General features: G+C 71.9%; 102 protein-coding genes, 1 tRNA gene and 2 pseudogenes (1 of these 105 cut by a window edge). 37 read left to right on the forward strand and 68 right to left on the reverse strand.

Annotation, left to right across the window (positions count from 1 at the left end):
- On the reverse strand, positions 1–665 hold a 665-nt coding region (locus tag ACSIH6_RS01040), incomplete at its 3' end, for an IS5 family transposase (RefSeq protein ID WP_435105598.1).
- Entirely contained in the window at positions 580–1,215 is a 636-nt protein-coding gene (locus ACSIH6_RS01045) for a winged helix-turn-helix domain-containing protein (protein ID WP_435105600.1), read from the reverse strand. The genes ACSIH6_RS01040 and ACSIH6_RS01045, both read right to left, overlap by 86 nt.
- Before the next feature lie 73 nt (positions 1,216–1,288).
- On the opposite strand from ACSIH6_RS01045, the pseudogene ACSIH6_RS01050 reads away from it, so the two are divergent.
- The 3 genes and pseudogenes from ACSIH6_RS01050 to ACSIH6_RS01060 form a co-directional block, all read left to right on the forward strand.
- Positions 1,289–1,420: pseudogene (locus tag ACSIH6_RS01050) on the forward strand (excisionase family DNA-binding protein); the annotation flags it as partial.
- A 36-nt stretch (positions 1,421–1,456) separates the two neighbouring features.
- Positions 1,457–2,419: a site-specific integrase gene (locus ACSIH6_RS01055; RefSeq protein ID WP_435105602.1), complete on the forward strand. Its 963-nt coding sequence runs from the start codon at positions 1,457–1,459 to the stop codon at positions 2,417–2,419.
- Complete coding sequence (locus tag ACSIH6_RS01060; RefSeq protein ID WP_435105604.1) at positions 2,416–2,637, forward strand: tyrosine-type recombinase/integrase; 222 nt, start codon at positions 2,416–2,418, stop codon at positions 2,635–2,637. The genes ACSIH6_RS01055 and ACSIH6_RS01060 overlap by 4 nt, the downstream gene beginning before the upstream one ends.
- Positions 2,638–2,737: 100 nt before the next feature.
- Here ACSIH6_RS01060 and ACSIH6_RS01065 read toward each other — a convergent pair.
- Both ACSIH6_RS01065 and ACSIH6_RS01070 read right to left on the reverse strand, forming a co-directional pair.
- Positions 2,738–2,811 (reverse strand) — tRNA-Pro (locus ACSIH6_RS01065).
- A gap of 149 nt (positions 2,812–2,960) precedes the next feature.
- Positions 2,961–3,572: a TetR/AcrR family transcriptional regulator gene (locus ACSIH6_RS01070; RefSeq protein ID WP_435105606.1), complete on the reverse strand. Its 612-nt coding sequence runs from the start codon at positions 3,570–3,572 to the stop codon at positions 2,961–2,963.
- Between the two features lie 88 nt (positions 3,573–3,660).
- Between ACSIH6_RS01070 and ACSIH6_RS01075 the strand changes: the two are divergent.
- The 4 genes and pseudogenes from ACSIH6_RS01075 to ACSIH6_RS01090 all read left to right on the forward strand — a co-directional run.
- A pseudogene (locus tag ACSIH6_RS01075) lies at positions 3,661–3,950 on the forward strand (PEP/pyruvate-binding domain-containing protein); the annotation flags it as partial.
- Positions 3,951–4,007: 57 nt separating this feature from the next.
- Positions 4,008–4,616 (forward strand): PEP-utilizing enzyme, encoded by a 609-nt coding sequence (locus ACSIH6_RS01080; RefSeq protein ID WP_435105965.1) that lies wholly within the window; start codon positions 4,008–4,010, stop codon positions 4,614–4,616.
- A 14-nt stretch (positions 4,617–4,630) separates the two neighbouring features.
- Positions 4,631–5,563 (forward strand): helix-turn-helix domain-containing protein, encoded by a 933-nt coding sequence (locus ACSIH6_RS01085; RefSeq protein WP_435105608.1) that lies wholly within the window; start codon positions 4,631–4,633, stop codon positions 5,561–5,563.
- Entirely contained in the window at positions 5,560–6,099 is a 540-nt protein-coding gene (locus ACSIH6_RS01090) for a dihydrofolate reductase family protein (RefSeq protein ID WP_435105610.1), read from the forward strand. The genes ACSIH6_RS01085 and ACSIH6_RS01090 overlap by 4 nt, the downstream gene beginning before the upstream one ends.
- A 63-nt stretch (positions 6,100–6,162) precedes the next feature.
- Here ACSIH6_RS01090 and ACSIH6_RS01095 read toward each other — a convergent pair whose 3' ends face one another.
- Positions 6,163–6,660: a 2-thiouracil desulfurase family protein gene (locus ACSIH6_RS01095; RefSeq protein ID WP_435105612.1), complete on the reverse strand. Its 498-nt coding sequence runs from the start codon at positions 6,658–6,660 to the stop codon at positions 6,163–6,165.
- Between the two features lie 123 nt (positions 6,661–6,783).
- Between ACSIH6_RS01095 and ACSIH6_RS01100 the strand changes: the two genes are divergently transcribed.
- Positions 6,784–8,229 carry an MFS transporter gene (locus ACSIH6_RS01100; protein WP_435105614.1) on the forward strand — a complete coding sequence of 482 codons (1,446 nt, stop codon included), beginning with the start codon at positions 6,784–6,786 and terminating at the stop codon, positions 8,227–8,229.
- A 53-nt stretch (positions 8,230–8,282) separates the two neighbouring features.
- Here ACSIH6_RS01100 and ACSIH6_RS01105 read toward each other — a convergent pair whose 3' ends face one another.
- Entirely contained in the window at positions 8,283–8,831 is a 549-nt protein-coding gene (locus tag ACSIH6_RS01105) for a TetR/AcrR family transcriptional regulator (RefSeq protein WP_435105616.1), read from the reverse strand.
- A gap of 601 nt (positions 8,832–9,432) precedes the next feature.
- On the opposite strand from ACSIH6_RS01105, the gene ACSIH6_RS01110 reads away from it, so the two are divergent.
- Positions 9,433–9,582, forward strand: coding sequence for a hypothetical protein (locus ACSIH6_RS01110; protein WP_435105618.1), 150 nt, complete (start codon positions 9,433–9,435; stop codon positions 9,580–9,582).
- 153 nt (positions 9,583–9,735) lie between these two features.
- Here ACSIH6_RS01110 and der read toward each other — a convergent pair whose 3' ends face one another.
- The 16 genes from der to uvrB all read right to left on the reverse strand — a co-directional run bounded on the left by der (position 9,736) and on the right by uvrB (position 28,469).
- Positions 9,736–11,169 carry a ribosome biogenesis GTPase Der gene (gene der / locus ACSIH6_RS01115; protein WP_435105620.1) on the reverse strand — a complete coding sequence of 478 codons (1,434 nt, stop codon included), beginning with the start codon at positions 11,167–11,169 and terminating at the stop codon, positions 9,736–9,738.
- Between the two features lie 254 nt (positions 11,170–11,423).
- Positions 11,424–12,119 carry a (d)CMP kinase gene (gene cmk / locus ACSIH6_RS01120; RefSeq protein WP_435105622.1) on the reverse strand — a complete coding sequence of 232 codons (696 nt, stop codon included), beginning with the start codon at positions 12,117–12,119 and terminating at the stop codon, positions 11,424–11,426.
- 205 nt (positions 12,120–12,324) lie between these two features.
- Positions 12,325–13,482 (reverse strand): prephenate dehydrogenase, encoded by a 1,158-nt coding sequence (locus ACSIH6_RS01125; RefSeq protein WP_435105625.1) that lies wholly within the window; start codon positions 13,480–13,482, stop codon positions 12,325–12,327.
- A gap of 73 nt (positions 13,483–13,555) precedes the next feature.
- Positions 13,556–13,918 carry a chorismate mutase gene (gene aroH, locus ACSIH6_RS01130; RefSeq protein ID WP_026115058.1) on the reverse strand — a complete coding sequence of 121 codons (363 nt, stop codon included), beginning with the start codon at positions 13,916–13,918 and terminating at the stop codon, positions 13,556–13,558.
- Positions 13,919–14,018: 100 nt separating this feature from the next.
- Entirely contained in the window at positions 14,019–16,184 is a 2,166-nt protein-coding gene (locus tag ACSIH6_RS01135) for a pseudouridine synthase (RefSeq protein WP_435105629.1), read from the reverse strand.
- Positions 16,171–16,845: an SMC-Scp complex subunit ScpB gene (gene scpB, locus ACSIH6_RS01140; protein WP_435105631.1), complete on the reverse strand. Its 675-nt coding sequence runs from the start codon at positions 16,843–16,845 to the stop codon at positions 16,171–16,173. The genes ACSIH6_RS01135 and scpB overlap by 14 nt, the downstream gene beginning before the upstream one ends.
- Positions 16,842–17,717, reverse strand: coding sequence for a segregation and condensation protein A (locus ACSIH6_RS01145; RefSeq protein ID WP_435105633.1), 876 nt, complete (start codon positions 17,715–17,717; stop codon positions 16,842–16,844). Before ACSIH6_RS01145 ends, scpB begins: the two co-directional genes overlap by 4 nt.
- A 121-nt stretch (positions 17,718–17,838) precedes the next feature.
- Positions 17,839–18,195, reverse strand: a complete 357-nt coding sequence (locus tag ACSIH6_RS01150; protein WP_150253736.1) for a hypothetical protein — start codon at positions 18,193–18,195, stop codon at positions 17,839–17,841.
- Positions 18,192–19,145 carry a ParA family protein gene (locus ACSIH6_RS01155; protein WP_435105635.1) on the reverse strand — a complete coding sequence of 318 codons (954 nt, stop codon included), beginning with the start codon at positions 19,143–19,145 and terminating at the stop codon, positions 18,192–18,194. Before ACSIH6_RS01155 ends, ACSIH6_RS01150 begins: the two co-directional genes overlap by 4 nt.
- A 252-nt stretch (positions 19,146–19,397) precedes the next feature.
- The gene (locus ACSIH6_RS01160; protein WP_435105638.1) at positions 19,398–20,384 is read right to left on the reverse strand and encodes a site-specific tyrosine recombinase XerD; all 987 of its coding nucleotides are present in this window, start codon (positions 20,382–20,384) and stop codon (positions 19,398–19,400) included.
- A gap of 3 nt (positions 20,385–20,387) precedes the next feature.
- Entirely contained in the window at positions 20,388–21,050 is a 663-nt protein-coding gene (locus ACSIH6_RS01165; protein ID WP_435105641.1) for an NUDIX domain-containing protein, read from the reverse strand.
- Positions 21,051–21,100: 50 nt separating this feature from the next.
- Positions 21,101–22,738 (reverse strand): CTP synthase, encoded by a 1,638-nt coding sequence (gene pyrG / locus ACSIH6_RS01170; protein ID WP_435105644.1) that lies wholly within the window; start codon positions 22,736–22,738, stop codon positions 21,101–21,103.
- 322 nt (positions 22,739–23,060) lie between these two features.
- Positions 23,061–23,984, reverse strand: coding sequence for a hydroxymethylglutaryl-CoA lyase (locus ACSIH6_RS01175; protein ID WP_435105647.1), 924 nt, complete (start codon positions 23,982–23,984; stop codon positions 23,061–23,063).
- Between the two features lie 370 nt (positions 23,985–24,354).
- On the reverse strand, positions 24,355–25,350 hold the full coding sequence (locus ACSIH6_RS01180) for a GNAT family N-acetyltransferase (protein WP_061078554.1): 996 nt from the start codon (positions 25,348–25,350) through the stop codon (positions 24,355–24,357).
- A gap of 384 nt (positions 25,351–25,734) precedes the next feature.
- A complete protein-coding gene (locus tag ACSIH6_RS01185) occupies positions 25,735–26,187 on the reverse strand; it encodes a DUF3060 domain-containing protein (RefSeq protein WP_435105651.1) in 453 nt (150 codons plus the stop codon).
- 182 nt (positions 26,188–26,369) lie between these two features.
- Positions 26,370–28,469, reverse strand: a complete 2,100-nt coding sequence (gene uvrB, locus ACSIH6_RS01190) for an excinuclease ABC subunit UvrB (protein WP_435105654.1) — start codon at positions 28,467–28,469, stop codon at positions 26,370–26,372.
- A gap of 213 nt (positions 28,470–28,682) precedes the next feature.
- Here uvrB and ACSIH6_RS01195 point away from each other — a divergent pair, with 213 nt between their 5' ends.
- Positions 28,683–29,726 (forward strand): hypothetical protein, encoded by a 1,044-nt coding sequence (locus ACSIH6_RS01195; protein WP_435105656.1) that lies wholly within the window; start codon positions 28,683–28,685, stop codon positions 29,724–29,726.
- A gap of 75 nt (positions 29,727–29,801) precedes the next feature.
- Here ACSIH6_RS01195 and coaE read toward each other — a convergent pair whose 3' ends face one another.
- From coaE to polA, 5 genes are all read right to left on the reverse strand, one after another.
- Positions 29,802–30,404: a dephospho-CoA kinase gene (coaE, locus tag ACSIH6_RS01200; RefSeq protein WP_435105658.1), complete on the reverse strand. Its 603-nt coding sequence runs from the start codon at positions 30,402–30,404 to the stop codon at positions 29,802–29,804.
- Positions 30,405–30,451: 47 nt separating this feature from the next.
- Positions 30,452–30,970 carry a GNAT family N-acetyltransferase gene (locus tag ACSIH6_RS01205; protein ID WP_435105660.1) on the reverse strand — a complete coding sequence of 173 codons (519 nt, stop codon included), beginning with the start codon at positions 30,968–30,970 and terminating at the stop codon, positions 30,452–30,454.
- 180 nt (positions 30,971–31,150) lie between these two features.
- Positions 31,151–32,644, reverse strand: coding sequence for a 30S ribosomal protein S1 (rpsA, locus tag ACSIH6_RS01210; RefSeq protein ID WP_435105662.1), 1,494 nt, complete (start codon positions 32,642–32,644; stop codon positions 31,151–31,153).
- 430 nt (positions 32,645–33,074) lie between these two features.
- Positions 33,075–33,518: an alternative ribosome rescue aminoacyl-tRNA hydrolase ArfB gene (arfB, locus tag ACSIH6_RS01215; protein ID WP_435105664.1), complete on the reverse strand. Its 444-nt coding sequence runs from the start codon at positions 33,516–33,518 to the stop codon at positions 33,075–33,077.
- Positions 33,519–33,557: 39 nt separating this feature from the next.
- A complete protein-coding gene (gene polA / locus ACSIH6_RS01220) occupies positions 33,558–36,344 on the reverse strand; it encodes a DNA polymerase I (RefSeq protein WP_435105666.1) in 2,787 nt (928 codons plus the stop codon).
- A gap of 135 nt (positions 36,345–36,479) precedes the next feature.
- Here polA and ACSIH6_RS01225 point away from each other — a divergent pair, with 135 nt between their 5' ends.
- On the forward strand, positions 36,480–36,908 hold the full coding sequence (locus tag ACSIH6_RS01225) for a PaaI family thioesterase (RefSeq protein WP_435105668.1): 429 nt from the start codon (positions 36,480–36,482) through the stop codon (positions 36,906–36,908).
- Between the two features lie 543 nt (positions 36,909–37,451).
- Complete coding sequence (locus ACSIH6_RS01230) at positions 37,452–38,699, forward strand: ABC transporter substrate-binding protein (RefSeq protein WP_435105670.1); 1,248 nt, start codon at positions 37,452–37,454, stop codon at positions 38,697–38,699.
- A gap of 269 nt (positions 38,700–38,968) precedes the next feature.
- On the opposite strand, the gene ACSIH6_RS01235 is transcribed toward ACSIH6_RS01230, so the two are convergent.
- From ACSIH6_RS01235 to ACSIH6_RS01255, 5 genes are all read right to left on the reverse strand, one after another.
- Complete coding sequence (locus tag ACSIH6_RS01235) at positions 38,969–40,069, reverse strand: glycerate kinase family protein (protein WP_435105672.1); 1,101 nt, start codon at positions 40,067–40,069, stop codon at positions 38,969–38,971.
- 52 nt (positions 40,070–40,121) lie between these two features.
- Complete coding sequence (gene pspAB, locus ACSIH6_RS01240; protein WP_435105674.1) at positions 40,122–40,718, reverse strand: PspA-associated protein PspAB; 597 nt, start codon at positions 40,716–40,718, stop codon at positions 40,122–40,124.
- Positions 40,719–40,863: 145 nt separating this feature from the next.
- On the reverse strand, positions 40,864–41,784 hold the full coding sequence (htpX, locus tag ACSIH6_RS01245) for a zinc metalloprotease HtpX (protein WP_435105676.1): 921 nt from the start codon (positions 41,782–41,784) through the stop codon (positions 40,864–40,866).
- A 440-nt stretch (positions 41,785–42,224) separates the two neighbouring features.
- The gene (gene pspAA / locus ACSIH6_RS01250) at positions 42,225–42,503 is read right to left on the reverse strand and encodes a PspA-associated protein PspAA (protein WP_150253716.1); all 279 of its coding nucleotides are present in this window, start codon (positions 42,501–42,503) and stop codon (positions 42,225–42,227) included.
- The gene (locus ACSIH6_RS01255; protein WP_435105678.1) at positions 42,500–43,282 is read right to left on the reverse strand and encodes a PspA/IM30 family protein; all 783 of its coding nucleotides are present in this window, start codon (positions 43,280–43,282) and stop codon (positions 42,500–42,502) included. Before ACSIH6_RS01255 ends, pspAA begins: the two co-directional genes overlap by 4 nt.
- A 96-nt stretch (positions 43,283–43,378) precedes the next feature.
- Here ACSIH6_RS01255 and ACSIH6_RS01260 point away from each other — a divergent pair, with 96 nt between their 5' ends.
- The 3 genes from ACSIH6_RS01260 to ACSIH6_RS01270 all read left to right on the forward strand — a co-directional run bounded on the left by ACSIH6_RS01260 (position 43,379) and on the right by ACSIH6_RS01270 (position 45,854).
- Positions 43,379–44,050 (forward strand): DUF3043 domain-containing protein, encoded by a 672-nt coding sequence (locus ACSIH6_RS01260; protein WP_435105680.1) that lies wholly within the window; start codon positions 43,379–43,381, stop codon positions 44,048–44,050.
- Between the two features lie 162 nt (positions 44,051–44,212).
- Complete coding sequence (locus ACSIH6_RS01265) at positions 44,213–45,217, forward strand: aldo/keto reductase family protein (protein WP_435105682.1); 1,005 nt, start codon at positions 44,213–44,215, stop codon at positions 45,215–45,217.
- Positions 45,218–45,491: 274 nt separating this feature from the next.
- Positions 45,492–45,854: a DUF1622 domain-containing protein gene (locus ACSIH6_RS01270; RefSeq protein WP_061078537.1), complete on the forward strand. Its 363-nt coding sequence runs from the start codon at positions 45,492–45,494 to the stop codon at positions 45,852–45,854.
- 43 nt (positions 45,855–45,897) lie between these two features.
- On the opposite strand, the gene ACSIH6_RS01275 is transcribed toward ACSIH6_RS01270, so the two are convergent.
- Entirely contained in the window at positions 45,898–46,362 is a 465-nt protein-coding gene (locus tag ACSIH6_RS01275) for a hypothetical protein (RefSeq protein ID WP_435105684.1), read from the reverse strand.
- Between the two features lie 51 nt (positions 46,363–46,413).
- Positions 46,414–46,623, reverse strand: coding sequence for a hypothetical protein (locus ACSIH6_RS01280; RefSeq protein WP_435105686.1), 210 nt, complete (start codon positions 46,621–46,623; stop codon positions 46,414–46,416).
- Positions 46,624–46,830: 207 nt separating this feature from the next.
- On the opposite strand from ACSIH6_RS01280, the gene ACSIH6_RS01285 reads away from it, so the two are divergent.
- A complete protein-coding gene (locus ACSIH6_RS01285; protein ID WP_435105967.1) occupies positions 46,831–47,826 on the forward strand; it encodes a bifunctional adenosylcobinamide kinase/adenosylcobinamide-phosphate guanylyltransferase in 996 nt (331 codons plus the stop codon).
- A gap of 40 nt (positions 47,827–47,866) precedes the next feature.
- Here ACSIH6_RS01285 and ACSIH6_RS01290 read toward each other — a convergent pair whose 3' ends face one another.
- Positions 47,867–49,135 (reverse strand): RNA-guided endonuclease InsQ/TnpB family protein, encoded by a 1,269-nt coding sequence (locus ACSIH6_RS01290; RefSeq protein WP_435105688.1) that lies wholly within the window; start codon positions 49,133–49,135, stop codon positions 47,867–47,869.
- A gap of 269 nt (positions 49,136–49,404) precedes the next feature.
- Between ACSIH6_RS01290 and ACSIH6_RS01295 the strand changes: the two genes are divergently transcribed.
- The 9 genes from ACSIH6_RS01295 (at position 49,405) to ACSIH6_RS01335 (ending at position 60,311) form a co-directional block, all read left to right on the forward strand.
- Complete coding sequence (locus ACSIH6_RS01295) at positions 49,405–50,163, forward strand: adenosylcobinamide-GDP ribazoletransferase (RefSeq protein WP_435105691.1); 759 nt, start codon at positions 49,405–49,407, stop codon at positions 50,161–50,163.
- A gap of 343 nt (positions 50,164–50,506) precedes the next feature.
- Complete coding sequence (locus ACSIH6_RS01300) at positions 50,507–52,006, forward strand: leucyl aminopeptidase (protein WP_435105694.1); 1,500 nt, start codon at positions 50,507–50,509, stop codon at positions 52,004–52,006.
- Between the two features lie 141 nt (positions 52,007–52,147).
- The gene (gene lpdA / locus ACSIH6_RS01305; protein WP_435105697.1) at positions 52,148–53,524 is read left to right on the forward strand and encodes a dihydrolipoyl dehydrogenase; all 1,377 of its coding nucleotides are present in this window, start codon (positions 52,148–52,150) and stop codon (positions 53,522–53,524) included.
- Positions 53,525–53,627: 103 nt separating this feature from the next.
- Complete coding sequence (gene sucB, locus ACSIH6_RS01310; RefSeq protein WP_435105699.1) at positions 53,628–55,499, forward strand: 2-oxoglutarate dehydrogenase, E2 component, dihydrolipoamide succinyltransferase; 1,872 nt, start codon at positions 53,628–53,630, stop codon at positions 55,497–55,499.
- A 261-nt stretch (positions 55,500–55,760) separates the two neighbouring features.
- Entirely contained in the window at positions 55,761–56,327 is a 567-nt protein-coding gene (locus ACSIH6_RS01315; RefSeq protein WP_435105701.1) for an NADPH-dependent FMN reductase, read from the forward strand.
- Between the two features lie 354 nt (positions 56,328–56,681).
- Positions 56,682–57,608, forward strand: a complete 927-nt coding sequence (locus tag ACSIH6_RS01320; protein WP_435105969.1) for a TIGR01777 family oxidoreductase — start codon at positions 56,682–56,684, stop codon at positions 57,606–57,608.
- Between the two features lie 10 nt (positions 57,609–57,618).
- Positions 57,619–58,323 carry a lipoyl(octanoyl) transferase LipB gene (lipB, locus tag ACSIH6_RS01325; RefSeq protein ID WP_435105703.1) on the forward strand — a complete coding sequence of 235 codons (705 nt, stop codon included), beginning with the start codon at positions 57,619–57,621 and terminating at the stop codon, positions 58,321–58,323.
- A gap of 93 nt (positions 58,324–58,416) precedes the next feature.
- Positions 58,417–59,370, forward strand: coding sequence for a lipoyl synthase (lipA, locus tag ACSIH6_RS01330; protein WP_017565782.1), 954 nt, complete (start codon positions 58,417–58,419; stop codon positions 59,368–59,370).
- A 215-nt stretch (positions 59,371–59,585) separates the two neighbouring features.
- Entirely contained in the window at positions 59,586–60,311 is a 726-nt protein-coding gene (locus ACSIH6_RS01335) for a DUF4191 domain-containing protein (RefSeq protein ID WP_061078526.1), read from the forward strand.
- A gap of 162 nt (positions 60,312–60,473) precedes the next feature.
- On the opposite strand, the gene ACSIH6_RS01340 is transcribed toward ACSIH6_RS01335, so the two are convergent.
- The 3 genes from ACSIH6_RS01340 to ACSIH6_RS01350 form a co-directional block, all read right to left on the reverse strand.
- Positions 60,474–61,871, reverse strand: a complete 1,398-nt coding sequence (locus tag ACSIH6_RS01340; RefSeq protein ID WP_435105705.1) for an LCP family protein — start codon at positions 61,869–61,871, stop codon at positions 60,474–60,476.
- Between the two features lie 196 nt (positions 61,872–62,067).
- Positions 62,068–63,513, reverse strand: a complete 1,446-nt coding sequence (locus ACSIH6_RS01345) for an LCP family protein (RefSeq protein WP_435105707.1) — start codon at positions 63,511–63,513, stop codon at positions 62,068–62,070.
- A 288-nt stretch (positions 63,514–63,801) separates the two neighbouring features.
- A complete protein-coding gene (locus ACSIH6_RS01350) occupies positions 63,802–64,281 on the reverse strand; it encodes an RDD family protein (protein ID WP_435105709.1) in 480 nt (159 codons plus the stop codon).
- Positions 64,282–64,632: 351 nt separating this feature from the next.
- Here ACSIH6_RS01350 and glnA point away from each other — a divergent pair, with 351 nt between their 5' ends.
- Positions 64,633–66,057, forward strand: a complete 1,425-nt coding sequence (gene glnA / locus ACSIH6_RS01355; RefSeq protein WP_150253701.1) for a type I glutamate--ammonia ligase — start codon at positions 64,633–64,635, stop codon at positions 66,055–66,057.
- A 205-nt stretch (positions 66,058–66,262) separates the two neighbouring features.
- Positions 66,263–69,421 carry a bifunctional [glutamine synthetase] adenylyltransferase/[glutamine synthetase]-adenylyl-L-tyrosine phosphorylase gene (locus tag ACSIH6_RS01360; RefSeq protein WP_435105971.1) on the forward strand — a complete coding sequence of 1,053 codons (3,159 nt, stop codon included), beginning with the start codon at positions 66,263–66,265 and terminating at the stop codon, positions 69,419–69,421.
- A gap of 320 nt (positions 69,422–69,741) precedes the next feature.
- Here ACSIH6_RS01360 and ACSIH6_RS01365 read toward each other — a convergent pair whose 3' ends face one another.
- From ACSIH6_RS01365 to ACSIH6_RS01380, 4 genes are all read right to left on the reverse strand, one after another.
- Positions 69,742–71,646 carry a carbohydrate-binding module family 20 domain-containing protein gene (locus ACSIH6_RS01365; protein WP_435105711.1) on the reverse strand — a complete coding sequence of 635 codons (1,905 nt, stop codon included), beginning with the start codon at positions 71,644–71,646 and terminating at the stop codon, positions 69,742–69,744.
- Positions 71,647–72,039: 393 nt separating this feature from the next.
- Positions 72,040–72,378 carry a hypothetical protein gene (locus ACSIH6_RS01370; protein ID WP_435105713.1) on the reverse strand — a complete coding sequence of 113 codons (339 nt, stop codon included), beginning with the start codon at positions 72,376–72,378 and terminating at the stop codon, positions 72,040–72,042.
- Between the two features lie 75 nt (positions 72,379–72,453).
- The gene (locus tag ACSIH6_RS01375) at positions 72,454–73,047 is read right to left on the reverse strand and encodes a hypothetical protein (RefSeq protein ID WP_435105715.1); all 594 of its coding nucleotides are present in this window, start codon (positions 73,045–73,047) and stop codon (positions 72,454–72,456) included.
- 438 nt (positions 73,048–73,485) lie between these two features.
- Positions 73,486–75,258, reverse strand: coding sequence for an NAD+ synthase (locus ACSIH6_RS01380; RefSeq protein ID WP_435105717.1), 1,773 nt, complete (start codon positions 75,256–75,258; stop codon positions 73,486–73,488).
- A 262-nt stretch (positions 75,259–75,520) separates the two neighbouring features.
- On the opposite strand from ACSIH6_RS01380, the gene ACSIH6_RS01385 reads away from it, so the two are divergent.
- Positions 75,521–76,882 carry a glutamine synthetase family protein gene (locus ACSIH6_RS01385; protein ID WP_231972212.1) on the forward strand — a complete coding sequence of 454 codons (1,362 nt, stop codon included), beginning with the start codon at positions 75,521–75,523 and terminating at the stop codon, positions 76,880–76,882.
- A gap of 109 nt (positions 76,883–76,991) precedes the next feature.
- On the opposite strand, the gene ACSIH6_RS01390 is transcribed toward ACSIH6_RS01385, so the two are convergent.
- From ACSIH6_RS01390 to ACSIH6_RS01400, 3 genes are read right to left on the reverse strand one after another with little or no spacing between them, the layout of a single operon-like run.
- Positions 76,992–77,198: a DUF397 domain-containing protein gene (locus tag ACSIH6_RS01390; protein WP_435105719.1), complete on the reverse strand. Its 207-nt coding sequence runs from the start codon at positions 77,196–77,198 to the stop codon at positions 76,992–76,994.
- A complete protein-coding gene (locus tag ACSIH6_RS01395) occupies positions 77,189–77,386 on the reverse strand; it encodes a DUF397 domain-containing protein (protein ID WP_435105721.1) in 198 nt (65 codons plus the stop codon). The genes ACSIH6_RS01390 and ACSIH6_RS01395 overlap by 10 nt, the downstream gene beginning before the upstream one ends.
- Positions 77,358–78,341 (reverse strand): helix-turn-helix domain-containing protein, encoded by a 984-nt coding sequence (locus ACSIH6_RS01400; RefSeq protein WP_435105723.1) that lies wholly within the window; start codon positions 78,339–78,341, stop codon positions 77,358–77,360. The genes ACSIH6_RS01395 and ACSIH6_RS01400 overlap by 29 nt, the downstream gene beginning before the upstream one ends.
- A 27-nt stretch (positions 78,342–78,368) precedes the next feature.
- On the opposite strand from ACSIH6_RS01400, the gene ACSIH6_RS01405 reads away from it, so the two are divergent.
- Complete coding sequence (locus ACSIH6_RS01405) at positions 78,369–78,686, forward strand: hypothetical protein (protein ID WP_435105725.1); 318 nt, start codon at positions 78,369–78,371, stop codon at positions 78,684–78,686.
- Positions 78,683–78,937, forward strand: a complete 255-nt coding sequence (locus ACSIH6_RS01410; RefSeq protein ID WP_435105727.1) for a hypothetical protein — start codon at positions 78,683–78,685, stop codon at positions 78,935–78,937. Before ACSIH6_RS01405 ends, ACSIH6_RS01410 begins: the two co-directional genes overlap by 4 nt.
- Before the next feature lie 184 nt (positions 78,938–79,121).
- Here the strand turns inward: ACSIH6_RS01410 and ACSIH6_RS01415 are convergent, their stop codons facing one another.
- Complete coding sequence (locus ACSIH6_RS01415) at positions 79,122–81,362, reverse strand: rhamnogalacturonan lyase family protein (RefSeq protein WP_435105729.1); 2,241 nt, start codon at positions 81,360–81,362, stop codon at positions 79,122–79,124.
- 354 nt (positions 81,363–81,716) lie between these two features.
- Entirely contained in the window at positions 81,717–82,568 is an 852-nt protein-coding gene (locus tag ACSIH6_RS01420) for a hypothetical protein (RefSeq protein WP_435105732.1), read from the reverse strand.
- Between the two features lie 306 nt (positions 82,569–82,874).
- Here ACSIH6_RS01420 and ACSIH6_RS01425 point away from each other — a divergent pair, with 306 nt between their 5' ends.
- Positions 82,875–84,152 (forward strand): endonuclease/exonuclease/phosphatase family protein, encoded by a 1,278-nt coding sequence (locus tag ACSIH6_RS01425; RefSeq protein WP_435105734.1) that lies wholly within the window; start codon positions 82,875–82,877, stop codon positions 84,150–84,152.
- 221 nt (positions 84,153–84,373) lie between these two features.
- On the opposite strand, the gene ACSIH6_RS01430 is transcribed toward ACSIH6_RS01425, so the two are convergent.
- From ACSIH6_RS01430 to ACSIH6_RS01440, 3 genes are all read right to left on the reverse strand, one after another.
- Positions 84,374–84,682 (reverse strand): chorismate mutase, encoded by a 309-nt coding sequence (locus ACSIH6_RS01430; RefSeq protein WP_435105736.1) that lies wholly within the window; start codon positions 84,680–84,682, stop codon positions 84,374–84,376.
- A gap of 426 nt (positions 84,683–85,108) precedes the next feature.
- The gene (locus tag ACSIH6_RS01435; protein WP_435105738.1) at positions 85,109–85,786 is read right to left on the reverse strand and encodes a PaaI family thioesterase; all 678 of its coding nucleotides are present in this window, start codon (positions 85,784–85,786) and stop codon (positions 85,109–85,111) included.
- 146 nt (positions 85,787–85,932) lie between these two features.
- Positions 85,933–86,370, reverse strand: coding sequence for a GNAT family N-acetyltransferase (locus ACSIH6_RS01440; RefSeq protein WP_435105740.1), 438 nt, complete (start codon positions 86,368–86,370; stop codon positions 85,933–85,935).
- Between the two features lie 226 nt (positions 86,371–86,596).
- On the opposite strand from ACSIH6_RS01440, the gene ACSIH6_RS01445 reads away from it, so the two are divergent.
- The 4 genes from ACSIH6_RS01445 (at position 86,597) to ACSIH6_RS01460 (ending at position 90,996) form a co-directional block, all read left to right on the forward strand.
- The gene (locus ACSIH6_RS01445) at positions 86,597–87,454 is read left to right on the forward strand and encodes a helix-turn-helix domain-containing protein (RefSeq protein ID WP_435105743.1); all 858 of its coding nucleotides are present in this window, start codon (positions 86,597–86,599) and stop codon (positions 87,452–87,454) included.
- A gap of 127 nt (positions 87,455–87,581) precedes the next feature.
- Positions 87,582–88,424: an AzlC family ABC transporter permease gene (locus ACSIH6_RS01450; RefSeq protein WP_435105973.1), complete on the forward strand. Its 843-nt coding sequence runs from the start codon at positions 87,582–87,584 to the stop codon at positions 88,422–88,424.
- Entirely contained in the window at positions 88,421–88,738 is a 318-nt protein-coding gene (locus tag ACSIH6_RS01455) for an AzlD domain-containing protein (protein ID WP_017565754.1), read from the forward strand. The genes ACSIH6_RS01450 and ACSIH6_RS01455 overlap by 4 nt, the downstream gene beginning before the upstream one ends.
- A 575-nt stretch (positions 88,739–89,313) precedes the next feature.
- Positions 89,314–90,996, forward strand: coding sequence for a thiamine pyrophosphate-dependent enzyme (locus ACSIH6_RS01460; protein ID WP_435105746.1), 1,683 nt, complete (start codon positions 89,314–89,316; stop codon positions 90,994–90,996).
- A 139-nt stretch (positions 90,997–91,135) separates the two neighbouring features.
- On the opposite strand, the gene ACSIH6_RS01465 is transcribed toward ACSIH6_RS01460, so the two are convergent.
- Positions 91,136–92,041, reverse strand: coding sequence for a LysR family transcriptional regulator (locus tag ACSIH6_RS01465; protein WP_435105749.1), 906 nt, complete (start codon positions 92,039–92,041; stop codon positions 91,136–91,138).
- A gap of 73 nt (positions 92,042–92,114) precedes the next feature.
- On the opposite strand from ACSIH6_RS01465, the gene ACSIH6_RS01470 reads away from it, so the two are divergent.
- On the forward strand, positions 92,115–93,095 hold the full coding sequence (locus ACSIH6_RS01470) for a DMT family transporter (RefSeq protein ID WP_435105752.1): 981 nt from the start codon (positions 92,115–92,117) through the stop codon (positions 93,093–93,095).
- Positions 93,096–93,322: 227 nt separating this feature from the next.
- Here ACSIH6_RS01470 and ACSIH6_RS01475 read toward each other — a convergent pair whose 3' ends face one another.
- The 5 genes from ACSIH6_RS01475 to ACSIH6_RS01495 form a co-directional block, all read right to left on the reverse strand.
- Entirely contained in the window at positions 93,323–94,249 is a 927-nt protein-coding gene (locus tag ACSIH6_RS01475) for an RluA family pseudouridine synthase (RefSeq protein WP_435105754.1), read from the reverse strand.
- Positions 94,246–94,866, reverse strand: a complete 621-nt coding sequence (lspA, locus tag ACSIH6_RS01480) for a signal peptidase II (protein WP_435105756.1) — start codon at positions 94,864–94,866, stop codon at positions 94,246–94,248. Before lspA ends, ACSIH6_RS01475 begins: the two co-directional genes overlap by 4 nt.
- Before the next feature lie 29 nt (positions 94,867–94,895).
- Entirely contained in the window at positions 94,896–95,306 is a 411-nt protein-coding gene (locus tag ACSIH6_RS01485) for a TraR/DksA family transcriptional regulator (RefSeq protein WP_435105758.1), read from the reverse strand.
- A gap of 414 nt (positions 95,307–95,720) precedes the next feature.
- Positions 95,721–96,248, reverse strand: coding sequence for a GNAT family N-acetyltransferase (locus ACSIH6_RS01490; RefSeq protein ID WP_435105760.1), 528 nt, complete (start codon positions 96,246–96,248; stop codon positions 95,721–95,723).
- 157 nt (positions 96,249–96,405) lie between these two features.
- Positions 96,406–96,666, reverse strand: coding sequence for a toll/interleukin-1 receptor domain-containing protein (locus ACSIH6_RS01495; protein ID WP_061078495.1), 261 nt, complete (start codon positions 96,664–96,666; stop codon positions 96,406–96,408).
- A gap of 353 nt (positions 96,667–97,019) precedes the next feature.
- Here ACSIH6_RS01495 and ileS point away from each other — a divergent pair, with 353 nt between their 5' ends.
- Positions 97,020–100,220, forward strand: coding sequence for an isoleucine--tRNA ligase (ileS, locus tag ACSIH6_RS01500; RefSeq protein ID WP_435105763.1), 3,201 nt, complete (start codon positions 97,020–97,022; stop codon positions 100,218–100,220).
- Between the two features lie 238 nt (positions 100,221–100,458).
- Here ileS and ACSIH6_RS01505 read toward each other — a convergent pair whose 3' ends face one another.
- From ACSIH6_RS01505 to murD, 12 genes are all read right to left on the reverse strand, one after another.
- On the reverse strand, positions 100,459–102,054 hold the full coding sequence (locus ACSIH6_RS01505) for an AAA family ATPase (protein ID WP_435105765.1): 1,596 nt from the start codon (positions 102,052–102,054) through the stop codon (positions 100,459–100,461).
- A gap of 91 nt (positions 102,055–102,145) precedes the next feature.
- Complete coding sequence (locus ACSIH6_RS01510) at positions 102,146–103,027, reverse strand: DivIVA domain-containing protein (RefSeq protein ID WP_150253673.1); 882 nt, start codon at positions 103,025–103,027, stop codon at positions 102,146–102,148.
- Between the two features lie 134 nt (positions 103,028–103,161).
- On the reverse strand, positions 103,162–103,449 hold the full coding sequence (locus ACSIH6_RS01515) for a YggT family protein (RefSeq protein WP_061078491.1): 288 nt from the start codon (positions 103,447–103,449) through the stop codon (positions 103,162–103,164).
- A gap of 39 nt (positions 103,450–103,488) precedes the next feature.
- Entirely contained in the window at positions 103,489–104,007 is a 519-nt protein-coding gene (locus ACSIH6_RS01520) for a cell division protein SepF (RefSeq protein WP_435105768.1), read from the reverse strand.
- A gap of 127 nt (positions 104,008–104,134) precedes the next feature.
- Positions 104,135–104,863, reverse strand: coding sequence for a YggS family pyridoxal phosphate-dependent enzyme (locus ACSIH6_RS01525; protein ID WP_435105770.1), 729 nt, complete (start codon positions 104,861–104,863; stop codon positions 104,135–104,137).
- Positions 104,864–105,131: 268 nt separating this feature from the next.
- Positions 105,132–105,851, reverse strand: coding sequence for a peptidoglycan editing factor PgeF (gene pgeF / locus ACSIH6_RS01530; RefSeq protein WP_435105772.1), 720 nt, complete (start codon positions 105,849–105,851; stop codon positions 105,132–105,134).
- A 251-nt stretch (positions 105,852–106,102) separates the two neighbouring features.
- Positions 106,103–107,599 (reverse strand): cell division protein FtsZ, encoded by a 1,497-nt coding sequence (ftsZ, locus tag ACSIH6_RS01535; RefSeq protein WP_435105774.1) that lies wholly within the window; start codon positions 107,597–107,599, stop codon positions 106,103–106,105.
- A 468-nt stretch (positions 107,600–108,067) separates the two neighbouring features.
- Positions 108,068–108,796, reverse strand: coding sequence for a cell division protein FtsQ/DivIB (locus tag ACSIH6_RS01540; protein WP_435105776.1), 729 nt, complete (start codon positions 108,794–108,796; stop codon positions 108,068–108,070).
- A gap of 57 nt (positions 108,797–108,853) precedes the next feature.
- Positions 108,854–110,314, reverse strand: coding sequence for a UDP-N-acetylmuramate--L-alanine ligase (murC, locus tag ACSIH6_RS01545; RefSeq protein ID WP_435105778.1), 1,461 nt, complete (start codon positions 110,312–110,314; stop codon positions 108,854–108,856).
- Positions 110,311–111,471: an undecaprenyldiphospho-muramoylpentapeptide beta-N-acetylglucosaminyltransferase gene (gene murG, locus ACSIH6_RS01550; RefSeq protein WP_435105780.1), complete on the reverse strand. Its 1,161-nt coding sequence runs from the start codon at positions 111,469–111,471 to the stop codon at positions 110,311–110,313. Before murG ends, murC begins: the two co-directional genes overlap by 4 nt.
- A complete protein-coding gene (gene ftsW, locus ACSIH6_RS01555; protein ID WP_435105782.1) occupies positions 111,468–112,898 on the reverse strand; it encodes a putative lipid II flippase FtsW in 1,431 nt (476 codons plus the stop codon). Before ftsW ends, murG begins: the two co-directional genes overlap by 4 nt.
- Positions 112,899–113,064: 166 nt before the next feature.
- On the reverse strand, positions 113,065–114,085 hold the 3' portion of the coding sequence (gene murD / locus ACSIH6_RS01560) for a UDP-N-acetylmuramoyl-L-alanine--D-glutamate ligase (RefSeq protein WP_435105784.1). It continues 431 nt past the right edge of the window; only the last 1,021 of its 1,452 coding nucleotides appear in the window; its start codon lies off the right edge, out of view; it ends in the stop codon at positions 113,065–113,067.

Below are 114,085 nucleotides of genomic sequence, written 5' to 3' on the forward strand. Positions count from 1 at the left end.
AGCCCGGAACCGTGGGGCTGCCCGGCGCGGGCGATGAACGGAGTGACGCCCATCGCCCGCACCGGGCTGCGGTAGCGGTCGTAGTCATAGGCGCGGTCGGCGTACAGTCGACGGGGCCGACTTTGGGGCCTTCCCGGTCGGCCCCGCACCGCCGGGATCGCCTGGAGCAGCGGCAGGAGCTGGGTGACGTCGTGGCGGTTGCCGCCGGTGAGCGAGACCGCCAGCGGGGTGCCGTGCGCATCGGTGATCACGTGGTGTTCGGAGCCCGGCCGACCTCGGTCAACCGGACTCGGCCCCACTTTTGGGTGGCTTCGTCCCCTCTTGGCCTGTACATGCGAGAAGTCGATCGCGGCGCGGGAGAAGTCGGGCTGGCCCGCGCCGCACAGCCGGGCCAGCAGGGCCTGTTGCAGTTCCTGCCACACGCCGGCCTCGTTCCACTCGGCCAGGCGCCGCCAGCAGGTCATCCCCGAACCGAAGCCCAGCTCCTGGGGGAGGAACTCCCATTGGATGCCGGTGTGCAGGACGAACAGGATGCCCTGCAAGGCCTTGCGGTCATCGACACGCGGTCGTCCACCCCGTTCAGGAGGGGGCTCGTGCCGGGGCAGCAAGGGTTGGATCAGGTCCCATAGCTCGTCGTCGACCTCCCAGGGGCGTCGCCTCGCCATCACGCACCTTCCTTGTCAGGGGTGAGCCACCTACTTCCCAGCGTGCAACAAGAACAGTTTTGTTAGAAGTCCTTAGGCGCGGCCACACCTGTTGCCGCCACTGTTCGACGGCCTCCTCGTCGCGTTCGGCCGCGCGTCGCGCCGGAACCTGCACACTCCACCCGAGCCGGTGCAGCAGCAGGGACATACCCGCGAGCGAGTAGGTCACATCGAAGTGCTCGGCCACCACAGCCCTGGTCCGGGCCAGGGTCCAGCGCTGGTCAGCGAAGCCGTGCGCGGCCGGGCCCAGGTCCAGGAGCTGTTGCAGGAGGTCCAGCTCCTGGACGGTCAGGCGACAGCGCGAGGCCGGGCCCTTCGTTTCCAGGGCCCCTCTGCCGCCGGTTTCGTAGTCGTGGTGCCACCGCCAGGCCGACATGCGAGTGACACGGTAGGTGCGTGCGACCTGGGCATCGGTGGCTCCGGCGTCGAAGTCGTCTGCGGCGGCCATCCGCACCGCCTCGCGTCGCCTGCGTTCTGCGGCGGTCAGCCCGCCGCCGGTGGAGTACCTCATATCTTCGGCATACTCCGGCGGGGTGACCTGTCAAGAACGATAACCCCACGCATTAAAACTCAGCAGTCTCGGGCGCACCACCGTCAAGAAGCTCATCGCCACCGGCCAGCTCACCTCTGTCCGTGTGGGGCGTCGCAGGCTCATCCCCCGCTCAGCGCTGGAAACCTACGTCAACGACCTCGTAGAGGGCCAGGCGTCGGCCTAAGCTGGACGGGACCGTTCCTGGGAAAGACGAGGAGTGGTGCCCAGAAAGTCACGCAAGCCCACCAGGGCGTCCCTGACTGACCGGCCTGATGTCTCGGTCTACTTCGACCGCATCAAGAAGCTCTGGCGTGCGGAGATCCGCCTCCGGCAGGATCCGCACACCGGCCGCTCCCAGGTCAAGAAGGTCAGCAGCAAGAACAAGAACACCCTCTATGACAAGCTGCTGGACGTCCTTGACGATGTAGATCAGGGAGTCAACTCCCCTGCCTACTACACCGTCGCCGACTGCATAGCGGAGTTCCTGCGGGACCAGATCGCGGACCTGGCTCCCAGCACCCAGGACAACTACACACGGCTCGCCAACACCCACATCACCCCCTACCTCGGCCAGCACCTGCTGGCTGAGTTGCGGGTGGCCGATGTGCTCACCTGGTTGCGGGGCAGGAAGAAACACCTGTCGTCGCGGACGCTGCGGCTGGTGCTCAACCTGTTGGAGCGCGCCATTCGGTACGCACAGGTCCAGGAGATGGTGGCCCGCAACGTCGTCGAACTGGTCCGCTTGGACCAGCGGGGCAGGCTCAAGGGTGACCAGCCCGGGCGTGCGTCCAAGTCCATGACGTTGGACCAGGCCGTGGCGGTGCTCCGCACGGCCGAGGGCAGCAGGTGGTACGCCTACCTGGTGCTGTCCATCGTCACCGGGGCGCGGACCGAGGAGCTCCGGTCCCTGACCTGGGACCAGATCGACACCACGGGCCAGGTCCCCACGATCCACGTGTGGACCTCGGTACGCGGCGACGGGGACACCAAGACCCGCCGGTCACGGCGCTCCCTGGAACTGCCCCGCATCGCCGTCACAGCGGTGAACGCACACCGGGCCATGCAGGCCCGAGAGCGTCTCGCGGCAGCCGAACTGTGGCAGGACAACGACCTCATGTTCTGCACCCGATACGGGACACCGCTGGACCACCACAACGTCCTGCGGGACCTCCGACCATCATGAGAAAGGCAGGACTCAATCAGGACGAATGGACTGCGCGCGAGCTGCGGCACACGTTCGTGTCGCTGCTGTCGGACCACGGCGTGAGTATCGAGGAGATCTCACTGCTCGTGGGACATGACGGAACCGACACCACCGAACGCGTCTACCGCCACCAGCTGAGGCCGGTGCGCCGCTCCGCGGCCAAGGCCATGGACAACATCCTCAACGACGTGGGCTGACGACCCACATGCCCCGGTTACAGCCCCACTTCCACCCCACCTGGAACGCAGAAAGAGGCCCACTGGATGGCGGACCCCTCGCTGACCTGCTATTCCTCTGTCGGGACGGCGGGATTTGAACCCACGACCCCTTGACCCCCAGTCAAGTGCGCTACCAAACTGCGCTACGTCCCGTTCGTCGAGCGGTCACCGTTTCCGGCCCCGCCGACGCAGAAGACTCTACCGCATCCGCCGGGGCGCTCGCACCGGCGGAGAGCCCGCCAAGCCCCGGGCCGGGCTGGTCGCCCCAGTGGGCGAGAGCGGTCAGGCGCCCGCGCGGACAGTCAGCCCCCGGAGCGGCCGGGGCAGCCCTCCAGAGCGATCCGGGCGGCGCGCAGCGCGACCTCCGAGAGGGGCCGCGGGCCGTCGAGGGCCGACATCGCGGCGCTGAGGACCGCGCCCACGACCGAGCCGACCACGGCGTGCGCGCTGAGGTCGTCCAGTTCCTCCGGGTGGGCCTCGGCCAGCGCCAGCGCCCACTCGTGCTGCACGTCGAAGAGCCACCGCAGGGCGATGGCGCGCAGCACGGGAACGGTGGTGATCAGGCGCGCGCGGATCGCCGCCAGTTCCTCGTCGGGCTCGACGCTCACGCGGTCGTCGCGCAGCATCTCCCGGACGCAGCGCAGGAGGTGCTCGTCCGGGGCCTCCCCCGGGAGGCGCTCGGCCATGAGGCCGCGCCCCACCCGCATCTTGCCCGGCTGGTCGGCGAAGACGACGTCCTCCTTGGCGGAGAAGTGCTTGTAGAACGTCGCCGCCGACAACTCCGCCGCCGCGCAGACGTCGGTGATGGTGGTCTCGTCGTAGCCCCTCTCCCCGAACAGGCGCAGCCCCGTCTCGATGAGTGCGCGCCGCGTGCGCTGCTTCTTGCGCTCCCGCAACCCCGTCTGGTCAGCCATGGCGCCATCGTAGTAGACAGCCTCAAAAAGTAGATCTACTCTAAAAGTAGAGAGACTATAATTTTTCTACGAGGACAGGCGAGAGGACATGCGGGTGATCGTCGACCTCGCCGAGGCGGACGCGGACACGATCGACCTGGTCGGTGGCAAGGCCGCCGGACTCGGCAGGATGATCGGGCCGGTGAGCGGGTCCCGCCCGGGTTCTGTGTGACCACCGAGGCCCACCGGAGCGGCGGGGTGCCCGAGGACGAATTGGCCGGGGCCCACGCGCGGCTCGGCGGCGGCCCCGTGGCGGTGCGCTCCAGCGCCACCGCCGAGGATCTGCCCGACGCCAGCTTCGCCGGACAGCAGGAGACCTACCTCAACGTCGAGGCCGCCGTGGCGGCGATCGACACCACGGAGGGGACCGGAACGGCGGAGGGAACCGGGGCCTCCGTGACGGGGACCGGAGCTGGGAAGACGCCCGGCGACCCCCGCGCACTGGCCGCCGGACGCAGGGAGGCGCACGAGCGCGAGACCCGCCGGTCCCGCGTACCGAGCGTGCTGCTGTCGGACGGCACCGAGGTCGAGACGGTCGTCCCGCGCCCGCCCGCGCCCGGGGGGACGCTGCTCGGGGTCGCCGCCGCACCGGGCCGCGTGCGCGGACGCGCCCGGGTGGTCCTGGACCCGTCCCGGGCGCACCTGGAACCGGGCGAGATCCTGGTCGTCCCGACCACGGACCCCGGGTGGCCCCCGCTGTTCCTGACCGCGGGCGCCCTGGTCAGCGAGACCGGGTCGGCGGTCTCCCACGGACCGACGGTCGCCCGCGAGTACGGCATCCCCGCTGTCGTGGGCATCAGGAACACCACCCGCCGCATCACGACCGGGCAGTGGATCACCGTCGACGGAGCGGCGGGGACCATCACCCTGGACACCGCCGCACCGCCGAGGGGGCCGGGGCACGCGAACGCGTCGGGTAGCCCCCACGCCCCGACCGGGCGGCCGTGCGGTCACGCGGCGGCCCGGGTGGGCAAGATCGGTCAGGCGCCCGCGCGCCGCCGGTGAACATACTGGGTTCCATGACCGAGCCCACCCCAGGCCGGGACCGCCTGCGCGAACTGCTCGACGCGGTCCTGGACGAGGAGAACACCCGCCTCGCCGACATGGCGGACCACGCCTTCGCCTCACCGTTCCACTTCACCCGCAGACTGACCCGCGACACCGGGGAGTCACCGGTCGCGCTGCGCCGCCGGGTGCTCCTGGAACGCGCGGCCTGGCAGATCAGCCAGGGCAGCAGCGTGACCGACGCCGCGTTCGCGGCCGGATACGAGTCGGTCGAGGGGTTCACACGCGCCTTCGGACGCGCCTTCGGGCACCCGCCCAGCGCCACCACGGCGGGCAGCGGCACGTGGCTGTCCGCACCCAACGGCATCCACTTCCATCCGCCGATCCACCTGTGGGTCGAGGACAAGCCCAAGGAGCGGCCCGGCATGGATCTGATCGCCCTCCAGGTCCACCACGACGTGGACGACACCTCCCACCTGATCCGCCTCGCCGGGCAGCTGCCCGAGGGGGCCTACCGGCGGGTGCGCGCGCCCGGGCAGACCGTCCTGGAGTGGGACGGACCGGAGGAGTCCGTGGCCGCCGTGCTCGACCACCTGGTCCGGGCCAAGGAGGTGTGGCTCGCCTCGATCGACGGCGCCGACCTGCCCGAACGCGGCGCGGACGGCGTGGCGGCGCTGGCGGAGCGGCACACCCGGGCGGGGGCGCGCTGGGTCGCCGCGGTCGACGACATCGGGCGCCGGGGCGCCTGGGGCGACCGGCTGATCGACGCCCTGTGTGACCCGCCCGAGAGCTTCGTGCTGGGCAGCGTCGTCGCGCACGTCCTCACCTTCTCCGCCCACCGCAGGCAGCTCGTGCGTCACATGCTGCGCGCGGAGGGCCTGGAGGTGGACCACGGCGACCCCATCGAATGGCTTCAGGACCGACACCACGACGGAGGTACACGATGAGCAGGACGATCTACCACACCGCGACGAGCCTGGACGGCTTCATCGCCACCGAGGACCACTCCCTGGAGTGGCTCTTCGCCGCGGACGGAGGGGAGGCCCTGGACGAGACCGAGACCTTCATCCGCGAGGCGGGCGCGATCGTGTCCGGTGCGGGCACCTACGAGTGGATCCTGCGCCACGAGGGCGGCGATCCCTGGCCCTACCAGGCCCCCACCTGGGTGCTCACCCACCGGGATCTGCCCAAGGTCGAGGGCGACGTCCGCTTCGCCAGCGCCGACACCGACCAGGAGCTGCGCGACCTGCACGCCGAGGTGGTCGCGGCGGCCGGCGCACACGACGTGTGGCTGGTCGGCGGTGGCGGCGTCGCCGCGGACCTGGCCCGGCTCGGCCTCCTGGACGAGGTGGTCGTGTCGGTCGCACCGGTCACCCTGGGCGCGGGTTCGCCCCTGCTGGCCGGGCGCGTGGACCTGAGGGTGCTGGACGTGCACCGCGCCGGGGACTTCGCGTGCATGCGCTACGAGGTCGTCCGCCCCTGACCCGGGAGTCCCGGGAGTCCCGGGGTTCCGGGGCCCGCCGCCACCGGCCGGGTCCCGGGCCCCTCAGGCGCCGTCCAGCTCGCGCAGGCGCGCGGCGGCCCCGGCGATCTCGTCCTCGGTGAACACCGCGACGCCGCCGTCCGCGAGCAGCCGCGCGGTGACCCCCTCGCCGGGCACCCTGCGCCCGCCGAAGGCGCCGTCGTAGACCCGGTGCACTCCGCAGGAGGGGCTCGACTCCTTGAGCACCGCCACCGCCACGCCGTGCGCGCGGGCGGTGGCCAGCGCCGCGCGGGCGCCGTCCACGAAGTGCCCGGTCACGTCCCGCCCCTCGGGGGTGAGGATGCGCGCGCGGCCCGCGAGCACGTCGGCGGCGGTAGCGCCGGGCTCGATCTCGGCGGGCGGCCGGGGCACCGGAAGGCCACCGGCGACCTCCGGGCAGTGCACCACCAGGCGCCCCTCCTCGCGCCAGCGGGCGACCACGTCGTCCTCGACCGGCTTGGCGCGCCCGTCATAGCGCACCCGGCGTCCCATCAGACACGCACTGACCAGCACCCTGCGCATGGACTCCCCCTCTCGGCCGCCACCACGCTACCGGGGCGGCGACACGGGCAGAGCACACACTCTCGTCACCCAGGGTGATTAAGTGGGGGGAGTACCAGGACCGCGGGGCAGCGAGGGGGAGACGTGAACGAGCCGCAGCCACAGGGGCGGACGGCCCTGGCCACGGACCGCAAGGCGACGCGCAAGGCCGTGGTGGCCGCGGCGATCGGCAACGCGACCGAGTGGTACGACTTCGGCGTCTACAGCTACCTGGCCGTCACGATCGGCCTGGTGTTCTACCCGGAGCAGACCCAGGGCACCCAGCTCATCGCCACGTTCACCACCTTCGCCGCCGCCTTCCTGGTGCGGCCCCTGGGCGGCCTGTTCTTCGGTCCCCTGGGCGACCGGATCGGCCGCAAGCGCGTCCTGGCCTTCACGATGCTGCTCATGGCGGTGAGCACGTTCTCGATCGGGCTCATCCCCTCGGCCGCGAGCATCGGCTTCGCCGCGCCCGTGCTCCTGCTGGTCGCGCGGATGCTCCAGGGCTTCTCCACCGGCGGCGAGTACGGCGGCGCCACGACCTTCATCGCCGAGTACGCGCCCGACCGGCGGCGCGGTTTCCTGGCCTCCTGGCTGGAGTTCGGCACGGTGAGCGGCTACGTCGGCGGCGCCACCGTCGTCACGGTGATGACCCTCCTGCTCGGCTCGGACACCATGCAGGACTGGGGGTGGCGCATTCCCTTCCTGATCGCCCTGCCGCTGGGCGCCATCGGCCTGTACCTGCGGGTGAAGCTGGAGGACACCCCGGTCTTCGAGCAGAACACCGAGGGCTTCGCCAAGGACTCCCACGGCGAGCACCGCGAGGGGCAGCTGCGCGCGACGGTCGTGGACCAGTGGCGCCACATCCTGCTCTGCGTGGGCCTGGTGCTGGTCTTCAACGTCAACAACTACGTCCTGACCGCGTACATGCCCACCTACCTGGAGGCCGAACTGGGGTACGACCCCACCACGGCCCTGGTGCTGACCCTGGCGGCGATGGTGCTGATGCTGTTCGCGGTGACCGGGTTCGGGCACCTGAGCGACCTCGTGGGGCGCAGGCCCGTGCTGCTCTCGGGCAGCCTGCTCTCGATCGTGCTGGCCCTGCCCGCGTTCTGGCTGCTGCAACGGGGCGGCCTGTGGGCGGTCGCCCTGGGCATGGTGGTGCTGGCGGTGACCCTGGTGCACTTCTCCGGCAGCGCTCCCGCGGCGCTCCCCGCCTTCTTCCCCACCAGCGTGCGCTACGGCGCGCTGGCCATCAGCTTCAACGTGTCGGTGGCGCTGTTCGGCGGCACCACCCCGCTGATCGCCGAGGCACTGGTGCAGTCCACCGGGAACCTGTACGCACCGGCGTGGCTGATCATGGTCGCGGGCGTGGTGGGACTGGTGGTGGTGTGGCGGATGAAGGAGAGCGCGAACCGCCCGCTGCCCGGCGCTCCCGCGATCCCGGTTCCCGGGGAGGAGGCGGGCCGACCGCCCCGCACCCGCAAGGGGGGACCGGCGGGAAGCCACCCGACGCAGGGCAACGTACGCCGCCTGCCCGGGGAGTCCTGACCCGGGCACGGGGAAAGCAGCGACCGGCTCGCCGCCGGAACCGCGCCCACCGCTCAGGCGGCGCCCGCGGGCATGAGACCGTTCCGGAGCAGGCTCAGGTAGGCGTCGGTGGCGGCGGAGCGCCGGTCGGCCGGGTGCTCGCTGACCGCGTGGATCAGCCCGCACAGCAGTTTCAGCAGGTTCTCGCCGGTCAGCGGCGGCTGCGGATGGGCGCGTGCGAGCAGGCGCGAGGTCGCCCCGACCAGTTCGGCCTTGGCCTGCCGCAGGGACTCCCTCTCGTCGTCGAGGGCGATCAGGACGGTGAACAGGCCGGGGCGGGCGGGCGCCTCGTCCAGGGCGGCCCGGAGGAAGCCGTCGAGGGCGCCGCGCGGGTCCGGTTCGCGTTCGGCCTCGGCGGCCAGGCGGTGGAGCTCGGCCACCGCGTCCTCCACCACGGCCTCCAACATCGCCCGCTGGGTGGGGAAGAGGCGGTAGACCGTCCCCACCCCGACGCCCGCGCGTCGGGCGAGCGCGTTGAGCGTGAGGTCGGTCTCCCCGGCGGCGACCGCCTGCCGCGCCTCCTCGAAGATCCTGCGGTTGTTGCGCGCGGCGTCCGCCCGCATGGGGCCTCCTCCGTCCACAAAGTGGATAACTTATCAACTTTTTCCCCAGGAGTGGTCATGACCATCGTGTTCGTCCACGGCGTCCCCGAGACGCCCTCGGTCTGGAACCCCGTCCGCGCGCTCCTCCCCGAGGGCAGCGTGGCGCTGCGCCTGCCCGGCTTCGGCAGCCCCCGCCCGGCCCACATGCGCGGCAAGGAGGACTACGCGACCTGGCTGGCCGGGGAACTGCGCGCCGTCGGCGGACCGATCGACCTCGTCGGCCACGACTGGGGCGCCCACCTGGCCATGCGCGTGGTCTCCGCCCACGACGTCCCCGTCCGCAGCTGGGTCTCCGACGTCGCCCACGGCTGGCACCCCGACTACCGGTGGCACGACGCGGCCACGCTCTGGCAGAGCAGTCCCGAGGGCGAGGAGTCCCTGGCCGGGCTGCGCGCGGCCGCCCCCGGCAGCGGGGGCACCTTCGGAGACGTCCTCCAGCCCCGCGGCATGAGCCCCGAACTGGCCCGGGAGGTCGACGACGTCCATGACGAGGAGATGAGCGCGGCCATTCTGACGCTCTACCGTTCGGCGTGGCCCAACTTCCACGCCGACCGGGGACCCGATGGCGCACCCGGAGCAGGACAGGAAGGTGGCCCGCCGCCTGGGCACCCGGTTCCAGGAGCTGGACGGGCTGACCCACTACTGGATGCTCCAGGACCCCGAGCGTGGCGTCCGCGTGCTGCGCGACTTCTGGGCCTCCCTCGACGCCTGAGCGCCCGGGGCACAGCTCCTGACGCACGCGAGCGCGGACGGCCACGCCGGACGACCCGCGCGCCGCCCGGGCCCCGAACACCCCGAGCGCATGAGGAGGGGGGCTCCCCGGTCGGGGAGCCCCCCTCCTCATGCCGTGGCCGGAGCGGTACGGCTACCGGCGGCGGTGCTTGCGGTCCGGACGCACGCTGCCCTTGGAGGCGCGGCCCTGGATCCCGCCCTTCTTCTCACGGATGCGCATGCTGATGTGCACCGGGGAGCCCTCGAAGCCGAAGTCCTCCCGCAGGCGCCGCTCGATGAAACGGCGGTAGTTGTCCTCCAGGAACCCGGTGGTGAACAGGACGAAGTGCGGCGGGCGCGAGCCCGCCTGCGTCGCGAACAGGATCTTGGGCTGCTTGCCGCCGCGCACCGGCGGCGGGGTCGCGGCCACCAGCTCCTTGAGCCAGTTGTTGAGCTGCCCGGTCGGGATGCGCTGGTTCCACCCGCTCAGGCTGGTCTCGATCGCCGGGACCAGCTTCTCCATGTGGCGGCCGGTCTTCGCCGAGACGTTCACGCGCGGCGCCCAGGAGACCCGCGCCAGCTGGCGGTCGATCTCCTTCTCCAGGTAGGTCCGGCGGTCCTCGTCCAGGATGTCCCACTTGTTGAAGGCCAGGACCAGGCCACGACCCGCCTCCACGACCTGCTCGACGACCCGGATGTCCTGCTCGGCGAGGGGCTCGCTGACGTCCATGAGCACCACGGCGACCTCGGCCCGCTCCAGGGCGGTGCCGGTGCGCATGGTGGCGTAGTAGTCGGCGCCCTGGAGGGCACGGAACCGGCGGCGGATACCGGCGGTGTCGATGAACTTCCAGGTCCGCCCGCCCAGCTCGATCAGCTCGTCCACCGCGTCGCGGGTCGTGCCCGCCACCGCGTCGACGACCACCCGGTCCTCACCGGCGAGGCGGTTGAGCAGACTGGACTTGCCCACGTTGGGGCGGCCCAGCAGCGCGATGCGGGGCGGGCCGTCCTCGCCCTCGTCCTCCTCGCCCAGGGGCTGCTCGGGGAACTCGGCCACGAGCGCGTCCAGCAGGTCGCCGGTGCCGCGGCCGTGCAGGGCGCTGATGGGGAAGGGCTGGCCCACGCCCAACTGCCACAGGTCGAGGGCGTCGGCCTCCTGCCTGCTGCCGTCGACCTTGTTCGCGGCCACCACCACGGGGCGCTTGGTCGAGCGCAGCACGCGGGTGACGGCGGCGTCGGCGTCGGTGACACCCACCGTCGCGTCGACCACGAACAGGATGACGTCCGCGGTCTGCGCTGCGTACTCGGCCTGGCGGGCGACCATGGCGGCCAGGCCGCTGACGCTGGTCTCCCAGCCGCCGGTGTCGACCAGGGTGAACCTGGTGTTCTGCCACTCGGCGTCGTAGGCGACCCGGTCGCGGGTCACGCCCGGCACGTCCTCCACCACGGCCTCACGGCGGCCGATGATGCGGTTGACCAGGCTGGACTTGCCCACGTTGGGACGCCCGACCACCGCCACCACGGGGAGGGCGGCGGGCTCTTCGGCGTCCGCTCCCCCGTGGACGACGTCGGAGATGTCGAAGTCACTCATGTACTGCTCCCGGTTCTGGGTCCTCGCGCGCCCAGGATGCGTGCCGCGAGGATGCGAAGGGCCGACCCGACCCGGTGTCCCGGATCGCGCGGGTCGACGCGGGCGCCGACGGCGCCCGTGTACTGGCCACGGGGAGAAACCCCCGCGGATGTCGTTGTGTTCCCCCGAAGGGGCTGTTGGGGACGGATGTGTCCGGTGTTACGGCCGAGGGGTGTCCCCGTCCGCCGCGGCGCGGCGGCGCCCGGCCGTGCGGGTCAGCGGTCGCGGGCCTCGTCGGCCAGCTTGACCACCAGGGCGACGACCTCGTCCAGGGTCAGCCCGCTGGTGTCGAGTTCGGTGGCGTCCTCGGTCTGGCGCAGGGGCGAGTGCGCCCGGCTGGAGTCCAGCGCGTCGCGCCGGGCCAGGTCGGCCTGGGTGGCGGCGACGTCGACGCTGCGCACCTCCCGGCTGCGGCGCTGGGCGCGGGCCTCGGGACTGGCGGTCAGGAAGAGCTTGACCGGGGCGTCGGGGGCGACGACGGTCGTGATGTCGCGCCCCTCGACCACGATGCCCGCGCTCTCGGCCCTGGCCGCGGCGATGATCTCGCGCTGGGTGCGCACGAGGCGCTCGCGCGCCGCGGGCACGGCCGAGACCGCGCTGACGTTGGTGGTGACGTCCCTGCCGCGGATCTCGGCGGCCACGTCGCGGCCGTCCACCGCCACGGAGGGCGCGCCCGGGTCGGTGCCCATGGTGATGACGGGGGTGTCGACGAGGGCGGTCACGGCGTCGGCGTCGTTGACGTTCACGCCCTGGGAGAGCATCCACCAGGTCAGCGCGCGGTACATGGCGCCGGTGTCGAGGTACCGCAGCTCCCGCGCCTTGGCCACACCCCGGGAGGTGCTCGACTTGCCCGACCCGGAGGGACCGTCGATCGCGATGACGATGCCCTCGGTGCTGTCCTGCGCGCTCACTGCCGTTGACTCCCGCTTGCGTTCACTGTTGCCGACGCCCAACCCTACCCGTGGCCCGTGCGTACTTGGCGCGTAGTACGCGCGTAGTACGCATGAGCGCCGCGATGGTACGCCCGACCACGGGCCCAGGCGTGCGCCCGGCATACTGGCCACAGGCCTCGCGTGTGACGCGAGCGGCCCCGACCAGCGGCGCAGCGGCGGGGGCTCACAGTCCGGGGTGGACCGACCAGCCGTCGGCGGCCAGCGCCCGCGCGAGCGTGTCCACCGCGGCGGGCAGCACATACAGCTGCGCCACACCCAGCGGCAGGCCCGGCGTGTGCTCGATGCGCACGTCCTCGATGTTGACCCCGGCCTTCGCCGCGGCGGCGAACAGGCGGCCCAGCGCGCCGGGCTCGTCGGGGATGACCACCGGCATGACCGTGTAGTCGGGCAGCCGTACCGTGCCGTGCTTGCCGGGGATGCGGCCGTGGCCGGACCTCCCCCGCTCCAGCAGGTCGTGCACCGGCGCGAGGTCCGACGCCTCCCCCGCTCCCGGCCGGTCCGCCAGCGCGCGCAGGGCGTCGGCGGTCGCCGCGAGGTCAGCGGCCACGGCGTGCAGGACCTCCGCGACCGGGGCGGCGTTGTGCGTGAGGATCTCGGACCACATGGCGGGGTCGCCGCCCGCCACCCGGGTGACGTCGCGCACGCCCTGCCCCGCCAGGGCCAGGGCGGCGTCGTCGCCCGAGAGCAGCCGGGCAGCCACCGCCGACGACGCCACGTGGGGCGCGTGCGAGACCAGCGCCACCGCCCGGTCGTGCACCGCCGCGTCCAGCACCAGCGGGTCCGCGCCGCACATGCGGGCGACCTCGGCGACGACGGCGACGGCCTGCGCGTCGGCCTTGCCGGTGGGGCACAGCGCCCACGAGCGGCCCAGGAACAGGTCGGCGCGCGCGGCGCCGGGACCCTGCTTCTCCCTGCCGCCCATGGGGTGCCCGGCCACGAACGTGGCCATGTCGCAGCCCAGCCGCTCGGCCTCGGCCAGCACGCTCGCCTTCACACTGGCCACGTCGGTGTAGACGTGGGCCAGTCCCCGGTCCTGGGCCCGGCGCAGCACGGAGGGGATGACGGCGGGCGGCGCGGCGATGACCGCGAGGTCGGCCGGGGCCGAGGTCGGGTCGGCGGACTCCTCCAGGGGGTGTCCCGCGCCCAGGTCGCAGGCCAGGCGCAGGGAGGCGGCGTCGGGGTCGGAGAGGGCGACGTCGACGCCGCGCGAGCGCAGGGCGAGCGCCACCGACGTGCCGATGAGCCCCGTCCCCACCACCGTGACCCGGCGCACCGGGAGCCGCTGCTCCCCGTCCCCCCGCGCACCGCTGCTGTCGCCCACTGTTCTCCCGCCTCCGACCCGTCGTACCCGTTCCCCCCAAGCCTACGACCTGCCGGGAGGCCGATGGCGGGAACTACTGGGCGATGTCCAGCCGCAGGGCCTGGGCCCCGCGCAGGTAGACGTGCTGAAGCTCCGAGCGCGGCCGGTCCGTCTCCACGTGCGCCATGAGGCGCACCACACGCGGCAGGGCGTGGGGGACGGCGATCTCGGTCGCGCACATCAGCGGGACGTCGGAGAAGCCGAGCTTGCGCGCGGCCAGCGCGGGGAACTCGCTGTTCAGGTCGGGGGTTGCGGTGAACAGCACGCTGATCACGTCGTCGGTCTCCAGGGCGTTGCGCCGCATCACCTCCGAGACCAGTTCGGCCGTGGCCTCCAGCACCTGCTCGCGTTCGTCCGCGTCGACCTGCACCGCACCACGGATGGCCCGTACCGCCACGTTCGATCCCGCCTCGTCCTCGTTCGCCGGGCCGTACCCCGGAAAAGGGGAACGGCGGCCGCCGCCCGGTGTCCGGGCAGGCGACCGCCGTCAACTGTATCTACAGGCCCGCCGCCTCGTAGAGTTCGCTCACCTCACGCGAGGTGAGCGCCCGCATCGTGCCCAGTTTGAGGGCGTTCAGGTCGATCGGGCCGACCTGGGTGCGGGCGAGGTCGGCGACCGGGTGGCCGACGGCCTCCATCAGGCGGCGCACGATGTGCTTGCGACCCTCGTGCAGCCGGATCTCGACGAGCGACTTGGGCGGGTCGTTGTCGACCACGCGGAAGGAGTCGACCTCGACCGGGCCGTCCTCCAGCTCCACGCCCTTCTGGATCTCGCGGACGACGCGGTGCGGAACCGGGCCGGGCACCTTGGCGATGTAGGTCTTGACGACCTTGTAGCGCGGGTGGGTGAGCCGGTTGGCCAGCCCGCCGTCGTTGGTCAGCAGGATGAGACCCTCGGTCTCGGTGTCGAGCCGACCGACGTGGAAGATCCGCTCCTCGGTCTGACCGGTGTAGTCGGCCAGGGTGGGGCGGCCCTCCGGGTCCCACATGGTGCTGACGACGCCGCGCGGCTTGTTGAGCGCGAAGTACAGCTTGTCCGGGGCGGTGACCACGCGCATGTTGTCGACGCGGATCTCGGAGGACTCGGGGTCGACCCGGGCGCCGAACCGGCGCACGACCTGGCCGTCCACGCTGACGCGTCCGGCCGCGATCATCTCCTCGCTGGCCCGGCGGCTGGCGACCCCGGCCGCGGCGAGCGCCTTCTGGAGGCGGATGCCGTTCTCGACGTCGGTGTAGGTGTCGCGCGCCTCGTCGGCGCGGTCCTCGTCCCTGGGGTCGTAGTCGGCGCGCAGGGCGCTGAGCCGCTCACGGGCCGCCTTGGAGAGCTGGTTCTCACTCGTGACGCGCTTGGCGCCGGAGCGGTCGCCGCCGGGACGGCCGTCGCGGTCCTCACGGGGCTCGCGGTCGCGGAAGTCGCGCCCGCCGCGCTCGTCACGGTCCTGGAAACGGCCGCCCGAAGCGCGGTTGCCACGGTCGCCGTGGGAACGGCGGTCGTCACGGCCTCCGGCGAAGGAACGGCCCTCGGTGCGCTGACCGTCACGGCCACCGCGGAAGTCACGGCCACCGCGGCTGTCCCGATCGCCCCGGAAACCACCGCGATCGTCACGACCGCCACCGGGGCCACGGCCGCCACGGTCGTCACGACCGTAGGAGCGAGCGCCCGAACCGCGGTTGTCGCGGTCACCGAAGGAACGGCGGTCGTCACGGTCGCCGCCGAAGGAACGGCCCTCACCGCGCTGGCCGTCACGGCCGCCACGGTTGTCACGGTCGCCCCGGAAGCCACCGCGGTCGTCACGACCGCCACCCGGACCACGGTCTCCCCGGAAGTCCCGTCCGCCACGGTTGTCACGGTCACCGCCGAAGGAACGGCCCTCACCGCGCTGGCCGTCACGGCCACCGCGGTTGTCCCGGTTGTCGAAGGAGCGGCGGTTGTCACGGTCGCCACGGAAGCCACCGCGGTCGTCACGACCGTAGGAGCGAGCGCCCGGACCACGGCCGCCGCGCTCGTCCCGGCCGCCCGAGAACGAACGGCGGTCCCCGCCGTCACGGAAGTCGCGGCCGCCACCGGGGCCACGGTTGTCACGGTCACCGCCGAAGGAACGGCCTTCGGTGCGCTGGCCGTCGCGGCCACCGCGGAAGTCACGTCCGCCACGGTTGTCACGGTCGCCCCGGACGCTACCGCGGTCACGGTCGTCACGGCCGCCGCCCGGGCCTCGGTCATTCCGGAAGCCACCGCGGTCACGGTCGTCACGACCGCCCCGGAAGTCACGTCCGCCACGGTCATCACGACCGCCCGAGAACGAACGGCGGTCCCCACCGTCACGGAAATCACGCCCGCCACGGTTGTCCCGGTTGTCGCGGTCACCGTAGGAACGGCGGTTGTCGCGGTCGCCGCCGAAGGAACGGCCTTCGGTGCGCTGGCCGTCGCGGCCACCGCGGAAGTCACGTCCGCCACGGTTGTCACGGTCACCGCGGACGCTACCGCGGTCACGGTCGTCGCGGCCCCGGGGGCCGCGGTCGTCCCGGTAACCGCCGCGGGGACGGTCGTCCCGGCGGTCCCGGCTGTCGCCGCGGCCCTGTCCGCCGCGCTTGTCGTAGTCGCCGCGCTCACCGCGCGGGGCGTCGTCCCGCGCACCGCGGGAACTGTTGTTAGGTGTGCTCACCGGTGTCGTCTAGACCTTCGATGTCGTCGGGGAGGAACGGCGCCAGATCAGGCAGCTCGTCGAGGCCTCGCAGGCCCAACCGTTCCAGGAAATAGGAGGTGGTCCGATACAGCAGCGCACCGGACTCGGAGTCGTGTCCGGCCTCTTCGATCAGGCCCCTCAGTACGAGGGTACGCATAACCCCGTCGCAGTTGACACCGCGCACGGCGGAGACCCTGCCCCGGGAGACCGGCTGTCGGTAGGCCACCACCGCCATCGTCTCCAGTGCGGCCTGGGTGAGCCGCACCTCCTGCCCCTCCCGGAGGAAGTGCTCGACGACGTCGGCGCATTCGGGCCGCGTGTACACACGCCACCCCTCGGCCACCGCCCTCAGGTCGAAACCCCGTCCCTGCTCGGTGTATTCCCGCGACAGCGACTCCAGCACCCCGACCACCACCGTGACGGGCACGTCCATGGCCCGTGCCAGGTCGTACTCCGACACCGGCTGGTCCACCACCATCAGCACGGCCTCCAGGTCGCGGCGCAGGGTGGCCGGGGCGTCCCCGGCTGCCTCCACGACCACTTCGGCCGCCTCCCCGGCGGCTTCCCGTCCGACCGCTCCGGCCGCGCCGACCGCCTCCCGGTCCGCCGTGTCCCCCGCCGTCGTGTCCCGGACGCTCATGGGCGCTCCTCCGTCTCCCCCGGCCCACTCCCGCCGCCGGTGTCCCCGGCGCCGTCGGCCTCGTCGTACTCGCTCTCCAACTCGACCTCGCCCTCGCCGCCGGTCCAGGAGACGAGCAGCTCCCCCAGCGGTTCGGGCTGGTCGAAGCCCACGTTGGAGGCCCGGTACAGCTCCAGCAGGGCGAGGAAGCGGGCGATGACCTCGAAGGTACCGGTGCAGGCGGCCGTGAGCTGGGCGAAGGTCAACCGCCCGTGCTCGCGCAGCTCCGCGACCATCAGTTCGCCCTGCTCCCTGACCGACGTCTTGGCCTGGTGGATGTGGGTGACCGGGACGCTGGGCGGCTCCTTGGGCGTGAAGACCATCCCCGCCAGGGCGGCGAACTCCTGGGGGCCCAGCTTGAACAGCACGTCCGGCCGCAGCCCCGCGAAGCGCTCCTCCAGCGGGACGGCGCGCGCGTAGCGGCGCCCCTGCGAGGCCAGCCGCACCCGCATGAAGGAGGCGACCTCCTTGTAGGCGCGGTACTGCAACAGCCGGGCGAACAGCAGGTCGCGGGCCTCCAGCAGGGCCAGGTCGGCCTCGTCCTCGACGTCGCCGCGCGGCAGCAGGCGCGCCGCCTTCAGATCCAGCAGGGTCGCCGCGACCAGCAGGAAGTTGCTGGCCTGGTCCAGGTCCCAGTCGTCGCCGTGCGCCCGGATGTGCGCGATGAACTCGTCGGTGACCTTGGACAGCGACACCTCGGTGATGTCGAGCTTGTGCTTGGCGATCAGCCCGAGGAGCAGGTCGAAGGGCCCCTCGAAGTTGTCGAGGTGCACCTGGAAGGCGTTGTCGTCCACCTCCGCGCCGGTGTCCGCCGACGTCCCCTCAGCCCCCATGGCACCGGCCCCGCGTCGTCTTCCTCATGAGACAAGGGTGTCACCGGCCAGAACCCGCCGGTGACACCCGTGACCCCTCCGTCATCGAACCGGCACCCCCTCCGGTACCGGTGCGCGTGCTTCAGTCCTCGGTCAGCCTGCGTACCAGCATGCTGGCCGGTCCGTGCTCCTCGAAGTCCGCCAGCAGCACGGCGACGGCCTCGCGGACGAGGCGGCCCCTGTCGGCGGACAGCCCGTGCTCGGCACGCAGCGAGAGCCGGGTCTGTTCCAGTGCCAGCAGTTCGGGCCCGGAGATGTAGACGGTGATCTTCTCGTCGTGGCGTTGGCGCCCGCTCGGTTTGGGCGCGCGTCCGGCCTTCGCGGCGGACGTGCCCCTGCGGCCCTGTTCCGGTGCCTTGTGCTGGCGGTCGGTCTCTTCCGGCACCTCCTCGGTGCCGCTGGGACGGAAGAACAGTTCGTCCGCCCCGGGTAGGGTCACACGCCGTGACCGCTGAGAGGCCACCTCGCCAGCACCTCCTTGGCCAGCTCCCGGTAGGCGTTGGCCCCGGCCGAGGACGAGTCGAACCTGGTGATGGGTTCGCCCGCCACGGTGGCGTCGGGGAAGCGCACGGTGCGGTTGATGACCGTGCCGTAGACCTTGTCCCCGAACCCGTCGATGATGGTGGACAGCACCTCGCGCGCGTGGAGCGTGCGCGGGTCGTACATGGTGCCCAGGAAGCCGTCGATGACCAGGTCCTCGTTGAGACGCTCCTGGACCTTCTGGATGGTGTCCATCAGCAGCGCCACACCGCGCAGCGCGAAGAACTCGCACTCCAGCGGCACGATGACACCGTCCGCGGCGGTGAGCGCGTTGACGGTGAGCAGGCCCAGCGAGGGCTGGCAGTCGATCAGGACGACGTCGTAGTCGTTGATGACCGGTCTCAGCGCGCGGCCGAGCATCTGCTCGCGCGCCACCTCGCCGACCAGCTGCACCTCGGCGGCTGACAGGTCGATGTTGCTCGGGATCAGGTCCAGGCCGTCGATGTCGGTCTTGAGCAGGACGTCCTCGACCGTCACGTCCCGCTGCATGAGCAGGTTGTAGACGGTCAGGTCCAGTTCGCGCGGATCGAGGCGGCCCAGGCCGACGGAGAGCGCGCCCTGCGGGTCGAAGTCGACCAGCAGCACCCGTCTTCCGTACTCGGCGATGGCGGCGCCGAGGTTGATCGTCGTGGTGGTCTTACCGACCCCACCCTTCTGATTACAGAGTGCTACAATCCGTGCCGGGCCGTGTTCATCGACGGGCCCGGGCTCCGGATAGGCCCGCTCGGGTCTTGAGGTGTGCAGATCAGCCCCCGTGTTGCGTGTCGTCCCCCACGGGTTGGTCACCGGGTCGGCGAGCTCCCCCTCGCCGACAGGTGCGGTGTTCGCAGCCTCGTTGTCCCAGTTCACAACCCTTGACCTCCCCTACGGATCGGCCACGGCTAGGGATGCCGCGCGCCCCTGCTCCCTGACCGCCGTCGGAAACTCAATATGTCGACAGCAACGTACCTCCGCGCGGCGACTCTAGAACGCCGACACGACGCACTTCAACAAAACGTACGGGTAGAATCCCACGCCTGCGCCCCTGGGGGAAATCGGAACCTCGAACCGGGTTGTTCCGCTTCGCCCCCGCACGCGGGCCCCGCGCGGTCGCGTCCCCGCTCAGCGCCGTGCCCTGGGATGGCTCGACGCGTACACCTCGCGCAGGTGCTCGACCGTCACCAGCGTGTAGACCTGTGTGGTGGTGACCGAACTGTGTCCCAGCAACTCCTGGACGACCCTGATATCGGCTCCACCGTCGAGCAGGTGGGTCGCGAAGGAGTGACGCAGGGTGTGCGGTGAGACGCCCTCGACCCCGGCGCGCTCGGCCACGGCCGCCAGGATCCCCCAACCGCCCTGCCGGGTGAGCCTGCCCCCGCGCGCGTTGAGGAACAGCGCCGGACCGCCCCGGCCGGAGGCGGCCAGACCCGGCCGGGCCCGCACCAGGTAGCCCGAGAGCGCACGGCGGGCGTGGGAGCCCAGCGGCACCACGCGCTCCCTGCCGCCCTTGCCGCGGAAGCGCACCAAACCCACGGCGTCGTCGCCCTCCACCGCGTCGGCGACGTCGTCCACGTCCAGCCCCACCGCCTCGGAGACGCGCGCGCCCGTGCCGTAGAGCACCTCCAGCAGCGCCCGGTCGCGCAGGGCCAGCAGCCCGGCGCGGTCTCCGGAGGCCGGGGACCCGACCGGTCCGGCGGCGTCCAGGAGGCGCTCCACCGACGCCAGCGGCACCGCCTTGGGCAGGCGCATCGGCGGCGCGGGCGGGGAGACGTCGGCCGCCGGATCGACGTTCGACCAGCCCTCCCGGGCCGCGAAGCGGTGCAGACCGCGCACGGCGGCCAGGGCCCGCCCGGCCGAGGCGGCGCCGAGCGGCGGGTGGTCGGCGTCGCCCTCGCGCAGGGCCCGCAGGAAGTCGCCCACCTGGGCGGGGCCCACCCGGTCGGGCGAGAGGACGCCGTGCTCCGCCAGGTACCCGCGGTAGCGCTTCAGGTCGCGCCGGTAGGCCGCGAGGGTGTTGTCGGCCAGGGCGCGCTCCGCGCTGAGGTGGTCCAGGAAGGCGGCGCACACCCGCGCCAGCGGATCCTCCCCCTCGCCCGCCCGGTCGGCCACGGGTCAGTCCTCCGCGGGCTCGCGCAGGGAGGCGAACCCGTCCGCGGCGGCGGCCTGGGCGGCCAGGACGCCGATGACGGTGGCGCCGTTGTGCAGCCTGCCCGCCATGACCAGGGCGACCGCCTCCTCCAGGGGGACCCACTCGGCGACCAGGTCGGCCTCCTCGTGCTCGCGTTCGAAGCCGATCTCCTCGGGCGGCACCACCGACAGGTCCCGGGCCAGGTAGACATGGATGCGCTCGTCGGAGAACCCGGGCGAGGGGAAGAAGTCGGCCAGCTCGTGCCAGCGCCCGGCGCGCAGCCCCGCCTCCTCGACCAGCTCGCGCTGGGCGGTGCGCAGCGGCCCCTCGCCCTCCTCGTCGATGAGCCCGGCGGGCAGCTCCCACAGGGTGTGCCGGGTGGCGTGGCGGTACTGGCGCTGGAGCAGCACCCGGCCGTCGGCGTCCAGGGCCAGGGCCGCGGCGGCGCCGGGGTGCTCCATGTAGTCGCGGGCGGCCACGGACGTGCCCTCGCCGTCGCTGCCGACCATGCGCACCCAGTCCGTACGCATGCCGCACTTGACGCTGCGGAAGCGTTCCTCGGACCGCTCCACCGGCCATGACTCGGGGGCGTCCGCGACCTTCGCGTCCGCCCCCGTGGGAAAGGCCGGGTGGGTGTCACCGGGCATGGGTTCCGCCTCTCAGGACTCACTCGTGCCCCGCCCGCCCGGTCTCCAGGTCAGGAGTTGTGGTACTCCAGGGCCGCCGAGACCAGCCCGCGGAAGAGCGGGTTGGCCTTGGTCGGGCGGGAACGCAGCTCCGGGTGCGCCTGCGTCGCCACGAAGAACGGGTGGGCGTCCCGGGGCAGTTCGACGTACTCCACCAGCTTGCCATCCGGGGAGAGCCCGGAGAACACCAGGCCCGCCTCCTCCAGCTGGGCGCGGTAGGCGTTGTTGACCTCGAAGCGGTGGCGGTGCCGCTCGGAGGCCTCGGCGCCGTCGTAGAGCTCGCGCACCACGGTGCCCTCACCCAGCGCGGCCGGGTACATGCCCAGGCGCATGGTGCCGCCCATGTCGCGCTCCCCGGCGACGACGTCGGTCTGGTCGGCCATGGTGGCGATGACCGGGTCGGTGGCCTTGTCGTCGAACTCGGTGCTGTTGGCGCCCTCCAGGCCGAGCACGTCGCGGGCGTACTCGATGACGACGGCCTGGAGACCCAGGCAGATGCCCAGCAGCGGCACCCCGTTCTCACGGGCGTAGCGGATGGCGCCGATCTTGCCCTCGATGCCGCGCACGCCGAAGCCGCCGGGGATGAGGATGCCGTCCGCGCCGTCCAGCTCGGAGGCGGCGCCGGAGGGGCTGGCGCAGTTGTCGCTGGCCACCCAGCGGATGTTGACGCGGGTGTCGGTGGCGAAGCCGCCCGCGCGCAGCGCCTCGCTGACCGACAGGTAGGCGTCGGGCAGGTCGATGTACTTGCCGACCAGGGCGATGGTGACCTCGTGGTCGGGCTGGTGCACGCGGCGCAGCAGCTCGTCCCACTCGGTCCAGTCCACGTCCCGGAAGGGCATGCCCAGGCGGCGCACGACGTAGGCGTCCAGGCCCTCGCGGTGCAGGACCTTGGGGATGTCGTAGATCGAGGGGGCGTCGGGGGTGGAGACCACCCCGGCCTCGTCCACGTCGCACATGAGGCTGATCTTGGACTTCAGGCTCTGCGTGATGGGGCGGTCCGAGCGGCACACGATGGCGTCGGGCTGGATGCCGATGCTGCGCAGGGCGGCCACGGAGTGCTGGGTGGGCTTGGTCTTCATCTCGCCGGACGGGCCGAGGAAGGGAATGAGGGACACGTGCAGGAAGAAGCAGTTGTCCCGGCCGATCTCGTGGCGGATCTGGCGGACCGCCTCCAGGAAGGGCTGTGACTCGATGTCGCCGACCGTGCCGCCGATCTCGGTGATGACGATGTCGACGTCGGGGGCGTCCATCGCGTAGATGCGCGCCTTGATCTCGTTGGTGATGTGCGGGATGACCTGCACGGTGTCGCCGAGGTAGGCGCCCTGGCGCTCCTTGGCGATGACGCTGGAGTAGATCTGGCCGGTGGTGACGTTGGCCGTCGCGGACAGCTCGGTGTCCAGGAAGCGCTCGTAGTGGCCGACGTCCAGGTCGGTCTCGGCCCCGTCGTCGGTGACGAAGACCTCGCCGTGCTGGAAGGGGTTCATCGTCCCCGGGTCGACGTTGAGGTAGGGGTCGAGCTTTTGCATGGTGACCCGCAGGCCGCGCGACTTCAGGAGTCGTCCCAGGCTGGAAGCGGTCAGGCCTTTACCGAGACTGGAGGCGACGCCGCCGGTAACGAAAAGGTGCTTGGTACTCGCGGCGGATGCCAAAGTGGTGCTCCCGTGGGTTGAGTGGCTACGGCGGGCTCGGGTCGGGCTGAGCGGCCGTGCGGCGGTCCGGTTGCGGGCGGTTGAATCGTCGCTCCGGCCGCCGGACTCCACGGGGCACCAGGATAACAGGCACCCCGGATGTCCACAGCCGGGGACACCGCCGTACACCCCCGTGCTCCCTCCCGCCACCAGCGCGATCGCCTTCTCCACAGCGGTTCGGACCGCGCAGCGGCGCGCGGAAACCGTTTGTGGCGCCCTGGGAGCCGGGGCCCGTGGAGCTGGCAGAGGATGGGTGCCGGGCGACGAACGCCACAGGGGCGCCTCAGGCGGGGAACGCCCCGGCGCGGCCCAGGTAGGCGGGCGGCCGCTTGTCCAGGCGCTCGCCCATCCACTCGCCCAGGGCGGCGGCCCCGGAGAGGCTGATCCCGGTGTGCAGGCCGCTGCGGTGCAGCGCGTACAACAGGTCCTCGGTGGCGATGTTTCCGGTGGCGGCGGGCGCGAACGGGCAGCCGCCGAAGCCGCCCAGGCTGGAGTCGAGCACCCGCACGCCCGCGTCCACGGCCGCGAGCGCGTTCGCGTAACCGGTGTTGCGGGTGTTGTGGAAGTGACAGCGCAGCGCACGGCCGCCAGCGACCTCGCCGACCGCGGCCACGAGTCCGGTCACCTGGCGGGGCACGCCCACGCCGATCGTGTCGGCCAGGGCGATCTCCACCGCGCCGGTGTCGGCGACGCGGCGGACCACCTCCACCACGCGCTCGGGCGCCACCTCGCCGTCGAAGGGGCAGCCGAACGCGGTGGAGACGGTGACGCTCAGCGGGATGCCCGTACCCTCCAGGGCGGCGTCGATGTCGGCCAGGGCGGCGAGCATCTCCTCGACGGTGCACCCCTGGTTGCGGACGCAGAACCCGTCGGTGGCGGGCACCGCGACGTTGACCTCGGAGACCCGCGCGGCCACCGCGCGGTCCAGGCCGCGCCGGTTGAGGACCAGTCCGATGTGGGAAACCCCCGGCGCGCGCGTGACGCCCGCCATGATCTCCTCGGCCCCGGCCATCTGGGGGACGCGCTTGGGATTGACGAAACTGACCGCCTCGATCCGGCGCGCCCCGGCGGCCACCGCGCGGTCGATCAGCTCGATCCGGTCCTCGACCGAGAGGGTCCTCGCCTCGTTCTGGAGGCCGTCGCGCGGCCCCACCTCGACGATCTCGACGTGCTCCGCGCCCTCGGGCCCGCTGTCGCTGGCGGCCATCGTCCGTCCCCTTCCACGCGCCGTTGCGTCAGCGCACAGGGTAGTGGAGCGCCCGTCGGCGGATCCGCACCAGGGGGCTGTGGGGGGGTGGGGGTGTGTGGTCGCGCTCGCGTCAGCCGGTGGGGGGTGAACCCCGGCCCGTGGGGGGTTTGAACCCCAGCCCGAGGGGGGTTTGAAGCCCGACTCCAGGAGGGTTTGAACCCCGACCATTCGGTGGTTGAGCGGGGTTCAAACCCCCACGGGTGGGCGTGAGCGCGATCGCACATCCTCAACCACCAAAAGCATTAAAATCCAGCCCCCCACGTGCTGAGGCGAGCGCGACCGTGCACGCCTAACCACCCCCACCGGCTGGGGCTCAAAACCCCGGGGATCAACGCAGAGCCAGCGCGGGGCGAACCTCCCAGGTCGTCCACACCGGGCGGTACCCCATGCGGTGCCAGAACGGCCCCGACAGCGGGTTCATCGCCGCGTAGTTGAGCACGGAGACGCCCACACCATGGCTGTCCAGCGCCTGGTGCGCCTGGCCCACCAGCGCGGTGCCGATCCCGCTGCCGCGCTCCGCCGCGGTCACCACGCCGTAGCCGATGTGCGCGATCGGGCGCGCGTTGACCAGCGACTTGGCCCAACGGGAGCGCTCCGGCGGGGAGACCCACAGCAGGCCCACGGCGCGGCCGCGCCGCTCGGCCAGCCAGATCCAGGACCGCGAGCGGTTCAGCGCCCTGGCGGCCACCTCACGGGTCTGCTCGGCGGTGTCGGGTTGCAGGAACACCCCGCCGAAGTGCTGTTCGTAGCGGTGCTCCTCCATCAGCAGACCGACCACCTGGGTCAGGTCGCTGCGGTCGGCCAGCCGGATGGTCACGTCGCGCGGCGGCAGCGACGGGGGCACGCCGCGGCGGCGCTGGCGGGCGGCCAGCACGGTGTAGGGCTGTAGGCCGTGGCGCTGGAGCGGGATGATGCCGCACACGTCGCGGGCGGGCCAGCTCACCAGGGCCGCCGACTCCGATCCGGTGCCGGTCGGCAGGTCCTCCAGCTGGTCGCGCCAGCTGGTCAGCAGCGAGTCCAGGGCGCGGCCGGGGTCGGGGCCGCCCACGATGGGGGTGAGCCAGTGCTGGTCGGGCACGCCCCATATCCGGCCGACCTCGCCCGGCTGGTACCAGGTGTAGTGCATGGTGCCAGCGGCGACGGCGCGGCCGTCCTCGTCGCTGACGGTCAGGAGGGGGTAGGAGCCCGGAGCGAAGTTGATCGGCTCGGGCAACAGTGAATCCACGGCCGCCCAGCGCTGGGCGGCCGAGCTCACCAACGGGTCCAGGCCGACGTCGCCCCCGGGCGACTCATCATGCCGCACCCGTGCGACATAACCGCTCATCCACCCCTCCCCTAGCGGGTCCTCACGTCGAACGCGCGCCCTCGGAACGGCTCCGGCAGGGCGCGTGCGCCGCACCTGGGCCGTCGTGTCACCCCGGCAGGATCGTGTCACCCCGGCAGGAACAGGCCGCACCGCAGGCGGGACGAAACGACCGTACCGCCTCAGAGCCGACCAGGAGGACGAAACAGCCAACTGCAACCAAGAATTCACTGCGCGTCGCCACGCCCGCTCGGCCTCGGCGTCCCCGCGTCGCCATTCCTGCGCGCGCTCGGACGCGCACCACGGTAACGGATCGAAGATCACTCTCGGGTGCCGGGGCGGTCAACGCCCCGACACGGATTCCCCGACGCGGCTTTCCCGGCACGCGCGCCCACGTCCGCGGGATCACCGCTGGGCGGTGCCGCCCTCGGCCACGGTGGTGTTGCGCCCGTGGTTGATCACCTCGGGCTCGCCGGAGGCGAAGGAGATCCTGTTGTCCACTCCGACCAGCACGATCTTGTCCGCCGAGCCCACGTCGACGGTGGACCCGCGACCGGTGGCGCGCACCAGCCCGCAGTCACCGTGCAGCACGACGACGGCGTCGTCCGCGGTCACGACGACCTCGCGTTCGCCGCAGTCCTCGCTCACCTCGGCACCGTCGTCGACGACGATGAGCACGTCCTCGGTGCTGACGTTGTGCTTGGGCATGTCGGGCCCGTCCTCGTCGGAGGCGTTCTCGGTGCCCGGGGCGCCGTTGGGCGGCTCGACGTCCTCGTGCCCGAAGGCCAGACCACAGCCGGGAAGGAGGCTGGTGATCAGCAGGCCGCCGCCCGCGGCCACGAGAAGCCGAACTCTCATGTTCTCCCCCACAACCGGATAACCGGCAATTGCGACATACGGCTTGCGCGAAGCCAAGAGTATGTCACGCGGAGGTAACTGCGCGACCTCACCGTTCTCAAAAAGTTTCTGTTCCGAGATGTGAGCGCCGACCTGATCCCGGTGTTCCCAGAGCTGGAAACGCTACCCCATGGGCACTGGCGTCACTTCACCCCGGCCGCGTCCATGCCGCGGAGCTCACGTTTGAGTTCGCCGATCTCGTCGCGCAACCGGGCCGCCAGCTCGAACTGGAGGTCGGTGGCCGCCTGGTGCATCTGCTCGCTCAGCTGCTCGATGAGCCCGGCCAGCTCCGCGCGCGGCATGTTCGACACGTCCGCCGAACGCTCGCCCAGCGCGGGCACCGGCGCCCGGCCGCCCCTGCTCCCCGGGCTGCGGTACCCGGTGGACATGAGCTCCTCGGTGTCCACGTCCTCGCGGTTGAGCGTGTCCAGGATGTCGGCGATCTGCTTGCGCAGCGGCGTGGGGTCGATCCCGTGCTCGGCGTTGTAGGCCAGCTGCTTGTCCCGGCGCCGGTTGGTCTCGTCGATGGCCGCCCGCATGGAGTCGGTGACGTTGTCGGCGTACATGTGCACCTGGCCCGCGACGTTGCGCGCCGCGCGCCCGATCGTCTGGATCAGCGAGGTCTCCGAGCGCAGGAAGCCCTCCTTGTCCGCGTCCAGGATCGCCACCAGCGACACCTCGGGCAGGTCCAGGCCCTCGCGCAGCAGGTTGATGCCCACCAGCACGTCGAACTCGCCCACGCGCAGCTCGCGCAGCAGCTCCACGCGGCGCAGCGTGTCCACCTCGCTGTGCAGGTAGCGGACCCGGATGCCGAGTTCGGTGAAGTAGTCGGTGAGGTCCTCGGACATCTTCTTGGTGAGCGTGGTGACCAGCACCCGCTCGTCGCGCTCGGCGCGCACCCGGATCTCGTGGACCAGGTCGTCGATCTGCCCGTCGGTCTGCTTGACCAGCACCTCGGGGTCGACCAACCCGGTGGGGCGGATGACCTGCTCGACCACCTCACCGCCGCCCTGGCGCAGCTCGTAGCGGCCCGGCGTCGCCGACAGGTAGATGCTCTGCCCGATGCGCTCGGTGAACTCCTCCCACCTCAGCGGCCGGTTGTCCATCGCCGAGGGCAGTCGGAACCCGTGCTCCACCAGGGTCCGCTTGCGCGCGGCGTCGCCCTCGTACATCGCGCCGATCTGCGGGACGGTCACGTGGGACTCGTCCAGCACCAGCAGGAAGTCCTCGGGGAAGTAGTCCAGGAGCGTGTTGGGCGGACTGCCCGGCTCGCGGCCGTCGAAGTGCCGCGAGTAGTTCTCGATGCCCGAGCAGGTGCCCAGCTGGCGCATCATCTCCAGGTCGTGGGTGGTGCGCATGCGCAGCCGCTGAGCCTCCAGCAGCTTGCCCTGGCCCTCCAGTTCGGCCAGCCGCTCGCCCAGTTCCGCCTCGATGGTGGCGATCGCCCGCTCGGTGCGCTCCTCACCGGCCACGTAGTGCGAGGCGGGGAAGATGAACATCTCCTGGCTCTCTCCCAGCACCTCGCCGGTGAGCGGGTGCAGGGTCAGCAGGCGTTCGACCTCGTCACCGAACATCTCGATGCGGATCGCCAGCTCCTCGTAGACCGGGATGATCTCGATGGTGTCGCCCCGCACGCGGAACGTGCCGCGCGTGAACGCGGTGTCGTTGCGGGAGTACTGCATCTCCACCAGGCGGCGCAGCAGGTCGTCGCGGTCGACCTCCATGCCCACCGCCAACTGCGCCATCCGGTCCACGTACTCCTGCGGGGTGCCCAGGCCGTAGATGCACGAGACCGAGGCGACCACGATCGTGTCCCGGCGCGTGAGCAGCGAGTTGGTGGCCGAGTGGCGCAGCCGCTCGACCTCGTCGTTGATCGAGGAGTCCTTCTCGATGAAGGTGTCGCTCTGCGGGACGTAGGCCTCGGGCTGGTAGTAGTCGTAGTACGACACGAAGTACTCGACGGCGTTGTTGGGCAACATCTGGCGCAGCTCGTTGGCGAACTGCGCCGCCAGGGTCTTGTTGGGCTGCATCACCAGGGTGGGCCGCTGGAGCTGCTCCACCGTCCACGCCACGGTCGCCGTCTTGCCGGTGCCGGTCGCGCCGAGCAGCACCGTGTGCGGCTCCCCGTCCCGTACCCTCCTGCTGATCTCGGCGATCGCGCCCGGCTGGTCTCCCGCCGGGGTCATCTCCGAGATCACCTCGAAGGGCGCCTCGCTGCGTTTGATGTCGCTGACCGGTCGCACGTCGCCTCTTCTCCCATCGAGCGGCGGGCCGCCCCCGCTACCCGCGTGTCCCTCACCCCCAACGCTACCCACCACCTACGACATCCCTTCCCGGTCGAGGGCGCGGAGTTACCATCGAGACCAGCGCTCTGCGTCCGAAGCGAGGTGACAGCCGTGTCACACCCCTCCAGACCGACCTTCGACCCGGACCTCCCCACACGCGCGGTCGCGCGTATGAGGGCCCATCCCGAGAAGCTGCTCCCCGCCGCGGCCCGCCCGCGGCGCGGGCCCACCTGGCGCCAGGGCGCCGCGATCACGGCCGCGGGGTGCACCTCCCTGGCCGCCGTCGCCCTGCTCTCCCCGGCCGCGGGGGCCGTCCTGGTGGCCCTGCTCTGCCTGGGGACGACCGCGGCCGTCCTCGGCCTGGCCTCGCTCAGGGGCTCCTTCACCGACGACTGGGCCGACCTGGTCATGCACGCCTTCTGGGCGCTGCCCGCCTCCACCGTGGGCGTCCTGGGCGCCCGGATGCTGCTCGACCAGGCACTCGGGCCGGTCGGCACCGCCGTTCCCGGGGACCCCGCGACCGCCGTCCTCTACCTGACCGCCGCCGCGGGCGGAGCCGGGGCCATCATGCGGCCCGGCATGGTCACCCGCCTGGCCTCGGAGTACGCCGACCGGTACGTGCTGCCCCAGGACTTCGGCCGCACCCACGGCTACGCCTCCCGCGACGAGGAGCCCGAGGCACACCTGTTCGCCGCGCTCCAGCAGGCCACCGACCGGGTGGAGGAGGGCGTCCGGGTGCTCGGCGACTCCTTCGACGCCGCCCAGACCCTGCCCCTGCTGCGCGAGGAGGAGTGGCGGCTGTCCCAGGAGCTGCTGCGGCTGCGCTCCCTGCGCAGGGAGCTGGTGGCGCGCCGGCGCGAAGCCGTGTCCGAGCAGGTCACCCGGGCGCTCCAACCGCAGGAGGAGGCGGTGGCCCGCGCCCACGAGGCGCTCACCGAACGGGTCGGGGTGCTAACCGGTTACGGCGAGCGGGTGCACGCGGCGGTGACCGCGCACCGCGAGTGGGAGCAGTGCCAGGAGATCGCCGACCGCGCCGGGGACTACGCCGACCTGGCGCTGTCCTCCGCACAGGAGCAGGTGCGCCCCCAGGAGATCGACGACAGCCTGCTCAGCGTGGAGGCCGCGCACTCGGTCCGCGAGGAGCTGGTGCGCGAGGCCGTGGCCGCCGGGTCGTCCCTGTCCGAGGTCCTGCACCGCGACCGCGGACGAGGGTGACGGGGAGAGGACCAGCGGACCGGCCAGAACCGTTGCTGCTGTGGCACGAGGTCACTGCGAAGGGGTCGGGGACCGCTACCGCGCCCGCCTGAGGAGTTCGCGCCAGAGCTCGGCCACCCGCTCCGCCAGCTCCTCACGGGTGCCGGAGTTGTCCACCACCAGGTCGGCGACGGCCAGGCGGGTGTCCCGGTCGGCCTGCGCGCGGATGCGGGCCTCCACCTGCTCGCGCGGCATGCCGCGGTCGGTCGCGACCCGCTCCACCCGCACCGCGTCGGGGGCGTCCACCACGACCACCACGTCGTAGAGCGGCCCCAGGCCGTTCTCCACCAGCAACGGGACGTCGTAGACCACCACCTCCACGCCGGAGGCGACGGCCTCCTCCATGAGTTGGGCGCTGCGCTCGCCCACCAGGGGGTGCACGATGGCGTTGAGCCTGTTCAGACTGTCCTCGTCGGCGAAGACGATCTCCCCGAGCCGGGGCCGGTCCAGCCGCCCGTCCGGGGTGAGCACCCGCTCACCGAACTCGGCGACGACCGCCTCCAGACCCGGCGTGCCGGGTTCGACGACCTCCCGGGCGATGGCGTCGGCGTCGACCACGGTGGCGCCGTAGGCGGCCAGTCCGGTCGCGACCGCGCTCTTGCCTGAGCCGATCCCGCCGGTGAGTCCCACTTTGAGCATGTCCGAAACCCTAGACGTCCGCTTCGGTCCGGTTCACGGCGCCCCGCCTACCGCGCGGCCCGGGCGGCGCCGTCCGCGCACTCTCCGACCGGTGTGAGCTCCTTGCGCATGTGCACCATGACCAGGTGCTCGGCAACGCGCTCGCGGGAGGTCTCGGCGTACCCCAGGCCGCGGTAGAGCCGCTGTTGTCCGGTGTCCTGGGCCCCCGAGGACAGGGTGAGCGAGGCCAGGTCGGGGTAGCGTTCGCGCAGGCGGCCCTCGAGGTCGGCGAGCAGCGCCCGCGCGATCCCCCGACGGCGCAGGTCGGGCACGACCGCCAGGCGGGAGAGCACCGCGCTGGTGCCCATCACCCGCGCCCGCACCGAGCCGACCAGGCGGGTTCCGGCGACCGCCTTGAGCACGAGGGTGTCCTCCTGCCCCAGAAGTCTCTCCACCCTCTCCAGGCTTTCGGTGAGCGCCAGCACGAACGGGTCGCCGAAGGCCTGGGCCTCGTCGACGAACGCCGCCCGCTGGAGGGTGAAGACCTCGCCCGCGTCGGCGGGGACGGCCGGGTGGATGTCGAACACGTCGCCTCCTGAAGGGCCCCTCCGTCGGGGGACACGCCAAGAGCCTAGCCCCCGGCCCCGGCGACGCCGCGAAACCCGGCCGGGGCCGGGCACGGCGAAGGGCCGCCCCCTCCGGAGAGGGGACGGCCCCAGGCTGCTTCTCAGCACTGCCTCAGAAGCTGGTGTGTCCTCAGAGGCTGTTTAGGCCTCGCCACCCGCGAGCTTCTCGCGCAGGGCGGCCAGGGCCTCGTCGGAGGCCAGGGCGCCGCTGGAGGACTCCGAGCCGGACGAGCTGGCGCTGCTCTGCCCGCCACCGGTGTAGTCGTCCTCCTCCACCGGAGCAGGAGCGTTGGCGGCGTCGGCCTCGGCCGCGCGCGCCTCCTCGACCTGCTTGCGGTGCGCCTCGAACCGGGCCTGGGCCTCGGCGTAGCTGCGCTCCCACTCGTCGCGCTGGGCCTCGAAGCCCTCGAGCCACTCGCCGCTGTCCGCGTCGAAGCCCTCGGGGTACTTGTAGTTGCCCTGCTCGTCGTACTCCGCGGCCATGCCGTAGAGGGTGGGGTCGAAGTCCACCTGGTCCGGCGAGACGCTCTCGTTGGCCTGCTTCAGCGAGAGGCTGATGCGGCGGCGGTCGAGGTCGATGTCGATGATCTTGACGAAGATCTCGGTGCCGACCTGGACGACCTGCTCGGGCACCTCGACGTGGCGCTCGGCCAGCTCGGAGATGTGGACCAGGCCCTCGATGCCCTCCTCGACGCGCACGAACGCACCGAACGGAACCAGCTTGGTGACCTTGCCGGGAACGACCTGGCCGATCTGGTGGGTCCGGGCGAACTGCTGCCACGGGTCTTCCTGGGTCGCCTTGAGCGACAGGGAGACGCGCTCGCGCTCCATGTCCACGTCGAGAACCTCGACGGTGACCTCCTGGCCGACCTCGACGACCTCGCTCGGGTGGTCGATGTGCTTCCAGGACAGCTCGGAGACGTGCACCAGACCGTCGACGCCGCCCAGGTCCACGAACGCACCGAAGTTGACGATCGAGGAGACCACACCCTTGCGGATCTGGCCCTTCTGGAGGGTGTTGAGGAAGGTCTGGCGGACCTCCGACTGGGTCTGCTCGAGCCAGGCGCGGCGGGACAGGACCACGTTGTTGCGGTTCTTGTCCAGCTCGATGATCTTCGCCTCGAGCTCGCGGCCGACGTAGGGCTGGAGGTCGCGCACACGGCGCATCTCGACCAGGGAGGCGGGCAGGAAGCCGCGCAGACCGATGTCGAGGATGAGGCCGCCCTTGACGACCTCGATGACGGTGCCGGTGACGACGCCGTCCTCCTCCTTGATCTTCTCGATCGTGCCCCAGGCGCGCTCGTACTGGGCGCGCTTCTTGGACAGGATCAGGCGGCCTTCCTTGTCCTCCTTCTGGAGGACGAGGGCCTCGACCTGGTCACCGACGGCAACAACCTCGCCGGGGTCGACGTCGTGCTTGATCGAGAGTTCCCGTGAGGGAATCACACCCTCGGTCTTGTAGCCGATGTCGAGCAAGACCTCGTCTCGATCGACCTTCACGATGGTGCCCTCGACAATGTCACCGTCGTTGAAGTACTTGATGGTCTCGTCGATCGCCGCGAGGAAGGCTTCCTCGGACCCGATGTCGTTGACCGCTACCTGGGGTGTCGAGGTGGCCTCGGTGCTGCTCGTCATGTGTGGGTGGACTCCGGATACGGACAGATTCAGAAAGATGGTCACATCGCGGGTTCGAACCCGTCGATCCGTCGTCCGAGGAGCGGAGCCGAGGCGGCGATGAACCGCCTGGACACCAATCGCCAGGTGCAGAGTGTCGACCGGAGCGGCGCGACCCCGCCGACCCTCATCGGAGACAGCGGACGCACGCAAGAACCCACAACGCTCCCGCCAGAATATGAGACAAGGGCGTCCTGGTCAATCGGAACCCAGGGCAGCCAACCTGGCGTAGGTCGCAATGGCGGCAATTTACCCGAGCATGGCGGTCAAGATCAACTGGGGGGTAGACCCACGTCCGAACGGGGGTTTCGTCCCCGTGGGACGACCGCGCGCCGGCGGCTGGGGCACCGGCGCGGACCCCGGAAGAAAAAGTACGAAGAGCCGGTTACGGTCAGTCCGCGGAGGGCTTGGAGCGTGACCGTTTGACCGCGCTCCGCTGTTTCTTGGCGTCCAGGCGGCGCTGCTTGGCCCTGCGGCTCGGACGGGTCGCGCGGCGCTCGCGGGCGGGCGGCGCGATCGCCTCCTCCAGCAGGGCGGCCATCCGCTCCCGGGCCTCGGCCCGGTTGCGCGACTGCGAGCGGTGGGTCTGCACCGTGACCGTGAGCACGTCCCCGACCAGGCGCCCCCGGAGCCGCGCCAGCGCGCGCTGGCGCCGCGTGCCGCCCAGGCCGGGGCAGGTCGCCACGTCCAACGACAGCGACACCCGGGTGTCGGAGGTGTTGACGTGCTGGCCGCCGGGCCCCGACGAGCGTGAGAAGCGCCACGTGAGGGCGTCGGCGGGGACGGTCACCGGACCCGCGCTCAGCCCCTCTTCAGCCGTGCCCCGTGTCGTCACCGTCCCCGCCCTCCCGTCGTACGCGGGCCGCGGACCCTGTCAGTGCGCGGCGTCGTGCCAGTTCTGGCCGCTGCCGACCGAGACGGCCAGCGGCACACGCAGATCATAGGCGGAGCTCATCTCGCGCGCCACGATGTTTTCGACCTCCCCGCGCTCGCCGGGGGCGACCTCCACCACGAGTTCGTCGTGCACCTGGAGCAGGACCCGCGAGGTGAACCCGCCCTCGGTGAGGGCCGCGTCCACCCGGAGCATGGCCACCTTGATGATGTCGGCGGCCGACCCCTGGATCGGCGCGTTGAGCGCCATCCGCTCGGCCATCTCCCGGCGCTGGCGGTTGTCGCTGGTCAGGTCGGGCAGGTAGCGGCGCCGTCCCAGGATGGTCTCGGTGTAGCCGACCCGGCGGGCCTCCTCCACCACGGCGTTGAGGTAGTCGCGCACCCCGCCGAACTCGGCGAAGTAGTCCTCCATCAGGCGCTTGGACTCCTCCGGCGTGATCCCCAGCTGCTGGGACAGGCCGTAGGCGCTCAACCCGTAGGCCAGGCCGTAGCTCATGGCCTTGATCCTGGACCGCGCCTCGCCGTCCACCCGCTCGACCTCGACGTCGAAGATCTGCGCGGCCATCTGCGCGTGGAAGTCGTAGCCGCTGTTGAAGGCGTCGATCAGCGCCTGCTCGCCCGACAGGTGCGCCATGATGCGCAGCTCGATCTGGCTGTAGTCGGCGGTGAGCAGCTCCTCGTAGCCCTCCCCCACCACGAACGCGCGCCGGATGCGCCGCCCCACGTCGGTGCGCACCGGGATGTTCTGGAGGTTGGGGTCGGTGGAGCTGAGGCGCCCGGTCGCCGCCACCGTCTGGTTGAAGGTGGTGTGGATGCGGCCGTCGTCGGCGACGGTCTTGATCAGCCCCTCGACCGTGGTGCGCAGCTTGGTCTGGTCGCGGTGGTGCAGCAGGACCGCGGGCAGCTCGTTGTCGGTCTGGGCGGCCAGCCACGCCAGCGCGTCGGCGTCGGTGGTGTAGCCCGTCTTGATCTTCTTGGTCCTGGGCAGGCCCAGGTCCTCGAACAGGATCTGCTGGAGCTGCTTGGGCGAGCCGAGGTTGAACTCGCGGCCCACGATCTCGTGCGCGCGCTCCACCGCGCCACGGCCCGCCGCGGCGAACTCGCCCTGGAGCTCCTCCAGGTAGGCGCGGTCGGCGGCGATCCCCGCCCGCTCCAGGCGCGCCAGCACGTCCACCAGCGGCAGTTCGACCTCGTGCAGCAGGTGGGTGCCGCCGCGCTTGTCGAGTTCGGCGGAGAGGACCCCGGCCAGGTCGCGGGTGGCGCTCGCGCGCACGGCCAGCAGGTGCTGGCGGCCCGAGCCCGCCCCGCCCTCGTCGCCCAGGTCCAGGGTCAGCTGGTCGCCGGAGGAGTCCTCCTCCAGCTCCCGGCCCAGGTACCTGCGGCACAGGTCGGCCAGGTCGAAGCGGCGCTGGCCCGGCTGGACCAGGTAGGCGGCCAGGGCGGTGTCGCTGACCACCCCGCCCAGCTCCCACCCGTGCGCGCCCAGGGCCAGCAGGGCGCCCTTGTACTCGTGCACCGCCTTGGGGCGGCGTGGGTCGGCCAGGAAGCCCGCCAGCGCCTCGGTGTCGGCCGGGTCCAGGGCGGTGGGGTCGACGAACACGGCGTCGCCGGAGGGCACGCTGATCGCCAGCGCGTCCACCCGGCCGGTGCCCTGCCCCCAGGTTCCGTCCAGGGCGAGCCCGGCGGGCGCGGTGGGTGTGAGGGTGTCGGAGACCGCGTCGTCGGGGGCCGCGTGCGCGGCCAGCCAGGCGGCCAGCTCGCCGGTCCCGGCCACGGTCAGCTCCACGCGGAAGCCCTCGACCGCCTCGGCCCCCGCCTCCCCGGAGCCGTCCTCGGGCAGGCGGACGACGGCGTAGAGGCGCTCGCGCAGGTTGGAGGCGAACTCCAGGTTGTCGAAGAGCGCGTCGATCCCGGTGCGGTCGGCCTCGCCCAGGGCCAGGGCGGTGACCTCCGCCTCCAGTTCCACGTCCGTGGCCAGCCGGTTGAGCCGCTGGTTGCGCAGGACGTCGTCCAGGTGGTCGCGGAAGCTCTGCCCCGCCTTGCCGCCGAGCTCGTCGGCGTGGGCGACCAGCTCGTCCAGGGACCCGTACTTGGTGATCCACTTGGCGGCGGTCTTGGGGCCCACGCCGGGCACGCCGGGCAGGTTGTCGGCCTTCTCCCCCACCAGGGCGGCCAGGTCGCGGTAGCGCTCGGGGGTGACCCCGTACTTGTCCTCGACCGCGGCGGGGTCCATCCGCCGCAGGTCCGACAGGCTCTTGCCCGGGTACAGGACCGTGCAGGAGTCGGTGACCAGCTGGAAGGCGTCGCGGTCTCCGGAGGCGATGAGCACCTCCATCCCGGCCTCGCCGCCCTGGTGGGCCAGGGTGGCGATGACGTCGTCGGCCTCGAACCCCGGTGCGGACAGGTTGGCGACGCCGATCAGCCGCATCAGGTCCTGGGTGAGCGGCACCTGGGAGGGGAACTCCGGCGGGGTGTCGGAGCGGCCGTCCTTGTACTCGGCGTACTCCTCGTGCCGGAAGGTGGGGCCGGACAGGTCCCAGGCCACCGCGACGTGGGTGGGCTCCTCGTCGCGCAGCAGCTTGACCAGCATCGACGCGAAGCCGTACACGGCGTTGGTCGACTGCCCGGTACTCGTGCCGAACTTGTCCACCGGGAGCGCGAAGAACGCGCGGAAGGCCATCGAGTGGCCGTCCAGGAGGAGGAGCCGGGGGCGCCTGCCGCCGTCACCGGTCCGGGATGTCTGTTCGGGGGTCTCTCGCTTGGTCACCACAGACGAATCCTAGGATGTGGAGGAGACACTTCGCGGCCATACCGCGAGGGCAGTGACACGACGGCGGGGACGCCGCCCCCGGTCCGGCGCGGCCCGGGCCCGGCCGCGGCGGGGTCCCGAGGAGGCGGAGGGCACATGACGACGGACTCCGAGGCGATGCGGCGGATGCTCGACACGGGCGCCCTGGCGGGCGGTCTGGGCGAGCGCATGGGCATCGAGGTGACGGAGGCGTCGGCCGAGCGCGTGGTGGGCCGGATGCCGGTGGAGGGCAACGTCCAGCCGTTCGGTCTGCTGCACGGCGGCGCGTCGTGCGTGCTGGCCGAGTCCCTGGGGTCGATCGGCGCCACGGCCCACGCGTCCCGGTTCGGCAAGGTCGCGGTCGGCATCGAGATCAACGCCACGCACCACCGCTCGGCCACCGAGGGGTACGTGACCGGTGTGGCCACCCCGGTGCACCTGGGCCGGACGCTGACCACCTGGGACATCACCATCACCGACGACGGGGGCCGGAAGGTGTGCACCTCCCGGCTCACGTGCATGCTGCGCGAACTGCCGGAGGCGTAGTGGTCTCCGGCGGCCTCGGAGGCGCTCGGCGGGCCCACCAGGTGCGAACCCGCTCTGCCGACCCGTCCCGGACCCGCCGACGGCTGCTCTGGGACAGGACTGAGGGGCGGGCGCTCCGATACGGTCGCGCCTTCCGTGCCGCGTATAGCGGTCAAGGGTTTTCTCGTTTTAAGGAAGGACCGCTTCACACCCGCGTGTAGCCCGCCTGTGGCTTTCCTCCGGCCCGGCCGCCACCCTTGACGGTCGGGCTTCGTCATGCCTGCCCACCGCGACAGTTCGCTACCCCGTGAGCACGGAAAGCTGTGATCTGTACAGAGACGAAACGCCGGATGTCAATGATGACTACAGAGCCATAACAGCCTGACGGCGAGTCGGCACCAACGCCCGTTCCGTCCTTTCCGCGCCAGAACTTTCATGATTAAGCTCCGCTAACGCTCCTGATTAAGTCATGCCACACATCACGGACATTCAGGACGCGCATGCTCATGGCACGCCTGCCCCGCGCAGCGCGTGCTTCGCCGGTTGAACGGAGTGACCACGATCATGGCTAGCAAGAAGGTCCTAGGCCTCACTGCCGCAACCGCGGCCCTCGTCCTCGGCCTGACCGCGTGTGGCAGCGACGGGGGCGAAGGAGGCGGCGGCGGTGAGGGCGGTGAGGAGTTCACCTACGGCATCCTCTACCCGCAGACCGGCAACCTCGCCTTCCTCGGCCCGCCCCAGCTCCGCGCCGCCGAGTACGCGATCTCCGAGATCAACGGGGCCGGCGGCATTCTCGGCACCGACGTCCCCGCCCTGGTCGAGGGCGACGAGGCCGGCGACAACGCCCAGGCCAACGAGGCCGCCAACAACCTCGTCTCCGACCAGGTGAACGCCGTCATCGGCGCCGCCGCCTCCGGCATGACGCAGGCGACCTACGACACCATCACCGGTGCCGAGATCGTCCAGTGCTCGGGCTCCAACACCGCCGCCGAGCTGAGCGAGATCGAGGACAACGGCTACTACTTCCGCACCGCGCCGAGCGACCTGCTCTCCGCCGTCGTGATGGCCCGCACGATGGTCGAGAACGGCAACCAGAACATCGCCATCGTCGCGCGCGCCGACGACTACGGCGGCGGCTACGCGGGCGCCCTCCAGGCCGAACTGGAGAGCCTGGGCGCCCAGGTCGTGGTCAACGAGACCTACGACCCGCTGGCCACCACCTTCGACTCGGTCGTCACCAGCGTCACCAGCGAGGAGCCGGACGCCGTCGCGCTCATCGCCTTCGAGGAGGGGGCGCAGGTCATCGCCCAGCTCCTGGAGAGCGATGTCGAGGGCGAGCAGCTCTACGTCACCGACGGCCTCAACGACCCGAACCTGGGCGAGACCGTCAGCGCCGACAACCCCGAGAGCGTCACCGGCATCACCGGTATCGCCCCCAGCGCCGACAACCCCGAGTTCACGGAGGGCCTGACCAGCTTCGCCGAGGACCTCGAGGTCTTCCAGTTCGCCCCGCAGGTCTACGACTGCGTCACCGTGATCGCCCTGGCAGCCGAGGCCGCGGGCAGCGTGAACCCGTCCGAGTACGTCGCCGAGCTGCCCAACGTCAGCCGTCCCGAGGGCACCGAGTGCGGCACCTTCGCCGAGTGCCGCGACCTGCTGGCCGACGGTGAGGAGATCAACTACCAGGGCGTCAGCGGCAACATCGACTTCAACGACAACGGTGACCCGACCGCCGCCACCTTCGAGATCTTCCACTACGGGGAGGACGGCCACGAGATCCTGGCCTACGAGGAGCACGCCCTGGAGGAGTAACGGCTCGCAGCGGCCCGCGTCGCACACGGCCTGATCCGTCACGGCACGGAGCGGCGCCCCGGGAGGAGGTTCTCCCGGGGCGCCGCTCTCTCTTGTGCGCGCCCCGCACCGGACGGCCGCACGCCGCGACACGGAAGACGCTGGGGACGCGGGAAAACGAGAGGCGGGGGGCGGGTCGGCCCGGAGCCGTCTCCACCCCCCGCCGTGTTCGACGGGGTTCAGCGCCCACTGAGGCCCGGGGTCACCCGAAACCAGGCGTCACCCGGGACTCAGCGGGCCCAGCGGCGGGCGATGTCGGCGGCCAGGGCGCGCAGCTCGTCCGCGGAGCGGGTCATGGCGGCCTCGACCGAGCCCGAGGACTCCACGAGGGAGTAGGTCTCGGTGATCCCGGCGGCGGCCGCCTCGGCGCGGCCGACCTTGACCGCGCCCGCGGTGACGACGCAGGGGACGCCGTGCTTGTTGGCGGCCTGGGCGACGCCGTGGGGCAGCTTGCCTCGCAGGGACTGGGAGTCGAAGGAGCCCTCGCCGGTGATGACCAGGTCGGCCCCCGAGAGGCGCTCGGCCAGGCGCACGGAGTCCAGGACCCGGCTGATGCCCGACTCGACGGTGCCGCCGAGCAGGAGCAGGGCGAAGCCCAGGCCGCCCGCGGCTCCGGCTCCGGGGGTGTCGCGGACGGCGCCCGCGGGGTCGACGCGGTCGGCGAAGGCGGTGAGGGCGGCGTCCAGGCGCTGCACCTGGTCGGGATCGGCGCCCTTCTGGGGGCCGAAGACCGCGCTGGCTCCGTGGATGCCCAGCAGAGGGTTGTCGACGTCGGTGGCGGCGACGACGCGGACCCCGGCCAGGGCCTGGCGGGCCGCGTCGAGGTCGACGTCCCCGGGGCCGGCCAGGGGGCCGCCGCCGTGGCTGAGGCGGTCGGCGGGGGTGGCGCCCAGGGCGGCCAGGAGACCGGCTCCGGCGTCGTTGGTGGAGCTGCCGCCGAGGCCGACGACGACGGTGCGGGCACCGGAGCGGACCGCGTGGGCGACCAGCTCTCCGACGCCGTGGGTGGTGGTGCGGCCGGGGTCTCGGTCACCGGCGGGCACCAGGTGGAGACCGCAGGCCTGGGCGCTCTCCACGTAGGCGGTGTCGCCGTCCAGGAGGTACTCCGCGGTCACGGGCGCGCCGAGGGGGCCGGTCACCTCGGTCCGGTGCACCTTGCCGCCGAGGGCCGTGTGCAGGACCTCGACGAAGCCGGGGCCTCCGTCGGAGAGCGGCAGCAGGTCCGTCGTGGCGGAGGGATCGGTCCGGTGCCAGCCGTCGGCGACCGCCTGCGCGGCTTCGAGGGCGGAGAGGGTACCGGCGAACTTGTCAGGAGCGATGAGGATACGCACCGCACCAGTGTGCCAGGCCACATTTCTCCCGGTGCGGGGTACCCCCGGCTGGTCAGAGGCCGGGCGCCCCGTAGACGGGGAACCAGCGGGAGCGGTCCTCCTCCAGGGGCAGGTCGCGGCCGATGGCGGCCTCGGCCTGGAGTTCCAGGGCGTTGTCCCGGCGGCCGTCGCCGAGGGGGGCGAAGGGGTAGAAGGTGCCGCGCTTGTAGAGGTAGACCAGCCCCAGCGAGCGCGTGCCGTCGGTGAAGCCGACCAGGGAGCACAGGAGCGAGGGCCCGTAGCCGTTGGCCTCCAGGGTGGAGTTGACGGCGTGCAGGTCGGTCACCAGGCCGGTGATGTCGGGGCCGGCGGCCCCGCCCGGCTCTTGGGCGGGTTGGCCGGAGCGGACCACCAGCCAGGTGTAGCCGTAGTCGTCGGTGACCTGTCCGACGGGCGGTCCCCCGTCGGCGTTGAGCAGCTCGGTGACGTCGCGCTCCAGGTCGGCGAAGGCGGCTCCCTCCGTGGCGCGGAAGGCGACGGAGCCGGTGCCGGTGGGCGTGAAGCCCGCGGCGGCCCGCAGGGTGACGGACGCCGAGGGCAGGCCGAACAGGGCGTCGAGGTCGGGCTGGGCCGGTTCGGAGCGCCCGAACAGCGCTCGCCAGAAGCTCATCGTGGCCGGTCCTCTCGTCGTGGTCGTGTCGTTTCCGCGCGGGCCGGATCGGCCCCGCTCCAGGACGGATCGGTACGGCCGCCGTCCGCTCCCGGAGGGAGCGGCCCGACGCGGTCGTCCCCTCCGGAGGCCTCCGCGGACGGGGTCAGCGCCCCTGCCCGAGCTGGCGCGAGATGTCGGACAGCTGCTCCAGCCGCTGCTGCACGGGCGGATGGGTGGCGACCAGCTGGCTGAAGCTGAACCCCTTGCGGGAGGAGGCCGGAGCGAAGAAGAAGGCGTTGAACGGCTCCGCCTGGCGCAGGTCACGGGTGGGGATGCGGGACATGTCGCCGGTGATCTTGGTCAGGGCGCTGCCCAGCACGGACGGGCGCCCGGTGAGGTAGGCGGCGGCGCGGTCGGCCGACAGCTCCCGGTAGCGCGACAGCGCCCGGGTGAGCAGGAAGCTGAGCGCCCAGGCCGCGGCGCTGACGACCACGACGAGCAGGGCGACCACGGCCGGTGCGGGCCCGTTGTTGTTGCCGCGCGTCGCCCCGGCGAACATCGCGAAGCGCAGCCCGGCCTGGGTCAGGAACCCGGCCACGATGCCGAGGAACCCGGCGACGGTCATCACCATGACGTCGCGGTGGGCGATGTGGGACAGCTCGTGCGCCAGGACCGCCTCCAGCTCGGGGCCGTCGAGGCGGCGCATGAGGCCGGTGGTCACGCACACGACCGCGGACTTCTCGTTGTGTCCGGTGGCGAAGGCGTTGGGCACGTCGGTGTCGGCGATCCCCACGCGGGGCTTGGACATGTCCGCCATGGCGCACAGCCGGTCGATGAGGGCGTGCAGCTCGGGTGCCTGCTGCGGGGTGACCTCCTTGGCTCCCATGGCGAACATGGCGATCCTGTCGGAGGCGAAGTAGCTGAACAGCGCGAACCCGACGACGATGACCAGCACCAGCCACACGTTGAGTCCCACCAGGACCAGCCCGACGACGAAGGCCGCGTAGACGAGGGCGAGCAGGCCCATGGTCGTCACCATGCGGGCGGTCAGTCCCCGGTCAGGTCTGAACTTGGATCCGGCCATGCCGTAGTCCTCTCCGCCGACGCGTCGACTGTCTCGGAGTGTAGTTCGCCCAGGTGAGAAAGGGTATGAGGCGGTCCGTCCGCCGCGTGTTCGCCGGTCCTCCCCCGACCGGTCCCGGCCTCCGGGACCGGGTGCGGCCCCTGTTCTCCCCTTGCGCCTCCACCACGTCCAACGGACGGGGGTCCCGCCGGGGTTCCTCGGCCGGGGGCGGCACACGCCACACGACCCCGACCGGAGAGGTGCGCAGGCCCACCCCACACATCACACTGGCACCATTTCTGGCCAGACGAAAGCCGCCGTGACACGTGGTCACGGCGGCCTGGAAACACGCGCGCGGGCACCGAGCACCGCACCGGCCGGCCGAAAACCGGCCCGCCGGGCGCACTCGCCGGTCCGGGCGCACCTGGACGGAGGCGGTGCGCCGGACGGAGAAGCCGGTCCTAACCGGGAATGAGTCCGTCGTCCTGGAGCATCTCCCGCACCTCTTCCATGGTGGCGTCGGCGTGCGGGAGGATGAACTGCGAGGGCTCCAGCGCGTCGGGCGGCAGCGGCCGACCGTCCTCGCGGACCCTCTCCAGGAGGTCGTGCAGGGCACGGCGGAACGTGTCCTCGTCACCCGACTCGATCGCCGACTCCAGCGCGGAGTCGAAGGAGTTGAGCAGTTCGAGGTCGGCGTCGGTGAGGTCGAGCTGTCCCTCACCCATGATGCGGACGATCACGCGCCCTCCCTGTTACCGGTGCCGCCGGTGTTCCCGGCGCCGTTGCCGCCCTCGATCTGGGGGGTGGAACCGCCGCTGCCCTGGCCTAGCTCCATCTTCATGCGCTCCAGCTCGGCGTCGACGCCGGTGGTGCTGGCCATGCGGTCCAGCTCGCTCTGGATGTCGTCCTTGGCGGTGCCGGTGACGTCGTCGAGCGCACCCGAGGCGAGGAGCTCGTCCACGGCGCCCGCGCGGGCCTGCATCTCGGCGGTCTTGTCCTCGGCGCGCTGGACGGCCATGCCGACGTCGCCCATCTCCTCGGAGATACCGGAGAAGGCCTCGCTGATCTGCGTCTGGGCCTGGGCGGCGGTGTAGTTGGCCTTGATGGTCTCCTTGCGCGTGCGGAAGGCGTCCACCTTGCTCTGGAGGCGCTGGGCCGCCATCGTGAGCTTCTGCTCCTCGCCCTGGAGGTTGGCGTGCTGCCCGCGCAGGTCCTCGATCTGCTGGGACAGACCGGAGCGGCGGGTCAGGGCCTCGCGGGCGAGGTCCTCACGTCCCTGGGTCAGGGCGGCGCGGCTCTGGTTCTCCAGCTTGCCGGACTGCTGCTCCAGCTGCTGGATCTGGAGCTCGACGCGCTTGCGGGAGGTCGCGACGTCGGCCACTCCCCGTCGCACCTTTTGTAGGAGCTCAAGCTGCTTCTGGTAAGAGTAGTCGAGCGTTTCCCTTGGGTCCTCGACCGAGTCCAAGGCCTTGTTGGCCTTGGACCTGAAGATCATCGAAAGTCGCTGAAACACGCTCATCGGCGTGGCCGTCCCCTTCTCGGTGCGTACATCGGCTGTTCCCAGCGGGCGCTTTGCCCAACCCTACGCGCTCTGGCCCGCGGTCGCCATAAAGCTATGACCGGCTACCCTGTGGGTGTGTTCCGACGTCGCTCCGCTTCCGCAGCCACGGATCCGGCCTCCGCCGAATCCGCCAGCCCTGAGGCCACTGAGTCCACCCAACCTAAGGGATACACACCCAAGAAGGGTGTGCCCACCCCAAAGCGCAGGGAGTCCGAGGTGGCCCCCCGCCGACCGCTCAAGGCGCCCGAGACGCGCAAGGAGGCCTACCGGGCCTACCGGGACCGTCTCGACCGCCAACGCGGGAGGGGCACCGCGAGTTCCGCGATCAAGGGCGTGCCCAAGGACGAGGCGCGCTACTACCGGCAGCAGGACCTCGGCGAGGCCCGGGCGTTCGCCCGCGACTTCGTCGACTCGCGCCGCAGCGCCAGTGAGTTCTTCCTGCCGTTCTCGATCGTGATCATCGCGCTGCTGTTCGTCAACAACCCGATGTTCCAGATTGGCGTGGCCTACGTTCTGTGGCCGCTGATGATGGTCACCATCATCGCCGAGGGTGTCATGGTGGGCCGCACGGTCAAGAAGCGCGCCGCCGAGTACTTCCCCGACGACTCCGCCATCAAGGGCATCGGGATGTACGCGGCCATGCGCCAGCTCCAGTTCCGCCGCCTGCGCCTGCCCAAGCCGCGGCTCAAGATCCGCGAGGACCCCACGCCCCGCCACACGCGCTGACGCCTCCCACCACCGCCTCCCCGACGACGTGAGCCCGGGCCGGTCACAGCACCGGCCCCTCACTCCCTCCCCGAGTCCTCGCTCCCCCCTCTTTGGGAGCGCTTCCACTCGCGCGGCGCAGAACCTCGCGAACGAGCACAATCCCCCACTAGAGTGCTCGACATGGAATTTCGGCATCTGGGCAACAGCGGTCTCATGGTCAGCGAGATCGCCTACGGGAACTGGATCACGCACGGATCCCAGGTGGAGGAGGACACGGCCAAGGCCTGTGTCCGCGCGGCGCTGGACGCCGGTATCACCACGTTCGACACCGCCGACGGCTACGCCGGGGGCAGGGCGGAGGAGGTGCTCGGCCGCGCGTTGAAGGGCGAGCGCCGCGACGGGCTGGAGATCTTCTCCAAGGTCTTCTGGCCCACGGGCGAGGGCAAGAACGACCGGGGCCTGTCCCGCAAGCACATCGTCCGCAGCGTGGAGAACTCCCTGCGCCGTCTGGGGACCGACTACCTGGACCTGTACCAGGCCCACCGGTTCGACTACTCCACCCCGCTGGAGGAGACCGTGCGGGCCTTCGAGGACCTGGTCCGCCAGGGCAAGGTCCTCTACGTCGGTGTCTCCGAGTGGCGCGCCGAGGAGATCGAGCAGGCGCTCAAGATCGCCGACGAGATGGGCTTCGACCGGATCGTCTCCAACCAGCCGAAGTACAACATGCTGTGGCGGGTCATCGAGCCCGAGGTCGTCCCGCTCTCCGAGCGCGAGGGCGTCGGCCAGATCGTGTGGTCACCGATCGAGGGCGGTGTCCTGACCGGCAAGTACAAGCCCGGCCAGGAGCTGCCCGCCGGTTCGCGCGCCGCCGACCCCGGCGGCGGCCGCTTCCTGAGCGACCAGATGAAGGACCAGGTCCTGCTGGAGCGCGTGCAGAGGCTGGAACCGCTGGCCGCCGAGGCGGGCCTGACGCTGGCGCAGTTGGCCGTGGCCTGGGTGCTGCAGAACCCGAACGTGTCGGCCGCGATCATCGGCGCCTCCCGCCCCGAGCAGGTGGAGGGCAACGTCAAGGCGGCCGGGGTCAGGCTGGACGCCGATCTGATGGCGAGGATCGACGAGGTCCTGGGCGACAGCGTCCAGCGCGACCCGGCGCTGACCAAGAGCCCCGAGAACATCCGCGGCTAGACCGCCACCGGTCCGCACCCTTCGCCGTGATCTTGTACCTGTAGCGAGGTTCGAGCGCCGACACCGGCTGTAAGCACAAGATCATCGCAGGTCAGGACCCCATACCTCCGATCCGTGTTCGACACTGCGGGCCCGGCCGCCCCCAGGGCGGCCGGGCCCGTTCGCGTTCCGGCTGGCCGGGTCGCCCGGTCCGAAGCGGCCGGTCGCCTCCTGGTGTCACGCCGCCAGCCCTGGGTAGCTGCTGGCCCGCACGCACGCGGCACAGAGGGGGCTCATGGACATCGCACACGTCATCGAGGCGGTGGGCACCGCCGTCGACGTCGCCGGGGTCGGCGTCATCGTCGTCGGAGCGCTGGGCGCGACCGCGCTGTTCCTGTACCGGTGGGTCAGCGGACACGGGCTGGACGCGGCCTACCGGCCCTACCGACAGGGGCTGGGCCGGGCGATCCTGCTGGGTCTGGAGCTGCTCGTCGCCGGTGACATCATCCGCACGGTCGCGGTGTCGCCCACCTTCGCCAGCGTGGGGGTGCTCGCCGGGATCGTCCTCATCCGGACCTTCCTCAGCTTCTCCCTGGAGGTGGAGCTGGAGAATCGCTGGCCGTGGCAGGGCCGCCGCTCCCTCTCCGGCACCGGCTGACCCGCGACCAGAGGACCCCGCCGAACGTCCGCGCCCGGGTCGGTCAGCGCGCCATGTCACGGGACAGGTGGGAGCGGTGCAGGCGCCGGGTACGCGCCAGCCGCGCCAGGTCGGCGCGTGTCTGGTGGGACAGCTGGACGTGGAAGTAGTTGACGTGCTCCAGGAGCGCGAAGAGCCACAGGCCCAGGCCCGGCCACACCCTCGTCCACGGGGCGTCACCGATCAGGGCCGCGGCCACCACCGCGCCGCCCGCGAGGAACAGCGGGATGTTGGCCAACCTCAGGGCGCGGAAGAGCGCCATCCCCGCCGGGCGGCGGGCCCGCGTGCGCAGCTGGCGCACCTTGACCCACCAGTAGGCGCTGCCCTCCACCAGCAGCAGGGCGAAGAGAGCGAAGCCGACCAGGTTGGCGGGTGAGGCGGGCACGCCCAGGAGGAGGAACAGCACCACCGCGAACAGGGGGATGTTGACCAGTTCCAGGACCGCCATGTTGCGCAGCGGTGGGATCATGCCTCCATTGTCCCGGACGTTACCGGAGGCCCTCCCCGCCCCGGGCGGGTGCTACTCGACGGGCTCCAGGGACATCGCGTAGACCTCCTTGTCACCGTCGAGCAGGGCGACGCGCCCCACGCCGCCCTCGGCGAGCTCCTGCCAGTTCTCCCCCAGCCAGCTCTCCGCGTCGCCACGCGAGGTGAACGACTCCGAGGGCAGGTCCGCCGCCCCCAGCGGGTCGGCTCCGTCGGCCTCGAAGTACCGCCAGGTCCACGCCATGTTCGACCGCCCCTTCGTCACGGAGGTCACAGCACCGGTCACCGTGATCCTGGCCCGAGCTTAGCCAAGGCTTGGCGGATGATGCTGTTTACTTTTTTGGTGCGTATCCGTTTTCTCGGGACAGCCGGGCACTCGGGGTGGCCCGCCCCCCAGTGCACCTGCGCCTCCTGCAACAAGGCCCTCGCCGAGCGCCGACTGCCCCTGCGCGTGACGGTGGACGACCGCTTCCGCGTCCGCGAGGCCGGGGCGGTCGGCCCGGTGCCCCCTGGGTACTCGGTGACCCCGACCCCCGACGGCGTCCTGGTCGAGGGCCCCGACGGGGGCAGGCTGATGTACGCGCGCACGGGCCCGGGTCCCCTACCCGGGGTCCCCCCTGTGGAGGCGCGCGCCGAGGGCTCCTCCGGCTACTCCTCCACCCGCCCCGAGCAGCAGGTGGACATGGTCATCGTGGACGCCGCGCAGCGCCCGGAGGTCATCGGCGAACTGCGCCGCTCGGGCGTGATCGGGGTGACCACGGCCGTCGTGGCGGTCGGCGGCGACCACCGCGTCCGCTCCCCCGAGGAGTTCGCCCGCCGGGCCCGGCTGTGGGGCGCCCTGGTGCCGGGTGACGGACAGGTCCTGTCGTGCCCTCCGGTGGTGTGGCCGGAGTCGCGACCGCGCGGGCCGCACCGGACCCTGGTGACCGGGGGCGCGCGCTCGGGCAAGTCCACCGAGGCGGAACTGCGCCTGATGTCGGAGCCGAAGGTGCTGTACGCGGCGACCGGTCCGGTACCCGACCCGGTCGCGGACCCGGACTGGGCCGACCGGGTGGCCCGGCACGTGCGGCGCCGCCCCTGGTGGTGGCGCACCGAGCAGAGCACCGACCTGGCCGCGCTGCTCAAGGGCGCCCGGGGCGCGGTCCTGGTGGACTGCCTGGGCACCTGGCTGACCTGGGTGATGGGTGAGGCGGGGCTGTGGGAGGAGAGCCCTCCCCCCGACGCGGAGGACGAGGTGGAGGTGGCGGTCCACGGACTGCTGGAGGCCTGGCGTTCCACCCAGGCCTACGTCGTGGCGGTCACCAACGAGGTGGGGTCGGGCGTGGTGCCCGCCACCCGCGCGGGGGGACTGTTCCGCGACCACCTGGGCCGGTTGAACCAGTGGATCGGCGCCGAGTCCGAGGACGTGGTGCTGGTGACTGCGGGCCGCGTCCTGGAGCTGTCTTGACTTCCTCCCCCTCCTCGAAGGAGGGGGATTCCGACCGAACCTAACAGTCCGGTGCCGCTCGCGCGGCCACCCTCACGGGCCCGGTTTCCTGCTTCGACGCCGACCGCGGAAGGGAGAACCCTTGCCGACTCACACCAGCTCCACAGGTATCACCAGGGTTCTCCCTGGCTGCGACTCGACCAGCCGCAAGAACGTTCTTCGCCGCGTTGAGATCCCGATCATGCCGGGTGCGACAGGAAGGACACATCCACACCCGGGTGCCCAACGAAAGCTTGTCCAGCAGATACCCACACGCAGAGCAGGTCTTGCTGGAAGGAAACCACCGATCCACCACCACCAGCGTGCGGCCCGCACGTGCGGCCTTGTACTCCAGTTGGCGGCGGAACTCACCCAGGCCAGCGTCCAGAACCGACCGGTTCAGCCCCGCCTTGGCATGCACGTTGCGGCCCGGGGCTTGGGTGCTACCGCGCGCGCTGGCCGTCATGCCCCGCACGTTCAGGTCCTCGATCGCGATCAGGTCGTGCTCACGCACCAAACGCGTGGTGGTCTTGTGCAGGAAGTCAGCGCGGGCGTGGCGGACCTTGCGGTACGCGGCCGCGACTTTGCGCTTGGCCTTACCGCGGTTGGCCGAGTCCTTCACCTTGCGGGCCATGCGCCGCTGGTACCGCTTGAGGTTGCGGGCCTTGCGCTCCAGATGGCGAGGGTTGGCAATCTTCTCGCCCGTGGACAGGGTCGCGAAGTCCTTCACCCCCAGGTCCACACCCACCTCGACCCCGATGTCCGGTACGGGGGCAGGGGCGTCGGTGTCCACGGCGAAGGTGACATACCAGCGCCCGTCCGCCTCACGCGAGACGACCACCGTGGTCGCCTCCAGCGACGCGAGGTCCACGTCGTCGAAGGACCAGGCCACCTTCAGCGGCCTCTTGTGCTTGGCCAGGAACAACTCACCGTCGCGGAGGCGAAACGCCGACCGGGTGTAGTGCGCCGACTGCCGCCCCTGCCGGGTCTTGAACCGGGGGTACTTGGCGCGGCCCGCGAAGAAGTTCGCGAACGCGCTGTGTTGGTGGCGCAGGATCTGCTGCAACGGCACCGAGGACACCTGGGACAAGAACGCCAACTCCGGGGTTTTCTTCCACCCCGTCAGCGCCTGGTCGGTCTGCTTGTACGACGTTTTCTCGCCGCGCTGGTAGGCGGTGTGGCGGTCAGCGAGGGTCCTGTTCCAGACCAGGCGCACGCATCCGAACGTGCGGCCCAGCTGAGCCGCTTGTTCGGGGTCCGGGTAAGCCCGGCACTTGTACGCCGTCCGCACACGGCAAAAATTACACCAAGGGAGAGCATGGGTAAGGCACAACGGGAAAAGTGCGGGCTGCCTGCCCGGATTCCTCCCCGGCCTGAAGGCCGGGACATCCTCCGGGAGATTCGGTGAGCGGTGCCGCCGGTCCCCCTCCGGAAGACCCTTCCTCGGACGGGCCTCCCTCGAACGGCTCCCCGGCGGACGCTCCTCCCCCGGGCGGCTCCGCGCCGGGCCGTTCCTCCCCCGGCCCCTCCCGCGCCGCCGACGCGGTCGCGGGGGCCCGGATGGCGCTGGGGACGTTCACCGTGTTCCCGGTGCGCGCGGGGCGGCTGGACCGCCGCGTGGCCGGGTGGGCGATGGTGTGGGCGCCGGTGCTGGGCGCGTTCCTGGGCGGCCTCACCGGCGCCGCGGCCGTGCTCGGGACGGCGGTCGGCCTGTCCGCCGCGCTGGCGGCGGTGCTCGCCGTCGGGCTGGGGGCGCTGCTGACGCGGGGGCTGCACCTGGACGGCCTGGCCGACCTGGCCGACGGGCTGGGCAGCGCGCGTCCGGCCGAGGGCGCCCTGGAGGTGATGCGGCGGTCCGACATCGGTCCGTTCGGCGTGGTCACCCTGGTGATCGTGCTCGCCGCGCAGGCCCTGGCCCTGGGCCAGCTGGCGCAGGCCTCGACGGAGGCGGCGCTGGCGGGCGCGGCGGCGGCCGGGGCCGCGGGGCGGCTGGCCGTGACCCTGGCGTGCACTCCGCGCGTGCCCTCGGCGCGGCCCGAGGGGCTGGGCGCGTTCGTGGCGGGGACCGTGCGCCCTCCGGGCGCGCTGCTGGCCGCCGCACCCGTTCTGCTGGTGTGCCTGGCGGGCTGGGCGCACGCTCCGGGGTTCGCGCTGGCCTGCGTGCTCGCCGCGGCGGCGGGCCTGCTCGCGGCGGGCCTCGTGCTGCGCCGGGCGGTGCGGCGGCTGGGCGGTGTCACGGGCGACGTGCTGGGCGCGCTGGCGGAGACGGCGGTGACGACGGCGCTGGTGGTGGCCGCGGCGGCCGCGGCCCGGCTGTGAGGACCGGCACGGGGATTCACGGCCCCGGTCCGCGGGCCGTGCGGCGTCCCACCAGGCGGTTTCCTACCAGCTGGTAACCCAGCCAAGGGTTCCCGATGTCGCGATCATCACATTTTTTCACACAGGTTTCACGGTTCTCCCACGCGGGAATGCGGAGTCCGCCCCGGAGGCGGCCCACGGCACCCTTCACCGGCGGCCAGAGGCACCCTCGCCGCGCGCGCGGGCCGGAGCCGACCCCGCACACCCCCGGCTCCCGCGACCCCCCGCAGCGCCGCGCCAGGGCCCCCGCGGACCCGGGGCGCCGCGTCCCCGCCGGGCGCGCGAGGCGACTAGCATCGGGGACGTGAGCACGTCGTTGTCAGTAAATACGGAGTCCCCCAGTTCGCTCGACGCCGACGCGGTTGTCGTCGGTTACCACTCCGGAGGCGATGCTCCGGAGCCCGCGTCGGGCGCTCATGACGTCGATGCCGCCTTCTCCGGCGGCCTCGCCCAGACCCTGTCGCTCCTGGGAGCGAGCGGCGCCCCCGAGGAGGTGCACACCCTTGCCTCCCTCGGAGCCGTCAAGGCCCCGGTCGTCGTCGCGGTCGGTCTCGGCCCGGCGCCCGCCGAGGGCCCCGTCGACCCCGACATCCTGTCCCGCGCCGCCGGTGCCGCGCTGCGCTCGCTGACCTCGCGTCCCGAGGGCGCGGGCCGCGTCGTCCTGGCCCTGCCCGCCGGGACCGCCGCCGAGGCCGGCGCCGTCGCCCTCGGTGCCCGTCTCGGTGTCTACGGCTTCGACCGGTACCGCACCGGCGCCAAGGACAAGCCCGCCGCCGAGCTGGTCCTGGCCAGCTCCACCGCGGACGCCGCGGACGCCGCCGAGCGCGCCGCCGTCCTGGCCGAGGCCGTCAACCTCGCCCGCGACCTGGTCAACACCGCACCGGCCGACCTGGTCCCCGAGGACCTGGCCGCCACCGCCCAGGAGATCGCCCAGCAGTCCGGCCTGCGCGTCGAGGTCCTGGACGAGGCCGCCCTGTCCGAGGGCGGCTACGGCGGCCTGACCGGCGTCGGCCAGGGCTCGGCCAACCCGCCCCGCCTGGTCCGCCTGGCCCACAGTCACCCCGAGGCCACCAGGACCGTCGCCTTCGTCGGCAAGGGCATCACGTTCGACTCCGGCGGCCTGTCCCTCAAGCCCGCGGGCTCGATGGACTGGATGAAGTCCGACATGGCCGGCGCCGCCTCCGTGCTCGCCGCCATGCGCGCCATCGCCGCCCTGAACCTGCGGGTCAACGTCGTCGGCTACCTGGCCGTGGCCGAGAACATGCCCAGCGGCACCGCCCAGCGCCCCTCCGACGTGCTGACCATCTACGGCGGCAAGACCGTCGAGGTGCTCAACACCGACGCCGAGGGCCGCCTGGTCATGGCCGACGCCCTCGTGCGGGCGCAGGAGGACGAGCCCGACCTGGTCGTGGACATCGCCACCCTGACCGGCGCCCAGCTGGTCGCGCTCGGCACCCGGGTGTTCGCGGTCATGTCCAACGACGACGAGGCGCGCGACCGGATCGTCGCCGCGGCCGCCGAGGCGGGCGAGGCCTCCTGGCCGATGCCCCTGCCCGAGGAGCTGCGCGCGGGCCTGGACTCCGCGGTCGCCGACATCGCCAACGTGGCCGGCGAGCGCTGGGGCGGCATGCTCTCCGCGGGCGTCTTCCTCAGGGAGTTCATCGAGGAGGGCGTCACGTGGGCGCACCTCGACATCGCCGGCCCGTCCTTCAACCAGGGCGGTCCGCACGGCTACACCCCGAAGGGCGGCACCGGCGCGGGCACGCGCACCCTGGTCCGCATCGCCGAGGAGTACGCCGGGTAGCACCCGCCCAGGGGGCGGCCCTCCCCGAGCCGGAGCGCCGCCCCTCCCGGCCACCGCGGCCGCGCACACCCTCCCTCCGCCCGTGCGGGGCCCGGCCGCGGCCCACCACCCATCACCAGCCACAACAAGGAGTTCGTTCCCGTGAGTGAGAGCGGCGGCACCTTCGACCTCGTCGTCCTTGGCGGCGGCAGCGGCGGCTACGCGGCGGCACTGCGCGCCGCGGAGCTGGACATGAGCGTCGTCCTGATCGAGAAAGACAAGCTCGGCGGCACCTGCCTGCACCGCGGCTGCATCCCCACCAAGGCCCTGCTGCACTCGGCCGAGGTCGCCGACTCCGCCAAGGAGAGCGAGAGCTTCGGGGTCAAGGCCACGTTCGAGGGCATCGACATCGAGGCCGTGCACACCTACAAGGACAAGGTGATCGGCGGCCTGTTCAAGGGCCTGACCGGCCTGGTCAAGTCGCGCGGGATCACCGTCGTCGCGGGTGAGGGCAAGCTCACCGGCAAGGACGAGGTCACCGTCGACGGCACGGTCTACAAGGGCCGCAACGTCCTCCTGGCCACCGGTTCCCAGCCCAAGACCCTGGGGCTGGACATCGACGGCGAGAAGGTCATGACCAGCGACCAGGCCCTCGACCTGGACCGCGTGCCGGAGTCGGTCATCGTCCTGGGCGGCGGAGTGATCGGCGTGGAGTTCGCCAGCGTGTGGCGCTCCTACGGCGCCGACGTCACCATCGTCGAGGCCCTGCCGCACCTGGTGCCGGTGGAGGAGGAGTCCAGCTCCAAGCTGCTGGAGCGCGCCTTCCGCAAGCGCAAGATCAAGTACGAGCTGGGCACCCCGTTCGAGTCGGTCAAGACCACCGGCTCCGGCGTGACCGTCACCCTCAAGGGCGGCAAGACCCTGGAGGCGGAGGTCCTGCTGGTGGCCATCGGCCGCGGGCCGGTCTCGGAGGGCCTGGGCTACGAGGAGCAGGGCGTCACCCTGGACCGCGGTTTCGTCCAGGTGGACGAGAACCTGCACACCGGCGTGGGCAACGTCTACGCCGTGGGCGACCTCATCCCCACCCTCCAGCTCGCCCACGTCGGCTTCGCCGAGGGCATCTTCGTCGCCGAGCACATCGCCGGGCAGAACCCGCCCGCGATCGACTACGACGGCGTCCCCCGCGTCACCTACTGCGAGCCCGAGGTCGCGTCCGTGGGCCTGACCACCAAGGTCGCCAAGGAGCGCGGACACGACGTCGTGGAGATGAACTACAGCCTCGCGGGCAACGGCAAGAGCCAGATCCTGCAGACGCAGGGCGCGGTGAAGGTCATCGCCGAGAAGGACGGCCGGGTACTGGGCGTCCACATGGTCGGCAGCCGCGTCGGCGAGCTGATCGCCGAGGGACAGCTGATCTACAACTGGGAGGCGCTGCCCTCCGAGGTGGCCCAGCTGATCCACCCGCACCCGAGCCAGTCCGAGGCGCTGGGCGAGGCGCACCTCGCGCTGGCGGGCAAGCCACTGCACGTCCACGACTGACCGCACCACCGGGGGCGGGCCGCGAGGGCCCGCCCCCGCACACATCCGCGCTGCCCATCAAGGGGTTGGGCAGAGACCGCGCCCAGATCCAACGAGGAAACCCATGCCGACTTCCGTTTCCATGCCCGCCCTGGGTGAGAGCGTCACCGAGGGCACCGTCACCCAGTGGCTGAAGAACGTGGGCGACACCGTCGAGGTAGACGAGCCGCTCCTTGAGGTCTCCACCGACAAGGTGGACACCGAGATTCCGTCACCCGTCGCGGGCGTACTCACCAAGATCCTCGTCGACGAGGACGAGACCGTGGAGATCGGCGCGGAGATCGCCATCATCGGCGGTGAAGGCGAGAGCGCCGACGAGGACGGTGCCGAGCCCGCCGCGGAGGAGCCCGAGGAGCCCGAGGAGCCCAAGAAGCCCGAGGAGGAGGCCGCCCCGGAGCCCCAGGCCGCCGAGGAGCCCGAGCCGGAGCCCGCCCCGGAGCCGAAGGCCGGGTCCGACGCGCAGGCCTCGTCCTCCGACGAGGGCCCGACCACGTCGGTGACCATGCCCGCCCTGGGTGAGAGCGTCACCGAGGGCACCGTCACCCAGTGGCTGAAGAGCGTCGGCGACACCGTCGAGGTAGACGAGCCGCTCCTTGAGGTCTCCACCGACAAGGTGGACACCGAGATTCCGTCACCCGTCGCGGGCGTACTCACCAAGATCCTCGTCGACGAGGACGAGACCGTGGAGATCGGCGCGGAGATCGCCATCATCGGCGGCACCGGGGACGAGCCCCCGGCCGTCTCCGAGGGCGCCGCCCCGGCCGAGGCCGAACCCAAGGCAGAGCCCAAGGCGGACTCCGAGCCCGCCGAACCCAAGGCCGAGACGAAACCCGCCGAGCCGAAGCCCGCCGCGCCCGCCCCGGAACCGAAGACCGAGTCCGCGCCCGCCCCGGAGCCGAAGGCCGAGTCCGCGCCCGCCGCGGACAGGGGCCAGGACGGCGAGAGCCCGTCCGTGGACATCGGCACCCTCAGCGGCACCGGCCGCGCCTCGGGAACCGACGCCGGGACCGAGGCGTACGTGACCCCGCTGGTGCGCAAGCTCGCCTCCGAGCACGGCGTGAACCTCAGCCGCGTCAAGGGCACCGGTGTGGGCGGCCGCGTCCGCAAGCAGGACGTGCTCAAGGCCGCCGAGGAGCAGAAGGCCGACGCCGCGCGCGCCGCCGCCCCCGCGCCCTCCTCGGCCCCGCGCAAGGAGGCCACCGACACCTCCCTGCGCGGCCGCACCGAGAAGCTCACCCGCCTGCGCCTGTCCATCGCGGACCGGATGGTGGAGTCGCTGCACGTCTCGGCCACGACCACGCAGGTCATCGAGGTGGACGTCACCAAGATCGCCCGCCTGCGCGAGCACTCCGCCGAGCGCTTCACCGAGCGCGAGGACGTGCGGCTGGACTTCTTCCCGTTCTTCGCGCTGGCCGCGGTGGAGGCCCTGCGCTCCCACCCCAAGCTCAACGCGGTGGTCGACAGCGACAAGCAGGAGGTGACCTACCACGACGTGGAGAACCTCGGCGTCTCGGTGGACACCGAGCGCGGTCTGCTGGCCCCCGTGGTCAAGGACGCGGGCAAGCTGGGCCTGGGTGAGCTGGCGCGCAGGCTCAAGGACCTGACCGAGCGCGCCCACACCGGCCAGCTGGGCCCGGACGAGCTGGGCGGCGGCACGTTCACCATCGCCGAGACCGGATGCACCGGCGCGCTGTTCGGCACGCCGATCATCAACCAGCCGCAGGTGGCCATCCTGGGCACCGGCGCGGTCGTCAAGCGCCCCGTCGTGGTCGAGGACACCGCCATGGGCGACGAGGTGATCGCGGTCCGCTCGATGGTGTACCTGTCGCTGGCCCACGACCACCGCCTGATCGACAGTGCCGACGCCGGGCGCTTCCTCCAGAGCGTGAAGGCGCGCCTGGAGGAGGGTGCCTTCGAGGACGACCTGGGCCTGTAGGCCCGGGCCGCGAAGGCCCTCCCACACCACCCGCCGGGCCGGGTGCCACGCGACGGCACCCGGCCCGGCGCGTCCTTTATTGGGGAATCTCCTGTCCGATTTGACCTCAAGACCTGTTGAGGTCCTAGCGTTGGCCTGTTCCCGAAGAACCGACGGTGCGCCGCGCGGCTCCGGCCACCAGGGCCGAGCCGGTCCGCGCGTGCCCGCCCGACGTGCCCGCCCACGTGTGGGCCGAGACGGCACAGAGAAGCAAGGACCCACATGGACAACCTTCGGATCGCGGTCATCCTCGGCGGAAACCGCCGGGGCCGCACCGGACCCGCCGTCTCTCGCTGGTTCGTGGACCGGGCCGGGAAGTACCCGGACCCCTCCGTGGCGTTCGACTTCCTCGACGTGGAGGACATCAGCCCCCAGGACGGCCACGGCGGCCCTATGGCCCCGGAGCCGGCCCACACGGTGGAGGCGGCCGACGGGTACGTCGTGCTGACCCCGGAGTACAACCACGGCTACCCGGGCGAGCTGAAGAGCGCCATCGACGCCGCGCGCCGGGAGTGGTTCGGCAAGGCGGTCGGCTTCGTCTCCTACGGCGGGATGTCCGGCGGCCTGCGGGCGATCGAGCAGCTGCGTTCGGTCTTCTCGGAGCTGCACACCGCCACGATCCGCGACACGGTCAGCCTGCACAACGCGCAGACGATGTTCGGTTCGGACGGGGCCCCGGTGGTGGACATGTCGTCCGCGGAGGCCGCCGTGGAGCGGATGCTGCGCCAGCTGGCGTGGTGGGCGCTGGCCCTGCGCGAGGCCCGGGAGCGGCGCCCCTACCCCGGTTAGGGGCTGACCGGCTGAGAATCCCTCGACCTGGCAGGGGTCGCACACGTGGACGGGGCGGCGCCTCTCGGCGCCGCCCCGTTTTCTACCCCACCAATCACCATCCCCTGATGATCCCCATCATCAAAGGTCTGTGGTCGGGGACGCGGCAGTCAGCTCGACAGCGCGTCGCCCACAGTAGCTCCGCGCTGACGCGGAGTTCCTGTCCCACGTTCAAAGTAGAAGACCGAGGGGCCCTCGCGCAGCTCTTTCGAGGAAAAAGCCGAAGAAAAACCGGGCGGGTGTCCTCGGTCGTCCCTTTGGTGTGTCTTCCCGCGCGAGTACCGCCCTCCTTCGGGTAGACCCAGGACCATGCGAGTGGCTATCACGGGGTCGACGGGACTCATCGGCAGGGCGCTTGAGGCGTCCCTGCTCGGCGACGGGCACACGGTGGTGCGCATGGTGCGCCACCTGCCGCGGGGGCGGCACCACCCGGACGTGGAGGAGGCGGAGTGGCGCCCCGAACAGGGCCGGGTGGACACCGTGGCCCTGCACGAGGCCGACGCCGTGGTGCACCTGGCCGGGGCGCCGGTCGGCCCGGCCCTGTGGACGCGGCACCGGCGCGCCCTCATCCGGCGCAGCCGCGTGCGCGGCACCCGCACCCTGTGCCAGGCCCTGGCGGGGATGTCCTCGCCTCCCCCGCGCCTGCTGAGCGCGTCGGGGATGCACTTCTACGGCGACACCGGCGGCGAGGCGGCCACCGAGGACTCCCCACCGGGCACCGGCTTCCTGGCCGGGGTCTGCCGCGACTGGGAGGAGGCCACCGCCCCGGCCGAGGAGGCGGGCCTGTCGGTGGCGCACATGCGCACCTCGGTGGTGCTCGACCGCTCGGGCGGCATGCTGGGCACGCTGCTGCCGCTGTACCGGGCGGGGCTGGGCGGGCGCCTGGGGTCGGGACGCCAGTACATGAGCTGGATCGCCATGCGCGACCAGATCGGTGCCGTGCGCTTCCTGCTGGAGCACCCCGAGGTCACCGGCCCGGTGAACATGTGCGCGCCCGGGCCGGTGACCAACGCCGAGTTCACCAGGGCGCTGGGCCGCGTCCTGCGGCGTCCCACCGCCCTGGCGGTCCCGGCGGTGGCGATGCGCGCGGTGCTGGGGGACTTCGCCGAGGAGACCGCGCTGATCGACCTCAGGGCCGAGCCCGAACGCCTCACCGAGGCCGGTTATTCCTTCGCGCTGCCCACCGTGGACAGTGCGCTATCCGACATCCTGGCCAGACCCGCACAGTCCACCGGGGCGTAAGGTTGGATGTGTGAGTGATCTCGTTTACGCATGGCTGGGCGACACTCCCGTCCCGTACCACCAGGGCTGGGATCTCCAGAAGCGGCTCCACGAGCGCCGCGTCGCCGATGAGGTGCCCGACACCGTCCTGTTGCTGGAACACGAGCCCGTGTACACCGCGGGAAAGCGCACCGGGAGGTGGGATCGTCCCATCACCGACCCCGGGGCGCCCGTGGTGGACATCGACCGGGGCGGCAAGATCACCTGGCACGGCCCCGGCCAGCTGACGGTGTACCCCATCGTCCGGCTGCCGGACCCCATCGACGTGATCGCCTACGTCCGGATGCTGGAGGAGGCCATCATCCGCACCGTCGCGGAGTACGGCCTGACCGGCACGCGGGTGGAGGGACGCACCGGGGTGTGGCTGGAAGCCGACCCCGAGCGCGGCCTCGTCGAACGCAAGGTGGCCGCCATCGGCTGCCGGATCGCCCGCGGGGTCGGGATGCACGGGCTCGCGTTGAACTGCAACAATGACATGTCGTGGTACGACCGGATCATCCCGTGCGGGATCACCGACGCCGGGGTCACCTCGCTCTCCGCCGAACTGGGGCGCGACGTGGCCGTGGCCGACGCGCGGCCCCGGATGGAACGCCACCTGGCGGACCTCCTCGGCACGCGGGAGTACCGCCACACCGACGGCGCGGACCTGCTCTCCGGCGCCACCGCGCGTGGATGACACACCACACCATGAGCCAGTCCCCGCGGGGACGCCGAGCCCCCACGAGGGGAAGGGTCCCCGGCACGGGGCACAGAAGGGAACGGGTTCACGTTGACCATCGCTCCTGAGGGCCGCAGGCTGCTGCGCGTGGAGGCGCGCAACAGCGAGACCCCCATCGAGAAGAAGCCGCCGTGGATCAAGATCAAGGCGCACATGGGGCCCGAGTACACCGAGCTCCACTCCCTGGTCAAGAGCGAGGGCCTGCACACGGTCTGCCAGGAGGCCGGGTGCCCCAACATCTACGAGTGCTGGGAGGACCGCGAGGCCACCTTCCTCATCGGCGGCGACCAGTGCACGCGGCGCTGCGACTTCTGCAACATCGCCACCGGCAAGCCCAGCGCCCTGGACCGCATGGAGCCGACCAAGGTCGCCAACTCCGTGAAGACCATGGGCCTGCGCTACGCCACCATCACCGGTGTGGCCCGTGACGACCTGGAGGACGGCGGCGCCTGGCTGTACGCCGAGACCGTCCGCAAGATCCACGAGCTCAACCCGGGCACGGGCGTGGAGCTGCTCATCCCCGACTTCAACGCCGACCCCGACCAGCTGGCCGAGGTGTTCGGCTCGCGTCCGGAGGTGCTGGCGCACAACGTCGAGACGGTGCCGCGGATCTTCAAGCGCATCCGTCCGGGTTTCCGCTACGAGCGCTCCCTCAAGGTCATCACCGAGGCGCGCGCGGACAACCTGGTCACCAAGTCGAACCTGATCCTGGGCATGGGCGAGACCCGTGAGGAGATCAGCGAGGCGATGCGCGACCTGCACGAGGCCGGGTGCGACCTGCTGACCATCACCCAGTACCTGCGCCCCTCCAAGCTGCACCACCCGATCGACCGGTGGGTCAAGCCGGAGGAGTTCGTGGAGCTGGGCCAGGAGGCCGAGGAGATCGGCTTCGCCGGTGTCATGTCCGGGCCGCTGGTGCGCTCCTCCTACCGGGCGGGCCGCCTGTACAAGCAGGCCCGGGAGAAGCGGGACGCCGAGAACGCCGCCCTGGCGAACAACGCGTAACGGATTTTCCGTACGAGTCGTGACCAAGCTGGAACGGTGGCCCGCTGGCCACCGTTCCTCACCTGAGGGCACCCGCACATATCCTGATGAGGGCAGGCGCCCGTCGGTGGCGCCGCGAGGCGCCGCACCCAGGACGACCGCGAAGAGGAGGCAAGGCAGCCCAGGGATCTCCTTCCCCGCCGATCCGGCGTCGGCGTGAGCTGCCTGAGAGCACGATGGCGAAAAAGCCCAAGGGTTCACAGAACACGGCCCAAGGCAAGGACGGCGCCGAGAAGCAGCCGGGCCGTCTCAAGCAGATCGGCATGGTCGCCAAGGTCGTCCACCAGCAGAGCCCGCGCAGTATCCCGCTCGCGGTCACGGCGGCGTTGGTCATCCTCGCGGTGTTCATCGGCATCGGCATCTGGACCGGGTCGTGGATCCTGTGGCCGCTGACCGGTCTGCCGGTCGCCTTCCTGGTGGGCTTCATCATCTTCACCCGCTCCGCGCAGCGCGTGCAGTACAAGATGCTGGACGGACGCCTGGGCGCGGGTATGGCGATCCTGGACAACATGCGCGGCAACTGGGTGGTCGAGCCGGGTGTGGCGGCCAACAAGCAGATGGACGTCGTGCACCGCGTGGTGGGGCGCCCCGGCGTGATCCTGGTCGGCGAGGGCGACCCCGGCCGCCTCAAGCCGCTGATCGCCGGTGAGAAGAAGCGTGTGGCCCGCGTCGCCTACGACACGCCCATCTACGACTTCAAGGTGGGCAACGGCGAGGACCAGGTGCCGGTCTCCAAGCTCCAGCGCACGCTGGTCAGGCTGCCCCGCAACCTGGACAAGGCCGGGACCGCCGAGCTGAACTACCGGCTCAAGGCGCTGCCCGCCAAGATGCAGATGCCCAAGGGGCCGATGCCCAAGAACGCCAAGATGCCCAGGGGCATGCGCGGCCAGATGGGCGGCTGACCCGACCGGATCCGCGGCCGGACCCAGCAGCCGAACGAGGGGCCGTCGCACCGTGTGGTGCGGCGGCCCCTCGCGTGTGCCCGGGTCCGTCCGGTGCCTCTCGTGCCGCGATCCCCGTGCGGGGGCCTCAGCGCCCCGGGGTGCCCCCTCGGGGAAGCCCTGCTACTCGCAGCTGACCTCGTCCTCGGCGGCGTTGCTGGCGTCCAGACCGGCCAGGGCGTCGCCCTCGCCCCCCTCACCGCCGGAGCCCCCTCCGCTCGTGGCCAGGCCGTCCCAGTCCTGCGCGATCATCACCAGTTCCAGTTCCTCGCCGAAGCCGGGAACCTCCTCCAGCTGGGCGACGCTGAGCGCCGAGGCCAGTTCCTCGGCCTGCGCGAGCTGGTCGGGGCCGTGGTAGATCGTGGTGGCCCCGGGGACCCGCTCGACGGGGTCGCCCTCACCGGTGACGTTGAACCCCTGCTCGGTGAGCAGCGTCCCGACCTGGCTCGCCAGACCGGTGATGCCCGTGCCGTTGAGCACCCGCACGGACACGTCCGCGGGTTCGACGGCGGGCTCCTCGGCCTCCTCCGACCCCTCACCGCCACCGCCGCCCTCCTCCTCGGGCAGGGAGTCGCCGGAGGCGACCGCGGTGAACAGTTCCTGGGCGGGACCCTCGTTGAGCACCAGCTTGTTCGCGTTGCTCGGGGCTTCGAGGACCGGGGCGGTGACCATCCGCATCCGGCCCAGGTCGACCTCGCGCATCGCGATGGCCAGCTCGGTCATCTGGTCCACGGTGAACCCGTCGTCGGTCACCAGGTTGTCGGTGACCGAGCCCATGAAGTCGTAGAGCGTGGTGGGGCTGGACATGATCTGGCCGCTGGTGACCTTGCGCAGGATGGCGCCCATCATCCGCTGCTGGTTCTCGATCCGGTTGAGGTCGCTGCCCTGATCCGTGCTGTCCCGGGAGCGGGCCAGGCCCAGCGCCTGCTCGCCGTTGAGGGTCTGCATCCCGGCGTCGAGCGTGAGGTGGGCATTCTCGTCGTCGATGGGCTCAGGAATGCACATCTCCACGCCGCCGATGGACTGCACGATGTCCTGGAAGCCCGCGAAGTCGACCATCACCATGTGGTCGAGGTGGATGTCGGTGATCGTCTCCACCGTGTTGCCCTGGCAGTCCATCCCGCCGTAGGTCATGGCGTGGTTGAGCTGGTCCACCGTGCCCGCCGCCACCCCGGGGTCCTCGCCGGTGGCCGGGCAGTCGGGCATCGGGACCAGCAGGTCGCGGGGCAGGTTGACCATCGTCACCCCGCCCTGGTCCACATCGATGCTCACCACGACGAGCACGTCGGGGCGGACGCCGTTCACCACGCTGTACTCGGCGTTCTCCTCCGCGCGCTCGTCGGTGGCGAGCAGCAGGATGTTGTGGATACCCTCCGCCTGAGCGGGACGGTCACCCCAGGCGTCGGTGTTGACTTCCTCGGTGTCGATACCGAGGACGTCGCGGTAGCCCGCGTACACGGTGAGACTGGCCGCGATGAGCAGGCCGGTCGTCCCGCACGCCACCCACTGGCCGAGACTCATCTTCCCCGCCAGGGCTGAGGACGCGTTTCTGGGAGCCAAAGGGCACCTGCGATTCGGTATGGGACAAGGGCTGGTCCGGTCAGCGGGGGGACGGCGCACTGCGCGAGCGACGACACGGACGTAACGGCCGGATGGTACCGGACGGGCGCGTACCGTGTCAGATCGGAACCGGCGACCGGGTCCCGGTCACCGGCCCTCAGCAGGCGCTCTCCTGCGCCCCCGCCGCGGTGGTGCCGCCCAGGTCCTCGGTGATGGAGACCTCGGGCCCGGACGAGCCGCCTCCGCCGGCGAAGCCGTTCCAGTCCTGGCCGATGACCAGTTCCAGGGTCTGTGGGAGGTCGGCGACCTCCTCGGTGGCCGCGCTCTCCAGCGAACCCGCCAGCAGTTCGGCGGCGGCCGCCTCACCCGGAGCGTAGTAGACGGTGGTCAGCTCGGGGAAGCGCACCACGGGTTCGCCGATACCGGTGACGTCGTACCCCTCCCCCAGCAGGACGCCCTGGACCTCGTCCGCCAGGCCGGTGACACCGGTGTTGTTGAGGACCTGCACGGAGATGTCGGCGGGGGCGGCGTCGGCGCCGGAGTCCTCCTCCGGCTCCTCCCCTTCCCCTTCCTCCTCCGACTCCTCGTCCTCCAGGTAGGCGCCGGAGTTGATCGCCGCGAACAGCTCGGAGGCGGCGGGCTGGCTCATGGCCAGCCGGTTGGGGTCGGCGGGGTGCTGGCCGTTGGGCACGGTGACGAACTGGATGCGCTCCAGGTCGACCTCGCGCATGGAGATGGCGATGTCGGTCATCGTCTCGACCGTCAGCTCCTCGTCGGTGGTCACCGAGTCGGTGACGGCGCTGAGGAAGTTGGTGACGGTCACCGGGCTGGTCATGACCTCGCTGCTGAGCACCTGGCGCAGCATGGCGCCCATGAACTCCTGCTGGCGGTCGATCCGGGACAGGTCGCTGCCGTCGCCCTGGCCGTAGCGGGAGCGCACGTAGCCCAGCGACTCCTCGCCGCTGAGGGTCTGCGTCCCGGCGTCCAGCGTCAGGTGCGCCTTGGGGTCCTCCACCGGCGCGGGGATGCACATCTCCACGCCGCCGATGGCGTCCACCATGTCCTTGAACCCGGTGAAGTCCATCATGACGAAGTGGTCCAGGTGCACGTCGGTGACCTCCTCCACGGTCTGCCACTGGCAGCCGACTCCGCCGAAGGTCATCGCCGAGTTGATCATGCCGCTGTGCGGGCTCATCCCCTCGTAGCCCTCCACGGCGTCGCAGCCGGGCAGGTCCACGACCAGGTCGCGGGGCAGGTTGACCAGCGTGGCCGCGCCGTTGTCCACGTTGATGCTCGCGATGAGCATGGTGTCGGGGCGCTCGCCCTCGGCCTCGCCGTAGTTCGCGTTCTCCCCCGACCGGACGTCGGAGCCGATGATGAGCAGGTTCATCACACCCTCGACGCTGGTGGGCCGGTCCCAGGCGTCGGTGTCCACCTGCGCGGTGGTGATGTTGCCGACGATGCCCTGGTACCAGCCGTAGCCGCCGAGGCTGGCGATGATGGCCAGGGCGGTGGCCACGCAGGCGACCCACTGCCCCGGGGACATGCGCATGGCGTGCAGAGCGGACGGTGTGGGGCGTGGGGCGGAGCGTTTTCCAGCCATGCGAACCTTCGGGTGCGGCGGCGTGCGTGGGAGGCGGGGCCGGGTTCCCGTGCGGAGACGGGACGCACCGGTGGGAACGGGGCTCCGCGGCGGGGACCGGGTCCCCGTACGTGGCTCGGATTCCGTTCCCGCGCAGGGGACAGCAGCCCCGTGGGGGACGAGGGGTGAGCACGCAGGATTTCGGTCCGTTCCCGGGCCAAGTAATGAACGGATGTTAACAGCAGCTCGGAGGGGCCGCGCCCACCCGGGCGCCGGGTTCCCCCGCCGCGGGAAACCCCCCGTGAGGCCTCAGTAGCGGGTGGCGATCGTCCCGGCGGCCCGGTCGTGCAGCCCGCGGGTGTCGCGGTCGTAGATGACGGCGGGGATGACCAGGCACAGCAGGAGGGTGCGCACCGTCATGGACACGAACCAGGGCCAGGAGCGCTCGCCGGTGGCGGTGATGCCGACGCCGACCAGGCGGCGGCCGACGGTGGTGCCGAAGAGCGTGAGCAGGAGGATGTTCATGACCGCGAAGACGACCAGGGCGGTGTTGCTGACCATCGGGACCGCCTCCGCCTGACTGGCGGTGCCCGCGCCGACCAGCCCGACGCCGTAGGCCCCCCAGGCGAGCGCGAGGGACAGCGCCCAGTCCAGGAGGAGCCCCACCAGACGGCGCATCACGCCGGGCACCGAACCCGGGCCGCTCTCGGGCAGGCCGAGCCGGTTGCCCCGGTACTGGAAGTCGTCCCCGGCCGCCGCGGTGGCGGGGCCCCGGCTCTCGTCGCTCATGGCTTCCACGGTATCCACCCTGCGGGAGGGCCCGTACCCGGGGCGCCGGAGCGATGGTGAGCCCCTCCGCGGGGGAACATGGCGGAGGTCACACCAGGGAGCGTGTCGGGGACCACAACCGGTGCCGCCAGGTGTCCCTTTTCAGCCCCTACAGGGCGGAATCACCGGGTCAGACCCGGTGGTCTGCGACAACAACCGGGTCCGTAACATACAGGAAACAATCGAGACATGGCGTGGAAACCACCCACTCCTAGCTTCGAGTACGAAGCCGGGAGACGGCGCGCGATCCGACGTGTCCGCGATGGGGCGGACCCCGGTCCACCGTCTCAGCCACCTGCACGGAGGTTCGTTTTGTTCAGCAGCGTCGACGAGGTGCTCGCCTTTATCCGGGACGAGGACGTCAAGTTCCTCGACGTCCGATTCACGGACCTTTTCGGAGGCGTGAACCACGTTACCCTCCCGACCGAGAACGTCGACGAGTCGACGTTCACCGATGGCCAGATGTTCGACGGCTCCTCGATCCGCGGCTTCCAGGCCATCCACGAGTCCGACATGCTGCTGCTGCCGGACCTGGGCACCGGCGTGCTGGACCCGTTCCGCAAGCACAAGACGCTGAACATGACGTTCTTCGTCCACGACCCGCTGACCCTGGAGTCCTACAGCCGCGACCCGCGCAACGTCGCCCGCAAGGCCGAGGCCTACCTGCGCGGCTCCGGCGTCGCCGACACCGCCTTCTTCGGTCCCGAGGCCGAGTTCTACATCTTCGACGACGTCAAGTTCGAGACCCGGTCCAACACCGGCTACTACGAGATCGACTCGATCGAGGGCGCCTGGAACACCGGCTCGGCCATCGAGGGCGGCAACCGCGGCTACCGTCCCCGTTACAAGGGCGGCTACTTCCCCGTCGAGCCGGTCGACCACTACAGCGACCTGCGCTCGGACATGGTGCGGCAGCTGATCGACTCGGGCATCGAGGTCGAGCTCCAGCACCACGAGGTCGGCACCGCCGGCCAGGCCGAGATCGGCATCAGGTTCGGCACCCTGCTCGAGCAGGCCGACAAGGTGCAGCTGTACAAGTACATCGTCAAGAACGTCGCCAACGCGGCGGGCAAGACGGCCACCTTCATGCCCAAGCCGCTCTTCGGCGACAACGGCTCGGGCATGCACTGCCACCAGAGCCTGTGGAAGGACGGCGAGCCGCTGTTCTTCGACGAGTCCGGCTACGGCCAGCTCTCGGACACGGCCCGCTACTACATCGGCGGCCTGCTCAAGCACGCCTCGGCGCTGCTGGCCTTCACCAACCCGACGGTGAACTCCTTCCACCGCCTGGTGCCCGGCTACGAGGCCCCGATCAACCTGGTCTACAGCCAGCGCAACCGCTCGGCCTGCATCCGCCTGCCGCTGACCGGTTCGAACCCGAAGGCCAAGCGCATCGAGTTCCGCGTGCCGGACCCGTCGGCCAACCCGTACCTGGCCTTCTCCGCCATGCTGATGGCCGGCATCGACGGCATCAAGAACAAGATCGAGCCGCCGGAGCCCGTGGACAAGGACCTCTACGAGCTGCCCCCGGCGGAGGCCCAGGCCATCAAGACCGTCCCGGCGTCGCTGGACGAGGCCCTGGAGGCCCTGGAGGCCGACCACGAGTTCCTGCTCGAGGGCGGCGTGTTCACCAAGGACCTCATCGAGACCTACGTGGACTTCAAGCGCACCGAGGAGATCGACTCCCTGCGCCTGCGCCCGCACCCGCGCGAGTTCGAGCTCTACTACGACATCTAGGCCGTAGACAGCAGCTCCGGGAGGGCGCGCACCGCGCACTCCCCCCATCGGGGCCGGTATCCGTTCGGGTACCGGCCCCGACCCGGTTCCGGGTGCGCGGGACGGTTCGTCGCGGGCGCCGGGGACCGACCCGGTTCGAGGCACCGGGCCCGCTCACCGGCCGGACCGTTACCGTTGACACGTGGTGAGGGACGGAACGACGAACATGACGGCAGGCGCGCTCGCCAGGCGCGGTTTCAGCGACAGCACCCGGGCCCTGCGGCTGGTGGAGGAGGCCGGTCTGGACGCCCGGGCCGACACCGAGGTCATCGGCTCGCTCGCGGCGGCGCCCGACCCCGACCAGGCGCTCCTCGGGCTGATCCGGGTCCTGGAGACCGATCCCGACCCCGCCGAGCTCCTGGACGCGCTGCGCGAGGACCGGGAGCTGCGGGCCCGGCTGTGCCGGGTGCTGGGCACGAGCACCGCCCTGGCCGACCACCTGGTGCGCCATCCGGGCGACTGGCGGGAGCTGCGGGGCGCCGACGCCGCCCGCTCCCCCGAGCCGGAGGAGGTGCGCCGCGGCCTGTTGTACACCGTGGGCGCCGACCCCCACAGCCCCGTGCCGACCGCCGACCCGGCCGTGGTCGGCGACGGTTCGGCGGAGGCCCTGCGGCACGTCCTGCGCGTGGCCTACCGCAGGCGGGTGCTGCGCCTGGCCGGGCGCGACCTGACCGGGCTGTGCACGGTGGACGATGTCGCCGGGGAGCTCGCGGTCCTGGCCGCGTCGCTGCTGGACGCGTCGCTGGCGGTGGCCCGCGCCGAACACCCCGAGGACGCCGCGCTGTGCCGCCTGGCGGTCATCGGCATGGGCAAGTGCGGCGGTCGCGAGCTCAACTACGTCAGCGACGTGGACGTGGTGTTCGTGGCCGAGCCGGTCGTGGACGGGGGCCCGGACGAGGACGCGGACGCGAGCGGGAACACGGGCTCGGACGGGAACGCGGGCCGGGGTTCCGGGAGGCCGGTGGACGACCAGGCCGCGATGCGCGCGGCGACCCGGCTGGCCACCGCGATGATGCGCCTCCCCTCCGAGACCGACGCCGAGGGCGCCCTGTGGGAGGTGGACCCGGCGCTGCGCCCCGAGGGCAGGAACGGGCCGCTGGTGCGTCCGCTGTCGGGGCACCGCGCCTACTACGAGCGCTGGGCCAAGACCTGGGAGTTCCAGGCGCTGCTCAAGGCCCGCCCGATCGCCGGGGACGCGGAGCTGGGCCGGGCCTACATGGACGTGATCTCCCCCATGGTGTGGGAGGCGGCGGGCCGCAAGGACTTCGTGGAGGACGTGCAGGCGATGCGCCGCCGGGTGGTGGCGCACATCCCGGCGGGCGAGGCGGAGCGCGAGCTCAAGCTGGGCCCGGGCGGGCTGCGCGACATCGAGTTCTCCGTCCAACTGCTCCAGCTGGTGCACGGGCGCACCGACGACCGGCTGCGGTCGGGCAACACCCTGGAGGCGCTGGAGGCGCTGTCCGGGCACGGGTACGTGGGGCGCGGCGACGCGGCGGGGCTGGCGGAGGCCTACCGGTTCCTGCGGCGGCTGGAGCACCTGTTGCAGCTGGACCGGCTGCGGCGCACGCACCTGATGCCCGACCCGGCCGCCGAGGAGGGCCCCGACCAGCTGCGCCGCCTGGGGCGGGCGCTGGGGATGACCGCGAACCCGGTGCGGGAGCTGACCGACGCGCGCCGCCGGGTGTCGTCGGAGGTGCGGCGCCTGCACGAGAAGCTGTTCTACCGCCCGCTGCTCAACGCGGTGGCCAAGCTGCCGGGCGAGGAGGCGCGCCTGTCGCCGGAGCAGGCCAGGGACCGCCTGGAGGCACTGGGGTTCGTCGACCCGGGCGGTGCGCTGCGCCACCTGGAGTCGCTGACCTCGGGGGTCTCGCGCAGGGCGGCGATCCAGCGGACGCTGCTGCCGGTGATGCTGGGCTGGTTCTCCGACGCCCCCGACCCCGACGCGGGCCTGCTCGGCTTCCGGCAGGTGAGCGAGGCCCTGGGCACCACGCCGTGGTACCTGCGCCTGCTGCGCGACGACGTGCGGGTGGCCGAGCGGATGGCGTGGCTGCTGGGGACGAGCCGGTACGTGACGGAGCTGCTGCTGCGCGCCCCGGAGGCGGTGGCGATGTTCGACGACGACGGCGACCTGGTGCGCCGCGACCCGAAGGTGCTGGCGGGGGAGGCGGAGGCGGCGCGGCGCCGGTACGACACGGCCGAGGAGTCGGTGTCGGCGGTGCGCGCGCTGCGCCGCCGCGAACTGCTGCGCACGGCCGCGGCCGACCTGCTGGAGGTCGCCTCGGTCCAGGACGTGGGAGCGGCGCTGACCGACATCGCCGCGGTGACCATCGAGGCGGCGCTGCGGCTGGCACAGAACCGCGTGGTGGCGGCCTCGGGGGACGAGCCGCTCACGCGGGTGTGCGTGGTGGCGATGGGCCGGTTCGGCGGCGGTGAGCTGACCTACGCCAGTGACGCGGACGTGATGTACGTGCACGACCCCCTGCCGGGTGTGGACACGGGCGCGGCGACCAGGCAGGCGCTGGCCGTCGTGCGGGAGCTGGCGCGGCTGCTGGAGATGCCCGCGGCGGAACCGCCGCTGAAGGTGGACACCGACCTGCGCCCGGAGGGGCGCAGCGGGCCGGTGGTGCGCACGCTGGAGTCCTACGCGGCGTACTACGGGCGCTGGTCGCAGGTGTGGGAGAGCCAGGCGCTGCTGCGGGCCAAGCCGGTCGCGGGCGATCCGCAGCTGCGGGAGGCGTTCACGAGGCTGATCGACCCGATCCGGTACCCGGAGGGCGGGATCGATTCCTCGGCGGTGCTGGAGATCCGCAAGCTCAAGGCGCGGATGGAGGCGGAGCGGCTGCCGCGCGGCGCCGACCCGACGCTGCACACGAAGCTGGGCCGGGGCGGGCTGTCGGACGTGGAGTGGGTGGTCCAGCTGATCCAGCTGCGCCACGCGCACGAGTACCCCGACCTGCGGACCACCGGCACCCTGGAGGCGCTGGAGGCGGCCGTGGCGCACGGTTTCCTGGACGAGGAGGACGGCGAGGTGCTGGGCCAGGCCTGGCGGCTGGCCTCGCGGGTGCGGGGAACGGTGATGCTGGTGCGCGGCCGGGGCGGGGACTCGCTGCCCTCGGACCTGCGGGTGCGGGCGGCGCTGGCGGAGGCGATGGGCTGCCCCGGCGGCGGGGACGGCGAGGACGCGGAGGACGGGAGCAGGGAGAACGCTGGTGGGGAGAACACGGAGTTCGTGCGGGAGGGTCCGGCCGAGCAGCTGACGGAGACCTACCTGCGCGCCACGCGCCGGGCCCGAGCGGTGATGGAGCGGGTCTTCTACGACGACTGAGGGCGGTTCCCGACCTCCGGGGCCTGGTGCGGCCGGGACACGGACACGCTGAGGCTGGCGGGCCCTGGGGACCCCCCGTTTTCAAGGAAACCGCGAACGGCCCGCACCGCGCCAGAGGCGGCTCGCGCTTGTGGACAACCCCGACCGGAGACAGGCCCCTGTCCGGGGCGGCGCCCCCGCGTCGGAGGAGTCGAACGCGGGGGCGCCGGGGCCGGGAGTGGTCGGCCCGTGGGAGTGGCCTGTGGGAGCGGCTCGCGGCTTCCGGGAGCGTGTCCCGGAAGGTCCGTGTGCGGCGCCCCGGGCGGGGCGCCGCACACGGGTCAGTCGCGCCAGGTGACGCTGGTGGCGGGGCCGACGCGGTTGGCGCCGGACTCCCACTCGACGTTGCCCGCGCCGTCGACCTTGACCAGCTTCCACTCGGTGTCGGCGCCGATGGGGGCGGTGCCCGACCACACGGGGTAGGTGGACGCGTCGGTGGACAGCCTCACCCCGCTCTGGGGGTTCCAGGACCCCAGCCCGGGGGTGGAGCCGACCACGTACACCTCCTGGCCGTACCAGGTCTCCACGGTGGCGGAGACCTCGACGTCGCCCGGCTCACCCGGCTCGCCGGGGCCGCCGCCCCCGCACTCGGCCGGGTCGTCGCAGGTGCCGCCCACGTGCAGGGCGACGGCCCCGTTCGCGGGGACCCGGGCGCTGACCCGGCCGTCGGCGACGGTGAGGGTCCCGCTCCCTGCGGCGTTGTCGTAGCTGCCGTCGGGCAGGCCGGTGTCGGCGGTCAGGTTCCAGGTGCTGCCGCTGGCGTTGAAGGCCGCGAAACCGCGGTCGCCCCGGTCGAAGGCGAGCCGGGAGGAGCCGTCGGTGGCGCGCTGGACGACCGGGGTGTCGCCGGTGGCGTTGCGGAAGGCGGGCATCCCGGCGACGGTCGGGTGGCGGTGCTCGCAGACCCACTCGGCGCTGGCGCAGTCGGTGTCCGCGGTGATCCAACCCGCCGGGTTGCCCTCCACCTCGCCCACGCTGGGCGGGCCCTGGGTGACGTTGGAGCCGAAGTCGTAGCTGGACATCACCACGGGGCGCCCGTAGGGGTGGGCCAGCATGTACGCCACGGCCAGGTGGTAGCGGTCGCCGTCCTTGAAGGTCAGGGTCGGGTGGTAGCGCTGGGTGTCGTGGTTGTCGACGAAGACGGTGGCCTGCTCGTCGGTGAGGCCGCCGTAGTCCGGCAGCTGGGCCAGGCCGGAGATGTCGCCGCCGGCGAACTTGTTGGAGATGTCGCGCTGGTAGTCGAAGGCGGTCACGCGGCCGTAGGGCGCGTAGGCGGTGTAGGGGATGGTCTGGTCCCCGTAGACCTCGTGGAAGACGTCGGGCTGTCCGCCGAAGACCGGGACCTCGTTCAGGTCGGAGAAGATGGCGTCGACGTGGGCCTCGGGGACGTGCTTGGAGGCGTCCACGCGGAAGCCCGCCACGCCCATGTCCACCAGGCCGTTGAGGTAGCGGCGGATCTGGGCGCGCACCTCGGGGTCACCGGTGTCGAGGTCGGACAGCCCGACGAGCTCGCAGTTCTGCACCTCCCACTTGTCGTTCCAGTTGCTGATCTCCTCCCGGCAGGAGCTGAAGTCCTCCCCGGTGTGGGAGGCGCTGCCGTCGCCGAACAGGTCGGGGTACTCGTACTTGGCCCAGTCCGTGCCCGCGCTGCCGGTGCCCGAGCCGTCGCCGGTCATGTGGTTGATGATCGCGTCGGCGTAGATCCTCACGCCGTTGTCGGCGCAGGTGGAGACCATGGCCCGGAACTCCTCGGCGGTGCCGCGCCGGGTGTTGTCGATGCGGTAGGAGGTCGGCTGGTAGTCCTGCCACCAGGGGTAGTCGCCGCCCTCGGCGAAGGGGATGACCACGTGTTCCTGGGGCGGGGAGACCTGCACCCCGCCGAAGCCGTGGGGGCCGAGGAACTCCTCGCACTCGGTGGCGACGGAGTCCCAGTTCCACTGGAAGAGCTGGACGATGGTCTCGCCGTTGCCGGTGGCCTGGACGTCCTCGGCGGGGGCGGGGGCTGCCGGGACCGGTGCCGTCGGGGCTGGGGCTGTCTGGACTGGTGTCGTCGGGGCTGGGGCTGCTTGGACTGGGACTGCCGGGACTGGGACTGCCGGGACGGGAGTGGCCTGCGCGGGAGCCGCCAGCAGGCCGACCCCCATCAGGATCGCCCCGGCGACGGCGCCGGGTCCGGTGGGCTTCATGTGCGCTCCTTGGGGGAGGTGCGCGGCGGGGCGACACTGCCCCGTCCGCCGTCCTCTTGCAGCGATTGCAAGAGTTTGCGTGAGCGTGACGAAGCTAACAGACCGGACCGCTCTTGTGAACGGGGCCTGTTCTGGACGTCACACCGCTCACCCAGCGCGACGGTTTCCGCCTCCACCTGCCGCGACGCGTTTCGGGCCGACTTCCCCCGCCAGGTCGGCCCCAGGAGATACTCCCCCGTGAGCTGGGGCGACGCCCGCGCAAGCCCCCAAGGTCCTTGGGAAAAATTTCGCAAGATTACTGAAACACACACAGAAAAAACCGGTGGCGGCACGGTTCGTGCCGCCACCGGCGGGAACTCCGGCGCGGCCTGCGGGGACCGCTCCGGGAGGGGGTTACCAGAAGACGGCCACGCCGATGTTGACGACGGCGAGCACGCCCGCGATGATCGCGAGGTTCTTGGCGGGCTTGCGCAGGTTGAGCACGCCCACGACCACGACCGCCAGCGCGATCAGCAGCTTGACGGCGATCTTGACGTGGTTCATCTCGCCGAGGTCGGCCATCTCGGCCACCCCGACCAGCAGCAGACCGGTGACGAGCTGGAGCAGGGAGCTGTGCAGCAGGACCTTGGTCGACTTGGGGTTGTCGGTGATGACCTGCATGAGGAAGCCCGCGATGATGCCGGCCAGGCCGATCATGTGCAGGAAGACGAGCGCGGAGTAGAGAATGTCCATGCCGGAAACACTACTACGCCCTGTAGTTTTCCCTCCCCGGGTTCATGACACGCTGACGTAACGAAACCGGCGCCCTCACCTGCGCGACAGCGCCCTCCTGCGCCGCCACAGCATCCAGGCCAGTCCCGCCGCCAGAGCGACCCCCGCGGCCCTCAGCAGGTTCGCGGGGTCGGTGTACTCCGAGACCCGCGACATCGCGGTCCGCTCCGCGACCAGGACCGAGTCGCTGGCGCACGCGGCCGGGTCGGCGTCGCGCTCCAGCAGCAGGCAGGCGGTGCTGGTCAGGCGCTCCCCCGTCGCCTCCGGCGCCCGGACGCGCACCGTGTACACCGCCTCCTCCCCCGCGGGCACCGCCACCTGCCAGTTCACGATCCCGTCCCGGACCACGCCCCCCTCCCCGACCTCGACGATCTCCAACTCCCCGGGAACGTGCTGGGCCAGCAGGGCGCCCTCCACGGGACCGTCGGTGATGGTGGTGCGCAGCGTGAACTCCCCTCCCGGCCGCGGGGCCTCACCCGCCTCCAGGAACAGGCCCACCTGCCCCTCCCCCTCCACCGGCTCCGCGGCGGCGAGCGCCGGGGCGCCGAGCGCGCCCGCCGCCGCCAGGCCCGCCGTGAGCGCGCCCGCTGTGAGCGCACCCGCCGTCTTTGCCCCGTACTTCCGCGTCATGTCGCGCCTCCCACGTGCGTCGTTGCCACCTAGACAACTACGGGTGACCAGGGGTGCGCATGCCGTGACACGCCGCCGGGGGCGGGGTCTTGGGGCACACGGGCGCTCAGAGCCTCCAGGACTGGGATTCCTCCCCATGTGCGCCCCTGGCTCCTGGGGAGATCGTGGACACCGGACGGCGGGACACGGGTTCCGCCGCGCGAGCGAAGAGGGAAGCACCGTGTTCCACAGTGAACTGCCCAACGCCAAAGCCCAGATCGCCGAGCGGCTGTTCACCACACCCGGGACCGCGAGCGTGCACGTGTCCGACACCCTGGCCGGGCTCCGACGTGCCCAACCGGGCGGCGGCCGGAGCGCGGCTGCGGGAGCTGGGCCTGGTCTGGGCACGGGCGGGGCCGGAGGGGGCGAACGGGCCACGGCGGGCGGGCGGGGACCGGCTCAGACGGTCCAGCGGTTGGTGATGGGCACACGGCGGTCCCGGCTGAGGTTGCGCGAGCTGATCTTGGTGCCCGGCGCGGACTGGCGGCGCTTGTACTCGGCGCGGTCCACCATGCGGATGACCCGACGCACCAGCTCGGGGTCGTACCCGGCGAAGACCAGTTCGGCCTCCCCCTTGTCCGTGCCCACGTAGGCGTCCAGGACGGCGTCGAGCCGCACGTAGTCGGGCAGGGAGTCGGTGTCCAGCTGGTCGGGGCGCAGTTCGGCGCTGGGCGGCTTGGAGATGGAGTTCTCCGGGATGGGCGGGGTCTGCCCCAGCCGGACGGCCTCGTCGTCGCGCCAGCGGGCCAGCTCCCAGACCAGGGTCTTCCAGCAGTCCTTGATGGGCGCGAAACCGCCCACGGAGTCGCCGTAGAGCGTGGAGTAGCCGGTGGCGGCCTCGCTCTTGTTGCCGGTGGCCAGGACCAGGTGGCCCTCCTCGTTGGACAGGGCCATCAGGAGCGTGCCGCGCACGCGGGCCTGGAGGTTCTCCGCGGCCAGGCCGGTGAGCGGGACGCCCGCCTCGCCCGTGGCCCGGGTGAAGGCCTCCACGGCCGGGGCGATGGCGATGGTGCGGGTCGCGAAGCCCTGGCGGCCCGCCAGCTCCTCGGCGTCGCCGACCGAGTGGTCGCTGGAGTGCGCGCTGGGCATGAGCACGCCGTGCACCCGGTCCGCGCCCAGGGCGTCCACCGCGATGGTGGCCACCAGCGCGGAGTCGATGCCGCCCGAGACGCCGACCAGGACCGACCCGAAACCGTTCTTGACGGTGTAGTCGCGAAGGCCGGTGACCAGGGCGCGGTAGACCTCGCCCGTGTCGGAGAGGGGGTCGGGCCGCGGGGTGACGGTGCCGGCCCGGGGCGGGTAGGGGGCGACCGGGTCGGCCGAGACGGTGTGGCGCACGATGCGCAGGCCGTCCACCCGCGCGCCCGGGCCGTCCGGGGCCGGTCCGGCCTCGGGCAGGTCGAGGTCGGCGACCAGGAGGGTCTCGGCGAACTGGGGGGCGCGGGCCACCAGCTCCCCCTCGGAGTCCACGATCAGGGAGTCGCCCTCGAAGACCAGCTCGTCCTGGCCGCCGACCATGTTGACGTAGGCCAGGGCGGCGCCGACCTCGCGGGCGCGGCGTTGGCACAGCTCCAGGCGCACGTCGTCCTTGTGGCGCTCGTAGGGCGAGCCGTTGAGGGAGACCAGCAGGCCCACTCCGGCGGCGCGGGCCGCGGTGACGGGGCCGCCCTCCTGCCACAGGTCCTCGCAGACGGCCAGGGCGACGTCCACGCCGCGGACCCGGACCACGGAGAGGGTGTCGCCGGGGACGAAGTTGCGGAACTCGTCGAACACGCCGTAGTTGGGCAGGTGGTGCTTGGCGGAGGAGAGGACGACTCCGCCGCGGTGCAGGACGGCAACGGAGTTCTGCGGGGCCCCGGCGGGCTGGCCGTAGCGGGCGCCCGGACCCTCGCGGCGGGAGAGGTATCCCACCACGACGGGGAGTTCGCCCAGACCCTCGCGGGCGAGGTCGGCGGCCAGGGCGCGGGTGGCCTTGATCGAGGCCGACACGAAGGAATTGCGCAGCGCCAGGTCCTCGACCGGGTAGCCGGTGACGACCATCTCCGGGAGGACGACCAGGTGGGCGCCCTCCTCGGCGGCCCTGCGCGCGGAGTCGACGACGAGGGACAGGTTGCCGTCCAGGTCGCCCGTGGTGGGGTTGACCTGGGCCAGTGCGATTCTCAGCTGTGCCACGGGCCCGAGCCTAGCCGCAGTGTGTTTCCGGGGCCCGGGCCCGGTCGCCCCGGGCCCGCGGCGGCGGGCGGGCGGGTGGCCGGAAAAGCCCGGTCAGGGGTCATAATGCGTGTGCGGGTGACGGACCGGGCAGGCTGGTTGGCGTGTACGGAAATACCCCGGAAATATCCGCACGGCACACTGGACCTGGGAGACCGTGTCCGAACCGGCCCCGCGTACGCCGGGAGGGCCCGGACACCGACCGCATCGAGGAAGGTTGATCGTGAATCGACAGCAGGAATTCGTGCTCCGCACGTTGGAGGAGCGCGACATCCGGTTCGTGAGGCTGTGGTTCACCGACGTGCTCGGGTACCTCAAGTCCGTGGCGGTCGCCCCCGCCGAACTGGAGGCGGCCTTCTCCGAGGGCATCGGTTTCGACGGCTCGGCCATCGAGGGGTTCGCGCGCGTCTACGAGGCGGACATGCTGGCCCAGCCCGACCCCTCCACCTTCCAGGTGCTGCCCTGGCGCAACGAGCCGCACGGCACGGCGCGCATGTACTGCGACATCCTCATGCCCGACGGCTCGCCGTCGTCGGCCGACCCGCGCCACGTGCTCAAGCGCACGCTGGGCAAGGCCTCCGACCTCGGGTTCACGTTCTACACGCACCCCGAGATCGAGTTCTACCTGCTCAAGAAGATGCCCGAACTGGGTGAGCTCCCCGAGCCCAACGACTCCGGCGGCTACTTCGACCACACGCCGCACAACAGCGCGCACGACTTCCGGCGCAACGCCATCAACATGCTGGAGGCCATGGGCATCTCCGTGGAGTTCAGCCACCACGAGGGCGGGCCCGGGCAGCAGGAGATCGACCTGCGCTACGCCGACGCGCTGACCACCGCCGACAACATCATGACCTTCCGGCTCGTGATGAAGGAGGTGGCGATGGAACAGGGCGTGTACGCCACCTTCATGCCCAAGCCGTTCACGCAGTACCCGGGCTCGGGCATGCACACGCACCTGTCGTTGTTCGAGGGCGACCGCAACGCCTTCTACGAGCCGGGGGCGGACTTCCAGCTGTCCAAGGTCGGGCGCGGGTTCATAGCGGGCCTGCTGCGGCACGCCGACGAGATCACGGCCGTCACGAACCAGTGGGTGAACTCCTACAAGCGCCTGTGGGACGACCCGGCCGCCTCCGCGGGCATGGGCGGCGAGGCACCGGCCTACATCTGCTGGGGCCACAACAACCGCTCGGCGCTGGTGCGCGTGCCGATGTACAAGCCCGGCAAGTCCAACTCCAGCCGGATCGAGATCCGCTCGCTGGACACGGCCTCCAACCCGTACCTGGCCTACGCGGTGATCCTGGCGGCGGGTCTGAAGGGCATTGAAGAGGGCTACGAGCTTCCTCCCGGTGCGGAGGACGACGTCTGGGCGCTGACCGACTCCGAGCGCCGGGCGCTGGGCATACGGCCGCTGCCGCAGAGCCTGGACGAGGCGCTGCGGATCATGGAGAACAGCGAGCTGGTCGCCGAGACACTGGGCGAGCACGTCTTCGACTTCTTCCTGCGCAACAAGAAGGCCGAGTGGCGCGACTACCGCCGCCAGGTGACCCCGTACGAGCTGCACAGGTACCTGCCGACCCTTTAACCGCGGTGTGGGCCTTCGGGCCTCACCCGAACGGCGTGAGACGTGCGCGAGCCCCCTCCCGGGTGTCCGGGGAGGGGGCTCGGTGCGTCTCGGGGGTGCTTCGAAGAGGTCAGGGAGTTCGGAGGGTGGAGTCCTTCACGGCTTCCAGGAGGGCGGTCCACTCGGCGCTGTTGGCTTCCAGGCGGCCGAGGTCGCGGTTCTGGGTGTCACGCACAGCCGCGCCCGCAGAGGTTCGCCTGGCCTCTACGCACTGACCACCGTTGCCATGGCTGAAGGTGGACTTCTTCCACTCAGGTGAGAGCTTCGTCATCGGCATCCCTTGACCGCTCCCAGGAGGGCGGTCCACTCGCGGCGGTTGGCTTCCAGGTGGCCGAGGTCGCGGTTCTGGGTGTCACGCACAGCCGCGCCCGCAGAGGTTCGCTTCGCCTCTACGCAGTCACCGCCGTTGCCACCGCTGTAGCCGGACTTCTTCCACTCAGGTGAGAGCTTCGGCTTCGTCATCATGCTTCCTTCGATGCTGGTAGAGAACCTTCAGCGACTTCTCAGGCGACAGTGAGACCCCCAGAAGGTCACTGAAAAGCGTATCCATCCGGGCTACGTCGTCTTGCTCAGTCACCATCCGGCCCGAGAGAGCGTCCTCCAGGTACAGCGTGTCCGCCTGATCCTCGAAGCCCAAGAGGGTGAAGGGCATGACCGATGGGGGACCCGACGTGTCCAGAGGGACGACATGAACCCTGATCCGTTTGCTTTCCACCATATCGATCAGCTTGGTGATCTGCTCGGACAAGACGCGCGGCCCTCCGATAGAGGTCAGAAGAACCGCTTCGTTCAGGACGACCACCATGCGGGGAGGATCGGGAAGATTCCAGAGCTTCTGCCGCTCCATACGTCCTGATACCAGTTCCTCGATATCGCGCAACGGTGCAAGACCGTTGTTCGCCGTGACCAGGGAGCGTGCGTAGTCCTCCGTTTGGAGGAGACCAGGGATGACAGTGGTTTCGAACTTGCGCATGACCGTTGCCATGGGTTCGGCCTTCACCAGGTCACACACCCAGGCGGGATAGGACTGCTTGGAGTTGAGCCGGTCCCAGAGCCTGACAAGAGCCCCCTCCCCTGCGATCAGGTCGTCCAGTTCCACCGCCATCTCGCGTGAGGGCCAGTGCGTACCGGACTCGAAGCCGGAGATGAGGGTGTCAGAGCAGTTCAGTGGGGCAGCCAGGCTCTTCTGGGTCCTTCCTGCCCTGGCACGCAGAACCTTCAGTTCGGTTCCCCACTCCCGGGCGTGAGGCCTGATCTTGTGTTTCGCCATTACTTCACCCTTCTCCACCATCTTCGCACCACCGAAAACAGCACTCCTCGAATTCTCCCATATGCCCATGCCCTCTATGGTTCTGAGCTTCTCTCTCGGATGATCAGTTTCAAGGCCAGCGATGGCCTGTGACAGCGGCTTTGGGAACATTCCACCATTCCATGGAGGAAAAGGGACATGTCAGAATCCGAGAATGCGACAACAGTGACCAGGGAGGCGGCCAAGCGGCTCGCCCTGGAACTGGACCAGCTGAACCTCAGGCCCCTCCCCCGACCGGGAATGGTGCTGGTGGTAAAGCGGGGTTCCCAGGAACAGTCGGTGCGCCTGATGCGGGCGGACTCGGGGCAGTGGCACTGGTTCTGGATGTGGGAGCCCTTCCGCACCGAGGACGCCTGGGAGTGCGAACAGGGCCTTCCCATCGGCCAGGAGCGAGACATGGCCCGCCGCCTCCTCAGCGTTCTGGAGATCGCGGAGGCCGGGGAGAAGACCACGTGAGCGCGCACGAACTCCCCCGCTTCCTCGCCGAGGTCTCCCCCGAGGTGGCCGCCTCCCTCTCCACCACGCCGGGAGTGGAGAGGGTGACGCCACGGCAGATCCTCTGCTCGGCCGTCGGCCTGCTCAACCTGCGCAAGGCCGGGGGAACCGTCTTCTTCGCGCGCGGCGGGGCCGTGCTCACCCGCCCCGGCATGCGGATGGTCACCTTCACCGAACTTCAAGCGGGCGACCTTCCCCGCAGGTACCTGTGAGACCCACGGCGACCAGACCGAGAGCACAGGCCCTTTTCCCGAAGAAGGCTTCGGGAAAAGGGCCTGTGCGCTGAGAGGACTCCATCGAGCACGGAGCGGTCGCGCGAGCACACCCGCACGACCACCCCGCCCCGCGCCCTGCCCAGACCAGCCCGGATCAGGCCGGACCAGCCCGGCCCGGCGATCAGGGCGTGTAGACCTCCGGCCAGGGAGCGGGCTCCATGCCGTCCCCGATGAAGAAGCTCGGGTGCGGCGGCTGGTTGTAGGCGGTGTTCTGCCAGGCGACAGCCACCCGGTACTGGGTGTCGTGCATCAGGGTGGGCATCCGCAGCTCGGTTGGGACGGGCGTGGAGTAGATCCGCAGCGCCCGGTTGTCCTCGGTGCGCCAGACGACCTCCTCACGCCAGTCACCGAGGATGTCCCCGCTCAGCGCCGGTGTGGACTTGGTGCCGTTGTTGGAGGCCACCCCGGAACCGGTCAGCAGCCGGGTGTCGCCACCGGTCCCGTACTCGTCGATGCGGGTGCCGTCCAGCAGCTCCCGCAGCGGGTCGCCGTCCCACCAGGCCACGAAGTTCGCCGACGAGGGGGCACGAACGCCCAGGCGGTCACCCTCCGCGTCGTACATGCCGCTGATGCCGCCACCCGCGACCCAGAACTCCGCGCCCGGGTTGTCCGGCCACACGTCCGCGGCCACGCCCCGGCCGGGTCCCTCCTCGCCGCTGGCGGTGGGCCTGCGCCAGACCACGTCGCCGGTGTCGGCGTCGGCCACGTAGGCGCCCGCCGCGCCTCCCGTGCGCTCGGTGATGGTGAAGACCTCCAGGCCGGGGCGGTCGGGAAGCAGGTCGCCCACGTGCATGGCGTCCCCGTGGCCGTGACCGGTGGCCCACATCCCGCTGCCGTCGTCGTCGACGGCCATCGAGCCGTACATGACCTCGTCGCGGCCGTCACCGTCGGCGTCGGCGATGCTCAACTGGTGGTTGCCCTGTCCGGCCCACCGCGACCCGGCGTCGTCGCTGTCGAAGGTCCAGCGGCGGGTGAAGCGCCCGTCCCGCCAGTCCCAGGCCGCGATGACCGAGCGCGTGTAGTAGCCGCGTGCCATGACCAGACTGGGCCGCTGGCCGTCCAGGTAGGCGACGCCCGCCAGGAACCGGTCCACCCGGTTGCCGTAGCAGTCGCCCCAGTCGCAGACGTCGCCGCGTCCGGGCACGTAGTCCACCGAGTCCAGTTCGGCCCCGCTGCGGCCGTCGAACATGGTGAGGAACTCCGGCCCGCTCAGGACGTAACCGTCGCCGTTGCGGTGGTCGGCCCCGGCGTCACCGATGACCCCGCCGGTGCCGTCGACGGTGCCGTCGGCCGTCTTCACGGCGACCTCGGCCCGCCCGTCGCCGTCGAAGTCGTAGACCTGGAACTGGGTGTAGTGCGCACCGGCCCGGATGTTGCGTCCCAGGTCGATGCGCCAGAGCCGCTCGCCGCTGAGTTCGTAGGCGTCGAGCAGTACGGGGCCGGTGCGACCCGCCTGGGAGTTGTCCCTGGCGTTGGTGGGCTCCCACTTCAGGACGATCTCGTACTCGCCGTCGCCGTCGAGGTCGCCCACGCTGGCGTCGTTGGCGTCGTAGGTGTAGCCGCTGCCGCCGGACGGGACGTCCAGGGGAACGTCCAGGTAGCCGTCGCGCAGCGCCAGGGAGTTCCCCGAAGCCTCCGCCTCCTGGCCGTCGACCACGGGGCGGACCGTGTAGCGGGCGTCGGCGGCGGCGTCGTCGTCCAGGTAGGAGGTGGCCCCGGTGAGGGGCTGCGGGTTGAGGCGCGTGGAGCCTCGGTAGACGTTGAAGGCGACGTCCTCGGGGTCGGTGGCCAGCAGCCGCCAGCTCACCAGGTTGCCCTGCGGTCCGTGCACGCTCACCAGGCCGCGGCCCAGCTCCTCGACCTGGCGCCCCTCTCCGGTGGTGGGCGGGTCCTCGTCGTCGGGCGGCTCCTCGACGGGGGGTTCCCCGGTGTCGCCGGTGCAGACGGTGCCGTTGAGCGTGAAGGACTCGGGGATTTCGGGGGTGCCGCCGTGAGAGCCGTTGAAGCCGAAGCTGACCGAGGCTCCGGTGGCGACGGCGGCGTTCCACCCGGTGTCGCCCACACTGACGTGGTCGCCGGAACCGGAGAACTCACCGTTCCAGCCGCTGGTGACACGCTCGCCCGCGGTGAAGTCCCACTCCAGGGTCCAACCGTCGACGGGATCACCGAGGTTGGTGACGGACACGGCGGCGGTGAAGCCGTTGTTCCACTGGTTCTGGATGGTGTAGTCGACCTCGCAGCCAGCGGCTGCGGAAGCGGGGCCGGTCGCCACGGCGGCGAGCGCGGCGCCCGTGGCGAGGGCGGTCATGAGGGAGGCGCCGCGCCGTGTCCGAGGACGGACGGCAGGGGGGATGGGGGGCATGGGAAGGACACTCCTCACCGTCTCCGGAGCCGACGTGTCGCGGCGGCCCGGATGCGTCGATGTGATGGGAGCGCTCCCGAAAACAACGCGAATGTAACACGGGGAGTAGCGACGCGACAACGGCCCTTTCTAAACCGATTTACGTCTACTCGGAGGATCCGAGCCCCAGATGACATGGGACATCCGATCGCCATGCGTCCGGGGGAGAGGGAATCGGAGTAGTTGAAAGGAAAACGATTCAAGCCTGGACCACCGCTCCATCGGGACAGCGGTTTCGCGGCCCCGCTGCTGGCCCCCGGGGACAGGCGGTCTCACAGGCCCTGCGCGCGATCAGGCACGTCCGCCGGGACCGGATCAGCGGAGGCAGCGGGCCAGGTCGCGCAGCCAGGGCTCCCGGAAGGCGGGCTCGCCGGTCAGCACCCGGTGGACGTGCTCGCGGACCTGGCGGGTGCGTCCCCGTTCGACCAGGGACACCGCCGTGGACAGGGCGCACAGCGCCTCCTTGTCGTGTCGGGGCTCGGTCACGGACGGATCCGTCCAGCGGGTACGGCGGAAGGACACGGTGGTCTTGGGCTGGTCGTTGCCCAGGTGACTCCACAGCCAGCCGGGAACCGAGATGTTGCGCACCGCGCTGGCGGGCAACTCATCGGGCCATTCGGCGTTCTGCTGCCAGCGCCAGGTGTGGGGACTGGTCTTCTCCCGCGTGGTGATCCCCAGATAGCGGACCTTGCGTCGGATGACGTTCCAGGCGGCCCGCTCGTCCTCGATCCAGTCGCGCAGGTGCTCGTGCAGGTTGCCGAACGTGGACCCGTGCAGGACCAGGTCCACGAACACCAGGGGGCGCCCGCGCGCGGCCAGGCTTCCCGGCGTGATGCCCGAGGCGGTCAGGTTGGTGCGCAGCTGGGCGCGTTCGGCGAAGGTGAGCCCCTGTCCGTCGTACCCGTAGAGCGACAGGGGCAGCTGTCTGAGCCGTTCCCGGTACGGGGTGTCGGAGAGCACACCGCTGAGCAGGTCGAAGAGGCTGTCCGGGGAGCGGCCCACGAAGTACAGGTCTCCGTCGGCGCTACGGGCGAGCACCTTGGCCGCGCACTCGGTGAGCTCCTCCACGTAGAGGGGCTCGTGGTCGTGCCCTTCGGTCAGGGAACCGAGCTGGTCCCCGCCCGCGACGTCCCAGCGAAAGGGCAGGTTGGGTTCTTTGTGGGCCATGGAACCAGGGAAGCAGGGAGGTGGCCGTTCGCGCCACGGGGTTTCGCGGCCTGTGGACGACCCGGAGTCACCCCTGCTTCACTCCGGCCTGTTAACCTCCCGCGGCCGGGGCCGCACCGGAACGGTCCGACCTGGCTCGGCCAACGGAACTCCAAGCTGTGGGAACTCCCGGCCTCCGGAACCCGCAGCCGTCAGAACTCCAGGTTGTCGGCGCCCACGGCCACCTGAACCCCTGACCGCCACGGCCCCTGACCGCCGGAGCCCCCGGCCTTTCGCACCCCGCTCCCCCGCTGAGAGGATTTCCCCATGAAGCCGCGTTCACGCCCGCTGGTCAGACCGGTGGCCTCCACCGCCACCCTCGTCCTGGCCGCGTCCGCGCTGGTGGCGGCCCCCGCCGCCGCCGCCGAGGTGTCGTCCTCGGTCCCCGAACCGCCGGGATCGCACGAGGTGCGCTTCGCCACCTTCAACACCGCGCTGGAACGCCCCGGTCAAGGGGTCCTCGCCGAGGAGCTGGCCACGCCCGGCAGCGAGCAGGCGCGCAACGTCGCCGAGATCATCCAGCACGTGCGCCCCGACGTCCTCCTGGTCAACGAGTTCGACTACGACGAGGAGGGGGACGGGCCCCGCCTGTTCCAGGACAACTACCTGTCCGTGGGCCAGAACGGCGCCGAGGCCATCGAGTACCCCTACGTCTACTCCGCGCCCGTCAACACCGGTGTGGCCTCGGGCGCGGACCTCAACGGCGACGGCGAGGCGGTGACCGAGCCCGGCAGCCCCGCCTATGCCGAGGACGCCTTCGGGTACGGACTCTTCCCCGGCCAGTACGGGATGGTCGTGTACTCGATGTACCCGATCGTCACCGAGGACGTGCGCACGTTCCAGACCTTCCGGTGGGCGGACATGCCCGGCGCGCTCCTGCCCACCGACCCCGAGACGGGCGAGTCCTACTACTCCCCCGAGGCCCTGGAGGTCCTGCGGCTGTCCTCCAAGAGCCACTGGGACCTGCCGATCGACACGGGCCGGGGCCGCCCGGTCCACCTGCTGGCCAGCCACCCGACCCCGCCGACCTTCGACGGCCCGGAGAAGCGCAACGTGGCGCGCAACCACGACGAGATCCGCTTCTGGGCCGACTACGTGACCCCGCGCGCGGGTTCCTACGTCTACGACGACCAGGGGCGGCGCGGCGGCCTGCCCGTGGGCGCACCGTTCGTCATCGCCGGGGACCTCAACGCCGACCCCAACGACGGCGACGGCCACCCGAACGCCATCACCCAGCTCCTGGAGCACCCGGGGATCACCGACGTGCGCCCGTCCAGCCAGGGCGGCAGGGGCGCGGCCCAGCGCCAGGGCGGGGCCAACGACGGGCACGGGGGCGACCCGGTCCTGGACAGCGCCGACTTCGCGGACGAGCCCGGTCCGGGCAACCTGCGCGTGGACTACGTGCTGCCCTCGCGGATCGTTCCGACCCGGTCGTCCGGGGTGTTCTGGCCGACCGTGGACGACCCCCTGTTCCGGCTGACCGGCGACTACCCCTTCCCCAGCTCCGACCACCGGATGGTGTGGGTGGACGTGCTCCGTCACTAGGACACCGAGGCCCTCCCTCCCTACGGGGAGGGCCTGGCGGACGGGCGCGGTCGCCTGCCACACGGGTTCGCGCCGGGGTGGGGCCGCCCCCGGAGGTCGCGGGCACCTGGCGCTCGGACGTCCACAGCAGGGCACGGCTGGCGCATCCGACGATCGCGGTCACCCGGCGCACGGGTGTCCGAGCCGGGACACGGCTGACGCACCCCGTGGCCGGGACGTGGTCACCTGGTGCGGGCGGCCTCCTCCTGCGCGGCGGCCAGCCCGGCGCTGATGACGCTGTCCATGATGGCGGCGAGCCGGTCGGGCCCCAGGCGCGGGGCGTGCTCGGCCATGCGCTCGACCAGTTCGCGCTCGCGCCGCATGTCGCGCCCGGCGAAGTAGCCGACCGGCTTGAGCCGCTGCACCTGGGCGGCGACGAGGGCGCGGCGCTCGAGGAGGTCGGCCAGTTCGGCGTCCATCTGGTCGATGCGTCCGCGTAGCTGGCGGATCTGCTCCTGGGCGGCGGGCGCAGTGGTGCGGTGCTCGGACACGGTGGTTCTCCCTCGGGTGGGGCGGTCCGGTGGCGGGCCGGACTCGGTCGCGGTGCGGCCGTACCTCCCCGCGGGATACGCGCGGTGCGTGGAGAGCGTGTCGTGGGACGTCGGCCGCCTGGAAAACGAAGAGGAGCACCGGGCTGCTGCCCTGGTGCTCCGTTGCCGACGACCCCTGCTTCCGCCTACGTGAGAGCGGCCGACGAGGTCGTCGGCTGGCTAAACACGTGATAGCGGCGGGTCATGGGGGAGATACTACCGAATCCGCCGGGGAGGGTGCGACGGTTTCGCGGCGGGGAGTGCGTCACCCCGCGCGTGTGGGGCGTGCGGGCCGTGTTCCCTCCGGCCCCGCACACGCGTGGGGCGGCCCCGCCTGTCGGCGCAGGCCGCCCCACGGTGCTTCGGCCGGGTGGACCGGCTGGCGGCTCAGCCCTGCTGGCCCTCGGCCTCGGGCATCCTGACCTGGATCATGAGGGCGGTGGCCTCGGCGGTGACCTCGCCGTGGGCGCGGATCCGCCCGGAGACGAAGACCTTGCGGCCCTCCACCCGGTCCACCTCCGCGGTGACCTCCAGCGGGGTGAACAGCGGCGTGGGCCTGCGGTAGTTCACCTCCAGCTTGGCGGTGAGCCCCGGGGTGGTCTCGACCGCGGAGACGCTGCCGACGGCCTGGTCGAGCAGGGCCGCGATCCAGCCGCCGTGCACGAGTCCGGGCGGGCCCTGGTAGACGGTGTTGAGGGTGACCTCGCCGCGCAGGCCCTCGGGGGTGCGCTCCAGCAGGAGCGGCGGGGCGGCGGGGTTGGTGTCGCCCGAGACGATGTTGGTGATGGTGCCGTACTCGACGTCTCCGCTCTGGAGGTCGCGCTGGACCATGGTGCCGATCTGGCGGCGGGCGACGTTGAGCCTGCCGGTGATGCCCTCGACGGTGGCCGCGGCCTCGGCCAGGGTGTCGGTGTCGACCTCGGTGTTGGCGACGGCGTCGACGAGGTCGTGGACGCGGGCCACGAGGGAGCGCAGCTCGGCGGGGATCTGGGCCTGCTCGACCACCGGGAGGCCGAAGGCGCGGGGGTCGGGGCGCTCGGCTACCGGCTGCGTGTTGACCGTCATGTGTTCCTCGTCGAATCGGTGTGTGCACGGGTGGCTGGGGGCACCACCGTCAAACCGAATCCTACTCGGTGGTATTCCGACGAGGCGGGGCCGGGCGGTGCGCTCCCTGTCACACGGGGCGGAGACGGGCAGCACGCGCGGCGGCGTCAGCCCAGCTCACGCACCATGTGCAGGTGCGGAATCCCCGCGTCCAGGAACTCCTCCCCGTGGGCGGCGTAGCCCAGCCGCGCGTAGAAGCCCAGTGCGTGGGTCTGGGCGTGCAGCTCCACCTTGGTCAGCCCGCGCTCGCTGGCCCGCTCCTCCACCGCGCGCACGAGCGCTGCGCCGGTCCCGGTGCCGCGCCCCTTGGGCAGGACGGCCAGACGACCGAGGAGGCCCACGCCTCCGCCCAGGTCCACGAGGCGGACCGTGCCCACGGGGATGCCGCCGTCCAGGGCGAGGAGGTGGTCGGCGGTGGCGTCGCGCACGTCCCACTCCTCCTCCACGGGCACCTGCTGCTCGGCGACGAACACGGCTCCCCGGATGACGAACACTGCGGCGCGGTCGCGCTCGTCCCGCGCCAGGCGGATCTCGGTCGTAGTCATGCAGGCAGATTAGTCCCATCACGGGGCGAAACACGCACCGCGGGTGCCGTCCCCCCGGCTGTCGCGGACGTCCGACCGGCGCGGCCGGTGCCGGTGCCGAAGCCGGTGCCTGTGCCGTCCCCCTTGCCCGTACTGCCACCGGTGTCCTGCCACCGGTGCCCTGCCACCGGTGTCCGCGCCGAAGCCCGTGGCAGTGCCCGCGCAGCGCGCTGCCTAACCTGGAGCAATGGGCATGCCCAGCGATGTTCACCCCCGGATCGAGGACCCGCGCGCGGAGCGGGCCCGCTACTGGCGCTTCTCCGGGCTGCCCGAGACCGAACTGCTCACCGCGCACTTCGTCACCACCGCCTTCACCCGCCACACCCATCCCACCTACACGATCGGGGTGATCACCGGCGGCATCGAGGAGTACACGCACGAACGGGGCCGGGCCCGGGTGGGGCCGGGAGGACTCGCGGTGGTCGAACCCGGGGAGGTGCACACCGGCCACGCCGGGGTTCCCGAGGGCTGGAGCTACCGCGTGTTCTACCCCCTGCCCGAGGTGGTGGCCGACATCGCCCGCGAACTGGGCATGCGCGGAACCCCGGCGTTCACCGAGTCCGGCATCCACGCGCCCGAGGCCGCCCGGGTGCTGGCCACCGCGCACGTGGCCGCCGAGAACGGCGACCGCCTGACCGCCTCCTCCCTGGCCCGGCAGGGCCTGGGCATGCTGCTGCGCTCCCACGGTCGCGAACGGGCGGCCGGACCGGCCGGGCACGCGGCCCGCCCCGAGGTGGAGCGTGCCCGGCGGATCCTGGCCGAGCGCCTGGTGGACCCGCCGACGCTGGAGGAGTTGGCGGCCGGACTGGGCATCGGCCCGTTCGCGCTGTCGCGGGCCTTCCGAGCCGTCCACGGCCTGCCGCCGCACGCCTACCTCAACCAGCTGCGGGTGGACCGGGCCCGGGCACTGCTGGCCTCGGGACGGCGGGCGGGCGAGGTCGCGGTGGAGGTGGGGTTCGCCGACCAGCCACACCTGACCCGCCACTTCAAGCGCCACCTGGGGGTGCCGCCCGCGGCCTACCAGCGCGCTCTGCTCTCCACCTGAGCCGCTGGCCGGGAGGCGGGGGCGGCGACCGGCGGACCGGGCCCGGCAAGAACGTTCAAGACACCGCACGGTGGGCCTCCCTAGCGTGGGGCGCGTGAAATCCTTCTCCGTCCTCCGTACACCCGCGGTGCGCGACAGCGTGGGGATCGGCGTCGCCGTGGGCGCCGCCGGTCTGGCGTTCGGCACCGCCGCCGTGGCAGCCGGGCTGTCCCCGGCGCAGTCCGTCTTCATGAGCCTGTTCATGTTCACCGGAGCCTCCCAGTTCGCCCTGGTGGGGGTGATCGCCGGCGGCGGCAGCCTGGTCGCGGGGGCGGCGGGAGCGCTGCTCCTGGGCGCCCGCAACACCCTGTACGGGCTGCGTCTGGCGGACGTGCTGGGCTGGCGGGGCGCGCGGCGGGCGCTGGCCGCGCACGGGGTGATCGACGAGACCACGGCCGTGACGCTGGCCCAGCCGGACCGCGCGTCGGCGCGTACGGCGTTCGTGACGACCTACGCGGTGCTGGGCGGCTCCTGGGTCGTGGCGACCCTGGTGGGGGCGCTGGCCACGGAGCTCGTGGGCGACATCAGCGCGTTCGGGCTCGACGCGGTGGGTCCGGCGGTCTTCCTGGGGCTGCTGTGGCCCCGCCTGCGGGAGGGCGGCGCCCGCACGTGGCTGGTCGCGGGCCTGGGCGCGGGTCTGGCCCTGGCCGCGACTCCCTTCCTGCCCTCGGGCGTCCCGGTGCTGCTGGCCGCCTCGGCCGCGCTCATCGCGCTGCTCGGTCCCGCCGCCGGGGAGAGCGGCCAGGCCGCGCCGTCCGCGCAAGGTAACCGGAGCACATCCGTCAGGGACGGTGCTCCGAGCACAGGCACCGGGGAGGGCGCCCCGACTGCCTCCTCCGGGGCGGGGACTCCGGCCGCGTCCGCGGTGGACGGTCCCGTGGCGAAGGGTGACCGCCGGTCCGCGGTGGAGCGCGGGGAGGCCCGGCCATGACCCTGTGGATCGTGCTCGTCGCCACCGCGGCGGGCTGCTACCTGCTCAAGTACGCGGGCCTGGCCGCGCCGCGGCGGCTCCTGGACAACCCGTGGCTGCGGCGGTTCGCGACCGCGGTGCCGATCGCCCTGCTCGCCGCGCTGATCGCGGTGGAGGCGCTGCGCGGCGAGGGCCAGGCGCTGGCATGGGACACCGCGCGGATGGGCGGCCTGGGCGCCGCCGTCCTGGCCCTGGTCCTGCGCGCGCCCTTCCTCGTCGTGATCGTCGCCGCCGCGGCGACCACGGCGGGCCTGCGCGCCCTCGGCGTCGGCTGAGTACTGGAGCGCGCCTCCGACGAGGGGCGGGCACGGCCCTCTGCGCATCCTCGGCGTCGGCTGAGCGCCAGGACGCGCCTTCAACGAGGGCGGGCCTTCGACGCCCTGGGCGCCCCCGGCGTCGGCTGAGCAGCCCGGGGGAAGTTATCCACATCCCCTACCGAAGGGCGCCGCGCTGCGGTTTCCTGGAGGTGAGGAGGTGGTGGGACGTCGGACGGCGTACCAGTCGATGACGGGGCCCTCCCCGTTCGCTCGCGCGGTGCCGGGGACGGACCCGTCCCCGGCGCGGGTCCCGACCGGCCGCCCCACCGCGACCGTCCCCGTACGCGGCGGGTGGGGAGTGCAAGTTCCCCGCCCCCTGGGAAGGAAGCCGAAGACCGTGCTCGGGCGCCGGACAGCGACGACCCGGGACGACGGCCTCCGGGCGGCAGCGCCCGGAACGCCACAGAGCCCACGAGGCTCGAAGCGGCAGCGGCCGGTCACCACCGACCGTATGCGCCCGGATGTGCCAGACCCGGTCTGGGCCGTCCGGACGCGCCGAGTGGACCTTGCGACGATGGAAGGACCCCGCCCCCATGGCCACAGGCGCAGCAGAACGCCCCCGCCCGCCCACCGACACCGCCGCGCACGCGGTGGTGGGGGTGCTGGCAGCGGCCGGGATCAGACGGTGCTACACCGTCCCCGGTGAGAGCTTCCTGGAGCTCGCCGACGCGATCGACCAGCACCCGCGCATGCAGCTGGTCTCCACCCGGCACGAGAACGGCGCCGGGTTCATGGCCGAGGCCGAGGCCAAGCTCACCGGCGTTCCCGCCGTGGCCGCGGCCACCCGGGGGCCGGGAGCGTCCAACCTGGCGGTGGGCGTGCACACCGCCATGCAGGACTCGACCCCGATGATCGTGTTCCTCGGGCAGGCCGAGACCGAGCACCTGGGCCGGGAGGCCTTCCAGGAGGTGGACCTCACCGCGTTCTACGCGCCCATCACCAAGTGGTCCACCACCGTGCACCGGGCCGACCGGCTCGCGGAGGTCACCGCGAAAGCGGTCCGCGTCGCCACCACCGGCAGACCCGGACCGGTGGCCATCGCGGTGCCCGGCGACCTGTTCGGCCAGCGCGTCGGTCCCCAGGAGGCGCCCGGGCCGCCCGTGGTCCCGCGCCCCGTCCTGGGCACGGAGGCCAGGGACCGGCTGGCGACCTGGCTGGCCAGGGCGGTGCGCCCGGTGATCATCGCGGGCGGCGGCGCCCGCGCGGCCCGGGAGGACCTGGTCCGGGTCGCCGAACGCTTCAACACGGGCGTGTACGCCGCCTGGCGACGCCAGGACGTGTTCCCCAACGACCACCCGCTCTACCTGGGTCACCTGGGGCTGGGCTGTTCTCCGCCGGTGCTCAACGCCCTGGCGGAGGCCGACGCGGTCCTGGTGGTCGGCTGCCGGATGAGCGAGACCACCACCCAGGGTTACCGGCTGCCCGAGCGCGGCGGGCACGTCCGGGTCGCGCAGATCGACGTCGATCCGGGACAGCTGGGCGCCAGCACCGACCTGTGGTTCGGCGCGGTCGCCGACGCCGGGGAGGCGCTGCGCGAACTCGCCGGGGCGCCGGTCCAGGCGCCCTACCGCGACTGGAGTTCGGCGCGGCGGGTGTGGGTGGACACCGCGACCGTGCCGCCCGAGGTCGCCGGGCACACCGGTGCACGGCTGCATCCGTGGACGGTGGTCGCGGGAATGCGCGCGGCGCTGCCCGAGGACGCGCTGATCACCAACGACGCGGGCAACTTCGCCTCCTTCCTGCACCGGGGCTGGTGGTTCCGGCATCCGCGCACCCAGCTGGCGCCGACCAGCGGGGCCATGGGCTACGCCGTGCCCGCCGCGGTGGCGGCCAAGATCGCCGCCCCGGACCGGACGGTGGTGGCGGTGGCCGGTGACGGCGGCGCCCTGATGACCGGGCAGGAGCTGGAGACCGCGGTGCGGATGGACGCGCCGGTCACCGTGGTGGTGTTCCAGAACGGGCTGTACGGCACGATCGCCATGCACCAGGCCCGTGAGCTGGGGCGGATCGCCGGAACCCGGATCAGCGGGCCGCTGGACCTGGCCGGGTACGCCCGGTCCCTGGGGGCCAGGGGCGCGACCGTGCACACGCGTGAGGAGCTGGAGAAGGCACTGGCGGAGGCGGTGGGGGCGAACCTGCCCACCCTGGTCGACGTGCGGACGGACCCGGAGGTGATCAGCCCGGCCGCCACCCTGTCGGGCCTGCTGAACGGTTGAGCCGGTCCCGCTGAACAGCTGAGGGGCGGTGCCCCACGGGTGTTTCGGCCGACCCGCGCGGGTCGGCCAGAACACCGGGGCACGCCCCTGCGCACGCCCCTGTGCTCGCTCTCCGGCTCCGGTTCTGGGCTCCTGCCGCTCAGTCGGTGTAGGCGGCGGCCGCCTCGCGCAGGGCCCGCACGGTGGCGCGGATGGCCGGGCGGCGGGAGGCGTCGGTGCGCCAGAACACGTACACCTGGCGCACCAGCGCTGGCTGCACGGGCACCACCCGCACCCCCTCCGGCAGGGGTCCGCACCCCAGGCGGGGCATGACGGCGGCGCCGATCCCGGCGGCGATGAGCGCCAGCTTGGTCTGGTGCTCCTCCACGTTGTGGATGACGTTGGGCTCGCCGCCGTGCGCCCGGATCAGGCCGTGCAGCCAGTCGTCACAGATCGATCCGCGCGACCAGCTGATCCAGGGCAGGTCGAGGATCTCCTCGGGGGCGAGGATCTCGCGGTGGGCCAGGGGGTGGTCGGCGGGCAGGGCGATGTCGCCGACGTCCTCCATGAGCGGGGCGCGGCTCATGCCGCTGGGCAGGCTCAGCGGCGCCCCGAGCCAGTCGACGACCATGGCCAGGTCGGCGTCCCCCCGGGCCATGGCGGGCACGCTCTCGTGCGGCTCCTCCTCGTGCAGCTCCACCCTCAGGCCGGGGTGGGCTTCGCGCAGGGAGGAGAGCGCGTGCGGCAGGAGGCCGCGGACCGCGGTGGGGGTGGCGGACAGGCGCAGATGACCGGTGACGTCGTCGCGGTGCGCCTCCAGGTCGGCCTCGGCGCGCTGGACCATGGACAGGATCCTGGCGGTGTGCTCGACCAGGAGTTCGGCGGCGTCGGTGAGGCGCACGCCCCGGCCGTTGCGTTCGACGAGGGGTTGTCCGACCTCGCGTTCGAGTTTGGTGAGCTGCTGGGAGACGGCCGAGTTGGTGACGTGGAGGGCTTCGGCGGCTGCACTGAGGGAGCCGTGGGCCGCGATGGTGTGCAGGACCCGAAGTCGGTCGACACTGAGCATGTAAGCAAGCCTAAGGGTTAGCTTAAGAAATACGAAGTAGACCTAACACATCGTTCGGGGATAGAAACGTCCCATGTCCGCTGTCTCCCCTGTCTCCCCCGTGTCCGCCCCACCCCGCAGCCCGCGCCGCGCGCTCTCCGACTGGCGGGCCAAGTTCGTCCTGCTCTCCCTGATCTGGGGCATGAGCTTCCTGTTCATCAAGGTCGGGGCCGAGGTCCTCTCCCCCATGCAGCTCGCGCTCGGGCGCATGGCCACCGGGGCGCTGCCCCTGCTGGCCGTCCTGCTGCTGCGGGGCGGTCGCCTGCCGCGCTCGCCCCGCCTGTGGGGGCACATGTTCGTGGCGGCGCTGCTGCTCAACACCGTCCCCTTCACCCTGTTCGGGTACGCCGCCCAGCTCATCCCGTCCGCGCTCATGGGCATTGTGAACGCCTCGACGCCCCTGTTCGGCGTGGTGTTCTCGATGCTGCTGCTCTCCGACGAGCGGCCCGACCGCGACCGGGTCCTGGGCCTGGGCATCGGCTTCCTGGGCGTGCTCACCGTGTTCGGCGTGTGGAACTCGCTGGGTGAGGTGGCCGTCGGCGACCGCGACGCCGTGCTGGGCATGCTCTTCGTCGTGGGCGCCACCGCCTGCTACGGGATCGGCACGCCCTACCTGCGCCGGTTCGTGGCGGGCAGCTCCCACGGCGCCCTGGAGCTGAGCACCCTGCAACTGCTGCTGGGCTCGGCACCGCTGGTGGTCCTGGTTCCGCTGTTCACCGAGATGCCCACGGGCGTGACGTGGCAGGTGGTGGCGGCGGTGAGCACCCTGGGCGTCTTCGGCACCGGCGTGGCCTACATCCTCCAGTACGCGGTGGTGCGCGAGGCCGGGGCGACGGTGGCGACCACGGTCACCTACGTGGCGCCGGTGGTGGCGATCACCGCCGGGGTCGTGCTGCTGGGCGAGACCCTGAGCTGGAACCAGCCGCTGGGCGCGGTGGTCATCATCCTGGGCGCCGCCCTGTGCCAGGGCGTGGTCCGCACCCGGTACGTGACCCCGTCCGCGCGGAGAAGGTAGCGGGACCGTCCACAGGCCCGAGAAGACCCTGGCCGGGGCCGCCGCCCCGTGCCAGACTGGGAACCGGGGGCGCCGCGCACCCCCTCGGGGGTGGGGCTCCCCCCGATTCCAGTGTCGTCCGCCGCGCGCACGCCCGGCAAGGCCCGGTCCGCGCCTGTGGACGGACCGGGCCGCGGGGCACCAGGCCGCGACGACCCGGTCCGGGGGTCGGCCCGGGAGCCGGTCGGTCAGTCCTCGCGCAGCGCGTCGACGGCGGCGGTGAGGTCGTCCGGGTAGGGGCTGGAGAACTCCACCGGGCGGTGCTCGGTGGGGTGGTCGAAGCCCAGCCGCACCGCGTGCAGCCACTGGCGGCGCACGCCCAGCCGCTCGGCCAGGGTCGGGTCGGCGCCGTAGAGCGTGTCTCCCACGCACGGGTGGCGCAGGGCCGACATGTGCACCCGGATCTGGTGGGTGCGGCCCGTCTCCAGCTTGATCTCCAGCAGGCTCGCGGCCCGGAAGGCCTCCTGCGTGTCGTAGTGCGTCACCGACGGGCGCCCACCCGCGACCACGGCCCAGCGGCCGTCGCCCGCCGGGTGGCGGTCGATCGGCGCGTCCACGGTGCCCCGGAGCGGGTCCGGGTGCCCCTGGACCAGCGTGTGGTAGTGCTTGTCCACGGTGCGTTCCTTGAACGCCCGCTTGAGCACGCTGTAGGCGGTCTCGCTCTTGGCGACCACCATCAGGCCGGTGGTGTTGGCGTCCAGCCGGTGCACGATGCCCTGGCGTTCGGCGGCACCGCTGGTGGCCACCTGCACCCCGGAGGCCAGCAGGCCCTCCAGGACGCTGGGGCCGGTCCAGCCCACGGTCGGGTGGGCGACCACGCCGACCGGCTTGTCCACCACGATGATGTCGGTGTCCTCGTGCACGATCCGCATGCCCGGCACGGGCTCGGGACGCGGGACGGGGGCGGTGGGCGGCGGCGGGAGGGTGATCTCCAGCCAGGCCCCCGCGCTGACGCGGTCGGACTTGCCCGCCTCGGAGCCGTCGACCAGGACACCGCCCTCACCGATGATCTCGGCGGCGCGGGTACGGGACAGGCCGAACATCCGGGCGATGGCCGAGTCGAGCCGGTCGCCCTCCAGCCCGTCGGGCACGGGCAGGCTTCGGGTGTCGCTCACTGGTCCCTCCCTCCGGTCGTCTCGTCTCCGGCGGAACCGGTCTCCCCGGCACCTCCGGCGTTCTCGCTGTCCTCGGCCTTGTCCGAGCCCTTCTTGGCGTCGCGGTCGTCCTCGATGACGGTCCCGTCCAGGTTGAGTCCCTTGAAGGTCAGCGCCACCACCAGGCAGGCGCCCACCACCACGCAGGAGTCGGCGATGTTGAAGACCGGGAAGGTCCCCACGCTGATGAAGTCGACGACCGCGCCGTGGAAGGGTGCCGGGTCGCGGAAGAAGCGGTCCACCAGGTTTCCGGCGGCACCGCCCATCATCAGGCCGAGCGTCACGCCCCACCACACGCTGCGCACCCGCAGACCCATGTAGCCGATGGCGATGACCACGAGGCTGGCGATGCAGGTGAACACCCATGTGAAGTCGGTGCCCATGGAGAAGGCGGCGCCCGTGTTGAACACCAGGGTGAACTGGACGAAGTCGCCGATGACGTCGAGGTACTCGCCCTCGGCGAAGGTCGCCAGGACCCACTCCTTGGTGAGGAGGTCGACGCCGATCGCGGCGAGCGCGACCAGCAGCAGGAGAAGGTACCTGCGCGGACGGGCGCCCGTCTTGTCGGTCGTGGTCATGTTCCTGTCCCCGGAGGGCTCTACCTCAGTCAGCGACGCTCCTCGCGCTGTTTGCAGGTGACGCACAGGGTGGCGCGCGCGAAGGCCTGAAGGCGCGCCTTCCCGATGGCCTGCCCGCACGAGCCGCAGACCCCGTAGGTCCCCGCGTCCATCCGTTCGATCGCCCGCTCGCCCTCGGCGAGCAGGTCACGAGTATTGTAGGCCAACGCCAGATCCTGTTCGCGCTGGAAGGCCCTGGCCCCGGCGTCCGCGCTGTCGTCCCCGGCCCCCTCCACGGGGTCCTCTAACAGCTCGGCGAACTCGGACTCGACCTCTCCGAGCTCCCGCTTCGCCGCGGCGACCTCCTCCTCCAGCCGCCTGCGGACCACGGCGATCTCCTCCGCCGTCCAGGGGTCCTCCCCCGGCAGGACCGGCAGTCGGGCGGCGTCGGTGGCCTTCATCGCATATCCCTCCAGACGGCTCGGCACCCGTCCCGGAGTCCGCCGGACTGCGGACTCTTCCCCCTGGGCGGTACCGCGAGTGGTGCGGGAAGCGTCTCTGCGTGGCTTGGCGATCCTGAGGGATCCTCAGGATTCATGCGTGGCGAGAGGCCAGGCATGAGCCAATCGTCTTCGTGCCCTGGTGCCGATCGGCAACCCGTCGGCCCGCGTGGCACGTCCCTCCGGACGCTGGTTGGCCCATCCTGCACGGCTATGGGGCCAAGGAGGGTGCCCGACGTCGCCTGGGCGCCGAGCGTGCACTCATCACCCTAACGGATAGCCCAGTCACGCTGAGCCAGAAAGTGAGCCCAGGCGATCCGTCCGGGTAAGGCAACGATCCGGGGCGCCGCGCGGCCCCGCTCCGACCGGCCGCGGTCAGAACCCGCGTCGGTAGCGCAGACGGGGCAGGACCACACCGTTGAGGGGCCCCTCCTCGGTGACCGTCCCGTCGGCCTCCCAGCCGTGCGCGGCGTAGAAGCGCCGGGCCCGCAGGTTGTCCCGGAGCGCCCACAGGACGGCCTCGGCGTACCCCGCCCCGGCGACGGCCCGGTGCACGTCGGCGATCAGCCTGCGGTTGACCCCGCTCCCCCACACCTCGGGGACGGAGAAGAAGGCCTCCAGCTCGCACGGTCCGGCGATGCCGCCCGTCTCCTGCCCGTCCTCCTCGACGGGGGCGAAGCAGGCGAAGGCCACCGCCCCGCCGCCGCCCTCGGCGAGCAGCAGCTCCGCCTCCGGCCGGGCGGCCCCGGCGATCCAGTCCGACCACCGGGCGCCCCGCTGTCCGACGTCCATGGCGTCCAGGTAGTCCTGCGGGACGATTCCCGGGTAGGCGGCCCGCCAGGAGCGGACCTCCACGTCGGCGACGGCCGGACCGTCCTCGGGTACGGCTCTGCGTATCAGCATGGGGAGCATCCTCGCGCTTCCCGCGGCCCGCGCCCAACCGGTTTTTCCGACCAGCCCACGAAGCCCCTCCGACCCACGCGACCCGCCGGACCCATGCGGCCCGCTTATCTCGGCCAGCCCACGAAGCCCGTCCGGCTCACGCGGACCGCCCCTCCCGTCACTCCGCGACCGCGAAACCGCCGTAGTCCTCGGCCAGGGCCGCCAGGTGGGGCTCGTCGAACACCGCCGGGCCGCCGTGCGGCCCGGTGTGCACCTCAATCACCCAGTCCACGTCCTCCGCGTCGTCCTCGCCCGCGAGCATGTCGCGGTGCACCAGGCACGGCTCGTACCCCTGTTCCAGGAGCTGCTCGGCCAGCTCCTCGGCGTCCTCGCGGTCCGCCATCGTCACCAGCACGGCGCCCCGGACGTCCTCAGCCACGGCGGCCCTCCCCCGAACGAGCGGCGGGGCCCTCCCCGCTGCGTTATCCTGACCTCAGGTGTCGATGGGGACGAGTAGCGCTGGCCCCGACCGGACGCGAGACAGCCTAGAACGGCCGACCCGTCCAAGCGACCCGGGGGCGGTGCGAGCCCGGGGGTACGACCAGCGCGAAGATCACCCCGGAGCCGCCGGAGGAACGGACGCGAGGCGTCCCAGTAGAACCGGCACAGCGTAACGAAGAGGGATCCGCCGCCCGCCGCCCAGCGGCACGGCCGCGGTCCAAGGAGGGTGGTACCGCGGGGCCGCACGCCTCGTCCCTCCGTCAGGAGCACACCTGATGGAAAGGTACGACGGTGGCCAACGACCCCCGGCCCGAACCCCGCGCGCTGCCCCAGCTGCCCGCGCAGATCGACCTGCCAGCCATGGAGCGCGAGATCCTCGGCCGCTGGTCGAAGGAGAACGTCTTCCAGCGCTCGCTCGACCAGACCCGCGGCGGCCCCAACTGGGTCTTCTACGAGGGCCCGCCCACCGCCAACGGCCAGCCCGGCGTGCACCATGTCGAGGCCCGCGCGTTCAAGGACGTCTTCCCGCGCTTTCGCACCATGCGCGGCTACCACGTGGACCGCAAGGCGGGCTGGGACTGCCACGGCCTGCCCGTCGAGGTCGCCGTGGAGAAGGAGCTGGGCCTGTCCGGCAAGAAGGACATCGAGTCCTTCGGCATCGCCGAGTTCAACGACCGCTGCCGCGAGTCCGTCCTGCGCAACGTGGACGCCTTCACCGCCATGACCGAGCGCATGGGCTACTGGGTGAACATGGACGACGCCTACCGCACCATGGACCCCCAGTACGTGGAGTCGGTCTGGTGGGCGCTCAAGCAGATCTGGGACAAGGGCCTGCTGGTCCGCGACTACCGGATCAGCCCCTACTGCCCGCGCTGCGGCACCACGCTGTCCGACCACGAGCTCGCTCAGGGGTACGAGACCGTCACCGACCCGTCGGTGTACGTGCGCTTCCCGGTGACCTCGGGCCCGCTGGCCGCCGCCGAGCACCCCACCTCGCTGCTGGTGTGGACGACCACCCCGTGGACGCTGGTCTCCAACACCGCCGTGGCCGTGCACCCGGACGTGGAGTACGTGGTGGCCACCGACGGCCAGGAGCGCCTGGTCGTGGCGCGCCCGCTGTTCGAGAAGGTCCTCGGCGAGGGCTGGGAGCTCACCGGCGAGAGCTTCGAGGGCGACGAGATGGAGCGCTGGACCTACGAGCGCCCCTTCGACCTGGTGCCCTTCGACGAGCCCGCCCACTACGTCGTGCTCGCCGACTACGTCACGGTCGAGGACGGCACCGGCCTGGTGCACCAGTCGCCCGCCTTCGGCGCCGACGACATGGTGGTGTGCCGCGCCTACGGCCTGCCCGTGGTCAACCCGGTCCGCCCCGACGGCACCTTCGAGGCCGACCTGCCGCTGGTGGGCGGGGTGTTCTTCAAGGAGGCCGACAAGACGCTGGTGCGCGACCTGCGCGACCGCGGCCTGCTCTTCCGCCACGTCAGCTACGAGCACTCCTACCCGCACTGCTGGCGCTGCCACACGGCGCTGCTGTACTACGCGGTGCCGTCCTGGTACATCCGCACCACCGCGGTCAAGGACGAGCTCATCGCGCAGAACCAGGCCACCCACTGGGTGCCCGAGAACGTCAAGGAGGGCCGCTTCGGCGAGTGGCTGCGCGGCAACGTCGACTGGGCGCTCTCGCGCAACCGCTACTGGGGCACCCCGCTGCCGATCTGGGAGTTCCCCGACGGGCGCCGGATCTGCGTGGGCTCCCTGGAGGAGCTGGGCCGCCTCAGCGGGCAGGACCTGTCGTCGCTGGACCCGCACCGCCCCTACGTCGACGACATCGTCATCCCCGACCCGGACGCCGACCCCTCCCTTCCCGAGGAGGAGCGGGTGGCCCGCCGCGTCCCCGAGGTCATCGACGCCTGGTTCGACTCCGGCTCCATGCCCTTCGCCCAGTGGGGCGCCCCGCACCAGAACGAGGAGACCTTCCGGGAGAACTTCCCGGCGCAGTACATCTCCGAGGCCATCGACCAGACCCGCGGCTGGTTCTACTCGCTGCTGGCGGTGAGCACCCTGGTGTTCGGCCGCAACTCGTTCGAGAACGTGGTCGTGCTCGGCCACATCCTCGCCGAGGACGGCCGCAAGATGAGCAAGCACCTGGGCAACGTCATGGAACCCATCCCGGTGATGGACCGGCACGGCGCCGACGCCCTGCGCTGGTTCATGCTGGCCAGCGGCTCGCCGTGGACAGCCCGCCGGGTGGGCCACGCCGCCCTGGAGGAGATCGTCCGCAAGGTGCTGCTGACCTACCACAGCACCGTGTCGTTCTTCACCCTGTACGCGAACGCCGGTGAGGGCTGGGACCACGCTCTGCTGGACTCGGCGCCCGCGCCGCAGGACCGGCCCCTGCTGGACCGGTGGCTGCTCTCGGAGCTGAACGAGGTCGTCCGCGACGTCACCGAGGCGATGGACACCTTCGACACCACGACCGCGGGACGCCGTCTGACCGCGTTCGTGGACGACGTGTCCAACTGGTACGTGCGCCGCTCCCGCCGCCGGTTCTGGGGCGGAGCCGCCACCCCCGAGGGCGCCGCGGCGTTCGCGACGCTCTTCGAGGCCCTGGAGACCGTCACCCTGCTGATGGCGCCGATCGTGCCGTTCCTGACCGACCACGTGTGGTCGGCGCTGCGCCGCCCGGGCACCCCGGACTCGGTGCACCTGGCCTCCTGGCCCGAGGTCCGCGAGGACCTGATCGACCCCGAGCTGTCCCGGAACATGGCGCTGACCCGCCGCCTGGTAGAGCTGGGCCGCTCGGCCCGGGTGGACTCGGCCGTGCGCACCCGCCAGCCGCTGGCCCGCGCCCTGGTGGGCGCCCCGGGCTTCACGGACCTGCCCGAGCAGCTGCGCGGCCAGATCGCGGACGAGCTGAACGTGGCCTCGCTGGACTCGCTGTCCTCGGTGAGCGGCGACCTGGTGGACTTCAGTGTGAAGCCGAACTTCCGGGCGCTGGGCAAGCGGTTCGCCAAGCGGACGCCGCTGGTGGCCAAGGCCGTCCAGGCCGCCGACCCGGCCGAACTGGTGCGGCAGGTGCGCGACACCGGCTGGGCGCGGGTGCACGTCGAGGACGAGCCGGTGGAGGTGAGCGCCGACGAGCTGCTGGTGACCGAGCAGCCCCGCGAGGGCTGGGCGGTGGCCTCGGAGTCGGGCGAGACCGTCGCCCTGGACCTGGAGCTGACGGCGGAACTGCGCCGCGCCGGTCTGGCCCGCGAGATGGTCCGGATGCTCCAGGAGGCCCGCAAGAGGAGCGGGCTGGAGGTGTCGGACCGCATCGAGGTGTGGTGGACGGTCACGGACGAGGCCACCGAGCTGGCGCTCGCCGAGCACGGCCGGGCGATCGCCGCCGAGGTGCTGGCCGACGCGTTCGTCGCCGGTGAGCCGGGCCGGGAGCTGCACACCGCCTCCTCGGAGGAGGTCGGTGTGACCTTCGGGTTCCGCAAGGCCTGACCGCAGGCCGTGGCCGAAGCGGTCCGGGCCGTCCGCCCCCGGCGGGTGGGCCGGGCCGCTTCCGCCTGGCGGCTGCGGGTTCGCGCGCCGCGGTGGCCGCCGCGCCTCCGTGCGGCCCGAGCCGTGCGGTACCACCGTCATGCGGTTCGCCGCGCAGTCCCGTAGTCGCCCTCCCTCGGCCCGGGAGGACGTCAACGCACGAGGGCGCCGCTCGGGTGAGCGGCGCCCTCGTCGCGGTTCAGCGCTTGGTATCGGAGGCGTCGTCGGAGGCGGTGCCGGAGGTGCGGTCGGCGACCTCCTGAGCCCCGTCGTCCGGACCGTCCCCGGGGTCGTCGGCGGAGTGGTCCGTCCGGACGGCGGAGGATCCGTCCTCCCCGGGGTCCTCCGGGTCGGGCTCGGCGTCGGCCGGGGCCTCTCCGGTCCGCGCGCCGTCCTCATCGTCGCCGCGATCGCCGTCGGGGGTGTGCCCCTCCTCCGGCTCGGAGTCACCGGAGAGCACCGGGAGAACAGCCGTCTCAGGTCCGCCCGGGGTCCGCTCCGGGGCGTGCGCCTCCGGGGTGTCCGGGGCGTCCTCGTGGTCAGCGGTGGGCACGGCCGCCTCGTCGGGATCATGTGCCCCGTCCGCCCCGGCGGTGGCCGTATCCTCGCTGGGCTCCCCGGCCTCGCGCTCCTCGGGGGCGTCCGCGAAGGGCGCGTCGTCGATGTCCTCCTCGACCGCGTCCCACGCGGCCCGCGAGTCGTCACCGCGCGAGGGGTCGTCCTCGAAGGCGTCCTCCTCGACGGTCTCCCGGCCGGGGACGTCGTAGGCGAACGAGGCCCTGTCCGAAGCGCCGGTCCGCTGACCGTCGGCCCCGTCCCTGTCGCCGTCCTCGTCCTCGGGAACGTCGTCGGCGAAGAAGGCCGCGTCCGAGGCTCCGTTTCCGGACCCGTGACCCCCGTCCTCGGGGAAGCACTCCTCCACGGCCTCCGCCGGACGGGGGATGCTGTAGACGAAGGGCTCCTCGGAGGCGAACGCGGAGCCGTCCCGCTCTTTGCCGCCGTCCTCGCTGGCGCGTTCCTCGGGAGCGTCCGCGAGGGACGCGTCGTCGATGTCCTCCTCGACCGCGTCCTCCCCGAACGGGGGGCGGTCCTCGGCGGAGAAGCCGTCACCGGCCGGGGTACGGCCGGGAATGTCATAGGTGAATGCGGCGCCGGGGGCGGCCGCGGTGCGCTCGCCGGTCTCGTCCCCGGTGTCGGGTCCGTCCTCGGCGGCGGCGATGTCTCTCCACTCGTCCCACTCCGCCCTCGCGGCGGTGTCGGCCGCGTCGGCGGTGTCAGCTTCGCTCTCCCAGGGCGCCGGGGCGCGGAGCGGCTGCTCCTCCTCGGAGGGCGCCGCCCAGGAGGGGACCGGCTCAGCGGAGGGGGCGGCGGCGTGCGCCGCCGTGTCCGGTTCCGGCCAGTCGTGTGCCGTGGGGGTCTGCCAGCGAGGGACGTCGTACTCGGGTTCTCCGTGACCGGCGTCCTCCGCGGCCGGAGTCGGCCAGGCGGGCCGCTCCGGGGCATGCGGCTCCCGCACCGGCGCGGAGGCCGGTGCGGGTACGCGCCCAGGGTTCTCCGACTCCACGTGCGCGGTGGGTACCGCCGCTGCCGCCGTGGCGGCCATGACGGGGACGGACGCCTTCCCCAAACCGTCCGTCCGATCCGGTCTGCCCCCGCTGCCGGACCTTCCCTGGAGCAACGCCCCCAGTAGGAGGAGAACGCTGACGCCAGCCAGTCCCAGTGCCACGTACACCAGGAGGGTCTCGGCGAACACCAGGGCGGCCACGATGACGGCGATAGCCGTCAGCACCGCCACGGTTGCGAGGATGCTAAGGATCACGGGTCGACCAGGACCTTTACACGTGTTGTGCCGGAGTCTTCAGTTGTTCGAGCAGACGCCGCGGCGATCAGCGGCGCTCGTGCGGCTCACCCGGGTGGAACCCGCCGTGCTGGGCCGGCTCGGGCTGCCCGAACGGGTTGCCCGAGGGGCCGTGCTGGAGCGAGGGCGTCCCGCCGGTCTGCGGAGCCATGGTCTGGAAGCCGCCCGTGGTGTTCGGGTTGTTCAGCTCCTGGGCCTTCTCCTCCTCGCTCTTGAGCTCGCGCAGCTGGCGCTCGAAGTAGTCCTTGAGGCGGCTGCGGTACTCACGCTCGAAGTCCTTGAGCACGTTGACCTTGTGCTCCAGCTCCTCGCGCTGCTGGACGAGACTGCCCATGACCTGGCGGTGGCGCTCCTGCGCGTCGCGGTCGAGGTTCTCGGAGCGGGCGCGGGCCTCACCGATGATCTGGTCGGCCTGGCGGCGGGCCTTGCCGAGGATGTCCTCGGACTCGTGGCGGGCGCGGCCGAGGGTCTCGTCGGCCTCGCGGCGGGCGTCGGAGATCGCCTGGTCGGCGGTCTGCTGCGCGAGGGCCAGGACACGGGCGGCCGTGTCCATGTTCTCCTCGCCGCCCATGCCCATGCCGGGACCGGCCATCTGCATCTGCTGCTGCTGGACCGGGGGCTGGGGCTCGACGGCCTGCGGCGGCTGGACGGGCTCGGGACGCATCTGCTCGTGCTGCTGCGGCTCGGGCGCCTGGTCCTGCTGCTGGAAGTCCTGCATGCCGGCGTTGGGCACCTTGCCCCGCAGGCACTCGGCCAGCTTGCCGCGCAGTTCCTCGTTCTCCTGGATCAGGCGGTCGAGCTCGGACTCGACCTCGTCGAGGAAGGCGTCGACCTCTTCTTCGTCGTATCCCGGTCGGAGCCGGGTGGTACTGAACTGCTTGTTCCGCACATCAGCGGGTGTCAGCGGCATGTTCGTCTCCTTGGCGCGCTTGGAGTCTGTCCGTAGGGACGCTACATGATCGTGACCTTACGGCAATCCAGATCATGACCAAGACCACATAGCGGAATCCGGGGCGGTTCCTTCCGCCTACGTCTACTCTCCTGCTAGGCGAAGCTCCCGAGCAGTGCGATCAAGATGTAGACGCCGAAGAAGAGCACCAGGACGCTCAGGTCGAGCGCGATGCTCCCCAGACGTACGGGCTTGATGAACCGACGCAGGAAACTCAGTGGCGGGTCGGTGATCGTGTACACGATCTCGGCGATCACGAGCACGAACCCCGTGGGGCGCCACGATCTGGAGAAGGACTGCACCATCTCCAGGATCACCCTGGCCAACAGCACGAAGACAAACAGCTGCAGGATGATGATCAGCACGGACAGGACGGTACTCACGGTCGTTCCTCGACCCAATCTCTGGACAAATGTGACGTTCTAGCTCTGATTGAAGAACCCTCGCTCGGCGATCCGCGCCTTGTCCTCGGCAGTCACCTCGACGTTGGCCGGGGACAGCAGGAACACCTTGTTGGTGACGCGTTCGATACTGCCATGCAGACCGAAGATCAGACCAGCCGCGAAGTCGACCAGACGCTTGGCGTCGCTGTCGACCATCTCGGTCAGGTTCATGATCACCGGCGTACCCTCTCGGAAGTGCTCTCCGATGGTACGCGCCTCGTTGTAGGTACGCGGATGGAGCGTAGTGATCCGCGCGAGGTCGGCGGTGGAAGCGGTCGTGGTCGTGCCACCGCGACCTGAGCCCAGGTAACCGCCGGTGTCCATCACGTCGCCTCGCGCTTCCTCGCCGGGCGGGGCGTCAGCGTCGCGTTCACGCTGCTCTTCCACCCCCTCGTCGAAATCGTCGAACTCATCATATTCGTCCGCATAGCGGTGATCGTAACGGTCGTCCTCCACGAGGCCGAGGTAGACCGCCATCTTGCGCATCGCGCCGGCCATCTCATGTCCTCCGTCGTCCCCGCGGCCTTCACCGCAGCCGACTCCTTCGCACTGTCCCGTCCGTTCTCGGGGAGAGCGTCCATTCGGGCGAACTCCACAGACGGGTTCCAAGGTCTATGTGGGGACATTACCCCACGATCGGTCCCCGGTTGCCGAGCAACGCCGTACCGAGTCGCAGGTGTGTCGCGCCTCGCTCGACCGCCGCTTCCAGGTCCCCGCTCATGCCCGCGGACACCACCGTCGCCCGAGGATAGCGATCGCGGATACGGGTCGCGACCTCCTGGAGTCTGGCGAAGGCGGCCGAGGGATCGCCCTCGCGGGGGGCGACCGCCATGACGCCGCCCAGCGCGAGCGCCTCGTGCTCCTCGATCCGCGCGGCGAGTTCGAGTGCGTCCTCCGGGTCGACTCCCCCGCGCGGACCGATCACCCCGGCCCGCGAGTCCGCGTCGAGGTTGACCTGGACCAGGCAGGTCAGGCTCCGTCCGGCCGCGGCGGCGCGCTCCCCCAGCGCCCGGGCCAGCCTGGCCCGGTCCACCGAGTGGACGACGTCGGCGTAGGAGGCCACCGAGCGCGCCTTGTTGGTCTGCAACTGGCCCACGAAGTGCCAGGTCAAACCCAGGTCAGCGGTCTCGGCGGCCTTGGGTGCCGCCTCCTGGTCGCGGTTCTCGCCCACGTCGGTCACGCCGAGTGAGGCGAGAATCCGCACATCGGAGGCCGGGTGTGTCTTGGTGACGGCGACCAGCGACACCTCGTCGGGGCCGCGGTCGGCCTTGGCGCAGGCCGCCTCGATCCTGGCCCGCGCGGCGGCGAGGTTGGCGCGGACCTGCTCAACGCGAGCCGGGTCGGCGTGTGTCACGGTGCTCCTTCTTTCGCTGGGACGGATCCCACTCGCTCTACTTCCTACACCCCCGTCACCCCGGGGACCCCGGACCTCGGGAACGCCGGGCCCGTCGGGGCCGTCGGGGCCCCGCGCCCAGCGGAGCCGGGAGCCACGGTGCCCCCGGCCCCGCTGGGCACGGAACCGCCCGGGAGACGCACGGGTCCCGACACATGACGGAGGCGGGAGAGGAAACCGGGCTGTCCCGGTGGTCCCACGGCACCATCCTGGTAGCCGGGTGCGACGTTCAGACGCGCCAGAGGAAGGCGGCGAACCTGCCGGTCGGCGCCTGACCGCGGTGGGAGAACAGTTCGGGGCTCTCCAGGGTGCAGCGGCCGTCGGCCCGGATGTCGGTGACGCCCGCCCGGCGCAGCTGGGCGGTGACGGCGGCGCGCATGTCCACTCCGGTGGTGCCCCGGCTCGTGGTGCAGGCGGCCTCGGGGACCCCGCGCGCGGTCTCGTCGCGCACGTGGGGCGGGACCTCGTAGCACCCGCCGCAGATGGCGGGGCCCAGGAAGACGGTGATCCGGTCGGCGCGGGCTCCCTGATCGGTCATCGCCGCGACCAGGTTGGCGGCCACACCGTGCGCGGTACCCAGGCGGCCGGAGTGCGCGGCGCCCAGGACGCCCGCCTCGGCGTCGGCGGCCAGGACCGGCAGGCAGTCGGCGGCCATCGAGGCCAGGACCAGGTCGGAGCGGGTGGTGACCACCCCGTCGCAGGTGCCCGCGCCCCCGGGTCCGGTGGCCACGAGGACGTCGGCGCTGTGCACCTGGTGCATCCACACGACCCGGTCGACGTCGAACCCCAGGTCGCGGGCGGCGATCTTGCGGTTGGCGAGCACCGCCTCGCGCTCGTCCTCCGAGCCCAGACTCATGTTGAGAGAGTCGTAGGGCGGGGCGCTCACTCCTCCGTGCCGTTCGGTGACGGCGGCACGGATCCCGTGGCCCAGGTCGATGACGTTGCTCATCCGGTGGTGTTTCCTCCCCGCTCCTGCCGGAGGGGGTTCCCGGGCCGCGTCGCCCGGCGGGCGTTCGAGGCCGGTGGCCGGTATCGGCCGGATCCCGGCCCCGGCGCGGGCTCCTTGCGGGAGCGGACTCCCGCGGGGCCCGCCTCGCCGTCCCCCCGGTCCAGGACACTACCACCGCCCGAACCGTCCCCGGCTGGGCGGACACCGCTCCGGAAGCGGCGACGACCCCGGCCCGGGGGCCGGGGTCGGAGCTACTTCAGGAACTCCGGGACGTCGAGGTCGTCGGGGTCGTCGAAGATGACCCGGCGCCGGGGCGTGGGCACGTCCCCGCGCCGCTCGGCGGTGGCGTCCGAGACCGCGTGGATGTGGCCCGCGTGGCCGCCCTCGCGCGCCGCGGGCTCCTCCTCGACCGGAGCGGGCTCCTCAGCGCGAACCGGTTCGGCGGGCTGGGCCTCCGCCTGGAAGGCGGACGTGCCGTGGGACGGGGTCTGCTGTGCCGGGCCCGGCTCGGCCGGAGCGGCCTGGGTGTACTGCTCCTGGTGGGCGGGCTCGGCCTCGACCGGCTGCTGGACCGGCGGAGCCTGGGTCGCCGACGGCGTCCACTGCGGCTCCGGGGCGGGCTCGGCCGGACGGGACGGTGTGATCCACGGCATGTTGGCGGCCGACGCCCCGCTCGCGTCCGCGGAGGCGGGCGCCGCCGGAGCGGTCCGTTCCTCCCTGCTGGACGTGATGCCTGCCTTGGGGGCGGCGGCCTCAGGAGGGTCCACCGGCTGGCGCTCCCGCATCACCGGGAGCACGCCCTCCGGCTCGTCGAAGCCGGCCGCGATGACGGTGACCCTCACCTCGTCGCCCAGGGCGTCGTCGATGACGGCGCCGAAGATGATGTTGGCCTCGGGCGCCGCCGAGTTCGCGACGAGCTGCGCCGCCTCGTTGATCTCGAAGAGCCCCAGGTCCGAGCCGCCCTGGATGGACAGCAGCACGCCGTGGGCCCCGTCGATACTCGCTTCCAGCAGTGGTGAGGAGATCGCCATCTCCGCCGCCGCGACCGCCCGGTCGTCCCCGCGCGCCGACCCGATGCCCATGAGCGCCGAGCCCGCCCCGGACATGACCGACTTGACGTCGGCGAAGTCCAGGTTGATCAGTCCCGGCGTGGTGATCAGGTCGGTGATGCCCTGCACACCGGACAGGAGTACCTGGTCGGCGGCCTTGAAGGCGTCCAACACGCTGACCTGGCGGTCGGAGATGGACAGCAGCCGGTCGTTGGGGATCACGATGAGGGTGTCGACCTCCTCGCGGAGCATCGCTATCCCCGACTCGGCCTGGGTGGCCCGCCTCTTGCCCTCGAACCCGAAGGGGCGGGTGACCACGCCGATGGTCAGGGCGCCCAGGGACCGGGCGATGTTGGCCACCACCGGGGCGCCCCCGGTTCCGGTTCCGCCGCCCTCACCAGCGGTGACGAAGACCATGTCGGCCCCCTTGAGGACCTCCTCGATCTCCTCCCGGTGGTCCTCGGCCGCCTTGCGGCCGACATCGGGGTTGGCGCCGGCTCCGAGGCCGCGGGTGAGTTCGCGCCCGACGTCCAGCTTGACGTCTGCGTCACTCATCAGCAGCGCCTGGGCGTCAGTGTTGATGGCGATGAACTCGACGCCCTTGAGCCCCTCTTCGATCATTCGGTTGACGGCGTTGACACCGCCGCCGCCGATGCCGACGACTTTGATGACCGCGAGGTAGTTCTGCGGTGCTGCCACGACGAGGGGCCTTTCCGCTCGCTTACGCCGTTCCGTCACCGCGTCCGGTGGCTGTGCGCCACCGGAGGCGCCGTTGGTCCGGCATCCGGTTCTACAGTGTGCGTTTCGGGTTCCCCGACGGGTCGTCCACGACGCCGTGACCGGGGGACCCCGGACCGCCGGAGCCTCCGTCCACCCGCCCGGGGAGGGCTGGTGCGGTCCGCCGTGGGGCGGAACGGTTCCCGCGTACCCGAAAAGCCTGTTCTGGTGCTTTGTTGACGTTCGGTTGTGTTTCCCGACAGTAAGCGGACCGCCGACCACGGGCAACCGATGACGAGTTCAGCCTAACGGCGCACAACACGGGGAAGCGATGTGCGCCCTCGGCGCGTCGCGTCTGGAATGTCCGCGCAGGCCGCCCGCGGGTCCCGCCGGGACCCTCCGACTCGGCCCCCGCCCGCGCCCCTTCCCTCTCCTGTGCCTGGGAACGCTTCACCTCACGACGGCGAGGTCGGGCGCGGACACGTCGTAGACGCGGTCCTCCTGCGGCGGGTGCTCGCCGATGAGCACCCGCAGGACGTCGCTCTTGCGCGCGGTCTCCTCGGGCGAGCCCCACTCGACGCGGGCGTCCTCGGCGAGTTCGACGGTGATCGCCTCGGGGTCGGTGGCGTCGATGAGCCGGATCCGGGAGAGGAGGGAGTCCGGTGCCCGTTCGACGATGTCGGCGGCCGCGGCGACGGCCTCGTTGCCCTCGACCTCCCCGGTGACGCGGACCAGCGGGTAGGCGTCGGGAAGGCTCGGCGCGTCCTCGATGCGCACGCCGTCGGCGTCGACCAGCCGGTAGTCCTCCCCCACCCGGACGGCCAGCAGCGGCTGGCGTTCGACCACCTCGACCTCCAGGGTGGCGGGCCAGCCGCGGCTGACCGTGGCCGACTCCACCAGGGGCAGCGCCTCGGCGCGCTCCACGCTCCGGTCGAGGTCGACCCTGATCAGGGGTGTCCCGGTGGCCACGCCCACGGCCGCGACCACCTCCTCGGAGGGGATCCGGTCCAGGCCGGTGACCGCGACGTCGCGGACCACGAGCAGGCGGGAGCCGAGCAGCAGCCAGGCGACCACGCAGACCAGGGCGACCACCAGCAGCGCCACGAAGGCGAACTTCCAGGGGTCGGACCGCTTGCGCGGCACCGCCTGTTCAGCGGCCTCCTCCTGCTCAGCGACCACCTACGCCCCTTCCGTGTGTCTGCTCGACCGCTTCCCCCGTCGTTCGCCGTTCCCGCGTCAGTTCCCGATGCCGTCGGCCCTCTCGGCGAGCGCCTCGACGATGCGCGGCCCCAGATCGGTGACGTCGCCCGCGCCCATGGTGAGCACGATGTCACCGGGGCGGGCCAGCTCGGCCACCCGGCGCACGGCCTCGTCGCGGCCGGGCACGTACCGCACGCGGTCGTGCGCGACACGGGAGGTGATCAGCTCGCCGGTGACCCCGGGCTCGGGGTCCTCGCGGGCCGCGTAGACCTCGGTGACCACGACCTCGTCGGCCAGGCTCAGCGCGGCGGCGAACTCCTCGGCGAAGATGCGGGTGCGGCTGTACAGGTGCGGCTGGAACAGGGCGAGGACCCTGCCCCCGGCGTGCTCCCGACCGGCCTCGCGCGCCTCCTCGGCCAGGGACTCCAGCGCCGCCCGGGTGGCGCGCAGGTCGGCCTCGATCTCGGTGGGGTGGTGGGCGTAGCTGTCGTAGACGGCCACTCCCCCCGCCTCGCCCTTGGACTCGAAGCGGCGCGCGGCGCCGGCGAAGTCGGCGATGCCCTCCACCGCCACCTCCAGGTCGTGGCCCAACTCGTCGGCGACCGCGACGGCCGCGGCCGCGTTGAGCACGTTGTGGCGGCCCGGAACGGCGAGCTGGCCGTCCACGGGCTCCCCGCCCGCGGTGCGAATGGTGAACTCGGTGGTGAAGCCGCGGGCGCGCACCCGGGTGACGCGGTAGTCGGCGTCCTCGGCCTCGCCGTAGGTGAGCACCCGTTTGCCGCGCTCTCGGGCCAGCTCGGCCACCCGGCGGGCGCCGGGGTCGTCCACGCCCACGACGAGCGTGCGCTCGACCCGGTCGACGAACGAGGCGAAGTTGGCGTGGATCTCCTCGATGCCGCTGTAGTTGTCCAGGTGGTCGGCCTCGACGTTGGTGACCACGGCGATCTTGGGGGAGAGCATGAGGAAGGAGCCGTCGCTCTCGTCGGCCTCCACCGCGATGACCTCGCCGATCCCGGCGTCGGCGCCCAGGCCGGTGGTGACCAGCTTGCCGCCGATGACGTAGCCGGGGTCGGCGCCCACGTGCTGGAGCACCACGGCGACCATGGACGTGGTGGTGGTCTTGCCGTGGGTGCCCGAGACGGCGACACCCTCGCGGCCCAGCAGCAGCGCGCCCAGGGCCGCGGCCCGGGGCAGCACTCGCAGGCCCCGGCGGCGCGCCTCGACCAGTTCGGGGTTGTCCTCGCGGATGGCGGAGGAGACCACCAGGGTCTCCGCGGTGCCGAGGTTGTCGGCGGCGTGCCCCACGTGGACGTCGGCGCCCATCTGCTCCAGTTCGCGCAGGGTGTCGCTGTCGCGGGCGTCGCTGCCCGAGACCTCCACTCCCGACTGGAGCAGGACACGGGCGATGCCGGACATGCCCGCTCCGCCCAGGCCGATGAAGTGGGTACGGCCCAGCTTGTCCACGGGCACCGGCTCGGTCTGCCGCACCAGGCTCATCGGGTGTCCTTCCCGTCGTCGTAGAAGGCCTCGTCGCCGTCGTCCTCGGGCACGGACATGTCGGGCGTGGGTTTGTCGCCGCGGGCGATGGCCGTGACCTCGCGGGCCAGTTCCATGTCGGCGTCGCGGCGGCCCATCCGGGCGGCCGCCTCGGACATGGCCACGACCCGGTCGGTATCGGTGAGCAGCGGGATCAGCTGCCGGGTGATCCACTCGACGGAGACGTCGGCGTTGTTGACCATCATCCCGCCGCCCGCCTGGACGATGGGCTCGGCGTTGAGGGCCTGCTCCCCGTTGCCGATGGCCAGCGGCACGAACGCGCCGGGCAGGCCGACGGCGGTCAGCTCCGCGCAGGTCATCGCGCCGGAGCGGCACATGGCCACGTCGGCGGCGGCGTAGGCCATGTCCATGCGGTCCACGTAGGGGACGGCGACGTAGGGGACGCCCATCTGGGTGAGGTCCTGGGGCTCGTCGGCGTTCTTGGGGCCGACCACGTGCAGGACCTGGACGCCGCTGTCGCGGAAGGCGTCGCGGGCGGCGTAGGCGGTCTCGTTGATGCGCTGGGCGCCCTGGGAGCCGCCGAAGATCAGCAGGGTGGGCAGGTCGTGGCGCAGGCCGAAGTAGGTACGGGCCTTGTCGCCCATGGCCAGCCGATCGAGCGAGGTGATCTGCTCGCGCAGCGGGATGCCGACGAAGCGGCCGTTGCGGATCTGGGTGTGGGGGTGGCCGGTGAACACGTGCGGGGTCAGGCGCGCGCCCAGCCGGTTGGCCAGGCCCGGCAGGGGGTTGGCCTCGTGGACGACGATGGGGATGCGCCTGCGGCGGGCGGCCAGGTAGCCGGGCGTGGCCACGTAGCCGCCGAAGCCGACGATGATGTCGGCCTGGAGACGGTCCAGCTGCTCACCGGCCGCGCTGAGGGCGCCCGCGAGCTTGCCGGGCACGCTGAGCAGCTGCGGGGTGAGCCTGCGCGGCAGGGGGACTGCCGGGATGATGCCCAGCTCGTAGCCGCGCATGGGCACAAGACGGGTCTCCAGGCCCCGTTCGGTGCCCAGGCAGAGGATCTCCGTGCTGGGGTCCATGCGCCGCAGCGCGTCCGCAAGGGAGAGTGCGGGCTCGATATGCCCGGCCGTGCCGCCTCCGGCGAGGGCTACCCTCATCGTCGCCGATTCCTCCTTGGCCGGTCACCCGCCGGGACCGGTCCGCTCCTGTGCTTGGCCGTTGTCCTGCCACCGCGGGCGCCCGCCGTGCGTGGGCCGCGTGCCGTGGTGGGTCGCCCGGACGCCGCCGCGCCGCCGAGGTTGCTGACCGAGGCGGCGATGTTGTCCAGGCCCAGCCAGCTTAGAGCCCTTTGCGCCCGACTGGGACCCCGGGCCTCCAGCGCCTTGCGCGCCTCGGGCTCGGTCTTGGCCAGCGCCAGGAGCACGCCCAGGGCCGCCATGGTGGTCACCAGGGACGAGCCCCCGTAGGAGACCAGGGGCAGCGGGACGCCGGTGACGGGCAGCAGTCCGATGACGGCGCCCATGTTGATCATGGCCTGGCCCATGATCCAGGTGACGATGGCGAAGGAGGCCAGGCGGGGGAAGGGCTCCTTGACGCGGAAGGCCACGCGCAGCCCGGCGTAGCCGAGCATGCCGAACAGGACGAGCATGAGCAGGGTGCCGATGAGGCCGAACTCCTCGCCGATGATGGCGAAGACGAAGTCGGACTCGGCGAAGGGCAGGAAGCCCCACTTCTCACGGCTCTCACCGATACCGACGCCGAAGATCCCGCCGGTGCCCAGGGCGTAGAGGCTGTGCAGCGACTGCATGCCCGAGCCCAGGGGGTCGGCCTCGGGGTCCAGGAAGGAGGTGACGCGCGCCAGGCGGTAGGGCTCGATGGCGATGGCGATGGCGGCCAGCCCCAGGACCAGGCCGAACATGGCCCCGAAGAGTCTGCCGGGCGCGCCGACCACCCACAGCAGGCCCAGGAAGGTGACCAGGAACACCAGGCCCGTGGACAGGTTGGAGCCCATCAGCACCAGCAGGACCAGCAGGCCGCATCCGGGCAGCAGCGGGATGAGCAGGTGCCGCCACTCGGTGAGCTCGCGCAGCTCCTCCTTGCGGGCCAGGATGTTGGCGCCCCACAGGGCGAAGGCGAGCTTGGCCGGTTCGGAGGGCTGGATGATCAGGCCGCCCAGGTCCAGCCAGCGGGTGGCGCCGTTGATCTCCACGCCCTGGAAGACGGTGAGCAGCAGCAGTGCCGCCGAGACGATCATCGCCGGGTAGCCGACCAGGCGGAAGATCCGCTGGGGCAGGTGGGAGGCGAGGAACATCAGCGGCAGGCCGAGGGCGGCCGAGACCAGCTGCTGCTGGAACATCGAGAAGGCCGAGCCGGTCTCGTCGATGGAGTTGACCATCGTGGAGGACAGCACCATCATCAGGCCCAGCGCGATGAGCAGGACCGAGGTACCCAGGATCAGGTAGTACGAGGTGAGCGGCCGGTCCAGCAGGCGGACCCACTCGCGCCACAGGGCGCGCTCGCGCCCGCCCGCCGCCGCGCGCGCCTTGGACCGGGTCGCCCCGGGAACCGCCGTCGTCGCCGCCATCCACACCCTCCGCACGAAATTCGCGCCTCAATACTGGCGTACCGGCGGGTGGGAAGCCGTGGACATTTCGCGCGTGTTGGCCATCTTTGGCGGCCCGGGGCGTGGCGGAGGGCACAGCGGGGGCCGCCCGCGCGCACTTGGTCACGCACGGGCAGCGAACCGTCACTCAGGGCAAACGGCGCACGGCCTCGGCGAAGAGGCGGCCCCGTTCGTGGTAGTCGGTGAACATGTCCATGGAGGCGGCCGCGGGCGCCAGCAGCACGGTGTCCCCCTCCTCGGCCAGGGAGGCGGCGGCGGCGACCACCGCGTCCATGACGGTGCGGTCCCCCTCGGCGGGGCCCTCGACCTCCAGCACCGGCACCCCGGGGGCGCGCTCGGCCAGGGCCTCGCGCAGCCGGGCGCGGTCGGCGCCGATGAGCACGGCGCCGCGCAGGCGGTCGGCGGCCATCGCGGCCAGGTCGTCGACCTCGGCGCCCTTGAGCAGGCCGCCCGCGATCCAGACCACGGACGGGTAGGAGCCCAGGGACGCGGCGGCGGCGTGCGGGTTGGTGGCCTTGGAGTCGTCCACGTAGTCCACGCCCCCCGCCGCGGCCACGAAGGCGATGCGGTGCGGCTCGGGCTCGAAGGCGGTCAGCCCGGCCCGGACCGAGGCGGGCGCCACGCCCACCGAGCGGGCCAGCGCGGCGGCGGCCAGGGCGTTGGCGACGTTGTGCGGGGCGGCCGGGCGCACGTCGGAGAGCGTGGCCAGTTCCTCGGCGCTGCTGTGCGGGTCCTCGACGAAGGCCCGGTCCACCAGCAGGTCCTCGACCACGCCGACCTCGCCCGCGCGGGGCGTGTCCAGGCGGAAGCCGACCAGCGGCGTGTGCGGGTCGCCGTCTTCCTCGGCCAGACGCACCGACCAGGCGTCGGCGGTGTTGACGACGCGGACGGCCCCCGGCCCGTAGATCCGTCCCTTGGCGCGGGCGTAGGGGTCCAGGCCGCCGTGCCAGTCCAGGTGGTCGGAGGCGACGTTGAGGACGGTCGCGGCGTGCGGGCGCAGGCTGGAGGACCAGTGCAGCTGGAAGCTGGACAGCTCCACGGCCAGGACCTCGCGGACGCGGCCCTCGGCGTCGGGCTGGACCGCCTCCACCACCGGGGTGCCGACGTTGCCGACGGCGAGCGCGTCGCGGCCGTCCGCGCGGAGCATC

Source organism: Nocardiopsis synnemataformans (assembly GCF_965343085.1).
GTDB classification, from domain to species: Bacteria; Actinomycetota; Actinomycetes; order Streptosporangiales; family Streptosporangiaceae; genus Nocardiopsis; species Nocardiopsis alborubida.

Coding starts and splice junctions, on each gene's coding strand:
- rpsA (WP_435105662.1), bottom strand. CDS start 32,644: ATGACGAGCAGCACCGAGGCCACCTCGACACCCCAGGTAGCGGTCAAC.
- pgeF (WP_435105772.1), bottom strand. CDS start 105,851: ATGAGCAACGTCATCGACCTGGGCCACGGGATCCGTGCCGCCGTCACC.
- htpX (WP_435105676.1), bottom strand. CDS start 41,784: ATGGCCGGATCCAAGTTCAGACCTGACCGGGGACTGACCGCCCGCATG.
- ACSIH6_RS01110 (WP_435105618.1), top strand. CDS start 9,433: ATGGCGCACCCGGAGCAGGACAGGAAGGTGGCCCGCCGCCTGGGCACC.
- ACSIH6_RS01255 (WP_435105678.1), bottom strand. CDS start 43,282: ATGAGCGTGTTTCAGCGACTTTCGATGATCTTCAGGTCCAAGGCCAAC.
- ACSIH6_RS01490 (WP_435105760.1), bottom strand. CDS start 96,248: ATGCTGATACGCAGAGCCGTACCCGAGGACGGTCCGGCCGTCGCCGAC.
- ACSIH6_RS01460 (WP_435105746.1), top strand. CDS start 89,314: ATGGCCACAGGCGCAGCAGAACGCCCCCGCCCGCCCACCGACACCGCC.
- ACSIH6_RS01260 (WP_435105680.1), top strand. CDS start 43,379: ATGACCGGCTACCCTGTGGGTGTGTTCCGACGTCGCTCCGCTTCCGCA.
- ACSIH6_RS01105 (WP_435105616.1), bottom strand. CDS start 8,831: ATGCGGGCGGACGCCGCGCGCAACAACCGCAGGATCTTCGAGGAGGCG.
- ACSIH6_RS01360 (WP_435105971.1), top strand. CDS start 66,263: ATGACGGCAGGCGCGCTCGCCAGGCGCGGTTTCAGCGACAGCACCCGG.
- ACSIH6_RS01390 (WP_435105719.1), bottom strand. CDS start 77,198: ATGCCGATGACGAAGCTCTCACCTGAGTGGAAGAAGTCCACCTTCAGC.
- ACSIH6_RS01145 (WP_435105633.1), bottom strand. CDS start 17,717: ATGGGGGCTGAGGGGACGTCGGCGGACACCGGCGCGGAGGTGGACGAC.
- murC (WP_435105778.1), bottom strand. CDS start 110,314: ATGAGCCTGGTGCGGCAGACCGAGCCGGTGCCCGTGGACAAGCTGGGC.
- ACSIH6_RS01295 (WP_435105691.1), top strand. CDS start 49,405: ATGGCGCTGGGGACGTTCACCGTGTTCCCGGTGCGCGCGGGGCGGCTG.
- ACSIH6_RS01195 (WP_435105656.1), top strand. CDS start 28,683: ATGAGGGCCCATCCCGAGAAGCTGCTCCCCGCCGCGGCCCGCCCGCGG.
- ACSIH6_RS01485 (WP_435105758.1), bottom strand. CDS start 95,306: ATGAAGGCCACCGACGCCGCCCGACTGCCGGTCCTGCCGGGGGAGGAC.
- ACSIH6_RS01400 (WP_435105723.1), bottom strand. CDS start 78,341: ATGTTCCCAAAGCCGCTGTCACAGGCCATCGCTGGCCTTGAAACTGAT.
- ACSIH6_RS01340 (WP_435105705.1), bottom strand. CDS start 61,871: ATGAGTCTCGGCCAGTGGGTGGCGTGCGGGACGACCGGCCTGCTCATC.
- ACSIH6_RS01280 (WP_435105686.1), bottom strand. CDS start 46,623: ATGGCGTGGACCTGGCGGTACTTCGAGGCCGACGGAGCCGACCCGCTG.
- ACSIH6_RS01415 (WP_435105729.1), bottom strand. CDS start 81,362: ATGCCCCCCATCCCCCCTGCCGTCCGTCCTCGGACACGGCGCGGCGCC.
- ACSIH6_RS01520 (WP_435105768.1), bottom strand. CDS start 104,007: ATGGCCGGCGCGATGCGCAAGATGGCGGTCTACCTCGGCCTCGTGGAG.
- ACSIH6_RS01420 (WP_435105732.1), bottom strand. CDS start 82,568: ATGGCCCACAAAGAACCCAACCTGCCCTTTCGCTGGGACGTCGCGGGC.
- sucB (WP_435105699.1), top strand. CDS start 53,628: ATGCCGACTTCCGTTTCCATGCCCGCCCTGGGTGAGAGCGTCACCGAG.
- ACSIH6_RS01045 (WP_435105600.1), bottom strand. CDS start 1,215: ATGAGGTACTCCACCGGCGGCGGGCTGACCGCCGCAGAACGCAGGCGA.
- der (WP_435105620.1), bottom strand. CDS start 11,169: ATGAGTGACTTCGACATCTCCGACGTCGTCCACGGGGGAGCGGACGCC.
- ACSIH6_RS01275 (WP_435105684.1), bottom strand. CDS start 46,362: ATGATCCCACCGCTGCGCAACATGGCGGTCCTGGAACTGGTCAACATC.
- coaE (WP_435105658.1), bottom strand. CDS start 30,404: ATGCTCAAAGTGGGACTCACCGGCGGGATCGGCTCAGGCAAGAGCGCG.
- ACSIH6_RS01185 (WP_435105651.1), bottom strand. CDS start 26,187: ATGAGAGTTCGGCTTCTCGTGGCCGCGGGCGGCGGCCTGCTGATCACC.
- ACSIH6_RS01060 (WP_435105604.1), top strand. CDS start 2,416: ATGAGAAAGGCAGGACTCAATCAGGACGAATGGACTGCGCGCGAGCTG.
- ACSIH6_RS01270 (WP_061078537.1), top strand. CDS start 45,492: ATGGACATCGCACACGTCATCGAGGCGGTGGGCACCGCCGTCGACGTC.
- murG (WP_435105780.1), bottom strand. CDS start 111,471: ATGAGGGTAGCCCTCGCCGGAGGCGGCACGGCCGGGCATATCGAGCCC.
- ACSIH6_RS01350 (WP_435105709.1), bottom strand. CDS start 64,281: ATGAGCGACGAGAGCCGGGGCCCCGCCACCGCGGCGGCCGGGGACGAC.
- ACSIH6_RS01465 (WP_435105749.1), bottom strand. CDS start 92,041: ATGCTCAGTGTCGACCGACTTCGGGTCCTGCACACCATCGCGGCCCAC.
- ACSIH6_RS01180 (WP_061078554.1), bottom strand. CDS start 25,350: ATGAGCGGTTATGTCGCACGGGTGCGGCATGATGAGTCGCCCGGGGGC.
- ACSIH6_RS01375 (WP_435105715.1), bottom strand. CDS start 73,047: ATGACGCGGAAGTACGGGGCAAAGACGGCGGGTGCGCTCACAGCGGGC.
- ACSIH6_RS01095 (WP_435105612.1), bottom strand. CDS start 6,660: ATGCGCAGGGTGCTGGTCAGTGCGTGTCTGATGGGACGCCGGGTGCGC.
- ACSIH6_RS01085 (WP_435105608.1), top strand. CDS start 4,631: ATGACCGAGCCCACCCCAGGCCGGGACCGCCTGCGCGAACTGCTCGAC.
- ACSIH6_RS01335 (WP_061078526.1), top strand. CDS start 59,586: ATGGCGAAAAAGCCCAAGGGTTCACAGAACACGGCCCAAGGCAAGGAC.
- ACSIH6_RS01225 (WP_435105668.1), top strand. CDS start 36,480: ATGACGACGGACTCCGAGGCGATGCGGCGGATGCTCGACACGGGCGCC.
- ACSIH6_RS01425 (WP_435105734.1), top strand. CDS start 82,875: ATGAAGCCGCGTTCACGCCCGCTGGTCAGACCGGTGGCCTCCACCGCC.
- ACSIH6_RS01165 (WP_435105641.1), bottom strand. CDS start 21,050: ATGCCCGGTGACACCCACCCGGCCTTTCCCACGGGGGCGGACGCGAAG.
- ACSIH6_RS01175 (WP_435105647.1), bottom strand. CDS start 23,984: ATGGCCGCCAGCGACAGCGGGCCCGAGGGCGCGGAGCACGTCGAGATC.
- ACSIH6_RS01090 (WP_435105610.1), top strand. CDS start 5,560: ATGAGCAGGACGATCTACCACACCGCGACGAGCCTGGACGGCTTCATC.
- ACSIH6_RS01395 (WP_435105721.1), bottom strand. CDS start 77,386: ATGATGACGAAGCCGAAGCTCTCACCTGAGTGGAAGAAGTCCGGCTAC.
- scpB (WP_435105631.1), bottom strand. CDS start 16,845: ATGAGCGTCCGGGACACGACGGCGGGGGACACGGCGGACCGGGAGGCG.
- lspA (WP_435105756.1), bottom strand. CDS start 94,866: ATGACCACGACCGACAAGACGGGCGCCCGTCCGCGCAGGTACCTTCTC.
- ACSIH6_RS01455 (WP_017565754.1), top strand. CDS start 88,421: ATGACCCTGTGGATCGTGCTCGTCGCCACCGCGGCGGGCTGCTACCTG.
- ACSIH6_RS01315 (WP_435105701.1), top strand. CDS start 55,761: ATGGACAACCTTCGGATCGCGGTCATCCTCGGCGGAAACCGCCGGGGC.
- ACSIH6_RS01365 (WP_435105711.1), bottom strand. CDS start 71,646: ATGAAGCCCACCGGACCCGGCGCCGTCGCCGGGGCGATCCTGATGGGG.
- ACSIH6_RS01070 (WP_435105606.1), bottom strand. CDS start 3,572: ATGGCTGACCAGACGGGGTTGCGGGAGCGCAAGAAGCAGCGCACGCGG.
- ACSIH6_RS01435 (WP_435105738.1), bottom strand. CDS start 85,786: ATGACGGTCAACACGCAGCCGGTAGCCGAGCGCCCCGACCCCCGCGCC.
- ACSIH6_RS01230 (WP_435105670.1), top strand. CDS start 37,452: ATGGCTAGCAAGAAGGTCCTAGGCCTCACTGCCGCAACCGCGGCCCTC.
- ACSIH6_RS01265 (WP_435105682.1), top strand. CDS start 44,213: ATGGAATTTCGGCATCTGGGCAACAGCGGTCTCATGGTCAGCGAGATC.
- ACSIH6_RS01440 (WP_435105740.1), bottom strand. CDS start 86,370: ATGACTACGACCGAGATCCGCCTGGCGCGGGACGAGCGCGACCGCGCC.
- ACSIH6_RS01510 (WP_150253673.1), bottom strand. CDS start 103,027: ATGCCGCTGACACCCGCTGATGTGCGGAACAAGCAGTTCAGTACCACC.
- ACSIH6_RS01405 (WP_435105725.1), top strand. CDS start 78,369: ATGTCAGAATCCGAGAATGCGACAACAGTGACCAGGGAGGCGGCCAAG.
- ACSIH6_RS01370 (WP_435105713.1), bottom strand. CDS start 72,378: ATGGACATTCTCTACTCCGCGCTCGTCTTCCTGCACATGATCGGCCTG.
- ACSIH6_RS01445 (WP_435105743.1), top strand. CDS start 86,597: ATGGGCATGCCCAGCGATGTTCACCCCCGGATCGAGGACCCGCGCGCG.
- pspAB (WP_435105674.1), bottom strand. CDS start 40,718: ATGAGCTTCTGGCGAGCGCTGTTCGGGCGCTCCGAACCGGCCCAGCCC.
- ACSIH6_RS01470 (WP_435105752.1), top strand. CDS start 92,115: ATGTCCGCTGTCTCCCCTGTCTCCCCCGTGTCCGCCCCACCCCGCAGC.
- ACSIH6_RS01345 (WP_435105707.1), bottom strand. CDS start 63,513: ATGGCTGGAAAACGCTCCGCCCCACGCCCCACACCGTCCGCTCTGCAC.
- ftsW (WP_435105782.1), bottom strand. CDS start 112,898: ATGGCGGCGACGACGGCGGTTCCCGGGGCGACCCGGTCCAAGGCGCGC.